104 protein-coding genes, 1 tRNA gene and 1 pseudogene (2 of these 106 cut by a window edge) are annotated in these 115,343 nt (G+C 30.9%); 99 read left to right on the top strand and 7 right to left on the bottom strand.

What is annotated here, in order from left to right:
- Nucleotides 1-328 carry the 5' portion of a S24 family peptidase gene (locus BLV79_RS02010; protein ID WP_242871412.1) on the bottom strand. Its footprint begins 182 nt before the window's first position, so only the first 328 of its 510 coding nucleotides appear in the window; it begins with the start codon at nucleotides 326-328; its stop codon lies off the left edge, out of view.
- A 610-nt stretch (nucleotides 329-938) separates the two neighbouring features.
- Between BLV79_RS02010 and BLV79_RS02000 the strand changes: the two genes are divergently transcribed.
- From BLV79_RS02000 to BLV79_RS01990, 3 genes are all read left to right on the top strand, one after another.
- On the top strand, nucleotides 939-1,163 hold the full coding sequence (locus tag BLV79_RS02000) for a deaminase domain-containing protein (protein WP_083354397.1): 225 nt from the start codon (nucleotides 939-941) through the stop codon (nucleotides 1,161-1,163).
- Nucleotides 1,164-1,220: 57 nt separating this feature from the next.
- Entirely contained in the window at nucleotides 1,221-2,036 is an 816-nt protein-coding gene (locus BLV79_RS01995; RefSeq protein WP_074715733.1) for a hypothetical protein, read from the top strand.
- A 79-nt stretch (nucleotides 2,037-2,115) separates the two neighbouring features.
- Entirely contained in the window at nucleotides 2,116-2,370 is a 255-nt protein-coding gene (locus BLV79_RS01990) for a hypothetical protein (protein ID WP_074715731.1), read from the top strand.
- Nucleotides 2,371-2,584: 214 nt separating this feature from the next.
- Here the strand turns inward: BLV79_RS01990 and BLV79_RS01985 are convergent, their stop codons facing one another.
- The gene (locus BLV79_RS01985; protein WP_074715729.1) at nucleotides 2,585-3,841 is read right to left on the bottom strand and encodes a chloride channel protein; all 1,257 of its coding nucleotides are present in this window, start codon (nucleotides 3,839-3,841) and stop codon (nucleotides 2,585-2,587) included.
- Nucleotides 3,842-4,072: 231 nt separating this feature from the next.
- Here BLV79_RS01985 and malQ point away from each other — a divergent pair, with 231 nt between their 5' ends.
- From malQ to BLV79_RS01800, 38 genes are all read left to right on the top strand, one after another.
- Nucleotides 4,073-5,608: a 4-alpha-glucanotransferase gene (gene malQ, locus BLV79_RS01980; protein ID WP_278320452.1), complete on the top strand. Its 1,536-nt coding sequence runs from the start codon at nucleotides 4,073-4,075 to the stop codon at nucleotides 5,606-5,608.
- Nucleotides 5,609-5,823: 215 nt separating this feature from the next.
- Nucleotides 5,824-6,498 (top strand): YczE/YyaS/YitT family protein, encoded by a 675-nt coding sequence (locus BLV79_RS01975; protein ID WP_083354396.1) that lies wholly within the window; start codon nucleotides 5,824-5,826, stop codon nucleotides 6,496-6,498.
- Between the two features lie 320 nt (nucleotides 6,499-6,818).
- Nucleotides 6,819-7,664 carry a purine-nucleoside phosphorylase gene (locus BLV79_RS01970; protein WP_074715725.1) on the top strand — a complete coding sequence of 282 codons (846 nt, stop codon included), beginning with the start codon at nucleotides 6,819-6,821 and terminating at the stop codon, nucleotides 7,662-7,664.
- Between the two features lie 138 nt (nucleotides 7,665-7,802).
- Nucleotides 7,803-9,107, top strand: coding sequence for an amidohydrolase (locus tag BLV79_RS01965; protein WP_074715723.1), 1,305 nt, complete (start codon nucleotides 7,803-7,805; stop codon nucleotides 9,105-9,107).
- Between the two features lie 180 nt (nucleotides 9,108-9,287).
- On the top strand, nucleotides 9,288-9,431 hold the full coding sequence (locus BLV79_RS12675; RefSeq protein WP_159429311.1) for a hypothetical protein: 144 nt from the start codon (nucleotides 9,288-9,290) through the stop codon (nucleotides 9,429-9,431).
- 47 nt (nucleotides 9,432-9,478) lie between these two features.
- The gene (gene alaS / locus BLV79_RS01960) at nucleotides 9,479-12,139 is read left to right on the top strand and encodes an alanine--tRNA ligase (RefSeq protein WP_074715721.1); all 2,661 of its coding nucleotides are present in this window, start codon (nucleotides 9,479-9,481) and stop codon (nucleotides 12,137-12,139) included.
- Nucleotides 12,140-12,280: 141 nt separating this feature from the next.
- Nucleotides 12,281-12,457, top strand: coding sequence for a 30S ribosomal protein S21 (gene rpsU / locus BLV79_RS01955; protein WP_022749434.1), 177 nt, complete (start codon nucleotides 12,281-12,283; stop codon nucleotides 12,455-12,457).
- Between the two features lie 189 nt (nucleotides 12,458-12,646).
- Entirely contained in the window at nucleotides 12,647-13,789 is a 1,143-nt protein-coding gene (locus BLV79_RS01950) for a CobW family GTP-binding protein (protein ID WP_074715719.1), read from the top strand.
- A gap of 98 nt (nucleotides 13,790-13,887) precedes the next feature.
- Nucleotides 13,888-14,832 (top strand): TIGR03943 family putative permease subunit, encoded by a 945-nt coding sequence (locus BLV79_RS01945; protein WP_074715718.1) that lies wholly within the window; start codon nucleotides 13,888-13,890, stop codon nucleotides 14,830-14,832.
- Nucleotides 14,833-14,962: 130 nt separating this feature from the next.
- Entirely contained in the window at nucleotides 14,963-15,988 is a 1,026-nt protein-coding gene (locus tag BLV79_RS01940) for an ABC transporter substrate-binding protein (protein ID WP_074715716.1), read from the top strand.
- Between the two features lie 34 nt (nucleotides 15,989-16,022).
- A complete protein-coding gene (locus BLV79_RS01935; protein WP_074715714.1) occupies nucleotides 16,023-16,967 on the top strand; it encodes an ABC transporter permease in 945 nt (314 codons plus the stop codon).
- 1 nt (nucleotide 16,968) lies between these two features.
- Nucleotides 16,969-17,772 (top strand): ABC transporter ATP-binding protein, encoded by an 804-nt coding sequence (locus BLV79_RS01930; protein WP_074715712.1) that lies wholly within the window; start codon nucleotides 16,969-16,971, stop codon nucleotides 17,770-17,772.
- A 117-nt stretch (nucleotides 17,773-17,889) separates the two neighbouring features.
- Nucleotides 17,890-18,780, top strand: a complete 891-nt coding sequence (locus BLV79_RS01925; RefSeq protein WP_074715710.1) for a sulfide/dihydroorotate dehydrogenase-like FAD/NAD-binding protein — start codon at nucleotides 17,890-17,892, stop codon at nucleotides 18,778-18,780.
- Entirely contained in the window at nucleotides 18,780-20,165 is a 1,386-nt protein-coding gene (gene gltA, locus BLV79_RS01920; protein WP_074715708.1) for an NADPH-dependent glutamate synthase, read from the top strand. Before BLV79_RS01925 ends, gltA begins: the two co-directional genes overlap by 1 nt.
- Nucleotides 20,166-20,384: 219 nt before the next feature.
- The gene (locus BLV79_RS01915; protein ID WP_074715706.1) at nucleotides 20,385-20,576 is read left to right on the top strand and encodes a DUF1858 domain-containing protein; all 192 of its coding nucleotides are present in this window, start codon (nucleotides 20,385-20,387) and stop codon (nucleotides 20,574-20,576) included.
- Between the two features lie 3 nt (nucleotides 20,577-20,579).
- On the top strand, nucleotides 20,580-21,188 hold the full coding sequence (locus BLV79_RS01910) for a hypothetical protein (RefSeq protein WP_074715704.1): 609 nt from the start codon (nucleotides 20,580-20,582) through the stop codon (nucleotides 21,186-21,188).
- 60 nt (nucleotides 21,189-21,248) lie between these two features.
- Nucleotides 21,249-21,803, top strand: a complete 555-nt coding sequence (locus BLV79_RS01905) for a hemerythrin domain-containing protein (RefSeq protein ID WP_074715702.1) — start codon at nucleotides 21,249-21,251, stop codon at nucleotides 21,801-21,803.
- 526 nt (nucleotides 21,804-22,329) lie between these two features.
- Nucleotides 22,330-26,883, top strand: coding sequence for a glutamate synthase large subunit (gene gltB, locus BLV79_RS01900; protein WP_074715700.1), 4,554 nt, complete (start codon nucleotides 22,330-22,332; stop codon nucleotides 26,881-26,883).
- A 14-nt stretch (nucleotides 26,884-26,897) separates the two neighbouring features.
- Nucleotides 26,898-28,382 carry a glutamate synthase subunit beta gene (locus BLV79_RS01895; protein WP_074715699.1) on the top strand — a complete coding sequence of 495 codons (1,485 nt, stop codon included), beginning with the start codon at nucleotides 26,898-26,900 and terminating at the stop codon, nucleotides 28,380-28,382.
- A 174-nt stretch (nucleotides 28,383-28,556) separates the two neighbouring features.
- Nucleotides 28,557-29,255, top strand: coding sequence for an ABC transporter ATP-binding protein (locus BLV79_RS01890; RefSeq protein WP_074715697.1), 699 nt, complete (start codon nucleotides 28,557-28,559; stop codon nucleotides 29,253-29,255).
- Nucleotides 29,256-29,265: 10 nt separating this feature from the next.
- Nucleotides 29,266-31,524, top strand: a complete 2,259-nt coding sequence (locus BLV79_RS01885; RefSeq protein WP_074715695.1) for an FtsX-like permease family protein — start codon at nucleotides 29,266-29,268, stop codon at nucleotides 31,522-31,524.
- Between the two features lie 132 nt (nucleotides 31,525-31,656).
- A complete protein-coding gene (locus tag BLV79_RS01880) occupies nucleotides 31,657-32,499 on the top strand; it encodes an MYG1 family protein (protein WP_242871411.1) in 843 nt (280 codons plus the stop codon).
- A 10-nt stretch (nucleotides 32,500-32,509) separates the two neighbouring features.
- Nucleotides 32,510-34,213 (top strand): carbohydrate-binding domain-containing protein, encoded by a 1,704-nt coding sequence (locus BLV79_RS01875; RefSeq protein WP_074715692.1) that lies wholly within the window; start codon nucleotides 32,510-32,512, stop codon nucleotides 34,211-34,213.
- Nucleotides 34,214-34,225: 12 nt separating this feature from the next.
- The gene (locus tag BLV79_RS01870) at nucleotides 34,226-34,534 is read left to right on the top strand and encodes an ArsR/SmtB family transcription factor (RefSeq protein WP_242871410.1); all 309 of its coding nucleotides are present in this window, start codon (nucleotides 34,226-34,228) and stop codon (nucleotides 34,532-34,534) included.
- Between the two features lie 134 nt (nucleotides 34,535-34,668).
- A complete protein-coding gene (locus tag BLV79_RS01865) occupies nucleotides 34,669-35,463 on the top strand; it encodes a Cof-type HAD-IIB family hydrolase (protein WP_074715766.1) in 795 nt (264 codons plus the stop codon).
- 245 nt (nucleotides 35,464-35,708) lie between these two features.
- Nucleotides 35,709-35,996, top strand: a complete 288-nt coding sequence (locus BLV79_RS01860; protein ID WP_074715688.1) for a co-chaperone GroES — start codon at nucleotides 35,709-35,711, stop codon at nucleotides 35,994-35,996.
- A 38-nt stretch (nucleotides 35,997-36,034) separates the two neighbouring features.
- Nucleotides 36,035-37,660: a chaperonin GroEL gene (groL, locus tag BLV79_RS01855; protein ID WP_074715686.1), complete on the top strand. Its 1,626-nt coding sequence runs from the start codon at nucleotides 36,035-36,037 to the stop codon at nucleotides 37,658-37,660.
- Nucleotides 37,661-38,003: 343 nt separating this feature from the next.
- Nucleotides 38,004-38,732: a 30S ribosomal protein S2 gene (gene rpsB, locus BLV79_RS01850; protein ID WP_074715684.1), complete on the top strand. Its 729-nt coding sequence runs from the start codon at nucleotides 38,004-38,006 to the stop codon at nucleotides 38,730-38,732.
- Between the two features lie 141 nt (nucleotides 38,733-38,873).
- Complete coding sequence (gene tsf, locus BLV79_RS01845) at nucleotides 38,874-39,806, top strand: translation elongation factor Ts (RefSeq protein ID WP_074715682.1); 933 nt, start codon at nucleotides 38,874-38,876, stop codon at nucleotides 39,804-39,806.
- 520 nt (nucleotides 39,807-40,326) lie between these two features.
- Nucleotides 40,327-41,127 (top strand): polymer-forming cytoskeletal protein, encoded by an 801-nt coding sequence (locus BLV79_RS01840; protein WP_074715680.1) that lies wholly within the window; start codon nucleotides 40,327-40,329, stop codon nucleotides 41,125-41,127.
- A gap of 15 nt (nucleotides 41,128-41,142) precedes the next feature.
- Nucleotides 41,143-41,838, top strand: coding sequence for a UMP kinase (gene pyrH / locus BLV79_RS01835; protein ID WP_074715678.1), 696 nt, complete (start codon nucleotides 41,143-41,145; stop codon nucleotides 41,836-41,838).
- A gap of 15 nt (nucleotides 41,839-41,853) precedes the next feature.
- Entirely contained in the window at nucleotides 41,854-42,408 is a 555-nt protein-coding gene (gene frr, locus BLV79_RS01830) for a ribosome recycling factor (protein ID WP_074715676.1), read from the top strand.
- 86 nt (nucleotides 42,409-42,494) lie between these two features.
- Complete coding sequence (locus BLV79_RS01825; RefSeq protein WP_074715674.1) at nucleotides 42,495-43,232, top strand: isoprenyl transferase; 738 nt, start codon at nucleotides 42,495-42,497, stop codon at nucleotides 43,230-43,232.
- Between the two features lie 121 nt (nucleotides 43,233-43,353).
- Nucleotides 43,354-44,154, top strand: coding sequence for a phosphatidate cytidylyltransferase (locus BLV79_RS01820; RefSeq protein WP_074715672.1), 801 nt, complete (start codon nucleotides 43,354-43,356; stop codon nucleotides 44,152-44,154).
- A 95-nt stretch (nucleotides 44,155-44,249) separates the two neighbouring features.
- The gene (locus tag BLV79_RS01815) at nucleotides 44,250-45,392 is read left to right on the top strand and encodes a 1-deoxy-D-xylulose-5-phosphate reductoisomerase (RefSeq protein WP_074715670.1); all 1,143 of its coding nucleotides are present in this window, start codon (nucleotides 44,250-44,252) and stop codon (nucleotides 45,390-45,392) included.
- Between the two features lies 1 nt (nucleotide 45,393).
- Nucleotides 45,394-46,443, top strand: coding sequence for a M50 family metallopeptidase (locus BLV79_RS01810; protein WP_074715668.1), 1,050 nt, complete (start codon nucleotides 45,394-45,396; stop codon nucleotides 46,441-46,443).
- Between the two features lie 18 nt (nucleotides 46,444-46,461).
- Nucleotides 46,462-47,517, top strand: a complete 1,056-nt coding sequence (gene ispG / locus BLV79_RS01805; protein WP_074715666.1) for a flavodoxin-dependent (E)-4-hydroxy-3-methylbut-2-enyl-diphosphate synthase — start codon at nucleotides 46,462-46,464, stop codon at nucleotides 47,515-47,517.
- 2 nt (nucleotides 47,518-47,519) lie between these two features.
- On the top strand, nucleotides 47,520-52,061 hold the full coding sequence (locus BLV79_RS01800) for a PolC-type DNA polymerase III (RefSeq protein ID WP_074715665.1): 4,542 nt from the start codon (nucleotides 47,520-47,522) through the stop codon (nucleotides 52,059-52,061).
- A 137-nt stretch (nucleotides 52,062-52,198) separates the two neighbouring features.
- Here the strand turns inward: BLV79_RS01800 and BLV79_RS01795 are convergent, their stop codons facing one another.
- Nucleotides 52,199-53,221 carry a DUF5050 domain-containing protein gene (locus BLV79_RS01795; RefSeq protein ID WP_074715663.1) on the bottom strand — a complete coding sequence of 341 codons (1,023 nt, stop codon included), beginning with the start codon at nucleotides 53,219-53,221 and terminating at the stop codon, nucleotides 52,199-52,201.
- Between the two features lie 151 nt (nucleotides 53,222-53,372).
- Between BLV79_RS01795 and BLV79_RS01790 the strand changes: the two genes are divergently transcribed.
- From BLV79_RS01790 to galE, 8 genes are all read left to right on the top strand, one after another.
- Entirely contained in the window at nucleotides 53,373-54,506 is a 1,134-nt protein-coding gene (locus tag BLV79_RS01790) for a bifunctional chorismate mutase/prephenate dehydratase (protein ID WP_074715661.1), read from the top strand.
- A gap of 106 nt (nucleotides 54,507-54,612) precedes the next feature.
- On the top strand, nucleotides 54,613-56,148 hold the full coding sequence (locus BLV79_RS01785) for a Ppx/GppA phosphatase family protein (protein WP_074715659.1): 1,536 nt from the start codon (nucleotides 54,613-54,615) through the stop codon (nucleotides 56,146-56,148).
- Nucleotides 56,149-56,161: 13 nt separating this feature from the next.
- Nucleotides 56,162-58,276: an RNA degradosome polyphosphate kinase gene (locus tag BLV79_RS01780; protein ID WP_074715657.1), complete on the top strand. Its 2,115-nt coding sequence runs from the start codon at nucleotides 56,162-56,164 to the stop codon at nucleotides 58,274-58,276.
- Nucleotides 58,277-58,383: 107 nt separating this feature from the next.
- Nucleotides 58,384-59,220, top strand: a complete 837-nt coding sequence (locus BLV79_RS01775; protein ID WP_074715655.1) for a Cof-type HAD-IIB family hydrolase — start codon at nucleotides 58,384-58,386, stop codon at nucleotides 59,218-59,220.
- A gap of 281 nt (nucleotides 59,221-59,501) precedes the next feature.
- Nucleotides 59,502-59,996 carry a translation initiation factor IF-3 gene (infC, locus tag BLV79_RS01770; protein WP_074715653.1) on the top strand — a complete coding sequence of 165 codons (495 nt, stop codon included), beginning with the start codon at nucleotides 59,502-59,504 and terminating at the stop codon, nucleotides 59,994-59,996.
- Nucleotides 59,997-60,015: 19 nt separating this feature from the next.
- Nucleotides 60,016-60,213: a 50S ribosomal protein L35 gene (rpmI, locus tag BLV79_RS01765; RefSeq protein ID WP_074715652.1), complete on the top strand. Its 198-nt coding sequence runs from the start codon at nucleotides 60,016-60,018 to the stop codon at nucleotides 60,211-60,213.
- A 25-nt stretch (nucleotides 60,214-60,238) separates the two neighbouring features.
- Nucleotides 60,239-60,595 carry a 50S ribosomal protein L20 gene (rplT, locus tag BLV79_RS01760; protein WP_074715649.1) on the top strand — a complete coding sequence of 119 codons (357 nt, stop codon included), beginning with the start codon at nucleotides 60,239-60,241 and terminating at the stop codon, nucleotides 60,593-60,595.
- A gap of 541 nt (nucleotides 60,596-61,136) precedes the next feature.
- On the top strand, nucleotides 61,137-62,153 hold the full coding sequence (gene galE, locus BLV79_RS01755) for a UDP-glucose 4-epimerase GalE (protein ID WP_074715647.1): 1,017 nt from the start codon (nucleotides 61,137-61,139) through the stop codon (nucleotides 62,151-62,153).
- Nucleotides 62,154-62,442: 289 nt separating this feature from the next.
- Here the strand turns inward: galE and BLV79_RS01750 are convergent.
- Nucleotides 62,443-62,514 (bottom strand) — tRNA-Glu (locus BLV79_RS01750).
- 251 nt (nucleotides 62,515-62,765) lie between these two features.
- On the opposite strand from BLV79_RS01750, the gene BLV79_RS01745 reads away from it, so the two are divergent.
- From BLV79_RS01745 to BLV79_RS01625, 25 genes and pseudogenes are all read left to right on the top strand, one after another.
- Entirely contained in the window at nucleotides 62,766-63,185 is a 420-nt protein-coding gene (locus BLV79_RS01745) for a ribosome maturation factor RimP (protein ID WP_408606269.1), read from the top strand.
- 32 nt (nucleotides 63,186-63,217) lie between these two features.
- Nucleotides 63,218-64,414 (top strand): transcription termination factor NusA, encoded by a 1,197-nt coding sequence (gene nusA / locus BLV79_RS01740; protein ID WP_074715643.1) that lies wholly within the window; start codon nucleotides 63,218-63,220, stop codon nucleotides 64,412-64,414.
- Nucleotides 64,415-64,416: 2 nt separating this feature from the next.
- Nucleotides 64,417-64,686 carry an RNase P modulator RnpM gene (gene rnpM / locus BLV79_RS01735; RefSeq protein ID WP_074715641.1) on the top strand — a complete coding sequence of 90 codons (270 nt, stop codon included), beginning with the start codon at nucleotides 64,417-64,419 and terminating at the stop codon, nucleotides 64,684-64,686.
- Nucleotides 64,676-64,975, top strand: a complete 300-nt coding sequence (locus BLV79_RS01730) for a L7Ae/L30e/S12e/Gadd45 family ribosomal protein (RefSeq protein WP_143470198.1) — start codon at nucleotides 64,676-64,678, stop codon at nucleotides 64,973-64,975. Before rnpM ends, BLV79_RS01730 begins: the two co-directional genes overlap by 11 nt.
- Before the next feature lie 29 nt (nucleotides 64,976-65,004).
- Nucleotides 65,005-67,797: a translation initiation factor IF-2 gene (infB, locus tag BLV79_RS01725; RefSeq protein WP_074715639.1), complete on the top strand. Its 2,793-nt coding sequence runs from the start codon at nucleotides 65,005-65,007 to the stop codon at nucleotides 67,795-67,797.
- Nucleotides 67,798-67,815: 18 nt separating this feature from the next.
- The gene (rbfA, locus tag BLV79_RS01720; RefSeq protein WP_074715637.1) at nucleotides 67,816-68,172 is read left to right on the top strand and encodes a 30S ribosome-binding factor RbfA; all 357 of its coding nucleotides are present in this window, start codon (nucleotides 67,816-67,818) and stop codon (nucleotides 68,170-68,172) included.
- A gap of 84 nt (nucleotides 68,173-68,256) precedes the next feature.
- Complete coding sequence (locus BLV79_RS01715; protein ID WP_074715635.1) at nucleotides 68,257-69,219, top strand: DHH family phosphoesterase; 963 nt, start codon at nucleotides 68,257-68,259, stop codon at nucleotides 69,217-69,219.
- 10 nt (nucleotides 69,220-69,229) lie between these two features.
- Complete coding sequence (gene truB, locus BLV79_RS01710; RefSeq protein ID WP_074715633.1) at nucleotides 69,230-70,132, top strand: tRNA pseudouridine(55) synthase TruB; 903 nt, start codon at nucleotides 69,230-69,232, stop codon at nucleotides 70,130-70,132.
- Between the two features lie 45 nt (nucleotides 70,133-70,177).
- Entirely contained in the window at nucleotides 70,178-71,098 is a 921-nt protein-coding gene (locus tag BLV79_RS01705) for a bifunctional riboflavin kinase/FAD synthetase (RefSeq protein WP_074715631.1), read from the top strand.
- 150 nt (nucleotides 71,099-71,248) lie between these two features.
- Nucleotides 71,249-71,515: a 30S ribosomal protein S15 gene (gene rpsO, locus BLV79_RS01700; RefSeq protein WP_074715629.1), complete on the top strand. Its 267-nt coding sequence runs from the start codon at nucleotides 71,249-71,251 to the stop codon at nucleotides 71,513-71,515.
- 188 nt (nucleotides 71,516-71,703) lie between these two features.
- Nucleotides 71,704-73,800, top strand: a complete 2,097-nt coding sequence (locus tag BLV79_RS01695; protein WP_074715627.1) for a polyribonucleotide nucleotidyltransferase — start codon at nucleotides 71,704-71,706, stop codon at nucleotides 73,798-73,800.
- 181 nt (nucleotides 73,801-73,981) lie between these two features.
- Nucleotides 73,982-75,541, top strand: a complete 1,560-nt coding sequence (cls, locus tag BLV79_RS01690; protein WP_074715626.1) for a cardiolipin synthase — start codon at nucleotides 73,982-73,984, stop codon at nucleotides 75,539-75,541.
- 132 nt (nucleotides 75,542-75,673) lie between these two features.
- Nucleotides 75,674-76,414: pseudogene (locus tag BLV79_RS01685) on the top strand (segregation and condensation protein A); the annotation flags it as partial.
- Nucleotides 76,415-76,621: 207 nt separating this feature from the next.
- Entirely contained in the window at nucleotides 76,622-77,188 is a 567-nt protein-coding gene (gene scpB / locus BLV79_RS01680) for an SMC-Scp complex subunit ScpB (RefSeq protein WP_074715624.1), read from the top strand.
- A 260-nt stretch (nucleotides 77,189-77,448) separates the two neighbouring features.
- Nucleotides 77,449-78,855: a carboxyl transferase domain-containing protein gene (locus tag BLV79_RS01675; RefSeq protein WP_074715622.1), complete on the top strand. Its 1,407-nt coding sequence runs from the start codon at nucleotides 77,449-77,451 to the stop codon at nucleotides 78,853-78,855.
- A gap of 54 nt (nucleotides 78,856-78,909) precedes the next feature.
- Nucleotides 78,910-79,617, top strand: a complete 708-nt coding sequence (locus BLV79_RS01670; RefSeq protein ID WP_159429310.1) for an OadG family protein — start codon at nucleotides 78,910-78,912, stop codon at nucleotides 79,615-79,617.
- Between the two features lie 29 nt (nucleotides 79,618-79,646).
- On the top strand, nucleotides 79,647-80,018 hold the full coding sequence (locus tag BLV79_RS01665; protein ID WP_074715618.1) for a biotin/lipoyl-containing protein: 372 nt from the start codon (nucleotides 79,647-79,649) through the stop codon (nucleotides 80,016-80,018).
- A 19-nt stretch (nucleotides 80,019-80,037) separates the two neighbouring features.
- Nucleotides 80,038-81,189, top strand: coding sequence for a sodium ion-translocating decarboxylase subunit beta (locus BLV79_RS01660; RefSeq protein ID WP_074715615.1), 1,152 nt, complete (start codon nucleotides 80,038-80,040; stop codon nucleotides 81,187-81,189).
- Between the two features lie 16 nt (nucleotides 81,190-81,205).
- Nucleotides 81,206-82,627 (top strand): oxaloacetate decarboxylase subunit alpha, encoded by a 1,422-nt coding sequence (locus BLV79_RS01655; RefSeq protein ID WP_074715612.1) that lies wholly within the window; start codon nucleotides 81,206-81,208, stop codon nucleotides 82,625-82,627.
- Between the two features lie 158 nt (nucleotides 82,628-82,785).
- A complete protein-coding gene (locus tag BLV79_RS01650) occupies nucleotides 82,786-83,715 on the top strand; it encodes a MurR/RpiR family transcriptional regulator (protein ID WP_074715609.1) in 930 nt (309 codons plus the stop codon).
- The gene (locus BLV79_RS01645; protein WP_074715606.1) at nucleotides 83,708-85,015 is read left to right on the top strand and encodes a BaiN/RdsA family NAD(P)/FAD-dependent oxidoreductase; all 1,308 of its coding nucleotides are present in this window, start codon (nucleotides 83,708-83,710) and stop codon (nucleotides 85,013-85,015) included. The genes BLV79_RS01650 and BLV79_RS01645 overlap by 8 nt, the downstream gene beginning before the upstream one ends.
- Before the next feature lie 64 nt (nucleotides 85,016-85,079).
- Nucleotides 85,080-85,748, top strand: coding sequence for a (d)CMP kinase (cmk, locus tag BLV79_RS01640; RefSeq protein WP_074715603.1), 669 nt, complete (start codon nucleotides 85,080-85,082; stop codon nucleotides 85,746-85,748).
- Between the two features lie 41 nt (nucleotides 85,749-85,789).
- Nucleotides 85,790-86,644: a 4-hydroxy-3-methylbut-2-enyl diphosphate reductase gene (gene ispH / locus BLV79_RS01635; RefSeq protein WP_074715600.1), complete on the top strand. Its 855-nt coding sequence runs from the start codon at nucleotides 85,790-85,792 to the stop codon at nucleotides 86,642-86,644.
- Nucleotides 86,625-87,704: a 30S ribosomal protein S1 gene (gene rpsA, locus BLV79_RS01630; RefSeq protein ID WP_074715597.1), complete on the top strand. Its 1,080-nt coding sequence runs from the start codon at nucleotides 86,625-86,627 to the stop codon at nucleotides 87,702-87,704. The genes ispH and rpsA overlap by 20 nt, the downstream gene beginning before the upstream one ends.
- A 423-nt stretch (nucleotides 87,705-88,127) precedes the next feature.
- Nucleotides 88,128-88,898: a CheR family methyltransferase gene (locus BLV79_RS01625; protein WP_074715594.1), complete on the top strand. Its 771-nt coding sequence runs from the start codon at nucleotides 88,128-88,130 to the stop codon at nucleotides 88,896-88,898.
- A gap of 131 nt (nucleotides 88,899-89,029) precedes the next feature.
- Here BLV79_RS01625 and BLV79_RS01620 read toward each other — a convergent pair whose 3' ends face one another.
- Nucleotides 89,030-90,220: a ribonuclease H-like domain-containing protein gene (locus tag BLV79_RS01620; protein ID WP_074715590.1), complete on the bottom strand. Its 1,191-nt coding sequence runs from the start codon at nucleotides 90,218-90,220 to the stop codon at nucleotides 89,030-89,032.
- A 330-nt stretch (nucleotides 90,221-90,550) separates the two neighbouring features.
- On the opposite strand from BLV79_RS01620, the gene rsxC reads away from it, so the two are divergent.
- The 6 genes from rsxC to BLV79_RS01590 are packed head-to-tail and all read left to right on the top strand — an operon-like array spanning nucleotide 90,551 to nucleotide 95,581.
- Entirely contained in the window at nucleotides 90,551-91,876 is a 1,326-nt protein-coding gene (gene rsxC / locus BLV79_RS01615) for an electron transport complex subunit RsxC (RefSeq protein WP_074715587.1), read from the top strand.
- 13 nt (nucleotides 91,877-91,889) lie between these two features.
- Complete coding sequence (locus BLV79_RS01610; protein ID WP_074715585.1) at nucleotides 91,890-92,849, top strand: RnfABCDGE type electron transport complex subunit D; 960 nt, start codon at nucleotides 91,890-91,892, stop codon at nucleotides 92,847-92,849.
- Nucleotides 92,842-93,447: an RnfABCDGE type electron transport complex subunit G gene (locus BLV79_RS01605; protein ID WP_074715582.1), complete on the top strand. Its 606-nt coding sequence runs from the start codon at nucleotides 92,842-92,844 to the stop codon at nucleotides 93,445-93,447. Before BLV79_RS01610 ends, BLV79_RS01605 begins: the two co-directional genes overlap by 8 nt.
- Nucleotides 93,447-94,181 (top strand): electron transport complex subunit RsxE, encoded by a 735-nt coding sequence (rsxE, locus tag BLV79_RS01600; protein ID WP_074715579.1) that lies wholly within the window; start codon nucleotides 93,447-93,449, stop codon nucleotides 94,179-94,181. Before BLV79_RS01605 ends, rsxE begins: the two co-directional genes overlap by 1 nt.
- A 14-nt stretch (nucleotides 94,182-94,195) precedes the next feature.
- Complete coding sequence (locus tag BLV79_RS01595; RefSeq protein ID WP_074715576.1) at nucleotides 94,196-94,771, top strand: electron transport complex protein RnfA; 576 nt, start codon at nucleotides 94,196-94,198, stop codon at nucleotides 94,769-94,771.
- Between the two features lie 15 nt (nucleotides 94,772-94,786).
- Nucleotides 94,787-95,581, top strand: coding sequence for an RnfABCDGE type electron transport complex subunit B (locus BLV79_RS01590; protein ID WP_074715764.1), 795 nt, complete (start codon nucleotides 94,787-94,789; stop codon nucleotides 95,579-95,581).
- 189 nt (nucleotides 95,582-95,770) lie between these two features.
- On the opposite strand, the gene BLV79_RS01585 is transcribed toward BLV79_RS01590, so the two are convergent.
- The gene (locus BLV79_RS01585) at nucleotides 95,771-96,853 is read right to left on the bottom strand and encodes an FAD:protein FMN transferase (RefSeq protein ID WP_074715573.1); all 1,083 of its coding nucleotides are present in this window, start codon (nucleotides 96,851-96,853) and stop codon (nucleotides 95,771-95,773) included.
- 168 nt (nucleotides 96,854-97,021) lie between these two features.
- On the opposite strand from BLV79_RS01585, the gene proB reads away from it, so the two are divergent.
- The 16 genes from proB (at nucleotide 97,022) to BLV79_RS01505 (ending at nucleotide 111,711) form a co-directional block, all read left to right on the top strand.
- Nucleotides 97,022-97,861, top strand: coding sequence for a glutamate 5-kinase (gene proB, locus BLV79_RS01580; RefSeq protein ID WP_074715570.1), 840 nt, complete (start codon nucleotides 97,022-97,024; stop codon nucleotides 97,859-97,861).
- A gap of 6 nt (nucleotides 97,862-97,867) precedes the next feature.
- Entirely contained in the window at nucleotides 97,868-98,092 is a 225-nt protein-coding gene (locus tag BLV79_RS01575; RefSeq protein WP_074715567.1) for a DUF896 domain-containing protein, read from the top strand.
- 5 nt (nucleotides 98,093-98,097) lie between these two features.
- Nucleotides 98,098-98,691, top strand: coding sequence for a 5-formyltetrahydrofolate cyclo-ligase (locus tag BLV79_RS01570; RefSeq protein ID WP_074715563.1), 594 nt, complete (start codon nucleotides 98,098-98,100; stop codon nucleotides 98,689-98,691).
- Nucleotides 98,692-98,722: 31 nt separating this feature from the next.
- Nucleotides 98,723-99,973, top strand: a complete 1,251-nt coding sequence (locus tag BLV79_RS01565; RefSeq protein WP_074715560.1) for a glutamate-5-semialdehyde dehydrogenase — start codon at nucleotides 98,723-98,725, stop codon at nucleotides 99,971-99,973.
- 29 nt (nucleotides 99,974-100,002) lie between these two features.
- Nucleotides 100,003-101,427, top strand: a complete 1,425-nt coding sequence (miaB, locus tag BLV79_RS01560) for a tRNA (N6-isopentenyl adenosine(37)-C2)-methylthiotransferase MiaB (protein WP_074715557.1) — start codon at nucleotides 100,003-100,005, stop codon at nucleotides 101,425-101,427.
- Nucleotides 101,427-101,831 (top strand): NusG domain II-containing protein, encoded by a 405-nt coding sequence (locus tag BLV79_RS01555; RefSeq protein ID WP_074715555.1) that lies wholly within the window; start codon nucleotides 101,427-101,429, stop codon nucleotides 101,829-101,831. The genes miaB and BLV79_RS01555 overlap by 1 nt, the downstream gene beginning before the upstream one ends.
- Before the next feature lie 27 nt (nucleotides 101,832-101,858).
- Nucleotides 101,859-102,362 carry a Gx transporter family protein gene (locus tag BLV79_RS01550; protein ID WP_330389905.1) on the top strand — a complete coding sequence of 168 codons (504 nt, stop codon included), beginning with the start codon at nucleotides 101,859-101,861 and terminating at the stop codon, nucleotides 102,360-102,362.
- 70 nt (nucleotides 102,363-102,432) lie between these two features.
- A complete protein-coding gene (gene ruvA / locus BLV79_RS01545; protein WP_074715549.1) occupies nucleotides 102,433-103,035 on the top strand; it encodes a Holliday junction branch migration protein RuvA in 603 nt (200 codons plus the stop codon).
- Nucleotides 103,036-103,059: 24 nt separating this feature from the next.
- Nucleotides 103,060-104,067 carry a Holliday junction branch migration DNA helicase RuvB gene (ruvB, locus tag BLV79_RS01540; RefSeq protein WP_074715546.1) on the top strand — a complete coding sequence of 336 codons (1,008 nt, stop codon included), beginning with the start codon at nucleotides 103,060-103,062 and terminating at the stop codon, nucleotides 104,065-104,067.
- An 86-nt stretch (nucleotides 104,068-104,153) separates the two neighbouring features.
- Complete coding sequence (locus BLV79_RS01535) at nucleotides 104,154-104,573, top strand: cell division protein ZapA (RefSeq protein ID WP_074715543.1); 420 nt, start codon at nucleotides 104,154-104,156, stop codon at nucleotides 104,571-104,573.
- Between the two features lie 61 nt (nucleotides 104,574-104,634).
- Nucleotides 104,635-106,857, top strand: a complete 2,223-nt coding sequence (locus BLV79_RS01530; RefSeq protein ID WP_074715540.1) for a peptidase U32 family protein — start codon at nucleotides 104,635-104,637, stop codon at nucleotides 106,855-106,857.
- A gap of 264 nt (nucleotides 106,858-107,121) precedes the next feature.
- The gene (locus BLV79_RS01525; protein WP_242871409.1) at nucleotides 107,122-108,267 is read left to right on the top strand and encodes an FtsW/RodA/SpoVE family cell cycle protein; all 1,146 of its coding nucleotides are present in this window, start codon (nucleotides 107,122-107,124) and stop codon (nucleotides 108,265-108,267) included.
- Nucleotides 108,233-109,741 carry a peptidoglycan D,D-transpeptidase FtsI family protein gene (locus BLV79_RS01520; protein WP_242871408.1) on the top strand — a complete coding sequence of 503 codons (1,509 nt, stop codon included), beginning with the start codon at nucleotides 108,233-108,235 and terminating at the stop codon, nucleotides 109,739-109,741. Before BLV79_RS01525 ends, BLV79_RS01520 begins: the two co-directional genes overlap by 35 nt.
- A gap of 63 nt (nucleotides 109,742-109,804) precedes the next feature.
- Complete coding sequence (locus BLV79_RS01515) at nucleotides 109,805-110,134, top strand: hypothetical protein (protein WP_074715533.1); 330 nt, start codon at nucleotides 109,805-109,807, stop codon at nucleotides 110,132-110,134.
- Nucleotides 110,131-111,228: a hypothetical protein gene (locus BLV79_RS01510; RefSeq protein ID WP_074715530.1), complete on the top strand. Its 1,098-nt coding sequence runs from the start codon at nucleotides 110,131-110,133 to the stop codon at nucleotides 111,226-111,228. Before BLV79_RS01515 ends, BLV79_RS01510 begins: the two co-directional genes overlap by 4 nt.
- A gap of 42 nt (nucleotides 111,229-111,270) precedes the next feature.
- Nucleotides 111,271-111,711, top strand: a complete 441-nt coding sequence (locus tag BLV79_RS01505) for a GerW family sporulation protein (RefSeq protein WP_074715527.1) — start codon at nucleotides 111,271-111,273, stop codon at nucleotides 111,709-111,711.
- 136 nt (nucleotides 111,712-111,847) lie between these two features.
- Here BLV79_RS01505 and rpmB read toward each other — a convergent pair whose 3' ends face one another.
- Nucleotides 111,848-112,033: a 50S ribosomal protein L28 gene (gene rpmB, locus BLV79_RS01500; RefSeq protein ID WP_074715524.1), complete on the bottom strand. Its 186-nt coding sequence runs from the start codon at nucleotides 112,031-112,033 to the stop codon at nucleotides 111,848-111,850.
- A 218-nt stretch (nucleotides 112,034-112,251) separates the two neighbouring features.
- Between rpmB and BLV79_RS01495 the strand changes: the two genes are divergently transcribed.
- The 3 genes in view from BLV79_RS01495 to recG are tightly spaced (at most 15 nt apart) and all read left to right on the top strand, a layout consistent with a single transcriptional unit that may run on beyond the window.
- Entirely contained in the window at nucleotides 112,252-112,611 is a 360-nt protein-coding gene (locus tag BLV79_RS01495; protein ID WP_074715521.1) for an Asp23/Gls24 family envelope stress response protein, read from the top strand.
- A gap of 14 nt (nucleotides 112,612-112,625) precedes the next feature.
- Nucleotides 112,626-114,293, top strand: a complete 1,668-nt coding sequence (locus BLV79_RS01490; RefSeq protein WP_074715518.1) for a DAK2 domain-containing protein — start codon at nucleotides 112,626-112,628, stop codon at nucleotides 114,291-114,293.
- Between the two features lie 15 nt (nucleotides 114,294-114,308).
- Nucleotides 114,309-115,343, top strand: partial view of an ATP-dependent DNA helicase RecG gene (recG, locus tag BLV79_RS01485; RefSeq protein ID WP_074715516.1) — the 5' portion only. The gene runs 1,026 nt beyond the window's last position; 1,035 of the gene's 2,061 nt are visible here — the first part of the coding sequence; the start codon lies at nucleotides 114,309-114,311; the stop codon falls past the right edge of the window.

Below are 115,343 nucleotides of genomic sequence, written 5' to 3'. Positions count from 1 at the left end.
GCAATTTTTTAATATAGGCATCTCCGTTAAGATAGAAGATACCGATTTCTCCGTTTTCAAGAATATCCTGTTTCAAAACCCAGGCAATCTGTCCATCTTCAAATTCCGGTTCCATACTGTCACCACAGATTTTTACACCGAAGCTTGCTGATTCAGGTATGATATCCTTCGTAAGCTGAATCGTTTCTTTCGGTCCGTCAACAAGGAAGTTTTCGGTTCCGGCAGATACTACATTATCATACACATCAATATATCTGCAAAATGGAATAATTTTTGCAGTCTGTTTCTCATATTTGCCACTGTCATGCAACAATCCAATATAATCCAAAGTTTTTTCTTTCCCTTCATCATTGAGGGAAGAGAATGTGAAAATTAATATTGATGTTGATGATACTTTAGAGCAAAACTATATAACAATACATTGTAAGGAATTGTGTGATGAAATACTAGAGTTACAAAGTAGTCTAGTTAATAAGTCATCAGGGAGTCTTCGCATCTCAGCATTTCAGGATAATGTAGAGTATTTTTTAGAATTAAAAAATATAGTATTTATGGAATCTGCTGGAAACTATATTTTGATACATACATCTCTACAAATATCTTGTTCTAGCATGCGAGTTTTACGTAGAACGTCGTTATCCAGAACATAAGGAAATCGTAGAGCAGAAGCTTAAAGAGATAAGAGAAGCATATGGTTTTTGATATTATGTTGTCATAATAATTATAAGTAACAATAGAATATAGCAAAGAAATAAATGTAGCCACAAAGATTATTTTTCATACAGTTAAAAGATATACTTTTATATGCGTATGAAATTGAAATGTCTTTGTGGTTTTTCTTACTTGTCTTGACGAAATTCAAAAAGTGATACAAAATTAGTTTGTTGCAATGAGAAATCTTGTAAACTGTAAGAGTGATGGAATAATAACTAGGAAAAATAGTTGAGCCTAGCAAAGAAGGAGTATTTGAAGTATTGAAGGTAAATAATGAAAACGTTGTTGATGGAGGAGGGGCTTATTATAGATATAATGATACAGAATATAAAATATTAAATGAAATAGCAACGAGAATCGGAGACAATCCAGAGGTATCGGGACACATAAAGATGTATTCAGATTTGAAGAGTTGTCCAAGTTGTCAGCATGTTATAAAACAATTTTAGGCACGGTATCCGAAAATAAAAGTTGAAGTAATATATAAATCGGCAGGAGGAAAATAGATGGAAGAAAAGCCTTTTGAATTTAAATATTTTGTTATAGATGATATGTATAGAGATGTTCTAAATTCAGACGATACATTTGTGGAATCACTTACAGAATGTTGGGTATCACTTTGCGGTTACATAAATAGTGATACAATTTTATCAATAATGATAGTATCTGAAATTTTTGCGGTTACAATAGCAAATGATGCTGAAGTGCATGCAGATGATGTAAAAGATATAGAGAAACTTCTAAAATTGTATAATACTTTAAATGTGAAAAATCTTTTAATATCATCAGAGTATGAATATTTAAAGGAAGATATGAAAATAATAGAGTATTTTTATGAAAAAAGTAAGGACGTGATAAAAGAAGGATTTCCACGTAGAGCAAGTGATTTTTTTGAAGAAATCCCTAAATTCTATGTAGAAAAAGTTTTACTAGGAGAAGATCCAAACCATAGATTAGAAAATATTACAGAAGATAATTCTTTTGAGTTAACTTATTTAATTTATGCCTATTATTATAGAGGAATTTTTAAAGATAAGTTAACTAGACAAGAAGCATTTGATAGATGTTTCGAAAAGTTTAAGAAATATTTTGAGGAAGATTCGATAAAAACAGTTATTACAGTAGCTGCATTAACAGATATTTTAGTATGGAGAAATGGTAAATCAATAATTTTAACAAAAAAAATGGTACATTTTCAGAGAAAAGCAGTAAAGATATATGATTCACTGGATGTAAAAAACATTTTAGATGGAGACAGATTAGAGTTTTTAGAAGATTCAATGCTTGACATTAGAAGTCTTTCTAAAAATGAGGGTGATTAAATAAAATATGAATTACCAGAATAAAAAGTAAAGTATTCCCGAAGATACTTTAGAGTTAATTAGAAAGCGATAAAGACTAATGAAAAACAAATTATTTGATTTATTTACAGGAACAAAAACTGAAAAGAAGCAAAGTAGATTCTTTGCATTAAAAAATGATGTTGTAGAAAACATTTATGATAATCTATATGCATACGATTTTTCGTACGGACAAGCGGCTAGTAAGTGTTACGTTGATATGGGCGGAGTCATAGAAGAAGATAATGTTGATGCTTTGGTAGTATTAGTTGAGATTATGGCATCAAAGCTTAGAAATGATGCAGAATTCTTTTAGATTAGAATGATGGCAGGAGGTTCAAGGGCAACAATGTATTATTCTCAGATGTATAGTAATAACAAAATGTATAATAATGAAGGGTGGCAAATTAAAATTTGTCACCCAATTTTTTTACATTTTTGTTTAAGATGGTGTTCATGCAATGGTTATATAGTTTGTTTATAGTGCTTAAATAGTAATCTTTATCGTGTTTTTCTTATTAAACTATTTGTTATATTGTTGTCTTATTTATATAGTTTGTTTTGTATTTTGAATAAATAATTTTTTGGCTAGTGTATAAACCAAAGTAGCCTGAGAACAAATAACTAAATGCTGCTGTAATAAGGAAAAATGGCATACCATTATAACCAAATAATTCAAAACTAATCAGTAATGAGGAAATTGGGCAGTTAGTTACACCACAAAAACATGAAACCATTCCTATTGCGGAAGCAAAAGAAGGATCTAATCCTAAAAGCGATCCGAATGCACTTCCAAAAGTTGCTCCTATAAAGAAAGAAGGAACAATTTCTCCGCCTTTGTATCCGCAAGATAATGTTAAACAAGTAAACACTATTTTTAATAAGAAAGTATAAAAATGTACATTTCCTTCGAGTGCATTGTGAATAACATCAATACCAGCACCGTTATAGTCATAGGTTCCTAGTAGTTTTGTTAGGATAAGAACAGATAAACCACCTACCAATATTTTATAATAAGGATTAGCAAATTGTTTTTTGAAAATGTGACCACTATAATGCAACATTATACAAAACAAAATACTGACAAGAGCAGTTAATATTGCAATGCAACTAGTCGAAAGAACATTTGGTATGTTATATACCGGAAGTGCTATTTTATAAAGAGGTGATTTGGCACCAAAGTATAATGCAATTGCATGAGCAGTTAAAGAGCTGATAACGCAAGGAACTAATGCTGCATAGTACATAACACCTACGCTTACTACTTCAATCGAAAAAATAGCAGCAGCCATTGGAGTACCAAATAGTGCACAAAATGCACCGCTCATACCGCTCATAATCATGATTTTTTTATCTTTGTCGTCCAATTTAAAAAGTCGACCAAGGTAATTGCCAAGGCTTCCCCCCATTTGTAGAGCTGCTCCTTCACGACCTGCAGAACCTCCAAAAAGGTGAGTTAGAGTAGTAGAAATAAATATTAATGGAGCCATTCTAAAAGGGATATATTCATCAGAGTGAATTGCAGATAGAACTAGATTAGTTCCAGTATCTTTTTCATCTTTTGAGATTCGATATAAAAATACAATACATAAACCGGCTATTGGTAAAAAGTAAATCAGCCAAGGGTTATTAATTCGTAATGTAGTTACATAATTTAAAGAAAAATAAAAAAAAGTTCCAAAAGAGCCGGAAATGGCTCCAACAATAATTGCTAAAAAAATCCACTTCAAAGATGAAGTGAATGCTTTCATATGATCATTTAGAGGTGGAATAACAATATGATACATAATACACTCCTTATAAAGAATAATAATTTACGATTAGAGGTCTAGTTGAGTTTTACAGCCAATAATAGTTCTTTTTTATAGTTATAAAAACAAAAAAACCATCATTTTTATCGTATACCATATATATTATCATATTGTTGAATATTTTGTAAAAAAATTGTTACATATAACAGTTGATTAAATGTGAAAAATCAAATATAATTAACATATACGAAAAAAGACGAAAAGAGGATAAATGTAAGGAATATGAGGACAAGTGGAATATTAATGCCAATTTCATCGTTACCTTCGCCATACGGAATTGGAACAATGGGAGATGAAGCAAAAAAATTTATAAAGTTTTTAAAGAAAGCAGGACAGACATACTGGCAGATTTTACCGGTTTGTCCAACAAGTTATGGAGATTCACCATATCAATCATTTTCAAGTTTTGCGGGTAATCCATATTTTATTGATTTAGATTATTTGTTAAAGGATGGATTAATCATAGAGAAGGAACTTAATAATTTGGAATGGGGAGATAATGATAGATACGTTGATTATGGTGTAATATATGATAATCGCTATTCAATTTTACGAAATGCATACTCAAGATTTTGTAAGAATAAACCCCAAAATTTTATTAATTTTTGTGAAAAAGAAAAAAGTTGGCTTGATGATTATGCGTTGTTTATGGCTTTAAAAGATGCCCATGAAGGTCAAGCGTGGTTTGAATGGGAAAAGGCCTATAAATTTAGAGATAAAGATGCTTTAGATGAAGCAAAAACAAAGTTTTCAGCTGATATTGAATTCTATAAAATGATTCAATTTTTATTCAAAAAACAGTGGAAAGATTTAAAAAAATATGCAAATAAAAATAATATCAAAATAATTGGAGATATTCCAATATATGTATCAGCAGATAGTGCTGATGTATGGTCTAATCCAAGTGAATTTTATCTTGATGAAAACTTAGAGATGATAGAAGTTGCTGGTTGTCCGCCGGATGCATTTTCAGAGGATGGTCAGCTTTGGGGAAATCCGTTGTTTAGATGGGATGTTATGAAAGAGAATAATTATTCATGGTGGGTTAGAAGAATTAAAGCCATGGCTGATATGTATAATATAATAAGAATCGATCATTTTAGAGGCTTTGATTCATATTATGCGATTCCTGCAGAAGACGATACGGCAAAAAATGGTAAATGGAAAAAAGGACCAGGAATGGATTTGTTTAATAAGTTAAAGGAAGAATTAGGCGAATTGCCAATTATTGTTGAAGATTTAGGATATCTAACACAATCTGTAAAAGATTTATTAAAAGAATCAGGTTTTCCAGGTATGAAAGTGTTACAGTTTGCCTTTGATGATATGAATGGTAATGAATATTTACCACATTTTTATCCTAGAGAGTGTGTAGTATATACTGGAACTCATGATAATGATACAATTATGGGCTGGTTGGAAGAAGCGCCTAAAGAAACACTTGATTTTGTAACAAAATATTTGAATTTGACCAAAAAAGAAGGATATAATTGGGGTGTGATACGAGGTGCAATGTCATCTGTAGCTGATACATGCATATTAACTATGCAAGATATTATCGGACTAGGAGCAGAAGCACGTATAAATACTCCGTCAACTTTAGGAGAAAACTGGAAATGGCGCGCAATTCCGGAAGATTTCTCGATTTCGGCAAGAAAGAAATTGTTTACTTATACTAAAATGTTTGGACGTCTTAATGAGTCATTCGTCAAAACAGAGATAAAAGAGAAAAAAGAAGACTAAAACATAAGGGTATATCGGCATTTTGATGTTGATATACCTTTTTTATATGTAAACTGTACTAATTTTTGCGTTTTTTGCCAAAAAAATGGTCTAAAACACGAAAAAACTCTTTGCAAAAAAAAGAATATTTGGTATAATAACTACTGCATTCGCTTTGACGGAAAATGACGTTTTTTGACGAAACTTGAAATTAAATTATGGAGGAATATTTTATAATGAATATGAAAGAGTTTTTTGATGGTTTATATAATAAACCGCATATGTTAAAAAGATTAATTATGTGTTTTGTGTCAGTTACTATTATTGGGTTTTGTGTATATTGGCTTAATTTAGTTAATTTTGGTAATGATCCATGTTCTACAATGAATTTTGGTATTATAGGTAAAGTGCACATGACTTTAGGAAATTGGCAAGCGTTATTTAATTTATTTTTATTTATTATAATATTTTTTATTGATAAATCAGGAATTGGTTTTGGTACAGTTTTAAATATGTTTGTAGTAGGTTATGCTAATGATTTTATGGCATTTATTATGAAACATTATTTCCCATCATTCAATATAGATAATGTATCTTTTGGCGTGAGACTTGCAATTATGTTAGTTTCAATTGTAATTTTTATTTTTGTAGTAGCTGTGTACATGGCAGTTGATTTAGGTACAGCTCCATATGATGCTATTCCAATTATTATTGCAAATAAACAAAGTAAAGTACCGTTCAAAATAGTTAGAATTATTATTGACTTAACAGCAACAATTATCGGTTTCTCACTTGGACAGACAGTAGGAGTCGTAACATTGATTATGGCATTTACTATTGGACCAGCTGCTTCAGCGGTTAAGAAACCAATTGCAAGAATGGTAGAAGATAAAGAATTACAAGAATGTTAATATAGATATAAGTTTTGAAATAAAAAAATCGAAATAAACCACTGAGTATGCTTGATATACTTTTTTGCCTGATAGGCATGTTTATATCACATAAATACTTGGTGGTTTTTTGATAATAAGATGATATTATGATATACTTTAAATATATGTAAAATTTTTCTATAGAATAATACATATATTTATTAATATTTGACTAATTAATGAAAAAATTAATGAAAGAATTAATGAAATAATAAAAAAAAGGCAATTATTCTAAATTGAGAGGAAGAATAACTATAAAAAATAAGACTATAATAGATAAGACGATAGGAGGATAAAATATGAGTCCAGTATACGAAAAATTAATGAAGTGTTATGAAAGTATAAAAAGTAAAGTGGATTTTGAACCTCAAGTAGCTTTGATTTTAGGATCAGGTTTAGGAAACTATGGAGAAAAAATAAAAATTGTTCATACCTTAGATTACCATGAAATAGAAGGCTTTCCTGTTTCAACAGTACAGGGACATAAAGGACAGTTTATTTTTGGTTATATAGGGGATGTTAGAGTTGTATGCATGCAGGGAAGAGTGCATTATTATGAAGGATATGAAATGTCAGATGTTGTTTTACCTACTAGACTAATGAAATTAATGGGAGCTAAAGTTTTGTTTTTAACAAATGCAGCTGGCGGAGTTTTACAAGGAATGAAACCAGGAGATTTGATGCTAATAAAGGATCAAATAGCTTCATTTGTGCCTTCACCATTGATTGGAGAAAATATAGAAGAACTCGGAACAAGATTCCCGGATATGTCGCATATTTATGATGAAGATTTGCAACAGATCGTTAAAAAAGTTGCAGCTTTAAATGACATACAAATTAAAGAAGGCGTTTATTTGCAATTTACAGGTCCACAATATGAAAGCCCAAGTGAGGTTGCTATGAGTCGCCTGCTTGGAGCTGGAGCAGTCGGTATGAGCACAGCTTGTGAAGCAATTGCAGCTAATCATATGGGTATGAAGATAGTGGGGATATCTTTGATTTCGAATTTAGCATCAGGGATTTCTCCTATTCCACTTACACATTCTGAGATACAAGATAGTGCAAAGGAAGCTGAGCCAAAGTTCCAAAAACTTGTTACAGATACTATAATAGAAATTGGAAGAATATTTAAAGAAGAATTATAATTATTTTGTTAGTTTAGAATAAAAAATAAGCAACTAGTAAAAAGTAATAAAAAACAATTAATAATATAAAAATTTATAGATGAAGTTCTTGCAGTGTTATACTTGCAGGAACTTTATAATATAAGGAAAGAGGATAGAATGAATATTCGTTTTTATAACGCCAGAATAGTGGCTCCGAGTCAAAAAGATAAAGATAATATTGAAGTAATTAAAGGCGAGGTCTGGGTGAAAGGAGATACTATCGTATATGTTGGAGATGGGAAAGACTCAGATAAAGTTTTTGCACAAAATGATATAATTATTTGGAATAGAGAAATTGATGTAAAAGGAAACGTTTTGATTCCGGGATTTAAAAATGCACATACTCATACAGCTATGACTTTTTTAAGATCGTATGCAGATGATGTTCCACTTCAGGAATGGTTACAAAACCATATTTTTCCTAAAGAGGCATTATTGAAGGAAGAAGATGTATATTGGTTAAATATTCTAGGGATAATGGAATACTTAACAAGTGGTATTACAACATCATTTGATATGTATCTATATCCATATGCAACAGCTAAAGCTGCTGAAAAAACAGGCTTTAGAACCATGATTACATCAGGACTTAATAATTTTACTTCATCTGTAAAAGAAGTTGAAGAACAATATTTTAAAATCAATGATATGTCAGATAGAATAAAATTTGTTCCAGGTTTTCATGCGGAATATACCTGTAGTAAAGAATTATTAGAGGAGTTATCTGCTTTTTCCAATAAATACAAGCTACCGGTTTGGACACATAATTCGGAAACTTTACTAGAAGTAAAAGAATGTAAAGAACGCTGGGGAATGTCTCCTACAAAGTTTATGGATTCATTAGGTCTGCTTGAATATGGTGGAGGAGGGTATCACTGCATTTGGATGGATGAAAGTGATTATGACATTTTTAAAGAAAGAAATCTATCTATGATAACTTGTCCAGCATCAAATCTAAAGTTAAACGATGGAATAGCCCCTGTTAGCACATTTAGAAAAAATGGGATAAAGGTCGGAATTGGAACCGATGGTCCTTCAAGCAATAATTGCCTTGATATGTTTAGAGAGATGTTTCTAGTTTCGGGTTTGGCAAATGTAAAAGATAAAACTGCAAACAGTATAAAGGCAGAAGATGTTTTGAAAATGGCTATCACAGATGGTGCAGATGCTATGGGGCTAAGTGAATGTAATGCTATTGCAGTAGGGAAAAAGGCTGATATTGTAATTATAGATTTAAATCAACCAAATATGCAACCAATTAATAATATTATTAAAAATATTGTGTATAGCGGAAGTAAAATAAACGTAAAAATGACAGTTATAAATGGAGAAATTTTATATGCTGATGGTAACTTTAATATTGGAATAGATCCGACAGAAGTTTATGAAAAAGCGAATAGTATTATTCGTTCAATGGAGTAGAGTATCTAAAACAAAATAGCTAAATTGTAGTGTTGATAATGTCGATTAAATTATTGTAGTATATAATTATAGCCCAAAACTCAAAAGATACATTGAAATCTTATAAAAATTCATATATAATGAATTAAGTTATGGGTTTTGAACATTTTTAATTGAGCAAAAATAAGGAGGAAACCTATTATGATTACAGTTTTTAATGCTTTATTTAATTACTTAGTTAAAATGCTAGGTATTGTTGTTATCGCTTTTGTAGGCGGTACAATTGGAGTTAAATGTCGCAAAATGCGCAATAAAAAAGATTCTAATAAACAAACATTAGACTAAAATAAAAACAGCATAGTTGCTGCATAGAGTTTTGGAGGAAAGTTTTCATGGAAAAGAAATATGGCGTAAATGACCTACGTCGAATGTATCTTGATTTTTTTGAAAGTAAAGAACATCTTAAGATGAAGAGTTTTTCATTAGTACCACATAATGATAACAGTTTATTACTAATTAATGCAGGTATGGCACCACTTAAACCATACTTTACAGGTGAAGAGATTCCACCACGTAGAAGAGTAACAACTTGTCAGAAATGTGTACGCACAGGTGATATCGAAAATGTAGGTAAAACCGCACGTCATCTTACATTTTTTGAAATGCTAGGTAATTTCTCATTTGGAGATTATTTTAAACATGAGGCTATAAATTGGTCTTGGGAATTTTTAACAAAGGTTTTAGAGTTGGATCCAGAACGTCTATATCCATCAATTTATGGTGAAGATGAAGAAGCTTTTGAAATCTGGACAAAAGAAGTTGGAGTTCCTGCTGAGAAGATTACACGTTTCTACCGTGATCCAGAAACAGGAGAATGCGATAATTTCTGGGAGCATGGTGCAGGTCCATGTGGTCCATGCTCAGAAATCTATTACGATCGTGGAGAAAAATATGGATGTGGAAGTCCTGATTGCAAGGTAGGATGTGAATGTGATCGTTTTATTGAAATTTGGAATAACGTATTTACTCAGTTTGAAGGTGATGGTAAAGGCGGATATTCTGAATTAAAACAAAAGAATATTGATACAGGTATGGGATTAGAGCGTTTAGCTACAGTAATGCAAGAGGTAGATACAGTATTTGATGTTGATACAATGAAAGCTATTCGTGATAAAGTTTGTGAATTATCTGGCAAAAAATACAATGTAGATGCACTTGATGATGTTTCTATTCGTGTAATCACAGATCATATTCGTTCATCAACATTTATGATTTCAGATGGTATCATGCCAACTAATGAAGGTAGAGGATATGTTTTACGTCGTTTAATTAGACGAGCTGCAAGACACGGTAAGATGCTTGGTATTAAAGGAACATTTTTACCAAAAGTTGCAGAAGTTGTAATTAGAGATAGTAAAGATGGCTATCCAGAATTAGAAGACAAGAAAGAGTTCATTTTTAATGTTCTTTCTAAAGAGGAAGAAAGATTTGACGCCACAATTGATCAGGGTCTTTCTATCTTAAATGATATGCAGCAAAAGATGATAGAAGCTGGTAGTAAAGTATTATCAGGAAAAGATGCATTTAAGTTATATGATACATATGGATTTCCAGCTGATTTAACAGCAGAAATTCTTGAAGAAAAAGGATTCACATTCGATCAGGTTGAATTTGATGAATGTATGGAAATTCAAAGAAAGACAGCACATGATGCAAGAAAGACAACTAACTATACAGGTAGAGAAGCATCTGTATTCCAGAAAGTCGATCCAAGTATTACATCAGAATTTGTCGGTTATGATAAATTAGTTGCCAGTTCTAAAATTAGTGTATTAGCGACAAACGAAGATATCGTTGATGCATTAGCAGAAGGCGATGAGGGCGTAATCGTTGTAGATCAGACACCATTCTATGCAACAATGGGTGGACAACAAGGTGATTGTGGTGTGATTTTATCAAGTGAAGGTAAATTCGAAGTAAAAGACACAGTTAAATTATTAGGCGGAAAAATCGGTCATGTTGGTAAATTGACTGAAGGCATGTTTAAAGTGTCTGATACAGTGGAACTTAAAGTGGATGCTGCTAATAGAAATAGTGTTTGTAGAAATCACTCTGCAACACATTTATTACAAAGTGCTTTAAGAGAAGTATTAGGTAACCATGTTGAACAAGCAGGTTCTTATCAAGATGGCGAAAGAATTAGATTTGATTTTACTCATTTTGAAGCAATGACAGATGAAGAAGTTAAAAAAGTTGAAGAATTAGTAAATCAAAAGATTAATGAAGGTTTAGAAGTTGTAACAAATGTTATGACATTAGATGAAGCAAAAAAATCAGGTGCAATGGCTTTATTTGGTGAGAAATATGGTGATAGCGTACGTGTAGTTTCTATGGGAGACTTTTCTAAAGAACTATGTGGAGGTACACATGTTTCGAATACAAAAGACATTGTGGCATTCAAAGTTATATCTGAAAGTGGCGTTGCAGCTAATACAAGACGTATAGAAGCTATTGCTGGAGATAATGTATTCAGTTACTACAGTAATGTAGAAAAACGCTTAGAAGAGGTGGCTAAAGCATTAAAAGCTACTCAGGCTAATGTACTAGATAAAGTAAAATCGTTATTAGATGAAAATAAGGCTTTATCAAGTGAAATTGAGTCATTAAAGAGCAAAGCTGCAAGAGAGTCACTCGGAGATGTAATGGATTCAGTTATTGAAGTTAAAGGTGTTAAGTTACTTGCTACTTCAGTTGACAATGTTGATATGAATGAATTGAGAAATTTAGGTGACCAATTAAAAGAAAAATTAGGTGAAGGTGTAGTTGTTCTTGCTTCTAACAATGAAGGCAAAGTAAATCTTATTGCTATGGCTACAGAACAAGCAATGAAGGCTGGAGCACATGCAGGAAACTTAATTAAGGCTATCGCTTCTAAGGTAAATGGTGGCGGTGGTGGTCGCCCTAATATGGCACAAGCTGGAGGTAAGAAACCAGAAGGAATTCCTGAGGCAATTGCTGAGGCTAGAATGGCATTAGAATCAATGATCAAATAATAAGATTTATTAAAATTTTATAAAAATCACCAAAAAGTGTTGACAAAATTTGATTTTTTGATAAACTAATTTATAGTGCAATGAAGATTACCTTACAGTTGATGCACAATATGCAACTGGAGGGAGGTTAGGTGTGAGATAATGTCTAGTATAACAGTTAAAGAAAACGAGACTTTAGATAGCGCTTTACGTAGATTTAAGAGAAGCTGCGCAAAAGCAGGTATCCAACAGGAAATTCGTAAAAGAGAACATTACGAAAAACCATCCGTAAAACGCAAGAAAAAATCTGAAGCTGCAAGAAAAAGAAAATACAATTAGTATTAAGTTCAAGGCTGTCGCATAGCACGTGCGGCAGTCTTTTGTGTATTGATACTATTATGACAGGGTGTTTTAAACTATAATATGATTTAAAACTCTTGCATTTTACATATAAAAGAAGTAAACTACAGAAGTGAGTTATTTTTGACTAACTAATATGATAATATTTTTATATAAAGGAGCGATACGATGACAAAGATTGATATTATTTCTGGTTTCCTTGGAGCAGGAAAAACAACTTTTATTAGAAAAATGCTTTCAGGAGTATTAAAAGGACAAAAGATTGTTTTAATAGAGAATGAATATGGTGAAGTAGGTATAGATGGCGGTTTTTTAAAAGATTCTGGAATTCAGATTACTGAAATGAATTCAGGATGTATTTGTTGTACATTAGTTGGGGATTTTGCAAAAAGCTTAGACGAAGTTATAACAAAATATAATCCTGACAGAATTATCATTGAGCCTTCTGGGGTAGGTAAATTATCAGATGTTATGAAGTCTGTTATTGATATGGAGAAAACTCACGATGTTAAATTAAATGGTTTAGTTACAGTTGTAAACGCATTAAAAGCTAGTAAGCAAATGAAGGCATTTGGTGAGTTCTTTAATAATCAGATTGAATATGCTACAACAGTTATTTTAAGTAGAACTCAGAATGCTAATGATGAACAGTTAGAATTCTGTACTACACAGATTCAGAATTTAAATCCAAAAGCAGCAGTTATTACAACTGCATGGGATGATATAACAAGTGAGCAGATTTTGAAAGTAATTGAGGGTCAGGAGAATCTTCAAATGAAATTATTAGCTGAACACAAAGCAAGTGAACATGACCACGAGCATCATCATGATCACGAAGGACACGAGTGTTGTCATCATGACCATGACCACGAACATTATCATGATCACGAAGGACACGAGTGTTGCCATCATGACCATGATCACGAACATCATCATGATCACGAAGGACATGAGTGCTGCCATCATGAGCATGACCACGAACATCATCATGATCACGAAGGACATGAGTGTTGTCATCATGAGCATGGCCATCATCATGCAGATGATGTATTTACAAGTTGGGGCAAAGAAACACCTCATAAGTTTGAAAGATCAAAGATTGAAGAAGTATTAAAGAAATTTGTGGATTCTGATAATATTTTAAGAGCAAAAGGTATGGTTGAAGGAACAGATGGAAAATGGATTTATTTCGATATGGTTCCAGGTGACTATGAATTAAGAGATGGTCAACCAGATTATACAGGAAGATTATGTGTAATTGGTACTGATATTCATGAAGATGAATTAGAAGAATTATTTGGTTTAAAATAAAAATACTAATAATATATACATTTATGTAAAATATAGCAATAAATGATAGTGAATTGCTATATGGATTTTTTAGTAATAGTGAATAGAGAGGATAATTTATGCAAGAAAGTATTCCAGTATATTTATTTACAGGTTTTATGGATAGCGGTAAGACTAGTTTGATAAATGAGACTTTATTTGAAAATGACTTCACAGATGGAACTAAGGGTCTTATCATTATGTGTGAAGATGGAGATATAGAGTACGATGTTGAAAAACTAAAAAAAGTTAACTTTGACATTGTTGAGATTGAATCAGAAGACGATTTTACTAAAGAAAAGCTTAAAGAATTGTCAGATAAATATAAACCAGAACAGGTTTTCATAGAGTATAATGGAACATGGCCACTTAGTCATATTTTAGAGGTAGAATTGCCTTCACAATGGGTTATTGTTCAAACATTATCTACAGTTGATGCAACTACATTCATGATGTATATGCAGAATATGAGGGTTATGATGCAAGAACAATTACTTTGTTCAGATGTTGTAATATTTAATAGATGTGATGAAACAGTTGATAAGCGTCAATTTAGAATGAATATTAAGGCATTTAACAAAAAAGCTCAAATAGTATACGAAAGAGAAGATGGTTCTCTCGATGATACACCGGAAGAGTTACCATTTGATTTAAATCAAGACATTATTGAAATTGCTGATGAAAATTATGCAATTTGGTATATGGACGTAATGGAAAATTATAAAAAATATAATAATAAGAAGGTTAAATTTAGAGCTTTAGTTGCAAATCCACCTAAGTTAAAAAAGGGTATTTTTGTTCCAGGAAGATTTGTAATGACTTGTTGTGTTGAAGATATAACATTTATTGGTCTTAAGTGTAAATATCAAAAAGAAGATGAAATACCTGATAAATCATGGATAGATTTAACAGCGCAGGTTAAGGTTGAATTTGATAGAGCATATAAGGGAAGAGGTCCTGTCCTTTATCCAATCGAAATTAAACCAGCTGAAAAACCAGAAGATGATTTAGTGTATTTCTCATAAAATGTAACAACAATAAAAAGGCTTGATAGTATTGACAAAAATACTTTATAAGTTTAAAGTATTATATTATCGAGTAGTTTAAGGAACGCTCTAGCTACCGTCTAGGGCGTTCTTTTTATAGGAGGAAAGTATGAAAAAAAGAAAAATAATTACAAGTATTTTATTAACAGCAACGTTGTTGGCAAGTTTGTGCGCTTGTGGTCAAAAAGACAATAATTCTGGGAAAAAGGTATATAAAGTGGGAATAGTTCAATATGTTGACGATGCATCGTTAAATCAGATTGAATCAGCTATTGAAAAGGAATTAGATGCAAAAGGAAAAGAGAATAATGTAGTTTTTGAATATAAAAAATATAAACATAATGGACAGGCGGATGCTTCTAATTTGAATCAGATTGCTACAGAGTTAGTAAATAATGAAGTAGATGTTATTATTCCTATAGCAACACCTGCAGCGATGATTTGCCAGAATGCAACAGAAGATAAAGATATTCCAATTGTTTTTTCGGCTGTATCAGATCCTGTTTCATCAAAATTAGTTAAATCTATAGAAAAACCATCTGGAAATATAACAGGTACATCAGATGCGCTTGATACAAAGGCATTATTTAAGTTGATTAAAGAAGGTTCTGAAGTAAAAAAATTAGGATTATTATATAATAAGAGTGAAGATTCTTCGACAAAAGCAATTAAAGAAATGAAAGAATTATGTAAAAAGAATAATATTGAAGTCGTAGAGAAAACAGGAACAACTACAGATGAAATCGCATTATGTGCGGATTCATTAATAGAAAATAAAGTAGATGCTGTATTTACGCCAACAGATAATACAGTACAGGTTGCTGAAATATCTATATACGAGAAATTCCAAAAAGCTAAAATTCCACATTATGCAGGTGCAGATTCATTTGCACTTAATGGAGCATTTTGTGGTTATGGTGTAAATTATAAAACCTTAGGCACAAAAACAGCAGATATGGCAGTTGATATTTTGGTTCATAATAAAAAGCCAGCAGATATGCCAGTTCAGTTTGTAACTAGTGGAATTGCAACAATTAATACAGAAACTGCTCAAAAAATAAATATAGATTATTCAAAATTTAAGGATTTATGCAATAATGTTGTTGAGACAAAAACAAAGAAAGAATTTGATTAAAAAGAATTCTTAGGAAGGAAATATTAATAAGAAAATGGGTGGCACAGTAATTTTTAGTAAATTAATTTTTTTAGGAGCTCTTGAACAGGGCTTTATATATGCACTAGTAGCATTGGCTTTGTTCTTGTCATTCTCAATTTTGAATATAGCAGATTTGTCTACGGATGGTTGTTTTACACTCGGATGTGCTGTTTCGGCAATCGTAACAGTTGGAGGGCATCCTGTCCTTGGATTATTTGCAGCTATGCTTGCAGGTGTGTGTTCGGGCTTTGTAACAGCAATTTTACAGACAAAACTAGGAGTGGAGTCAATTCTTGCAGGAATAATTGTTAATACTGGTTTATATACAATAAATATGGCAGTTATGGGATTTGTAGCAAACGTAAATGTGTTTGGATGCGATACTGTTTTTACAAAAGCAAAAGATAAATTACCAATGGAATATTCCAAATTAATAATTATCGTTTCAATAGTTGTAATTATTGGATTGTTTTTAGCAATTTTTTTAAAAACAAAACTTGGATTGTCTATTAGAGCAACTGGTGATAATGTTCATATGGTAAGAGCGTCTAGTATTAATCCTGCTTTTACAATTACTGTTGGATTATGTGTAGCTAATGCTTTGACTGCTTTATCAGGTGGTATTCTTGCACAGTATCAGAAATCTGCAAATATTGATGTTGGTACAGGTATGGTTACAATAGGTTTGGCTTCTTTGATTATCGGTGAAACTTTATTCTCAAAGAGAAGTATCAGAACACGAATTGTAGGCGTTATTTTGGGAAGTTGCTTATACAGAATTGTTATTGCTTTAGCACTTAGATTAAATATTCCAGCTGATTTTCTTAAGTTGATTTCAGCAAGTATTGTTGCAATAGCAATTATTATTCCGTATATGAAGAATAAAACACGTTTTTGGATTAATAGAAGAAATTCTAATAAAGAAATCGAAAGTATAGAAGACCAGGAGGATATGTAATATGTTAAAAATTATAAATGCATCAAAGACTTTTAATCCTGGTACAATAAATGAAAAAAAAGCATTAGTTAATCTAAATTTAGAGTTAAAAACAGGAGATTTTGCTACAATAGTTGGAAGTAATGGCGCTGGAAAGTCGACATTGTTTAATGCTATAACCGGAAATTTTTATGTAGATAAAGGTCATATTATTCTAGGAGGAGAAGATATTACATTTAAAAAAGATTATTTAAGAAGCAAAGATATTGGACATCTTTTTCAGGATCCTTTAAAGGGAACTGCTCCTAATATGACAATAGAGGAAAATATGGCACTTGCTTATCTTAGAGCATCTACATCAAATCATACATTGTTTAATAGAATATCAGCTAAGGATAAGAGACGTTTTAGAGAACATTTATCTTTATTAAATATGGGTTTAGAAGATAGAATGAAACAACCTGTTGGTCTTTTATCAGGTGGACAAAGACAGGCATTAACGCTACTTATGGCGACGATGGTTACTCCAAAGATTTTACTCTTAGATGAACATACAGCTGCTCTTGATCCAGCGACTGCTGAAAATGTTATTGAGTTGACAAAAAGAATTATTAAGGAAAGAAATATTACTTGTTTAATGGTTACTCATAATATGAATCAGGCACTTAAGCTTGGGAACAGAACACTTATGATGCATCATGGAAGTATTGTGTTAGATATAGAAGGCAAAAAAAGAGAAAATATGACAGTAAATGACTTACTTAATGAATTTGCAAAAAATGCTGGTCAGGATTTAGATAATGATAGAATTCTGCTGTCTAAATAAACACTTTTTGTATGTTTTTACACAATATTTTAGCTGAAATCTTAATAAATTTAAGGTATAATAAATATAAGTATGCCGTAGGGCTACCGATACTACACTAAGAAATTGGAGGAGAAAATGTATCAAATAGTTAGAAAACAAACTTTAGCTGAAAATATCATTTTAATGGATATTTTAGCACCAAGAGTTGCAAAGCATTGTCTTCCAGGACAATTCATTATTGCAAAAACAGATGAGATAGGAGAGCGCATACCTCTTACAATTTGTGATTATGATAGGGAAAAGGGAACAGTAACAATTGTAGTTCAAACAATTGGAGCTGGAACAAGTCGTATGATGAGTCTTAACGAGGGAGATGCATTAGAGGATTTTGTTGGTCCTTTAGGATGTGCATCTGAGTTATGCCAAGAAAAAAATCTAGAAGAAACAAAAAAGAAAAATATAGTATTTATTGCAGGTGGACTAGGAACAGCACCTGTCTATCCACAGGTTAAATGGTTACATGAGCATGGAGTAGATGTTGATGTAATTATGGGATCTAGAACTAAAGATTTATTATTCTATATTGATGAAATGAAGTCAGTAGCTAAGAATGTTTATGTAACAACTGATGATGGATCTTATGGTTTCGCTGGAATGGGAACAGATCAATTAAAAGCATTGGTAGATGAAGGAAAACATTATGATGTTTGTGTTGCTATTGGACCAATGATTATGATGAAATTTGTATGTATCCTTACTAAAAAATTAGAAATACCAACAATTGTTTCAATGAATCCAATTATGGTTGATGGTACAGGAATGTGTGGTGCATGTCGTTTGGTAGTTGGAGATGAGGTTAAGTTTGCATGTGTTGACGGACCTGAATTTGATGGTCATTTAGTAGACTTTGATCAGGCAATGAAGAGACAACAACAGTATAAGACAGCTGAAGGTAGAGCCAAACTTGCACTTGAAGAAGGAGATACACATCATGGTGGATGTGGACATTGTGGAGGTGACAAGTAATGGATATGATGAAAAAAATTCCAGTAAGAGAGCAAGATCCAAAAGTAAGAGCAACAAATTTTGAAGAAGTTTGTTATGGCTATAATGAAGAAGAAGCATACAATGAGAGTACAAGATGTTTAAATTGTAAGAATGCAAGATGTATTCAAGGTTGTCCAGTTAATATAAATATTCCAGGTTTTATTTCTAAAGTAAAAGAAAATAAATTTGAAGAAGCATATCAGATTATTTCTGAATCATCTGCACTTCCAGCTGTATGTGGTCGTGTATGTCCACAGGAATCACAATGTGAGGGACAGTGTGTAAGAGGCATTAAAGGTGAAGCAGTTTCAATTGGTAAATTAGAGAGATTTGTAGCAGATTGGGCAAGAGAAAACGGTATTAGACCTAAAAAAGCAGAGAAAACAAATGGTCATAAAGTTGCTGTTGTTGGTGCAGGTCCAGCAGGATTAACATGTGCAGGAGATTTAGCTAGATTAGGTTATGAAGTTACTATTTTTGAAGCACTTCACCAGCCAGGAGGAGTACTAAGTTATGGTATTCCAGAATTCCGTTTACCAAAGGATAAGGTTGTTCAAGCGGAAATTGAAAATGTTAAATCGCTCGGTGTTAAAATTGAAACAAACGTTGTTATTGGAAAAGCAGATACAGTAGATGAGTTATTAGAAGAAGGATTCGAGGCTGTATTTATTGGTTCTGGTGCAGGACTTCCAAGATTTATGGGAATTGCTGGAGAACAGGCAAATGGAGTATTTTCTGCTAACGAATTTTTAACAAGAAACAACCTTATGAAAGCATTTAAAGATGGATATGAGACACCTATAGCACGAGGCAAAAAAGTTGTTGTTGTAGGTGGTGGTAATGTTGCAATGGATGCTGCTAGAACTGCTCTTAGATTAGGTGCTGAGACTCATATTGTATATAGACGTAGTGAAGCAGAACTTCCTGCTCGTGCAGAAGAAGTACATCATGCAAAAGAAGAAGGTATAATTTTTGATTTACTTCAGAATCCAACAGAAATTATTGTTGATGAAAACGGTTGGGTTAAAGGAATTAAGATTATTAAAATGGAACTTGGAGAACCTGATGAATCAGGTCGTAGACGTCCAGTTGAAATTCCAGGTTCAGAATATGAAATTGAATGTGATACTGTAATTATGTCACTTGGAACATCACCTAACCCATTGATTTCTTCTACAACTTATGGTTTAGATGTTAATAGAAGAAAGTGTATTATTGCTTCAGAAGAAACGGGTCAAACATCTAAAGAAGGTGTATTCGCAGGTGGAGATGCAGTTACAGGTGCAGCAACTGTTATTTTAGCAATGGGCGCTGGAAAAAATGCTGCAAAAGGTATCGATGAATTTATTAAATCTAAAAACTAGTATTTAAAATATATATTTAAAGTATATATTTAAAGTATAAAGCCAAAAATAGTTTATAAGCATAATGCTTAAAGCTGTTTTTGGCTTTTTTATTATTTAAGTTAAGGAAAGTACAGAACGTTGTATATACAACATACTTGTTATTAAAACTATGATATAGTTATGCCATAAACAAGAACACGCAATAATTATTAAAAGAAAGATGAGGATACTAAATAAATGATTACAAAAGATATGTATTTAGGTGAAATATTAGCAACAAATCCAGCGCTTGCAGATGTGCTTATAAGTTGTGGTATGCATTGCTTGGGATGCCCATCTGCGCAGATGGAGTCAATTGAAGATGCATGTGCTGTACATGGATTAGATGTTGAAGAAGTTTTAAGTAAACTAAATGAGAAAGGATTTTAGAATATGAGTGCATTTTTAGGACCAATACATACGTGGTTGTATAATAAAATAAAGTTGCAGGATGAATTGGTTAATGCTCTGATAGATGCTGCAGTAAATGAAAATGTTGCAGGTGATGAGATTAAGGCAATGCTTACAAGAAGATACGGAGAACTTGAAAAAGGTGATTTAGAAGAAATATGTGATTTAAATAATATTCATGGCTGGTTACAAGATAGAGTTTCGCTAGTAGAAAACAGATTAGCTTTTGCTGTCACATATTTAACAATGGAAAATTCTAAGAATATTGAATTCTTAGAAAAAGCAGCATATTCTTTTGGGGAAAAAAGGGCAGTTGAACTTTCAGATGCTAAATCTGTTTATAAATTTTTAGAAGATAATCTTTTAAGTGGAATGCCATGCGATAGAGTGAATGAAGTAATTTATGAATCAGAAAATTTAGTTTCATGGCAACAAGTTGTTGATATTCATGGTATTTATTGGGTAAATATCTTAGGGAATATAACATATTATAATAAAATAAAGAAATCTTTGATAAATGGATTGATTAGTCAAACAGAATTGACATTTGCGGAAGTTGATGAAAATCAATATGAGATAAGAAAAAAATAATACAACAAAAGAATAATAAAAAATAATGAAAACAATAATAAAACAATAAGGAGTAACAATATGTACGGTATTGAATTGTTGATAAAAGAACATGAGAATATTATACAGTTTACGGAAGTTCTTAAAAAGTTGTCAGTGCGATTACTAGAGGGAGAAGAACTGAATATAGAATTATTAAAACAATGTGTTGAGTTTGGTAAAAACTATTCTGATAAGCAACACCATGGAAAAGAAGAGAAAATCCTTTTTAGAGTAATGGAAAAGTTAGGGCCTGTTGCTAGTAAGTTAATAAAAAATGGGATGTTAGTTGAACATGATTTAGGACGTTATCATATGACTAAGTTGTTAGAAGCGATTGATTTGTATGAGACAGATAAGTCATCAGAAGTTAAGATTCAATTAATTTGTCATGCAACTGGTTATGCCGATTTATTAAAGAGACATATAGATAAGGAAAACGCAGTTGTATATACATTTGCTGAAAGGTCGTTCTCTGAAGAGGATAAGGAATTAGTTAATAAAGAAACAGAGATTTTTGAAAAAGAAGCATCTAAGAATAAGGTTCAAGAGAGATATTTAAGTTGGCTAAAAGGTGTATCAGAAAAAATCTTATAAGGTGATGGAATTATAGATTTAATAAAGGATTTATTGTAGAATATAATACTTAATATAGATAAAAAAGAAAAACCAGAACTAACAATTTATTGTATACAAATTTTTTATAACAATTATAGATGATAGTTATAAAATAAAATTATAAGATCACATAACATAACAAAAAAACAAAGAAATACTCTTCCTAGATATAACATTATTGTATGAAAAACAGGCACAACTTTTTTATAGTGTCTGTTTTTTTGTGAAAATAAAAAAAAACTTTCAAAAACTTCCTTGAAAATTGTGTGCGTGCAAACAAAAAAACGAGAAAATAATATACAATTAAGACACAATATAGAGGCAAAATAAAAGCTGTCAAATAATCTGACAATATGGATCAAAAAGGCTATTTACAGAACTGCAAAAACGTTGTATTATTATAAAAGAAAAATTCATGAATTTAACGTAGTAAAATATTATTGTACGAATAGGTTCAATGATAAATACAACGAGAATCAAATGCACTAAAAGAGAGGATAAAGCTATGAATGAACATTTAAGTGAAAGTAATAGAGTAGCGGAAGGTTTGTACGATCCAAGTTTTGAACATGATAACTGTGGTATTGGTGCTGTAGTTAACATTAAAGGTATCAAGACACATGGTACTGTTACCAACGCACTTAAAATCGTTGAAAACTTAAAACATAGAGCAGGTAAAGATGCTGACGGAAAAACAGGAGATGGTGTAGGAATATTACTACAGATTTCACATAAGTTTTTCTCAAAAGTAACTAAAGAATTAGGCATCGAAATTGGAAATGAAAGAGAATACGGTGTAGGTATGTTCTTTTTCCCACAGAATGAATTCAAGAGAATTCAGGCTAAAAAGATGTTTGAGGTTATTATTGAAAAAGAAGGAATGGAATTCTTGGGATGGCGTGAAGTTCCTATTGATTCAAATAAAATTGGTAAAAAAGCATATGATTGCATGCCTCATATTACACAAGCTTTTGTAAAAAAACCAAGCAATGTTGAAAAGGGAATAGATTTTGATAGAAAGTTATACATCGCAAGAAGAGTTTTTGAACAATCAAATGATGATACATATGTAGCTTCTTTATCAAGTAGAACTATCGTATATAAAGGTATGTTTTTAGTAGAACAATTAAGAGAGTTCTTCAAAGATTTACAGGATGTTGATTATGAATCAGCTATTGCAACTGTACATTCTCGTTTCTCTACTAATACTAATCCAAGTTGGGAAAGAGCTCATCCAAATAAATTCATAGTTCATAATGGTGAGATTAACACAATTAAAGGTAACGCTGATAAGATGTCTGCGCGTGAAGAAACAATGGAAACAGACTTATTAAAAGGTGAATTCCAGAAGGTTCTTCCAGTTGTTAATCGCGAAGGATCTGATTCTGCTATGTTAGATAATACATTAGAATTCTTAGTAATGAGTGGAATGGAATTACCTCTTGCTGTTATGATTATGATTCCAGAACCATGGGCAAATGATAGATTAATGTCTCAGAAAAAGAAAGATTTCTATCAGTATTATGCAACAATGATGGAGCCATGGGATGGACCAGCGTCAATCTTATTTACAGATGGTGATATTATGGGTGCTGTTTTGGATAGAAACGGATTAAGACCATCACGTTATTATATTACAGATGATGATTATTTAATCCTTTCATCTGAAGTTGGTGTTTTACCAGTTGATTCAACAAAAGTTGTATTAAAAGATAGATTAAAACCAGGAAAAATGCTTTTAGTCGATACTGTTCAAGGAAGAATCATTACAGATGATGAACTAAAAGAAAAATATGCTAATGCTAAACCATATGGTGAATGGTTAGATAGAAATTTATATAATCTTAAAGATATTAAGATTCCAAATGAACGTGTTAAAACTTATGAAAAAGAAGAAAGACAAAGAATGCAAAAAGCATTTGGTTATACTTATGAATCTCTTAAGGAAGCTATTTTACCAATGGCTAAAAACGGAGGCGAAGGAACTGCAGCAATGGGTACAGATACTCCGCTTGCAGCATTATCAGGCAATAGAGAACCATTGTTTAACTACTTTAAACAATTATTTGCGCAGGTAACAAACCCACCTATTGATTCGATTAGAGAAAAAATAGTTACATCAACATCTGTATATGTAGGTGAAGCTGGCAATATTTTACAGCAGAAACCAGAAAACTGTAGAGTTATTAAAATTGAAAATCCAATTTTAACAAATACAGATTTGATGAAACTTAGAACAATGAAGATTGAAGGTTTCAAAGTAGAAACTATTCCAATCATTTACTATAAAAATACAAGCTTAGAAAAAGCTGTAGAAAGATTATTTGTAGAAGCAGATAGAGCATTTAAAGACGGAGCTAACATTATTATCTTATCTGATAGAGGCGTGGATGAAAATCATGTTGCAATTCCATCATTATTAGCTGTATCAGCTCTTCAGCAGTATTTAGTAAATACAAAGAAGAGAACTTCACTTTCTATGATTCTTGAATCAGGTGAGCCAAGAGAAGTACATCACTTTGCTACATTATTAGGATATGGTGCAACAGCTATTAACCCATATCTTGCACAGGATACAGTAAAACAGTTAGTTGAAGAAAACATGTTAGACAAAGACTATTATGCAGCTGTACATGATTACAATAATGCAATAGTAACAGGTATTGTAAAAATTGCTGCTAAAATGGGTATTTCAACAATCCAATCTTACATGGGTTCTAAGATTTTTGAAGCTATCGGAATCGATAAGAGCGTTATTGATAAATACTTCACAGGAACTGTTAGTCGTGTAGGGGGTATCAAGATTAAAGATATCGAAAACGTAGTAAACGAACTTCATTCAGAGGCATATGATCCATTGGGATTAGGTACAGATTTGACATTAGATTCAATGGGTCGTCATAAAATGAGAAGTGGAGCTGACTCACATTTGTATAACCCTGCTACAATTCACATGCTTCAACAGGCAACATGGAAGGGTGATTATAAATTATTCAAAGAGTACACCAATTTAGTAAACAAAGAAGGTGCACATACTAACTTAAGAGGATTAATGGACTTTAATTATCCAAGCAAGGGTGTACCTCTTAAAGAAGTTGAAAGTGTAGATAGTATCGTTACAAGATTTAAAACAGGTGCTATGTCATATGGTTCAATTTCAAAAGAAGCACATGAAACATTAGCTATCGCTATGAATAGATTACATGGTAAATCTAACAGTGGTGAAGGTGGAGAAGATAAAGATAGATTAACAATCGGCAAAGATGGAAAGAATCGTTGTTCTGCAATTAAGCAGGTAGCATCAGGTCGTTTCGGTGTTACAAGTAGATATCTTACATCTGCTAAAGAAATTCAGATTAAGATGGCACAGGGAGCAAAACCAGGTGAAGGTGGACATCTTCCAGGTAAAAAAGTATATCCTTGGATTGCTAAAACTAGACTATCAACTCCTGGTGTAGCACTTATTTCACCACCACCACATCATGATATTTATTCTATTGAAGATTTAGAGCAATTAATCTTTGATTTAAAGAATGCAAATGAAGATGCAAGAATTTCTGTTAAATTAGTATCAGAAGCTGGTGTTGGTACAATCGCAGCTGGTGTAGCAAAGGCTGGTGCACAGGTAGTATTAATTTCAGGTTATGATGGTGGTACAGGAGCTGCTCCAAGTAGTTCTATTCACAATGCAGGTCTTCCATGGGAGCTTGGATTAGCAGAAGCACATCAGACACTTATTATGAACGGATTACGTAATAAAGTCAGAATCGAAACAGATGGTAAGTTAATGAGTGGTAAAGATGTTGCAGTAGCAGCTTGTTTAGGAGCTGAAGAATTTGGTTTTGCAACAGCACCATTAGTTTCATTAGGTTGTGTAATGATGAGAGTTTGTAACTTAGATACTTGTCCAGCAGGTATTGCAACTCAAAATCCTGAATTAAGAAAACGTTTTGCAGGAAAACCTGAGTATGTTGAAAACTTTATGAGATTCATGGCTGAAGAGTTACGTGAATATATGGCTAAATTAGGTTGTAGAACTGTTGATGAGCTTGTAGGTAGAGGTGATTTACTTAAAGTTCGAGATGACTTATCAGAAAATGCTAAATTAATTGATTTAAGTAATATCTTAAACAATCCTTATGGAAAACCAGGAGAAACAGTTGTCTTTGATCCAAAACATGTTTATGATTTTGAATTAGAAAAGAGAAAAGATAAGACTGTTATTTTAAAACAATTAGAGGATGCATTAAAGAATAAGCAAAAGAGAGAATTATCTATTGAAGTTACAAATACAGATAGATCTCTTGGAACTATCTTCGGTTCACATATTACAAAATTATATGATGATACATTAGAAGATGATTCATATGTAATCAAATGTAATGGCTCAGGTGGACAAAGTTTTGGTGCATTTATTCCTAAGGGATTAACACTTGAATTGATTGGTGATTCAAATGATTACTTTGGTAAAGGTTTATCAGGTGGAAAATTAGTAGTTTATCCACCAGCTGGAAGCAAATTTGAAGCAGATGAAAACATTATCATTGGTAACGTAGCACTTTATGGTGCAACAAGTGGTAAAGCATTCATCAGTGGTGTTGCCGGAGAACGTTTCGCAGTTAGAAACTCAGGTGCAACAGCTGTTGTTGAAGGCGTTGGTGATCACGGATGTGAATACATGACAGGTGGTAGAGTTGCAGTTTTAGGTAAAACTGGAAAGAATTTTGCTGCTGGTATGTCAGGTGGTATTGTTTATGTTTTAGATGAAGATAATGATTTGTATATTAGAACAAATAAATCTATGGTATTTACTGAAGAAGTAACAAATAAATACGATGTTATCGAATTAAAACAGATGATAGAAGAACATGTTACACTTACAAATTCAAAGAAAGGTAAGAAAATCTTAGATAATTTTAGAGAATATTTGCCTAAATTCAAGAAAGTTGTACCTTATGATTACCATAAGATGCAAACAGCCATTGTAAAAATGGAAGAAAAAGGATTGAATCCACAGCAAGCACAAATTGAAGCATTTTATGCAAGTATCAAAGGTTAAGGAGGGAAAAGAAAATGGGCAAAGCTACAGGATTTTTAGAATACGAAAGAGAGTGTGCAGGAGAGATTGCACCAAAAGAAAGAATTAAAAATTTTAACGAGTTTCATACTTTTCTCTCTAAAGAAGAACAAAGAAAGCAAGGTGCAAGATGTATGGCATGTGGTGTTCCATTTTGCCAATCAGGTATGACAATTGGAGGAATGACATCAGGATGTCCTTTAAATAACCTTGTACCAGAGTTTAACGATCTTGTATATACAGGTAATTGGTTACAGGCATATAATAGATTAAAAAAGACAAACAATTTTCCAGAGTTTACATCTAGAGTTTGTCCAGCTCTTTGTGAAAAAGCATGTACATGTGGTCACTGGGGTGAGTCTGTAACAGTAAGAGATAATGAGCATGGAATTATTGAAACTGCTTATGAAGAAGGATATGCTTGTGCAAAACCTCCAAAAGTAAGAAGTGGAAAGAAAGTTGCAGTAATAGGTTCAGGTCCTTCTGGACTTGCTGCAGCTGACCAATTAAATCAACGTGGACACAATGTTACAGTTTTCGAAAGAGATGACAGATTAGGCGGTCTTTTAATGTACGGAATTCCTAACATGAAGTTGGAAAAACAGGTTATTGATCGTAAAATCAATGTAATGAAAGAAGAAGGCGTTGAATTTAAAACAGGTGTTAATGTTGGTGTTGATGTTAATATCAAAGATTTATTAAAATCATATGATAGAGTAATCATGTGTTGTGGAGCTAAAAAAGCTAGAGATATTACAGCTCCTGGTAGAGAAGCAAAAGGAATCTATTTTGCGGTTGATTACTTATCAAGAAATACAAAAAGTTTATTAGATTCAAATTTTGCAGATGGAAATTATGTAAGTGCCAAAGATAAAAACGTTGTTGTTATCGGTGGCGGTGATACAGGAAATGACTGTGTTGGTACTGCAATCAGACAGGGTGCTAAATCAGTTGTACAAGTTGAAATGATGCCAGCACCTCCAGTTGAACGTGCAGCTAATAATCCTTGGCCAGAATGGCCAAAAGTCTTAAAAACAGACTACGGCCAGGAAGAAGCAATTGCTGTATTTGGACATGATCCACGAGTATATGAGTCTACTGTAAAAGAATTTCACAAGGATAAAAAAGGTAATTTGACTGCAGTAACTTTGGTTAAATTGAAACGTGAAATGGATGAAAAGACAGGGCGATTTAAGATGGTTACAGTTGATGGCTCTGAAAAGAAAATTCCAGCTGATTTAGTTTTAATTGCTGCAGGTTTCGTTGGAACAGAAGATTATGTAGTTAAGAATTTCAAAGTTTCTACAACAGAACGTGGAAATGTAGCTACAAAAGAGGGTTCCTATGAGACAAAAGTACCTAATCTTTATGTTGCTGGTGATAACAGAAGAGGTCAGTCTTTAGTAGTTTGGGCTATTAGAGAAGGTCGAGAAGTAGCAAAAGAAGTAGATAAAAGCCTTATGGGATATTCATATCTATAATATATTTATAGATTAAAAAATGTAAAATTTGATATATTAAATAATAATCAACGTTATATTATTTTTTAGGATGAAACTTAGAATACATGTATTTATATGTATTTCTAAGTTTTTTCTTTACTTTGAACAAATGTTAGTGTAAACTAATTAAAGAAAAATATAGGAGGATTGGTTATGTTATTAGAAATAAATGATTTATGTAAAACTTATGGGAAAGGTGACAATAAATTAGAGGTTTTAAAAAATATTTCTTTTTCGATTGAAAAAGGAGAAGTTTGTGTTCTGTTAGGACCTTCAGGATCTGGAAAATCGACATTATTAAACATTATAGGGGGAATTGATTCTGCGGATAGTGGATTAATTTCAATTAATGGAGATATGACAAAAAATATGACAGAAAAAGAGTTGACTATTTATCGAAGAAAACATCTAGGATATGTTTTTCAAATGTATAATTTGATACCAAATCTAACGTTGAAAGAAAATATTGAGGTTGGGGAGTATCTAGGTGAAAATCCATTAGAAATTAATGAATTAATAGATGTTTTGGGGTTAACAAATCATCAAAACAAAGTTCCGAATCAGCTATCAGGTGGACAACAGCAAAGAACTGCAATTGGTAGAGCTATAATAAAGAATCCAGATATTTTGTTATGCGATGAACCAACAGGTGCACTAGATTATAAAACATCAAAGGCTATACTTAAATTGTTAGAAGATGTTAATAAAAAGTATAATACAACAATCATTATGGTAACTCATAACGATGCAATAAAAAATATGGCTGATCGTATAATTAAATTAAAAGATGGAGAAATTAGAAAGAATTATTTAAATAGTAACAAAGTGACTGCGGACGAATTGGAATGGTAGGAGTATTAAGATGAAAAATCCTTTAAATAAGAGAATAACTAGAAATATAAAAAATGAACTTGGAAAATATATTGCGATTTTCCTTTTTATGGTGATATCAATCGGTTTTATATCCGGATATATGGTGGCAGATGATAGCTTAAAAAGAAGCTATAAGGGTAGTTTTGATAAATACAATATTGAAAATGGTAATTTTACGTTTTTAAATAAGTTGAATATGTCAACTATTAAAGAAATTGAAAAAGAAAACAAAATTAAAGTGTATAAATTGTTTTATAAGGATTTAAAAGTAGATAATAAAAAAGATTGTGAGATTCGTTTTTATAAAAAAAGAAATAAGGTAAATAGAGAGTGCTTGATGAAAGGTTCCTTTCCAAAAAAAGAGAGGGAAATTGTTATTGATAGAATGTTTGCAAAACTCAACAATTATAAAATTGGGGATGCAATAAAGATGAGCGGAAAAGAATATTATATAACTGGGCTTGTCGCAATTTCTGATTATAGTGCGTTGTTTAAAAACAATTCAGATATGATGTTTGATGTAAACAAATTTGGTGTTGCAATTACCAATGAAAGTACATACAGCAAAATGAAATCAAGAGAAATATATAAGTATGCCTTCAAATATAATAAAGAGCCAAAAGGTGATTCAAAAGAAAAAAAGATATCTGATAATTTGGCAAAGAAATTGTATTTTAAAGGACAGCTAGAGGAGTTTACGCCTAGATATTTAAATAAAGCAATAAAATTTACAGGTGAAGATTTTGAAAGAGATGGAGTAATGATTGATACCTTGTTTTACATTTTGATTGTAATAATTGCTTTTATTTTTGCAGTTACAGCGGATAGTACAGTGATTAAAGAAGCAAATGTAATTGGTACATTAAGAGCATCTGGATATAAAAAAGATGAAATTATTCGTCACTATATTTGCTCGCCAATGCTAATAACGTTGATTTCAGCGTTGGTTGGTAATATTATCGGTTATACATTTTTTGTAGATATTTGTGCTAATTTATATTATGGCAGTTATAGCTTGCCAACATTTGTTCCATTTTTTAATTTGACAGCTTTTGTAAAAACAACGATTATTCCATTGTTATTGATGCTAGTGATAAATTATACAGTTTTAAAGAGAAGATTAAATACATCACCAATTGACTTTATAAGAAGAAATTTAACGAAGAATAAAAGTAAAAGAGTTATTAGATTAAACAAATTGAACTTTATGACAAAGTTTAAAATTAGAGTATTTTTACAGAATATGCCTAATTATTTTTTACTATTTATAGGCATTTTTTTGGCGAATGTCTTGTTGTTTTTTGGTTTAGCATTAGTGCCTTTGTTAAATAATTTCGAAAAAGAAACAATAGATAACATGATAGCAAAATATCAAGTGTATTTAGTTAAACCACAGGAAACTAAAACAAAAGGTGCTGAAAAGTTTTATCAAAAAAGTTTATCTAATATACCTAATTCTGAGTTTAAACAGGAAGATATTTCTGTAATGGGAATAGATAAGGAATCAAAGTATTTTAAGTTGAAACCTAAAAAAGGTGAGGTAATAATAAGTGATTCTTTTGCAGAAAAATACGATTTGAACAAAAATGATACTTTTACATTAAAAGAAAAATATAATAAGAAAAAGTATAAATTTGTCGTTGGAAGAATTTTTAAATATCCGGCAAATGAAATTGTTATTTTAAATGAATCCACTTTTTGTAATAAATTTGGAGTGAAAAAAACTGATTTTACTGGATATTTTTCAAATAAAAAAATAGAAGATATTGATGAAAAGAACGTATTATTAACAGTTACTAAATCGGAATTAACAAAGATTACAAGACAACTTAAAACATCTTTAGGTGGAATGTATGTAGCGGTTGATGTATTTTCCATAGTTACATTTATGCTGATAATATTTTTATTAACTAAATTAACAATTGAAAAAAATGCAAATTCGATCTCTATGATAAAGATTTTGGGTTATACTGCAAAAGAACAAAAAAAGTTATATTTATCTACAACAAGGCTAGTGGTGTTCTTTAGCATTGTGATTAGCTTGCCTATTACGTACTATACATTTGTATTGATTTATAAACCGATGATGAGAAAAATGATGTCGGGTTGGTTGCCTTTGAATGTTCCGTTTGGGGTTTACTTACAAGTTATATTGCTTGGAATGGGTGCTTATTTTGTTGTTGAACAAATAGTATATAGAAATATTAAACGTATACCACTAGGATTAGCACTTAAAAATGTAGAATAAGTATTATTAATCTTTCGTTTTTTTGCTTCGTATGGTATACTAATTAAATATGTGTAAAGATATAGGTGCATGATTGATTTCGTGCACCTAATTAATTATGGAAGGGAAGACAAAAAGTCGATGAGTATGAATATGATAGATAAAAAAGATATATTTAATGTTAAAAATGCGTATACCCATGCAGGAAGTTTTCATTCAGATGATGTTTTTGCAACAGCATTTTTACAAATTTTACAACCAGAGATTGAGGTTCATAGAATTTTTAATGTTACATCTGATTTAGATGGAATAATATATGATATAGGATGTGGTGAGTTTGATCATCATCAAAAAGATAAAAGATATAGAGAGAATGGAGTTCCTTATGCAGCGTTTGGATTACTCTGGGAAAAATTTGGTACATTAATAATGGATGAAGAAAATGTTTTGAAATTTGACGAAAAGTTTATTCAGGCTCTAGATTTATCAGATAATACAGGCTGCGATAATGATTTGGCTTTTGCTATTTCTGACTTTAATCCAAAATGGGATGAAGAGAAAGAAACAGATGAAGCTTTTTTTGAAGCAGTTGAATTCGCTAAAGGCATTTTAAAAAGAAGATTTTCAAAAATTGAATCAAATGCGAAAGCATGTAAAATTGTAAAAGCAGAGTTAGAAAAATTACCAGATGATATAGAAATATTTGAGTTGAAGCAAGATGTTCCTTGGAAAGCTGCTGTAAAGGATACTCAAATAAAATACGTTATTTACAAATCAAATAGAGGCGGATTCAATATACAATGCGTTCCTTCAGATGAAGACAAGGATGTTTTGAAAAAGGCATTACCAGAGAAATGGAGAGGAAAAACGCAAGAAGAACTAGAAGAAATAACAAATGTAAAAGGCTTTAGATTTTGTCATACTTCAGGTTTTTTATGTGCTACTGAAACAATAGAGGGTGCTAGAGAAATTGCAAAAATGGCACTTGAGTCGTAGTGGAGGAATAATGAACGTTAAAAAGAAAATAGTCGTTATAGTTTTTTCTATCATGTTGCTTGTGATTGCAACTTGTACTTTTGCATTGATAGTTAATGAAAATCATAGTGGTAATGCTAAGATAACATTATCAGATGATAAAGTGAGTATCCGTGGCGAAGGTGTATATACAAAAAAGTCAAATATAATTATTAATCGCGCAGGAATATATAGTTTTTCAGGAAAATTATCTGAAGGACATATTATAGTTGATGTAAAAAGCGGAAACGTAGTTATTAATTTTGATAATGTTAGTCTTTTAGCAAAAAAAGAAAGTTTAATACAGCTAAAAAGTGCACATAGAGTAACACTTAATGTGAAAAAAAATACTATAAATTCTTTGACATTAGGCAATAATAAAAATGTAAACGAAAAACTTCAATCTCAAGCTCAAAAAGAAAAATCAGAGATTGATGTTTTTTATAAAAAGAATGAGTTAGCTCAACAAGGAAGCGAGAAAGCATCTGTAACGAAAACTAGTAATGATAAAACTGATGAGCAAGATAAAAAAACATCAAAATCGAATAAAGAAACAGTTGAAGAGATAATGAAATGTAATACTGATAGAACAGTTATTGCATCAGAAGTCCCATTTGAGATAAATGGAATTGGAGATTTGTTTATAAATTCATATAATGGATGTTCAATTGTATCAAAGGGTGATTTGCTTTTTGACAATGCAAATATTACTATTGTTTCAACTGATAATGCTATTATTTCAAATAAAAATATAGATATTAACGGAGGTATGTACAATATTACTTCAGGTAATAGTGGTGTTTTGTCTGGAGGATATATTAATAGTTCAAATGCTAGAATTGATGTAAAAACTGGCATTTTAGTGAAAAAAGTATTTGAAGAAGTATATCAAGGTAACAATCAGGATGTGCTTAATAAGTATAAGAGCTCTCGTGTTAATAAGAATTACTGGTCAGGTTTGTATTCTGAAAAAGGAATATCTTTTGAAAAAAGTGATTTAAAATTTAACACATATGGAAATTCAATTTATGCAAAGAGTGATATTGCTTTGACAGAGAACTCTTTGAAAATAAATACATCTAATGATGCTATTATAAGTAAAAGTGATTTAAAAACTGTAAAGAACAATATTGTTATAGAAAATGCTAAAAACGCATTGAATGCGGATGTTATTGTGTTAAATGACAAAGAACTAACAATTAATTGTACAAATAATGCAATGTCAAGCCAATCTGATGAAGATGATATTAGATTAGAAAATAGTAAAATTAATATTAAAACAAATAATACTACATTTGTAACTCAAAAAGCTGTAATTATGAAAAATAGCGATGTTAGGCTTGAATCTACAAAAGAATCAGAAAACTCGATTTTTAAAAATGTACAAACAGATGGAGGTCTCGTTGTTGAAGGTGGAAGCTTTATTGCTTTTTTAAAAAATGTTAATAATCAAATTTGGAATAAAGAAAATGAGACAAATTTTTCTGTAATTGAGTTGCCAGAAGAGATTAAAACTGAAACAGATTATGAGGTCGTTTCGCCAAGTGGCCAAAAAATTTGTAAGGGTAAATTACCAGTAGGAACCCAAAAAATTGTGTTTGCCTCTAATAAAATTCAGGATAAAATGAAACTTTGTTATTTGGATAAAGTTATTGAATGTTCTTTGACTGTTGGTGAAGGGCAGGATAAGGATTAGATGGAGGATTTTATGGAGAACGAAAAGCAACTTGATATGCCAGATAATCATATAGTAGATGATTTGGCAGAATTATTTAAAACATTTGGTGAAGGTACAAGAATAAAAATTTTATTTTGTTTATCTAAAGAAGAAATGTGTGTAAGTGAAATAGCAAATATTATAAGCATGTCACAGTCCACTGTTTCACATCAGTTAAAGATTTTAAAACAGGGTAAACTGGTAAAAGCAAGAAGAGAAGGAAAACAAATCATATACTCATTAGCAGATGGTCATGTGTATTCTATAATTGGACAGGGCTTAGAACATGTGAGAGAATAGTGCATGTGCTAGCTTGGAATTATTCAGATAATAGAATTTATCAGAAGTTAGGACATGTAAAAAATAGAACACATAAAAATTATATATGTAATAATTACATTTGTGTTATAAATAAAAATTGGAAGGAAGAAGAAATGTCAACAAATCCAAAAATAATTTTTTTTGATATAGATGGAACAATTTGGGATGAGAACCATAATATTCCAGATAGTACAATTAAAACAATTAAGCTACTAAAAAAAAACGGCCACAAAACTTTTATATGTAGTGGAAGAGCAAAAGGTAACATTATTGATGAAAAATTATTAAATATAGGTTTTGATGGTATTATTGCTGCATGTGGTAATCACATTGAAATGAATGGAAAAATACTTTATGAGAATATTTTGTCAGATGAACTAGTAAAAAAGTCTTTGGATGTTACGAAAGAACAACACATTCCTGTCGTTTTGGAAGGACCTGTTTATCATTGGCTTGATGTTGAAAAGTTTTCAGGTGATCCGTACACAATAAAACTAAAAAAAGTTCTAAAAGATAAAGCATTACCACTTGAAGAATATGAAGGCAAAATCGTTATAAATAAGTTTTCAGGTGATATAACTAAAGATACAGATATGAATGTTGTTGAAGAAAAATTAGGAGATGACTTTGATTTTTTAATACATGAAGGTGATGTTATAGAATTTGTGCCTAAAAATACTTCAAAAGCAACAGGAATAAAAAAGGTATGTGAACTTTTGAATATAGATAATTGTGACACATTTGCGGTTGGAGATAGTATTAATGATGTTGAAATGTTAGAGTTTGTTAATACTGGAATTGCTATGGGAAATTGCACACAACCGGCAAGAGAGGTTGCTGATTATGTTACAACTAGTCTTTGGGAAGATGGAATATTTAATGCGATGAAGCATTTTGAATTAATATAGTTTTTCCATAATTATATTTAAAAAGCATTATTTTCTTTAAGAAGAAAAAGTGAGAAAAAGTGAGAAAAAAAGAGAAAAATAAAGAAAAATGGACAAATATGCGCAAAACACATAGTTTTATAGGATTGCAATTAGCACTATAAAAATTTATTATTTAGTTATCAATTAGCACTCGATAGTGATGAGTGCTAATAAAACAAAAAGATAATATAATTTGAGAATGATATTTAAGAGGAGGCATATAAATGAAATTAGTACCATTAGCAGATAGAGTTGTCTTAAAACAACTTGAGGCAGAAGAAACAACAAAGTCAGGAATTATTCTTACAAGTTCAGCACAGGAAAAACCACAAGAAGCTGAGATTGTAGCAGTAGGTCCAGGTGGAGTGATTGATGGAAAAGAAGTAAAAATGCATGTGGAAGTAGGACAGAAAGTTATATATTCTAGATATGCAGGTTCTGAAGTTAAATTGGACGGTCAAGAGTATATTGTTGTTAGACAAAATGATATTTTAGCAATTGTTGAGGATTAATAGTTAAAAATTATTTATTAGAAAAGAGGTATTTTATAATGGCAAAAGATATTAAATATGGATCACAGGCTCGTGCTGCTTTAGGAGCAGGTGTAGATAAATTAGCAAATACAGTTCGTGTAACATTAGGACCAAAAGGTAGAAATGTAGTATTGGATAAAGCATATGGTGCACCTTTAATCACAAATGATGGTGTTACTATTGCAAAAGAAATTGAATTAGAAGATGCTTATGAAAACATGGGTGCTCAACTTGTTAAAGAAGTAGCAACGAGAACAAATGATGTGGCTGGTGATGGTACAACAACAGCTACTGTTTTAACACAAGCTATGGTTCAAGAAGGAATGAAAAACCTTGAAGCAGGTGCTAATCCAATTGTTCTTCGTCGTGGTATGAAAAAAGCTACAGATAAAGCAGTTGAAGCATTAAAAGAGATGAGTCAAAAGGTTAATGGCAAAGACCAGATTGCTAAAGTTGCTGCAATTTCTGCTGGAGATGAAGAAGTTGGTAATTTAGTTGCTGATGCAATGGAAAAAGTAACAAATGATGGTGTTATCACAATTGAAGAGTCTAAGACAATGAAAACTGAATTAGACTTAGTAGAAGGTATGCAGTTCGATAGAGGCTATTTATCAGCATATATGTGCACAGATATGGATAAGATGGAAGCAACATTAGACGATCCATATATTTTAATTACTGATAAGAAGATTTCTAATATCCAAGAAATTTTACCATTGTTAGAGCAAATTGTTAAATCGGGCTCTAAATTATTAATTATTGCTGAAGATGTTGAAGGTGAAGCACTTACAACATTAATTGTTAATAAATTACGTGGTACATTCAATGTAGTAGCTGTTAAAGCTCCAGGTTATGGTGATAGAAGAAAAGCAATGCTTGAAGATATTGCTATTTTAACAGGTGGACAGGTTATCAGTTCTGATTTAGGATTAGAATTAGCTGATGTAACATTAGAGCAGTTAGGTAAAGCTAAATCTGTTAAAGTTCAAAAAGAAACAACAGTTATTGTTGATGGCGCAGGCTCAAAAGATGCAATTAAAGCAAGAGTAAACCAGATTCGTAACCAGATTGAAGAGACTACTTCAGAATTTGATAAAGAAAAATTACAGGAAAGACTTGCTAAAATGGCAGGTGGAGTAGCTGTTATTAGAGTTGGTGCAGCAACAGAAACAGAAATGAAAGAAGCTAAGTTAAGATTAGAAGATGCTTTAAATGCAACGAGAGCAGCAGTTGAAGAAGGAATTATTTCAGGTGGTGGTTCTGCTTATATTCATGCATCTAAAGAGGTTCAGAAGTTAGTTGAAACACTTGAAGGTGATGAGAAGACAGGAGCAAGAGTAATCTTAAAAGCATTAGAGGCTCCATTGTTCTATATTGCAGCTAACGCAGGATTAGAAGGTGCTGTTATTATTAATAAAGTAAAAGAATCTGAAGTTGGAGTTGGGTTTAATGCAGCAACAGAAGAATATGTTAACATGGTAAGTTCGGGTATTCTTGATCCAGTTAAGGTTACAAGAAGTGCATTACAGAATGCTACATCAGTTGCTTCAACATTATTAACAACAGAATCAGCTGTTGCTAATATTAAAGAAGAAACTCCAGCTATGCCAGCAGCTAATCCAGGAATGGGCGGAATGATGTAATTTAATGTTATATCATTATAACAAAATTAAAAAGACTGTATAATAAATAGTATGATTAATAAAAGTAATCGATAGGCATGTACATGTTGAGACATGCCATTCGGTTACTTTTTTAATACAGTTTTATGTAATTTTAACAAAATATTTTATAAAAAATATATTGCTTATTTTATATTTTTTATGTTATACTCTACTAGGTATGTTTATTTTACAAGTTACTCATCTTTGTAAAATTACATAAAAAAATAACGAGAAAACACGGTTAATGACGATAAAACTGGTGCCCATTGGGTAGCTTTGTCGAGCGAGTTGACCGGAAGAATTAAACCATGGAGGTATTAAAATGAGTGTTATTTCAATGAAACAATTATTAGAAGCAGGTGTTCATTTTGGACATCAGACAAGAAGATGGAACCCTAAAATGGCTCCATACATCTATACAGAACGTAATGGTATCTATATCATCGACTTACAGAAATCTGTAGGAAAAGTTGATGAAGCATATGATGCTCTTTCTGACATCGTTGCACAGGGTGGAACAGTTCTTTTCGTAGGTACAAAGAAACAGGCTCAGGATGCTATTAAATCTGAAGCAGAGCGTTGCGGAATGTATTTCGTAAACGAAAGATGGTTAGGTGGAATGTTAACTAACTTTAAAACTATCCAGAGTCGTATTGCTAGATTAAAACAGATTGAAACAATGTCTGAAGATGGAACATTTGATGTTCTTCCTAAAAAAGAAGTTGTTGAACTTAAAAAAGAATGGGAAAAATTAGAGAAAAACCTTGGCGGAATCAAAGAAATGAAGAGAATTCCAGATGCTATCTTTGTTGTAGATCCTAAGAAAGAAAGAATCTGTGTTAAAGAAGCTCAATCATTAGGAATTACTTTAATTGGTATCGCTGATACTAACTGTGATCCAGAAGAATTAGATTACGTTATCCCAGGTAACGATGATGCTATCAGAGCAGTTAAATTAATTGTTTCTAAAATGGCTGATGCTGTTATTGAAGCAAAACAGGGTGTAGAAGAAGTAAACTCAGAAGTTGATGCTGAAGAAGCAGAAGCTTAATTTGCTCTATCCTTTTAACAGAAGAGGAAAAAGTATTTTAAGAAACTCATATAGGTGTGTAATGCAGTCTTTATGACTGCATTACATCATAAGAGTTTTTTGAAGTGTTTAATTAAATTAAATAATTGGAGGATGAAGATAATGGCTATTACAGCAGCTATGGTAAAAGAATTGCGTGAAATTACAGGCGCAGGAATGATGGATTGTAAAAAAGCATTAAATAAAACAGAAGGAAACATGGATGAGGCTATTGAATTCTTAAGAAAAAATGGTCAAGCTAAAGCTGAGAAAAAAGCTGGTAGAGTTGCAGCTGAAGGTCTTTGTTCAGTAAAAATCGAAGGAAATACAGCAGCTATGGTTGAAGTTAACTCTGAAACTGATTTCGTTGCTAAAAATGAAGTATTCCAGGAATTTGTTGCTTCTGTGGCTTCTCAGGTAGTAAAATCAAACGCTACAACAGTTGAAGAATTATTAGAAGAAGATTGGAACGAAGATGCAAGCAAGAAAGTTAAAGATGCATTAGTAGATAAAATTGCTGTTATCGGTGAAAACTTAAAAATCAGAAGATTTGTTAAAGTTACATCTGAGAACGGATGTGTAGTATCATATGTTCACGGTGGTGGAAGAATTGCTTCTATTATCGAAGCTGACACAGAAGTTGTAAACGATGAAGTTAAAGAAGCTTTATTAAATATTGCTATGCAAGTTGCAGCTTTAAATCCAAAATATATTTCAAGAGAAGAAATTTCAGCAGAGCATATTGCTCATGAAAAAGAAATTCTCCTTGCTCAGATTATGAACGATCCTAAAGAATCTCAAAAACCAGAAAAAGTTATCAAAGGAATCGTTGAAGGTCGTGTAAATAAAGAATTAAAAGAAGTTTGTTTAGTAGATCAGGTTTATGTAAAAGCTGAAGATGGAAAACAGACTGTAGCTAAATATTTAGAAGAAGTATCTAAAAAAGTTGGTGCTACTGTAACAGTTAAGAAGATGGTTCGTTTTGAAACTGGTGAAGGAATCGAGAAGAAAGAAGAAGATTTCGCTGCAGAAGTAGCTGCTCAGTTAAACGCATAATATGTAAGAGATTACACTTACTTATCCCCAAAGTCGTTGCGAAGTCATTGACTTTGGGGCTTTGTATATAGTGAAAAATAGATAATAGATTACATTTTTTGAAAAAGTCAAATAATATCTTTTTTTCTGCGAATTTCTCTAATTATTTCCGTGATATTTGGTTTACAACCTTCTAAAATATGATAAAATATAATTAAGTATAATATTTTAGGAGGGGGTTATAGGAAAAGGGGAATTTTGATGACGTAAAGGACTTACAAGTCATGAGGAACATTTGAACTAGATTTTTTCCGATTACAAAAGCAATTGTACAATGATACTGGTATATTAGATAATATTACAAATCCTTTATGGATAGTAATTGGTGTAGTAGCAATGTGAGTTAGGCAGCGGTTGGTGAGTTTGAAAAAGAACGAAGTATTACATTTTTGACTAGTTAATAAATGTAATATCAATTAAAAATGCAAGTAGTATTGAATAAAAGCTAAGTAAAATATAAGGGATTAATGGAGGTTTGAATATGGGACTATTTAAAGATTTTAAGGATGATTTTTCACAGGCTGTTAATGATACAGCACCTGTTGAAGAAAAGAAAACTGAAAAAACTACAAAAACAATTGAAGTAGATGTTGTCAAGAATAGGCAAGCATCAGAAAGTACAGATTTGAAATCAGAGTTATCTAAGCTAGATGGTTTACTTGAGCAGGCTAATGAAAGTGAAAGAAAGATTGGCGTTCATAAATCACAACTTTCTAATTCTGAAAATTTAAGTAATCCGGCTAGAAAAGAAGAATCATTATTAAATAGTAAAGATATGAAAAATGATTTTGAAAATGGTAGGACACAATTTGTAGATATTTCTGGAGAAGCATCAGATGATGTCTCAATTATCACTCCAAGTACATCTTTAGTAGGGGATATTCAAACAACTGGTTCGTTTGATATTCAAGGTCAGATAACGGGTAATGTTGCATGTAATGGTAAATTAAATGTAACAGGAACAATTATTGGAAACAGTAATAGTGCGGAGTTCTTCTCTGATGCTGCTAAGATTGAAGGAGAAATTGTAAGTACAGGAACAGTAAAAATAGGTGCTGGTTCTGTAATTATTGGTAATATTTCTGCAACATCTGCAGTAATTGCGGGAGCTGTAAAAGGCGATATAGATGTTCAAGGACCAGTTGTAGTTGATACATCTGCTGTTGTAATGGGAAACATCAAGTCACGTACAGTTCAAATAAATAATGGCGCGGTAATAGAAGGTTTTTGTTCACAAACATATGCAGAGATAGATGTACAGGGCTTATTCGGAGTAAACTAAAGAGGTAATTAGAAAATGAAACGTATTTTATTAAAATTAAGTGGTGAAGCACTCGCAGGAGATAAACATCAAGGCTTTGATGAGGCTACTGTGACTGTTGTAGCTAAACAGATTAAAGAAGTTGTAGATAGAGGGACACAAGTTGGTATTGTTATCGGTGGCGGTAACTTTTGGAGAGGTAGAAGTAGTGAAACAATTGATCGTACAAAAGCAGATCAGATTGGTATGTTAGCTACTGTAATGAACTGTATTTACGTTTCTGAGATTTTACGTTCAGTTGGTTTAAAGACAGCAGTTCTTACACCTTTTGAGTGTGGATCAATGACTAAACTATTTTCAAAAGATCGTGCTAACAAATATTTTGAAAAGAATATGGTTGTTTTATTTGCAGGTGGAACGGGTCATCCTTATTTTTCAACAGATACTGCTACAGTATTAAGAGCTATTGAAATTGAAGCTGAGGGAATTTATTTAGCAAAAGCAATTGATGGAGTATATGATAGTGATCCAAAGATTAATCCAAATGCTAAGAAATATGATGAGATTTCAATTGATGAAGTGATTGATAAGAAACTTGCAGTAATTGATTTAACAGCTTCTATTATGTGCATGGAAAATAAAATGCCAATGTATGTATTTGGTTTAAATGAAGAGAATGGTATTGTTAAAGCTGTCACAGGCGATTTTAATGGTACAAAAGTAACAGTTTAGTAGGAGGAATTTTTAATGGATGAGAGACTTAAATTGTATGAAGAGAAGATGCAGAAATCTTTAAGAAACCTTGAAGAAGAATATGCATCGATTAGAGCAGGTAGAGCTAATCCTCATGTTCTTGATAGAATTCGTGTAGATTATTATGGAACACCAACAGCACTTAATCAGGTAGCAAATGTATCTGTTCCTGAACCAAGAATGATTCAAATTCAACCATGGGAAGCTTCGCTTGTAAAAGAAATTGAAAAAGCTATTTTAGTTTCCGACTTAGGATTAAATCCAACTAATGATGGTAAAGTTGTACGTCTTGTTTTCCCAGAATTAACAGAGGAAAGACGTAAAGATCTAGCAAAAGATATAAAGAAAAAAGGTGAAGATGCCAAAGTTGCTATCAGAAATATCAGAAGAGATGCTAAGGATTCATTTAAGAAACTTAGCAAGGAAGGTGATATTTCAGAAGATGAAATCAAAGATTTAGAAGATAGTGCTCAAAAATTAACAGATGAATTTATCAAAAAGATTGATAAAGCTGTTGAAGTAAAAGCAAAAGAAATCATGACTGTTTAAAGTTTTGACATCTTTATAAAATAGTAATTAGACTAGTGGGGCATGGTTTTTCACATGTCCCACTTTCTACATAAGGAGAAAATTTAATGGCTAATAATATTGATGAAATAAAAGATAAATTAAAAATTCCTAATCATGTAGCAATAATTTTAGATGGAAATGGAAGATGGGCTAAAAGCCAAGGAAAACCAAGAACATATGGACATACAGTAGGTGCAAAAAATGTTGAACGAGTATGTAAAGCTGCAAACGATTTGGGAATTAAATATTTGACATTGTATGCATTTTCAACAGAAAATTGGAAAAGACCAGATACGGAAGTAAAGGCTTTAATGAAATTATTAGGTAATTACTTATCAACATGTATAAAGACTGCTAACAAAAATAATATGAGAGTTAGAGTTATTGGAGATAAAACAAAATTAACAGATAAATTTCAAGAAAAGATAAAAGAGTTAGAAGAAATTTCTTCGCATAATAATGGACTAAATTTATCTATTGCCATTAACTATGGAAGTAGAGACGAAATGGTTCGTGCAATAAAAAATATTTCAGAAGATATCGAAAATGGTTTTCTAAAAAAAGAAGCTATTGATGAGCAACTATTTTCTTCTTATTTAGATACGAAGGATATTCCAGATCCAGATTTGATGATTAGAACTAGTGGGGAACAACGATTATCTAATTACTTATTATGGCAATTGGCTTATAGTGAATTCTATTTTACGGAGACTCCTTGGCCAGCATTTCATGGGGAGGAATTGTTAGAAGCAGTCAAAGAATATACAAAAAGAGATAGAAGATTTGGCAAAATAGAAGAGTAAAAGATTTTACTTTTCCTTTTTATGATATATAATAGAATATGTTTGTAAAGTATAATATGATTTATCTTTATTATGTAGCATGATAAATTATGTAAAATGAGTTAGTAAGGAGACTAAATTAATGTTTAAAACTAGACTTTTAAGTGGAATTGTATTAGTTGCACTTTCAATTTTTTTGATTATAACAGGAAAAGAAATCCTACTCTTTTCTACTATGGCGATTTCGTTAGTAGGTATGTTTGAGTTATACCGTATATTTAAAATACATGATAATATCCTTGGCTTTGTTGGTTATGCCTCAGCTATTGCATATTATCTTAATTTAAAACTACATTTTGCTAATGATGTTGCGTTAATTGCTATGGCAACAATGATTTTTATTATGTTTGTGTATGTCTTTACATATCCTAAATATAAGGCAAATCAAATTACAACTTGTTTCTTTGGTATTTTCTATGTTGCTGTGATGCTTTCGTATATTTATCAAATTAGAAATTTAACAAATGGTGTTTATATAGCATTTTTAATCTTTTTATGCTCTTGGGGATGTGATACATGTGCATATTGTGCGGGAAAACTATTTGGAAAACATAAAATGTCACCTAAACTTAGCCCTAAAAAATCCGTTGAGGGTGCAATTGGAGGTGTTTTAGGAACAGTAATTTTAACAGTGGTTTATTTATCAATTTTCAGAAGAAACATGAAAATTGATGTAAAAGAGATTATGATTTTGGCTATTGTATCAGCAATTGCAGCATTTGTCTCAATGGTTGGTGATTTAACAGCATCGGCGATTAAAAGAAATTATGAAATCAAAGATTATGGTAAATTGATTCCAGGGCATGGTGGGATTCTTGATAGATTTGATAGTATGATTATAACTGCACCAATTATTTATTATTTAGCATATTATACGCTTTAGTATAAATGTGAACAAAAGTTTAAATTTAGTTTATTGAATCTAAGTTTTAATAGTATTATAATTACAAGTACTATGATTTATAAAGGAGTATCAAAGTGAGAAGTATTGCTATTTTAGGTTCTACAGGTTCTATAGGTAAGCAGACATTAGAGGTTGTAGAAGAACAGGGTGATTTAAATGTTGTAGCCCTTTCATGCAAAGGAAATATAGATATTTTAGAAAAACAGGTAAGAAAATATAGACCGAAGATAGTATGTGTGTATGATGAAAGAAAAGCTAGAGAATTTGAAGTTGCAGTCAAAGATTTAGATATAAAGGTTACATCTGGAATAGAAGGGCTTATTGAAGTTGCAACTGTAAAAGAAGCTGATGTCGTTGTAACTGCTGTTGTTGGAATGTTAGGAATTCGTCCAACAATAGCTGCTATAGAAAGTAAGAAAGATATAGCATTAGCTAATAAAGAAACTTTAGTAACAGCAGGACATATTATTATGCCACTAGCAAGAGAAAATGGAGTTAAGATTTTACCAGTTGATAGTGAGCATAGTGCTATTTTTCAGTCATTAAATGGTGAAAATTATAATAGGATTAGTAAGATACTGCTTACAGCCTCTGGTGGACCATTTAGAGGAAAGAAAATATCAGATTTAAAAAATGTTCGTGTAGAAGATGCTTTGAATCACCCTAATTGGTCGATGGGTAGAAAAATCACTATAGATTCTTCAACTCTAGTAAATAAAGGATTAGAAGTAATGGAGGCAAAATGGCTTTTCGGTGTTGAGGCAAAGCAGATTCAGGTTTTAGTACATCCACAGAGTGTTATTCATTCTGCTGTAGAATATGAGGATGGGGCAGTAATTGCTCAGTTAGGCACACCGGATATGAGATTACCAATTCAGTATGCTTTATATTATCCATTACGCCGTAGTTTATCAGGAAAAAGATTAGATTTGTTCGAGTTAGGTGATTTATCTTTTGAAAAGCCTGATTTAGATACATTTAAGGGCTTATCACTTGCATATGAAGCAATTGAAAAAGGTGGTAATATGCCAACTATTTTTAATGCTGCAAATGAAAAAGCTGTTGCAATGTTTTTAGATAATAAAATTAATTATCTTGAAATAATTGATATTATTCAAGCGTGTATGGGAGAAATGGAATTTATTGAAACACCTAGTCTTGACAATATTTTAGAGACTGAAAATAATACCTACGATTTTATAGGAGAAAGGTGGTAAGATGAGTATAATAATTGCAATAATTGTATTTAGTGTAATTGTTTTATTTCATGAATTAGGGCATTTTTTATTTGCAAAATTGAATAATGTAAAAGTAAATGAATTTTCGCTAGGACTTGGACCTACGCTTTTTGGAATACAAAAAGGTGAGACAAAATATTCTATTAAAGCCTTGCCTTTTGGTGGAGCATGTATGATGGAAGGTGAAGATGAAGAAAGCAGTGATGGAAGATCGTTTAATAATGCTTCTATTTTAGGCCGAATGGGTATAGTTTTTGCTGGACCTTTTTTTAATTTTATAATGGCGTTTGTCTTTGCTACGATTGTTATAATGGTTTCAGGATATGATACTACCAAAATAGTTGGTGTTCAGAAAAATTCAGCTGCTGCTGAGGCAAATTTAAAGGCGAATGATGAATTGCTAAGAATTGATGGCAAGAGGATTCATTTCTTTTCTGAAGTATCAACATATAGATTTTTTCATCCAAATAAAAAAATAACTATAGAGTATAAAAGAAATGGTAAGATTCTATCAACGGAAGTAAAACCTAAATATGATAAAAAAACCAAGCAATATTTATATGGTATTGCAGGTGGAGATTATAATAAAAATCCTAATTTATTTGATTCTACTGTTCACGGATTGTATAGATGTAAATATTATGTCTACACAACTATTGATAGTTTGAAGATGTTAGGTAGAGGTAAAATAAGTGCAAACGAATTAAGTGGTCCCGTTGGAATTGTAAAAGACATGGGAAGTAATTATAATGAAGCAAAGAGTCAACAGGGATTAGGAGTAGCATTTTTATTTTTATTAAGCTCTGCTTCTCTTTTATCGATGAATTTAGGTGTTATGAATCTAATTCCAATTCCTGCGCTAGATGGTGGAAGGTTATTTTTCTTAATTGTTGAAGCTATTATGAAAAAGGTTTTCAAAAAAGATGTAAATCGAGAAAAAGAAGGACTAGTCAATTTAGTAGGAATTGTATTATTGTTAGGTATTATGGTTTTAGTAATGTTTAATGATATTAGAAAGATTTTGATATAAATTTTGGAGGCTGTTTTTATGTCGAGAAAAGAAACAAAGGTTGTGAAAATCGGTAATAAAGTCATAGGAGGTAATAATCCCATTTTGATTCAGTCTATGACTAATACCAAAACAGAGGATGTTGAAGCAACTGTTGAACAAATCAAAAGGCTCGAAAAAGCTGGTTGCGATATTATCAGATGTGCTGTTCCAACCAAAGAAGCAGCATATGCAATTAAAGAAATAAAAAAACAGATTAATATTCCTTTAGTTGCGGATATTCATTTTGATTATAGATTAGCGTTATTAGCTATTGAAAATGGAGCAGATAAAATTAGGATTAATCCAGGAAATATTGGTTCCATTGATAAAATTAAAGCTGTTGTCGATGCTGCAAAAGAAAAAAATATTCCAATTAGAGTTGGTGTTAATTCAGGTTCTTTAGAAAAGGATATAGTCGCAAAGTATTCAGGGGTTACTGCTGAAGGTTTAGTAGAGAGTGCGTTAGATAAAGTACGTATAATTGAAGATTTAGGATATGATAATCTTGTGATTAGTATTAAATCCTCAGATGTTTTAATGAGTGTAAAAGCGCATGAATTAATTGCAGACAAAACAAATTATCCATTGCACGTAGGAATTACAGAGTCGGGAACTATTTTGCGTGGTAATATTAAATCTTCAATTGGTTTGGGAATTATTTTAAATAAAGGAATTGGAGATACAATTAGGGTTTCTCTAACAGGTGATCCAGAACAAGAGATTATTACTGCTAAAATGATTTTAAAGACATTAGGCCTTAGAAAAGGTGGAGTAGAGGTTGTTTCATGCCCTACCTGTGGTAGAACACAGATTAATCTTATCAAGCTTGCTAATGAAGTTGAGGAATTAGTGGCAAATTATTCGTTAGATATAAAAGTAGCTGTAATGGGTTGTGTTGTTAATGGTCCAGGCGAAGCCAAAGAAGCTGATTTAGGAATTGCAGGAGGCAAGGGTGAAGGATTAATCATAAAAAAAGGTGAGATTTTTAAAAAAGTTCCTGAAGCTGAACTTTTATCAGAATTAAAAAATGAGTTAGATCATTGGGGAGAGTAAAATTGAAGAAATTTTTTGATGTTTTTCCAACCTTAAAGATAAAAGATAATAGTGTAAATGCATTAATGACAGAGGCAGTAGTAACTAAAGTAAGTGCGAATCGTGACAATAGTCGGATTCGCATTTATTTACATTCTACGAGATTGATTTTTAAGAAAGATCTTCATTTAGTTGAATCAGAAATTAAGAATCAACTTTTTCCAAAAAATAGTATTGAAATTAATATTATTGAAAAATTCACGTTGTCAAGTCAATATAATGCGCAAAAATTGTTTGACATATATAAAGAAAGTATTTTCTCAGAATTAAATGAACATAGTATTTTAGAGGGAAATTTACTTCGTAAGGCAGATATTAGTTTTACAGATGAAAAACATATGACACTTGTTTTAGAAGAAACGATTATTGCTAAAACAAGAAAAGATAATATTGTTCATTTTTTGGAAAAAGTTATTTGTGAAAGATGTGGATTTGATGTAATTATTAATCCTTTGTTTAAAGAACCTCAGGAAAGTAAATATAGAATAAACAGCGAAAAACAGATACAAGAAGAAGTGGCTCATATTGTTGAAAGAACTAATCTTGCTAGTCAAAAGAAGCAAGAAACTGAAAGCGTTAAGAGTGTTCCAAGGTCTAATAATACTAATATGGAGGATAAAAAGGACGCTCATTCTACTAATAGTGTGAAAAATACTATTGATAAAAATGAGTCATATAAACAGCAAGATACGTCAACAAATCAGAATTTTTCTTCAAATGCTCAAAAAAGCAGATTTACTAAAGGTGAAAACAAAAGATTTGATAGATATAAAAAATCAAATAATCCAGATGTTGTTTATGGTAGAGATTTTGATGAAGAATCAATTGCAATTGAAAAACTAGATGAGCCAATTGGAGAAGTTGTAATTAGAGGAAAAATATTATCAGTAGATACAAGAGAAATACGTAATGAAAAAAATATTGTTATCATTAATGTTACTGATTTCACAGACTCTATATCCATAAAAGCATTTGTTAGAAATGATCAATTAGATGATATTTTGTCATATGTAAAAAAAGGTGCTTTTATAAAAGTAAAAGGAAACGCTGCTTTAGATAAATATGATAATGATGTTGCAATTACTAATGTTGTTGGTATTAAAAAAATGAACGATTTTACAGTTGAAAGAATTGATACTGCACCAGAAAAAAGAGTAGAACTTCATTGTCATACTAAAATGAGCGATATGGATGGCGTTACAGATGTAAAAGAACTTGTAAAAAGAGCAATGAAATGGGGACACAAAGCTATTGCCATAACTGACCACGGAGATGTTCAAGCATTCCCTGATGCAAATCATGCTGTGGAAGGATGTGATTCGGACTTTAAAGTTATTTATGGAGTAGAAGCATATTTAGTAGATGATACAAAAGATATTATAGTGGATTCTAGAAATCAATCTTTAGATGAAACATATGTTGTTTTTGACTTAGAAACAACGGGATTTAGTCCTGAAAATAATAAAATTATTGAGATTGGAGCTGTTAAAGTTGAAAAAGGAAAGATAATAGATCGATTTTCTACTTTTGTAAATCCACAGGAACCTATACCTTTTAGAATTGAGGAATTGACGTCTATTAATGATAGTATGGTCATAAATGCTGAAGTTATCGAAAAAATACTCCCAAAATTTATTGAATTTTGTAAGGGAGCAATAATGGTCGCTCATAATGCCGATTTTGACATGAGTTTTATCAAACATAATTGTAAAATTCAAGAAATTGAGTTTAATCCAACAATTATTGATACAGTCGCATTAGCTAGAATGTTGATACCATCGTTGAATAGATTTAAACTAGATACAGTTGCAAAAGCTGTGGGTGTTTCATTAGACCATCATCACAGAGCAGTTGATGATGCAGAGTGTACAGCTGAAATATTTGTAAAATTTATTGAGATGCTTAAAAAGCGTGATTTAGATACTCTAGATAAAGTAAATAAAGTTGGAAATTGTTCAGTAGAGACAATTATGAAAATGCCAACGTATCATGCAATTATTTTGGCAACATGTGACCAAGGACGTACAAACTTATATAAACTAGTTTCGGATTCTAATGTTGTTTACTACCATAAGAGACCTAGAATACCTAAAAGTGAATTTATAAAACATAGAGACGGTTTATTGATTGGATCAGCTTGTGAAGCAGGAGAATTGTTTAAAGCCATAGTTGGAGGTAGACCAGAGGAAGAAATTGCTAGATTAGTTGAATTTTATGATTATCTTGAGGTCCAACCAATTGGAAATAACCAGTTTATGTTGGAAGATGATAAATATCCAGCAAAGACACTAGAGGATTTACGAGATTATAATAGAAAAATTGTTAAATTAGGTGAAGAATTCAATAAATTAGTAGTTGCCACTTGTGATGTTCATTTTATGGATCCAGAAGATGAAGTTTATCGAAGAATCATAATGGCTGGAAAAGGCTTTAAAGATGCAGATAATCAGCCTCCTCTTTATTTGCACACTACTGAAGAAATGTTGAATGAGTTTTCTTATTTAGGAAGTGCAAAAGCTGAGGAGATTGTTATAAAAAATCCAAATAAAATTGCAGACATGTGCGAAAAAATTTCACCAGTACGCCCGGATAAATGTCCACCTGTAATCGAAAACTCAGATCAGATGTTAAGAGATATTTGTTACAATAAAGCACATAAAGTGTATGGCGAGAATTTACCTCCTATTGTAAAAGAAAGACTTGATAGAGAATTAAACTCTATTATTTCTAATGGATATGCCGTAATGTATATTATTGCTCAAAAACTTGTATGGAAATCAAACGAGGATGGATACTTAGTTGGTTCCCGAGGATCTGTAGGAAGTTCTTTTGTGGCAACTATGTCGGGTGTTACAGAAGTAAATCCTATTCATGCTCATTACGTTTGCCCAAATTGTAAATATAGTGATTTTGATTCTGATGTAGTTAAGTCTTTTGCAGGTCGAGCAGGATGTGACATGCCAGATAAGAAGTGTCCGGTTTGTGGAACACCATTGTCAAAAGATGGATTTGATATTCCATTTGAGACTTTCCTTGGTTTTAAAGGAAATAAAGAGCCAGATATTGACTTGAATTTTTCAGGAGAATATCAAAGTAAAGCTCATAAATATACAGAGATTATTTTTGGTGAAGGTCAGACATATAAGGCTGGAACGATAGGTACATTAGCAGATAAAACAGCATTTGGTTTTGTAAAAAACTATTATGAAGAGCGTGGTGTTCATAAAAGAGTATGTGAAATTGATAGAATTGTACAAGGATGTGTAGGTGTTAGAAGAACTACAGGACAACATCCAGGTGGTATTGTAGTTTTACCTATGGGTGAAAAAATATATACTTTTACACCAATTCAACATCCGGCTAATGATATGACGGTTGATATAACAACAACACATTTTGATTATCATTCGATAGATCATAATTTATTAAAATTAGATATTCTAGGTCATGATGATCCTACAATGATTAGAATGCTGCAAGATTTAACAGGATTAGATCCTACTGAAATTCCATTAGATGATAAGTCGGTTATGTCTTTGTTCCAAAATACTAGTGCATTAGGCGTTACACCTGAAGAGATTAGAGGATGTGATTTGGGCGCTCTTGGTATTCCGGAATTTGGAACTGATTTTGCGATGGGAATGCTTCGAGATACTAGACCAAAAGAATTTTCAGATTTGATTCGTATTTCAGGATTATCACACGGAACAGACGTATGGCTTGGAAATGCCCAAACACTTATTCAAGAAGGAAAAGCTACAATTTCTACAGCAATTTGTACTCGTGATGATATTATGACGTATTTGATTCAGAAAGGATTAGAGTCAGAAGAAGCTTTTAAAATAATGGAAGCAGTTCGAAAGGGTAGAGTTGCAGGAAAGAAATGTGCAGAGTGGGATGAATGGAAACAAGATATGATAGATCATGGAGTGCCAGATTGGTATTTGTGGTCTTGTGAAAAAATTAAATACATGTTCCCGAAAGCTCATGCCGCAGCGTATGTTATGATGGCATGGAGAATAGCGTATTGTAAGGTTTATTATCCGCTAGCATATTATGCAGCTTATTTTTCTATAAGAGCAACAGCGTTTAATTATGAACTTATGTGTATGGGACAGGAAAAACTAGAAAGTTACATGGATGAATATGAAAAAAGATCAGATTTGTCCAAAAAAGAACAAGATACATATAAAGATATGAAGATAGTTCAAGAGATGTACGCTAGAGGCTTTGAGTTTATGCCAATAGACGTTTATGTTGCAAAGCCAAGTCGTTTTCAAATAATTGATGGTAAATTAATGCCAGCGTTTAATACAATAGATGGTTTAGGCGATAATGCGGCAATAAATATAGCAGAGGCATCTAAGGATGGCCCATATTTATCGAAAGATGATTTTAAAGACAGAACAAAAGTTCCACAAAAGGTTTGCGATAAAATGGCAGAGATGGGATTATTAGGTGATATTCCAGAATCTAATCAGTTGTCATTATTTGATTTTGCATAAATTTTATAAATAGTTAAATTAATAATATTAAAGAAAAGAGGTATTAATCATAGGTGAATTCCGTGTTAGGCAAACTTATAGAAAACTATGATTGTATACCTCTTTTCATTTTTTATATTTTCATTTATAATTCGATTTTATTTATTCAAGAAAACTTTAAAATTTTCAGGGGCAGTAACAGGTGCACAATATACTTCTTTTGAAGAATAATCTGTAAAGAATAAATATTTTGATGTAATATGTATATTTTTGAAAACACCAATCTTAATCTCATTTGGTTCTTCATTTTTTCTTAAATCCTTGTAGAATAATCCAGGTTGTGTTGGATCATTTTTTTGATAAACGACAATATTGCTACCAACATTGTAACAATCAACTCTATCTTTTATTATGGTTTTTGGTTGCCCACCGGAAGTTGTTTTAACCAGAGAATAATTATTATCAACGTCCATGTAATATATGTTGGAATTTTTATCAACTATAGGGCGATAACAATTACAATTATAAAAAAGAGTTGAAGTATCTGTGTTTGTACTGAATTTATATAAATCTCCATTTTTTTCTGTATTGTTGTAATAAAACGCTTCCTCTAGTGCGCTACATGTGAATATATAGGTTGGCATGACTTGAGTTCTATTTGTGCCATCAATACATACTTTGTAGAGAGATGTGGCATTTTCATCATCATAATGAAGATAATAAATGTAATTTCCGAGTAAAGAAGCGTAAATGCAAGGATCTTGATCTAAAATTAGTGCTTTACCAGGTTTGGCTTTGTTAATCCTGCATAAACTATTGTTATTATATGAAAAGAAAGAATAATCATTATCAGATTTTGTATTATTTCTAACATAGTATAAATAATTTTTATCAGCATTTATATACATAACAGAGTCGTCATTTATTTTTTCAGGATTAGTTAGGTCACTATTCATTTTGTATAGTTTGAATTCATCACGGGGATTGGCAAAATAAATCACGTTGTCAGATTCACAAAACAATCCAGCATTATATAGATTACCAGGTGTGTTTCCATTTACAAAGGAAGTATTCATAATAGTAACATTCTTTTTTCTAGAATTAAAATATGAAAAAAGACAAACACCGATAATAATAATTAAAATAACTAATCCTATAATAGATTTAATCTTTTTTTTCAAAGTAACGCACCTCCTTAAAAGGAAATATTAAATAATAACTTGTAAATTAAGTAATATTGTAATATTATTTTAGATATAAAATGGGGTGAGTGTCAAATGATATCATCACTCCATTAATATTTCGAAAAAAATGAAAAAGGACTTTAGTAAAATGAAAGAAGATTTAATAAAAATAAGAAATGAAATCGATGAGATTGATAGTAAAATCGTTGAATTGTATGAAGCAAGAATGAAGATGTCGGAAAGAGTTGCTAAGTATAAAATAGAAAATCAAAAGGCTGTTTTAGATAAAGAAAGAGAAAAAATCAAATTACAAAAGGTAGGTGATTTGACAACTTCTGAATATACAAGAAATTGTATAATAGATTTATATAAACAGATTATGTCTATGAGCCGTGAAAGACAATATCAATTATTGACTGAAAATGGGAAGATTGAAAAGCCTAATTTTACAGCTGTAGAAGAGTTAGACTTTAGTAATTCTAAAATTGTATTCCAAGGGGTTTCAGGTGCATATACTGAGCTTGCTATGAAAGAATATTTTGGAGAAAACTGTGATAATTTTCATGTTAACACTTGGAAAGAAGCAATGGAAGCGTTAAAAAATAACGAAGCAGATTATGCAGTCTTTCCATATGAAAATTCAAGTGCGGGTATTGTTGCAGAAAATTTTGATTTGTTAGTTGAATATGACAACTTTATTGTTGGTGAACAAATTATAAAAATAGAACATTCTTTATTGGGACAAAAAGGGGCTAAAATAGAAAATATTAAAAAAATATTTTCACATCCACAAGCATTTATGCAATGTCAAAAGTTTGTTGATAAGCATAAGAGCATTAATAAGATTTCAATGAAGAATACAGCAATGGCAGCTAAAAAAATAAAAGAAGATAACGATATTACTCAGGCTGCAATTGCAAGCAAAAGCTCAGCGAAAATATATGATTTAGATATTATACAAGAGTCAATCCAGGACAATAAAGAAAACTATACAAAGTTTATAATTGTTACAAATAAAAAAATATATAATAAGAGTGCTAAGAAGATAAGTGTGTGTTTTGAAGCACCACATGAGAGTGGATCGTTGTATCATATGTTATCACATATAATTTATAACAATTTAAATATGGATATGATTCAATCTAGGCCAATTAAAGAAAAAAACTGGAAATATAGATTTTTCGTTAATTTTGAAGGAAATCTTGAGGATGCAGCAGTGATAAATGCATTAGTTGCACTTAAACAGGATGCAGTATCCTTTAGAATACTTGGTAATTATTAAAAATAATTGACAAAAAATATTATAATTTAATGGAACTTTAGATAAAGATTGGATATAATTAAATTAAGACATTATTATATTTACATGAGGAAATGAGGTGCATAGTTTGGATATTCATACATTTGCAGCAATATACATTGGATCATATGAAGTAAGTCTTAATATATATGAAATATCATATAAAAAAAGAATTAAAAAGATAGATAATATTAGATATCATATAGAGCTTGGAAAAGAGGCTTTCTCAAAAAAACGCCTAGGTTATGAGGCAGTTGAAGAACTATGCTCAAAATTATCTGAGTTTTCTAAGATAATTCAAGGATATAAAACAGACGCGTATGAAATATATGCGTCTGCAGTTTTAAGAGAAGTTACAAATGCTACATTTGTGCTAAATCAGATTTTTCTACGTACAGGTTTTTCTATAAAAGTTATAAATAATTCAGAACATAGATTTATTAGTTATAAGTCTGTTGCTGGACGAGCCGGATTTGATAGAATAATAAAGGGGTCAGCAGCAGTTGTTGACATCGGCGGTTCAGGAACACAGGTCACGTTGTTTAGAGATGGTGAGCTTGTAACAACTCAGCATATAGGTTTGGGAACAATGAAAATTAGAACCTTGCTTGACAATAGAGGAAATACATATTCATCATATTGTAAACAGGTGGAAGAATATATTGTTAAAAAATTGGAAACATTCACATCATTATATGAGTGTGAGGTTGAAAATATAGTAATTATGGGTGATTATGCGCCTGAAGTTATTAGAAAAGTTGATAAAAATAATCGAGAAGATAAAGTTGTTAAAACAGAAAAGTTTGTTAAATATATTTCTAAAATTCAAAAAAAGACGGTAGAGGAAATATCAAAGGAACTTAATCTTGCAAATGAAAGTGATCCTTTTGTATTGCCTGCTATTTTATTGTTTAAAAATCTTGCTTTATCCGTTAAATCAAAAGAGGTTTATGTCCCTGGTGTAAACATAAATGATGGAATAGCATATAATTATGCTGAAAAAAATAAACTTGTTAAAGACACTCATGATTTTGATAAAGATATTTTGTCAACGGCTAAGGAATTGTCTAAACGATATAATAGTTATTCACCGCATATAGATGCATTGTGTAAATTGTCAGTTAAGATTTTTGATACAATGAAAAAAAATCATGGATTAGGCAAGCGTGAGAGGTTATTGTTACAAGTTGCGGCAATACTGCATGATTGTGGAAAATATATAAGTTTGGCTAATTCTCCACAATGCGCATATTATATTGTTATGTCATCAGAAATCATGGGATTGTCACATTTAGAGAGAAAGATTGTTGCACTTGCAATTTTATATAATACATATCAATTAAATGAATTTGAATATTTGTCTCAAAAATTAGATCATGATGCATATTTAGTTGTTGCAAAATTATCGGCAATTTTAAGAGTTGCAAATGCGTTAGATCAAAGTCATAAACAGAAATTTTCAAATATAAAAATTTCTATTAAGGGACGAGAATTAATTATAAAGCTTGAGAGTTTTGAAGATATTTCGTTAGAACAAACATTGTTTGATGATAAAACAGAATATTTCGAAAATGTGTTTAGTTTGAAACCTATTTTAAAAGAAAAAAGAGTGTATTTGGAATAATAGGAGGTGTGAAATGGAAAAAATCGACTTTGAAAATTCTAAATACTATGAGAATAGAGAATTAAGTTGGATAAAATTTGATAGAAGAGTTTTAGATGAAGCAAGAGATAAGAATATTCCGTTGTTAGAAAGATTGAAATTTTTAAGTATCACATCTTCGAATTTAGATGAATTTTATATGGTTCGTGTTGCATCACTTAAGGATATGGTTAATGCTGATTATCGAAAAAAGGATATAGCAGGAATGAATGCAACGGAACAATTAGCAGCGATAAATGAGGCAACAAGAGAACTTACAAAATGTCAATATTCAACGTTTACTAATTCACTTGTTCCATTATTAAAACAAAATAAGATTAATTTAATTAATGAGTATGAAAAATTAAGTGCAGAACAAATTGAATTTGTAGATAATTATTTTATGGATAATGTTTATCCGGTTTTGACACCTATGGCGGTAGACGCTTCGAGACCGTTTCCTTTGATTAGGAATAAGACATTAAATATTGCAGCGCTACTAAAAAGTAATAAAGAAAAAGAAAATACGATGTTTGCAACGGTTCAGGTACCAGGTGGATTAAATAGATTAGTTACAATTCCTAATGAAGATGGGGACGAAAAAACTTTTATATTATTAGAACAGATAATAGAAAGAAATTTAGATAAACTATTTTCAAATTATGAAATTTTATGTGCTTATCCCTACAGAGTAATGAGAAACGCAGATTTTACAATAGATGAGGACGAAGCATCAGATTTATTATTGGAAATTCAAAACAAATTAAAGCTACGTCAATGGGGAGAAGCTATCAGATTAGAGGTAGAGAATAAAATAGATGATAGGTTGTTAGGAATTTTAAGGCGAGAATTAAAACTAGATAATGAAGAAATCTTCAAGATTCCTGGCCCGATAGATCTTACAGTTTTATCAAAATTGTTTGATTTAAAAGGGTATGACAATTTGAGGTATGAAAAATACATACCACAACAAGTGCCACAAATTAATCAGGATAAGAATATTTTTGCAAATATTAGAGATGGTGATATTTTAATACATCATCCTTACCAGTCTTTTCAGCCGGTCGTTGATTTTATAAGACAAGCTGCAGCAGATCCAAAGGTTTTAGCAATAAAGCAAACATTATATAGGGTTAGTGGAAATTCTCCAATCATAAGGTATCTTGCCCAGGCTGCAGAAAATGGCAAACAGGTTACCGTTTTGGTAGAATTAAAGGCAAGATTTGATGAAGAACATAATATTGTTTGGGCAAAAAAATTAGAAAGATCTGGATGTCATGTAATTTATGGCTTGGTTGGATTGAAAACGCATAGCAAGATAGCTCTTGTTGTTCGAAGAGAAGAAGAAGGAATAAGACGATATGTTCATTTAGGAACAGGAAATTATAATGATTCTACAGCAAAAGTATATACGGATTGTGGTATTTTTACATGCAAAGAATCAATTGGGGAGGATGCAACTGCTGTTTTTAATATGTTATCAGGTTATTCTGAACCTTTATCGTGGAATGAGTTAGTACTTGCACCATATTGGTTAAGAGATAAGTTTTTGTATTTGATTAAAAGAGAAATCAATAATGTAAAAAATGGATTAGAAGGACGTATAATTGCAAAAATGAATTCTCTTTGTGATAAAGAAATAATTAAAACATTATATATGGCATCAGCAGCAGGAGTAAAAATAGATTTAGTTGTAAGGGGAATTTGCTGTTTAAAAGTTGGAATTCCTGGTGTTAGTGAGAATATTACAGTTAGATCTATAGTAGGAAATTTCTTAGAACACAGTAGAATATTTTATTTTTTTAATGGTGGAGAAGAAGATATTTTTTTGGGAAGCGCTGATTGGATGCCAAGAAATTTAGATCGAAGAGTTGAAATTGTTTTTCCTGTTATTGATTCAAAATTAAAAGAGCGTGTCAAACATATTTTAGATATAGAATTAGAAGACAATGTTAAGGCAAGGGTACTAACGTTTGAAGGTCAATACCTAAAAATAAATAGGCGAGGGAAAAAACCAATTAATTCTCAGATGATTTTTTGTAAGGAAGCAAAGGAGCTGGTAAAAAAAGACTCATTATCAGTTGGTAGAGTGTTTATCCCAACTGAATAATATAAAAAGTATTTTAATAATCATTAGTATCATATTAAAATCCTTAGCTTAAAGTAATGAGGAGTAACTTTATAGACTAAAAACTTACTGAATTAGGGGGAAGAACTATGAGTAAAATTTTGTTTTCAGATTTAGATGGGACACTTTTATGTGACGACAAAACCATCTCAGAAACAAACAGACAGGCAATCCAGAAAATGTTAGATGCAGGTCATTATTTTGTTATTTGTACAGGAAGAGCAATTGAAAGTGGCCGAAATGTAGCAACAGATTTAGGACTTAATCAACCAGGATGTTTTATGATTTGCTATAATGGGGCAATTGTATATGACTTATCAGCTGATAAGATAATTGATGAACATAGTATCCCGGTTGAGGATGTTTTCAAATTATTTGATTGCGCTAAAAAAGCCGGTATTCATGTACAAACATATCAGGGAAATGATATTATTGCGCTTGAACATACAAGAGATTTGGATTTATATGCTGAAAAGAGTGGAATGTCGTATTCTATAAAAAATGATATAGTTTCAGCACTTTCTAAAGAACCGAGAAAAGTATTGCTTGCTGATTTTGATAATACAGGTAAACTAGAACAGTTTAGAGATGATAATGAAGAATGGACTAATCAACATATGAATAGTTTCTTTTCTTGCAAAGAGTATCTAGAGTATTGTCCTAAAAATATAACCAAGGGTTCAGGAATTAAGGTATTGTGTAATTTTTTAAATATTCCTTTGAAAGATTCGGTTGCAGTTGGGGATGAAAGAAATGATATACCTATGCTTTTAACTGCAGGATGTGGAATAGCAATGGCAAATGCTTATGATGATGTATTAGTTATCGCAGATTCTGTTACGGAAAATGATAATAATAACGATGCAATTGCAGAAGTTATTGAAAATTATATTTTTAATGATGTAAAAATAGGTGCAAATGCATAGGTTTTTCTTGACACAATGATTTTTTGTGATATAATATCATATGTATTATTAGTACAGAATAAACATGAAAAAAATATATATCAAAAGAGTTGACAAACTCTTGAATATATGTTATCGTATACGAGTTGTTAGAAAAACAAGTAGAGTATCCACTCTCACCTAAGCATAATTGGATGACTTAGAGTTAATATTTCAAACATCGATTGTGTTGTGGAATTTATTGTAGTGGATAGTCTTTCTATCCACTATTTTTTTGGAGGTGCAAAACCATTAGCGAATTAATGATTAATGAACAGATACGAGATAAAGAGGTACGTGTAGTAGGTGCGGATGGAGAACAGATCGGCGTTATGTCAGCTAGAGAAGCTCAGAAGATAGCTGATGAAGCAGGCTTAGATTTAGTTAAGATTGCACCAAATGCAAAGCCACCTGTATGTAAGGTAATTGATTACGGTAAATATCGTTACGAATTAGCTCGTAAAGAGAAGGACGCTAAAAAGAAACAGAAGACTGTTGAAGTAAAAGAGATTCGTATTTCACCAAATATTGAAGCAAATGACTTGAATACAAAGATGAATGCGGCAAAGAAATTTTTGACAAAAGGAAATAAAGTCAAAGTGACTTTGCGCTTCCGCGGTCGTGAGATGGCTCACATGAATAATAGCAAACATATCTTAGATGACTTTGCTGAGCAACTATCTGAAATTGCGGTTGTTGAAAAAGCACCTAAAGTAGAAGGCAGAAGTATCAGCATGGTATTATCTGAAAAAAGATAATTTTAAGGAGGATTTTAAAATGCCAAAAATTAAGACTAAAAGAGCAGCAGCAAAACGTTTCAAAGTAACTGGAACAGGTAAATTAAAGAGAAATAAAGCTTACAGAAGACATATCTTAACAAAGAAAACAACAAAACTTAAAAGAGGTCTTAGAAAACCAGCTATGACTGATTCAACAAATATCAAAAACATGAAGAAAATTTTACCATATTTGTAAGATTAGGTTAAGGAGGAAATACATAATGGCAAGAGTTAAAGGCGGTTTAGGCGCTAAAAAGAGACATAATAGAACATTAAAATTAGCAAAAGGTTATAGAGGCGCTAGATCTAAACAATATAGAGTGGCAAAACAGTCTGTTATGAGAGCATTAGCTACATCATATGCAGGACGTAAACAGAGAAAGAGACAGTTCCGTCAGTTATGGATCGCTCGTATTAATGCAGCAGCAAGAATGAATGGTTTATCATACAGCAAATTTATGTATGGTCTTAAATTAGCTAATATTGATTTAAATAGAAAAGTTTTAGCAGAAATGGCTATTTCTGATGCAGAAGGATTTGCTTCATTAGCTCAAATCGCTAAAGATAAAATTGCTTAATTTTTATAGAGTGTAGAAGAGTTACATTTGATTTTTTATAATTATTTGATGTAATTTGAATGTTATATATTTTATTTTTGAGTTGATATTTGAAAGATATAGGCAAGAATATAGAATACATATTAGTAGATGATGAATTTTAGATGATGAAAAAGAATATTTTTAATGGGTTATATCCGTACTAATATAACTTAATAAACTTAGTCCGTGAATACATATAAAGCCGCAGCTTTTTAGCTGCGGCTTTATTAATGTCAATAGTAATATTTTTACAATTTTTTTTAATGAATAAAAAAATAATAATATTTCGTAATTGCAGGAAACTTTATATGAAATTGTGTATATTGGCCATATTTCACTAAAATTTATTAAAAAAATTATATATTATAACATTGAAATTTTTTTTGTTATAAATAATTATTGGACTTTGCGGTGAAATGTGCAACATTCGGCTGTATTAGGTATACAATTTTTACTATACAAATTTTTTTTAATGATGTAAACTAATAATGCAAATAAAAATGCACAGGAGGATTAAACTATGGCAATATTAGTAACAGGTGGAGCAGGATATATCGGAAGTCATACTTGCGTAGAGTTATTACAGGCAGGTTATGAAGTTGTTGTTTATGATAATTTATCTAATTCTTCAGTTCAATCACTAGAAAGAGTTAAGAATATCACTGGAAAAGAAGTAAAATTTTATAAAGGTGATATACTAGATAGAAAAGGACTTGAAGAAGTATTTGAAAAAGAAGAAATAGATAGTTGTATTCATTTTGCAGGTTTGAAAGCTGTAGGTGAATCAGTTGAAAAACCATGGGAATATTATGAAAACAACATTACAGGTACATTGGTGTTAGTGGATGTTATGAGAAAACATAATTGCAAAAATATTATTTTCTCATCTTCTGCAACAGTATATGGAGATCCAAAACAAATTCCTATTACAGAGGAATGCCCCAAAGGACAGTGTACAAATCCTTATGGATGGACAAAGTCAATGCTTGAACAAGTGTTATCAGACATCCAAAAAGCAGATAATGAGTGGAATGTTATTTTATTAAGATATTTCAATCCAATTGGGGCTCATAAGAGCGGTACAATGGGTGAAAATCCAAACGGAATTCCAAACAACTTAATGCCATATATTACACAGGTTGCAGTTGGAAAATTAAAAGAATTAGGTGTATTTGGTAATGATTATGATACTCCAGATGGAACAGGAGTAAGAGATTACATACACGTGGTAGATTTGGCAAAAGGTCATGTAAAGGCATTAAATAAATTAAAAGAGAATGCAGGATTATCTATCTACAATTTAGGTACAGGTCATGGATATAGTGTTCTTGATATTGTTAAAAACTTTGAATTAGCAAATGGTATCAAGATTCCATATCAGATCAAACCAAGACGTTCAGGTGATATCGCTACTTGCTATTGTGACCCAACAAAAGCTGAAAAAGAATTAGGTTGGAAAGCTGAGAACGGAATTAAAGAGATGTGTGAAGATGCATGGAGATGGCAGAAGAATAATCCAAATGGATATGAAGATTAAGAATAAATAGTATATGAGTAAACAAAACGCCTAGAAAAGACAAATATGACAAATATCGTTTTGCTACCAAAGTATTAGTCAAAACAGTTATGTGTCGGATTGTAATTGTTTTTTTGGGCGTTTTTTGAAGATAAAAAATTTCAAAGAAAAATGAAAGATATAAGACTTTACTTTTTTGCTCAGTAATTATTATAAAGTTGTTTGAAATGATTAATTGTAAATAAAAAAACGCATAGAAAAAACTATGCGTTCTCTTATCGGGTTGGGCTATTCTATAAAAAAATAGCAACAGTTCGTACGGGAATCGAACCCGTGATTCCGCCTTGAGAGGGCGGCGTCTTAACCGCTTGACCAACGAACCGTTTAGAATTATATCACGTATTCAAAAAAAATGCAAGTATTTATTAAAAACAACTTGCTTTTTCTTATGTAAAGTGTTAATATATACAAAGAGAGTTATTTGTGTTGAGAGAGGATTATTCCTCTCTCAATTTATGTATTAGGCAAGTTCGTTCTATGTTGATACTAGAACGAACTTTTATGATGAAAAGAAAAGAGGTGCAAATAGTGTCGAGAAGCAAGAATTATGAAGATAAAACAACAGAATTAATTATGCCAATAGTTGAAAGAATGGGATTTGAACTAGTGGATGTTGAATTCGTAAAAGAAGGCAGCACCTGGTATTTAAGAGCTTATATTGATAAAGAAGGTGGAATTTCTGTTAATGATTGCGAAGCAGTTGCTCGTGAAATGAATGAAATCCTTGACAGAGAAGATTATATAGAAGAATCATATATATTTGAGGTGAGTTCACCTGGCTTAGGAAGACCATTAAAAAAAGAAAAAGATTATGTTCGTAATCTTAACAAGATGGTTGAAATTAGAACTTATCGTATGATAGAACGTAGAAAAGAATTTTCAGGAATATTAAAGGCATATGACAAGGATACAGTATCTATTGTTGAGGATGATAATGAAATAATTTTTAACAAGTCTGACATTGCCTTGATAAGAGAATATATCGACTTTTAGCATTAGATAACATATTTAGGAGGATATAAAAAATGAGTAATAACGAGTTATTAGATGCGTTAAATATATTAGTAAAGGAAAAAAATATTAGTAAGGAAACTCTTTTAGAGGCAATCGAAACATCTTTGATGACAGCTTGTAAGAATCATTTCGGTACATCTGAAAATGTAAAAGTTTTTATGAACCAAGAGACAGGAACATTCCATTGCTATCAGGCTAAAGAAGTAGTAGAAGAAGTCATGGATCCAGTTTGTGAGATTTCTTTAGCAGATGCACACAATATTGATGGTTCTTATGATCTTGGCGATATGGTTAATGTTGAAGTTAAATCAAAAGAGTTTGGTAGAATTTCAACACAAATTGCCAAAAATGTGATTTTACAAAAAATCAGAGAAGAAGAAAGAAAAGCCGTCTTCGATGAGTATTATAGTAAAGAAAAAGAAGTAGTAACAGGTGTTGTACAAAGATATCTTGGGAGAAGCGTTAGTATTAATTTGGGCAAAGCAGACGCAATTTTAACTGAGAATGAGCAGATTAAAGGAGAAGTATTTAATCCTACAGAAAGAATCAAGGTATATATTTTAGAAGTTAAAACAACAAATAGAGGACCTAAGATTTTAGTGTCTAGAACTCACCCAGAATTAGTTAAGAGATTATTTGAGTCAGAAGTGACTGAAGTAAAAGATGGTATCGTTGAAATTAAAGCAATTGCAAGAGAAGCTGGTAGCAGAACTAAAATTGCAGTTTATTCAAACAACCCAGATGTAGACCCAGTTGGTTCATGTGTTGGTATGAATGGCGCAAGAGTTAATTCAATTGTTGAAGAACTTCGAGGAGAAAAAATTGATATCATCACATGGAATGAAAATCCTGCAATTTTAATTCAAAATGCTTTAAGCCCAGCAAAAGTTATTTCAGTTATTGCTGATGATGAGGAAAAAACTGCAAAAGTTGTTGTTCCAGATTATCAATTATCACTTGCAATTGGTAAAGAAGGTCAGAATGCAAGATTAGCAGCTAGACTTACAGGATTTAAAATTGATATTAAGAGTGAAACACAGGCTAGAGAATCTGGTGATTTATTGGATTACGAACATGAGTATGAAGAAGAAAATGAATCAAATAATGAAGTGAATGACAGTTTTATAAATGAAAAATTAGATTCTGCTGACAGTTTTGATGAGGTTGATTCATTTGATGACTCTTTTAATGATGAATTCGAGGAGTAAAAATGGCAAATAAGAAGATACCTTTAAGAAGATGTGTAGGTTGTGGGGAAATGTTCCCTAAAAAAGATTTGATAAGAGTTATAAAAACTCCTGACGATGAAGTGGTTGTAGATATGACTGGAAAGAAAAATGGTAGAGGGGCATACATTTGTAATAATGTAGAATGTTTTACTAAGGCTAGAAAAAGTAAAGGCTTAGAGAAAACATTGAAGGCTTCTATTTCAAGTCATACATATGATTGTCTTGAAAAGGAGATAAGAGATGCAAAATAGAACAATTTCTATGATTGGAATTGCTGCAAAGGCTGGAAAGGTAGTAAGCGGAGAGTTTTCTACGGAAAAAGCTATAAAAGAGTTTAAGGCTTATCTGGTTATTGTAGCAAAAGATGCTTCTGATAATACAAAGAAAAAATTCAAAAATTCAACAGATTTTTATAAGGTGAAATATGTTGAATTATTTGACAAAGATGAATTGGGTCGATGTATTGGAAAAGAATTCAGAGCAAGTATTGCGGTTACTGATGAAAATTTAGCAAATGCAATACTTAAAACAATAGATTAAAAAATTGAATAATGGAGGTAGCTTATTATATGGCAAAAGTTAAAGTTCATGAACTTGCAAAAGAACTGAACATAAAATCAAAAGATATAATTGAAGCTTTAAAAGGTTCTAATTATGAAGTTAAGTCAGCTAATAGTTCGTTAGATGATGATGGTATTGCAGTTGTACATAAAAAATTTAAAGCCAATGCTAAGAATCAAGGCGAAGTAAAGGCTGTAATAAAAAATGATGCAAAAGCAGATGAGAGACCTAAGAAAAAAGCATCAATTTCAGCTGTTTATAATGCCCAATATAGTAAGGAAGGACGTCGTCAAGGTGGTAAAGAACCACGTAACGGCGAACCTAAGAGAGCTAATAAAATCAATAGAAAAAAAGAGCAAGCTAGACTTGAACAACATTCGATTATTAAACCACGTCCAGTAGGAGAGCGTGCTCTCAGACCTATTAGTGAACGAACAGCAAGTAGTAATGGAGACGAAGATTTGAAGAAAAATGTAAATAAGACGGATAATAAAGAACGTCAGCAACAAAAAAATAATAGAAACGACAGAGGCGATAGAAATAATTCTAACGCTAGTCGAAATGATAGAAATTCTCGAAACGATAGAAGAAATGAAAAAAACGGTGAGAGAAACAACGATAGAAGAAACGAAAAGAGAAATGACAGAGATTTCTCAAAGAATGGAAGAAGTTTTGAGGGCCGTGGCGATAGAAATAATAATCGTGGCGACAGAAATAATGACAGAAACAATGATAGAAATAACGACAGAAGAAATGATAGAAGAAACGATAGAAATAATGATAGAAGAAACGATAGAAGAAATGATAGAGATTCTTCTAACAATAGGAATGATCGTTTTAGTAAATCAAGTTTTTCTAAAGATGTTATGCCTGCAGTAGAAGAAAGTGGAAAAGAGACAAGAAATCGTAATAATAAGAGAAACAATAACAACAACTCTAGAAGAGATCACGATAAACTTGGTAAGAAAAAAGAAAACTATGTAAACTTAGAAAAACATGGTGGCAAGAAAAAACCTCAACCACAACCAAAGAAGGAAGACGAAGATGTAATCAAAACAATAGTGTTACCTGATAATCTTACAATTAGAGAGTTAGCAGATAAGATGAAAGTTCAGCCAGCAACTATTATTAAGAAATTATTCTTAAAAGGTGAGATGGTTACAGTTAATCAAGATGTAGATTTTGATAAAGCTGAAGAAATTGCACTTGAGTTCAACTGTATTTGTGAACATGAGGTTAAGGTAGATGTTATCGCTGAGTTATTAAAAGAATCTGAGGAAGATCCAGCAAAATTAATACCAAGAGCTCCTGTTGTATGTGTAATGGGACACGTCGATCATGGTAAGACATCATTACTTGACGCTATTAGATCTACTAGAGTAACAGATAAAGAAGCTGGTGGAATCACACAGCACATCGGTGCATCAGTAGTTCCAATTAATGGACATGATATCACTTTCCTTGACACACCAGGACATGAAGCATTTACTGCAATGCGTATGCGTGGCGCTAATTCTACAGATATTGCTGTATTAGTTGTAGCAGCAGATGATGGTGTAATGCCACAGACTGTTGAAGCTATCAATCACGCTAAAGCAGCTGGTGTAGAAATTATTGTTGCTGTTAATAAGATGGATAAACCAAGTGCTAACATTGAAAAAGTTAAACAAGAATTAGCTGAATATGAATTAATTCCTGAAGATTGGGGTGGAAGTACTATTTTCTGCCCAGTTTCCGCAAAATCAGGAGAAGGTATCACTAATTTATTAGAGATGATTTTATTAACAGCTGAGGTACTTGAGTTAAAAGCTAACCCAGATAGAAATGCTAGAGGTATTGTTATCGAGGCTCAATTAGATAAAGGTAGAGGTTCTGTTGCAACTGTATTAGTTCAAAAGGGAACATTACATGTTGGAGATCCTATCGCTTGCGGATGCAGTTATGGTAAGGTTCGTGCTATGATTAATGATAAGGGAGAAAGAGTTAAAGTTGCAGGACCATCTCAACCTGTTGAAATTTTAGGATTAAACAATGTACCTGAAGCTGGTGATATTTTCGTATGTATGGATAATGAAAAAGAAGCAAAATCATTTGCTGATACATTCATCGCAGAAGGAAAGAATAAATTACTTGAAGAGACTAAATCTAAGATGTCATTAGATGACTTGTTCTCACAAATTCAATCAGGTAATATGAAAGAGTTAGCAATTGTTGTAAAAGCAGATGTTCAAGGTTCTGTTGAAGCAGTAAAACAGTCATTGGTTAAATTATCAAATGATGAAGTGATTGTTAAGGTTATTCATGGTGGTGTTGGTGCTATCAATGAATCTGATGTTATTCTTGCATCTGCATCAAATGCAATTATCATCGGATTTAATGTAAGACCAGATCCAATTGCTAAAGCTACAGCTGATAGAGAAGGTGTAGATGTTAGATTATATAAAGTTATTTATAGTGCAATTGAAGACGTTGAAGCAGCTATGAAGGGTATGTTAGATCCAGTATATGAAGAAAAAGTTATTGGACATGCTGAAATCAGACAAATCTTTAAGGCATCAGGAATTGGTAATATTGCTGGTTCATATGTATTAGATGGTTGTTTTGAAAGAGGATGTAAAGTTAGAATTTCTCGTGAAGGAAACCAGATATTTGAAGGTGATTTAGCTTCACTTAAGAGATACAAGGATGATGTTAAAGAAGTTAAGGCTGGATTTGAATGTGGTCTTGTATTTGATGGATTCAATGAAATTAAAGAATTAGATGTTGTTGAAGCATATAAAATGGTAGAGGTACCACGTTAATTTTCATAGGAGAAGCGAATGAGAAAAAACAGTATAAAAAATATTAGGATTAATGAAGAAGTTATGAGAGAGTTAAGTAACATTATTCGAAATGAAATAAAAGATCCTAGGATAAATCCTTTTACAAGTATTGTTGCTGTTGAGGTTGCCCCTGATTTAAAAACAGCAAAGGCTTATATTAGTGTATTAGGAGATGAAAAATCTCAAGAAGATACAATGGCTGGTCTAAAATCGGCAGAAGGTTTTGTTAGAAAAAAATTAGCTAAAAATATTAATCTTAGAAATACACCTGAGATTAAATTTATTTTGGATCAATCGATTGAGTATGGCGTAAATATGTCTAGAAAAATTGATGAAATAAATAATAATATTTAGCATGTATTAAAGGTCTAGGGAGAAGTTGTTTTTCTGTCTAGATCTTTTTTGTTAAAAAAAAGATAGGAGTCAAATTGATAAAAGATGAATATTGATGAGATTCTAAAAGGAAAAAAACACATTGGAATAGCTGGACACGTTAATCCGGATGGGGATTGTATTGGTGCAAGCCTAGCATTGTATAATTACATAGACGAAAAATATCAAGATGCTGAAGTTGATGTTTATCTTGAACCGATTCCAAATATTTTCAAGTTTTTAAATAAAGCAGATAGAATTAAAAGTAAGATTGAAGAAAAAGTGTATGAGCAGAGTACGTATGATTTATTTATTGCTGTGGATTGCGGTTCAATCGATAGATTAGGAAAATTTGAAGGATTATTTTCTACAGCAAAGGAAACGCTGTGTATTGACCATCATGTTACCAATAATAATTATGCTGATAATGTATATGTAGTACCAGAAGCAAGTTCAACTTGTGAATTGATATTTGATTTGATTGGTGATGCAAACGTATCAAAAAATGCTGCAGAATGTATTTATACTGGAATAATTCATGATACTGGAGTGTTTCAGTATAAATGTACATCAGAAAAAACTATGAATATAGCAGGAAAACTAATGAAAAAAGGTATTAACTATACGAAAATAATAGATGATACATTTTATACGAAGACATTCAACCAAAATAAGATATTAGGAAAAGCATTAATAGATAGTGAGTTACATTTAGATGGAAAATGTGTTTCTTCAATCATAAGTCAAGTGGATATGAAAAAATATAATGTTTTACCAAAACATTTAGATGGAATCATTAATCAATTGCGTGTAACAAAGGATATTGAGGTTGCCATTTTTTTATATGAAATTGAAGAAAAAAAATATAAGGCAAGTTTACGTTCAAATGGATTGGTAGATGTTTCAAAAATAGCTATAACATTTGGTGGTGGTGGACATGTAATGGCTGCTGGTTTTTCCTTGGAAAAGGAACCGCATATAATAATTAATGATATTATTGAGGAAGTTTGTAAACAATTGCAAACTTAGTGGAGGTTATATGATCAACGGAATTATCAACATATATAAAGAAAAAGGGTTTACGTCGTTTGATGTTGTTGCAAAAATGAGAGGTATCTTTCATCAAAAGAAAATTGGACATACAGGAACTCTAGATCCTGATGCAGAAGGAGTTTTACCTGTTTGCTTGGGAAAAGCTACTAAAGTGTGTGATTTATTAACTGATACTGATAAAGAATATAGAGCGGTTTTACTTTTAGGAAAAGATACAGATACTCAAGATATTTCGGGAAAAGTTTTGAAAGAATCTACAGTTGAAGTTGAAAAAATAGAAGTAGAAGAAGCTATAAAAAGTTTTGTTGGAGATTATGCACAGATACCACCGATGTATTCTGCATTAAAGGTTAATGGCCAAAAATTAGTAGATTTGGCTCGTAAGGGAATTGAGGTAGAGAGAAAACCTAGAAATGTTGTCATAAATTATATAAAAATAGAAAAAATCGAGTTGCCTAGAGTCGTAATGACAGTGGGATGCTCAAAAGGAACATATATCAGAACACTGTGTAAAGATATAGGCGATAAATTAGGATGTTTTGGCTGCATGGAAGAATTAGTCAGAACACAAGCGGCAGGTTTTAAACTAAATAATGCAATAAAATTGACTGATTTAGAAGAACTTGTAGCAAAGGATGAATATAAAAAGTATATAGTTCCTATAGATTCGGTACTTGGTGATTTTCCTAAATTACAAACAAATAAAGAGTCACAAAAATTTGTTTGCAATGGAAATAAGTTGTCACAAAATAATTTACAAAAAAGTGAAGTTGTTTTTAAGGGTGATACAAGTTATAGGGTATACGATTTTGAAAATAATTTTATTGGAATTTATAAATATATTGAAGAGGATGAAATTTTAAAACCAGTTAAGTTGTTTTTTCTGTAAATAGTAAAATTAAACTTTGGTTTTATGTAGCATGAGGAAATGATTATGGAGTATATAAAAGAAACTACAGATTTTAAGATTGATTATAATACAGCAATTACTCTGGGAAAATTTGATGGCTTGCATAAAGGACATGAGTTGCTAATTGAAAATCTAATAAGAATAAGCAATGAAAAAAATTTCAAATCAGTGGCATTTACATTTGATATTCCACCGGTAAAGCTTGTAAATGATAGTAAGACGTCAAATAATAAAGTTATAACTACTAATAATGAAAAACATTTTATTTTTGAACAGACAGGTCTTGATTATTTGATAGAATGTCCTTTCAAGAAAGAAATAATGATGATGCAGCCAGTAGATTTTATTGAATGGATGGTTAACTCTCTTAATGTTAAGTATTTTATTGTTGGAGAGGATTTTAGATTTGGTTACAAGAGACAAGGTGATTTTAGAACACTTAAAGAATATTCAAAAAAATATAATTATGAGGTATTGGTTATAAAAAAAATAAAAGATAACCAAAGAGATATTAGTAGTACTTATATAAGGGAGGAAATTCTTGCAGGTAATATTGAAAAAGCAAATGCTCTTTTAGGATATGAGTTTTTTGTAAAAAGTAAGATTGTTCAGGGAAATAAAATTGGCAGGACAATTGGAATTCCAACTATTAATATGATATTACCTGAAAATAAAATTCTTCCACCTAATGGTGTTTATATTACTGCTGTAAATGTTGACGATAAATGGTATAGAGGGGTTACTAATGTGGGGAAAAAACCTACTATATCTGACAATAATCCAATAGGAATAGAAACATATATTATTGATTTTTGTCAAGACGTTTATGGAAAAGAGGTTTATATAAGCTTTTTGAGTCATATCAGAGAAGAAAGAAAATTTGCATCTATTGATGAACTAAAACAACAAATGACGGCAGATATAGAAATTGCGAAAAAATGGTAATTATTAAATTTACTAAACTTTAGTTTTCATATTTACTTATTATAGGAAATATGATATACTAATTTAGTATTTGATGCTTATATTCGGTGAGAGGAGACTCCGACCTTTTGCTGAGTACTAGCAATTATTATTTTTTAGGAGGATTATACAATGATCGCAAAAGAAAAAAAACAAGCTATTATTAACGAATATGGAAGAACAGCTAACGATACAGGTTCTCCAGAAGTTCAAATTGCAATTCTTTCAGCAAGAATTTCAGAATTAACAGAACACTTAAAAGTTAATCCAAAAGATCATCACTCAAGAAGAGGTATGTTAAAAATGATCGGTAAAAGAAGAGGTCTTTTATCATACTTAAAAGAAATCGATATTGAAAGATATCGTTCATTAATCGAGCGTTTAGGATTAAGAAAATAATAGTTTAGAATTTGCAGAGTGGAGTTTTTTGAAATTCCGCTCTGTTTTTCATGTAAATATAAAATTCAAGCACGTACAGAGAAGCATCCGAGACCACTGAATAGTGTAGGATAATGGCGTTTTTGAGCCTATTTTATTCAGTAGTTTCGGTTATACTGTTACGTGAAAAAGAGAAGGAGACTTATAATATGTACAAGAGTTATTCATTAGAGTTAGGTGGCAGAACACTAACTGTTGATATTGGAAGAGTATGCGCACAAGCTAATGGTGCAGCTTTATTAAAATATGGAGAGACAACAGTCTTATCTACAGCTACAGCATCTGATAAGCCAAGAGATGGAATTGATTTCTTCCCATTAAGTGTTGAATATGAAGAAAAAATGTATTCAGTTGGTAAAATTCCAGGCGGATTTAATAAAAGAGAGGGTAAAGCATCTGAGAATGCTGTTTTAACATCTCGTGTAATTGATAGACCTATGCGCCCATTATTTCCAAAGGATTACCGAAATGACGTAACATTAAATAATATGGTTATGTCAGTTGATCCAGAATGTCGTCCAGAATTAGTTGCAATGATAGGATCAGCATTAGCAACATCTATTTCAGATATTCCATTTGCAGGTCCATGTGCTATGACACAGCTTGGAATGGTTGATGGAGAGTTTATTGTTAATCCTTCACAGGAACAGTGGGATAATGGCGATTTAAAACTAACAGTTGCTTCTACTTCTAAAAAAGTTATCATGATTGAAGCTGGTGCTAATGAGATTCCAGAAGAAAAAATGATTGAAGCAATTTATAAATGTCATGATATCAATCAAAAAGTTATTGAATTTATTAATATGATTGTTTCTGAAATTGGAAAAGAGAAACATGAATATGAGAGTTGTGCAGTTCCAGAGGAATTATTTGCAAAAATCAAAGAAATTGTTCCACCAGCAGAAATGGAAGAAGCGGTATTTACTGATGAAAAACAGGTTAGAGAAGAAAATATTAAAGAAATTACAGCTAGATTAGAAGAAGCATTTGCTGAAAATGAGGAATGGTTGGCTGTATTATCAGAGGCTATTTATCAATATGAGAAGAAAACTGTTCGTAAGATGATTTTAAAAGATCATAAACGTCCTGATGGTCGTGCAATTGAACAGATTAGACCATTAGCTTCAGAAGTTGATTTAATTCCTAGAGTACATGGATCAGCTATGTTTACTAGAGGACAAACACAAATTTGCGATGTTGTAACACTTGCGCCATTATCTGAAGTTCAAAAGATTGATGGTTTAGATGCGAATATTACATCAAAGAGATATATGCATCATTACAATTTCCCAGCTTATTCAGTTGGTGAAACTAAAGTGTCAAGAGGTCCAGGAAGACGTGAAATTGGTCATGGAGCATTAGCTGAGAGAGCCTTATTACCAGTTTTACCAAGTGTTGAAGAATTCCCATATACTATTAGAGCGGTTTCTGAAACATTTGAATCAAACGGTTCAACATCAATGGCATCAACATGTGCTTCATGTATGGCATTAATGGCTGCAGGTGTTCCAATTAAATCAATGGTAGCTGGTATCTCATGTGGTTTAGTTACTGGTGAAACTGATGATGATTTTGTAGTTCTTACTGATATTCAAGGACTTGAAGATTTCTTTGGAGACATGGATTTTAAAGTAACAGGTACTCATAGTGGTATTACTGCAATTCAGATGGATATTAAGATTCATGGTTTGACAAGAGAAATTGTTGAACAGGCTATTTCGAGAACAAGAGAAGCTAGATTATATATTATGGATGAAGTGATGAGTAAGGCCATTGCAGAACCAAGAAAAACTGTAAATGAGTATGCACCAAAGATTGAACAGATTTCAATTGATCCTTCAAAGATTGGTGATGTTGTTGGACCAAAAGGCAAAACAATAAATGAGATTATTGCTAGAACAGATGTAAAAATTGATATTTCTGAAGAAGGTAATGTTTCAATTTGTGGAACAGATGGTGTAATGATTAATTATGCTATGGAAATGATTAGAATTATTGCTTCAGATTTCACAAAAGGACAGATTCTAACAGGTAAGGTTACAAGTATAAAGGAATTTGGTGCTTTTGTTGAGTTTGCTCCAGGTAAGGAAGGAATGGTTCATATTTCTAAGATTACTGATAAACGAATTAACCACGTTGAGGATGTCTTGACTCTTGGTGATGAAGTAACTGTGATTTGTTTAGGAAAAGATAAGATGGGTAGAATTTCATTCTCAATCAAAGATGTCCCAGAAGAAGAAAGATAATTTTAGAGTAATGTTTGATTAATAATGCATACGAATTGAAGTTGTAATTCGTATGCATTGCAGTAAAACTACGTAATTATAGTCTTAATTACGTAGTTTTTTAAATATTTCAGTTGGTATTTTTTTACTTGCGTTAAAAATGTAAATCCTTTACAATGAAAAATTGAAAGAGGTGGCTTGTTTGAAAAAAATTCTGAATAAAATATTTGGCATATTAACATTAACTTTATTATCCATTGTTATTCAGTTAAATTGGATAGTTCTCTGGGTTTATGTTTTAGAAGAGAGATATAAATATGTAAGCATTGGTGCACATGTTATGGCTATAATAATTGCATTTATTGTTTTAAATAAAAAAACGCAAGTATACAATAAAATGTCATGGATGTTGTTTATAGTATTAGTCCCTATTTTAGGTTGTATGTGCTATTTCATTTTTGGACGATCAGAACTAACTAAAAAGACTCGCGAAAAATTAAGTAAGACTCATAACTATTATAAGAAGTTTTTAATGGGAGAAAAGTCTGATGCAGAGCTTCTAAAGTTAAGAGACAGTAAAAATGCGTATAAGTTAGCTAAATACATGAAAAACTACGGACATTATCCAATTTATAAATCTGATGAGGCGAAGTATTATTCGAACATTAGAGAATTGTTCGAGGAGATGCTTTTGGATATTGACAAGGCTCAAAAATTTGTTTTTATAGAGTTTTTCATAGTAGATAAAGGGTATATGTTAGATAGACTTATGGATATCTTGAAAAAAAAGATAAAACAGGGTGTGGAAGTAAGATTTATCTATGATGATATTGGCTGTATAAATACTATGAAAACAAAAGATTGGAAAGAATTGTCAAAATTTGGAATTCAATTCGCTCAATTTAATAAATTCAAACCAATTGTTTCTGTTGTTATGAATAATAGAGACCATAGAAAAAATGTTATCATTGATGGAAAAATTGCATATACAGGTGGATTTAATTTGGCAGATGAGTATATTAATAGAGTAGAACGCTTTGGCTATTGGAAAGATGCAGGGATTAAATTTACAGGTAAAGCAGTTGTGAATTCTACGGTTATGTTTTTAGAAATGTGGAATTTTATTAAAGAGACATTGGAAGATCCTACAGAGTATATTGAATTTTCAAAGAGCAAATTAGAGTCTTATAATAAGATTGAGAATAGAAAAGAAGATGCTTTTCTTTTACCATATGCAGATTCGCCATTAGACTATGAAACGGTTGGAGAAAATGTTTATCTTAACGTTATAAATAATGCAAAAAAATATGTATATATTTTTACACCATATTTAATTATTGATTCAGAAATGAATAAGGCTTTAGTAAATGCTGCTAAGAGTGGTGTTGATGTTAGGATTATTACACCAGGTATTCCAGACAAAAAAATGGTATTTTTAGCAACTCAATCATCGTATGAACCTCTAATTGAAGGCGGAGTAAAGATTTTTCAATATAGTCCGGGATTTGTTCATGCAAAATGTTGTATTTGTGATGGCAAATATGGTGTTGTAGGTACTATAAATTTTGATTTTAGAAGCTTTTTTTTGCATTATGAAAGTGCTGTTTTAATGTATAAGTGTAGTGCTATAGAACATTTAAAACAGGATTTTATTGAAACTTTTGCTGTATGTGATAAAGTTACACTAGAATTTACAAAGAGAAGAGATTATTGTATTAGATTTTTACAAAGTATTTTGAGGGCTTTTGCTCCATTGCTATAGTTAATTTGGGCAATAATACAAAAATAATGTGAAAGCAATAGAAGAAATAAAGTAAAAGCAATAGAAATAATAATGAAAAAAACAAATTACAAGTAATGTAAAATAAAGTAACAAACAAGGAGATTTTATTCCATGGAAATGACAGTAAAATTACAAGTCTTCGAAGGACCACTAGACTTGCTTTTATATCTTTTAGAAAAAAATAAAGTAAATATATATGATATTCCAATTGTGGAGATTACTGATCAATACATGGAGTATATCGATGAAATGCGTCAAAGAGATCTTGAGGTAATGAGTGAATTTTTAGTGATGGCAGCAACTTTATTGTCAATTAAGGCAAAAATGCTTTTACCCAAAAAGAAAAATGAAGATGAGGAAGAAGTTGATCCTCGTGAAGAATTAGTTCAGCAGTTGTTAGAGTATAAGATGTATAAATATATGGCATATGAATTAAAAGATAGGCAGATTGATGCTGAAAAATCGATGTATAAAAAACCAACTATTCCAGAAGAAGTAAAAAGTTATGAAGAACCAGTCAATCTTGACGAATTGGTGAAAGGAATAACATTACAAAAGTTAAATAAGATTTTTAAAGATGTTATGAAAAAGCAGGTCGATAAAGTTGACCCAATTAGATCGAAATTTGGAAAGATTGAAAAAGAAGAGTTTTCATTAGAAGAAAAGATGTTATATGTCGAGAATTATGCATTGAATAGATCGAAATTCAGCTTTAAGAATCTTTTAGAGGAACAAAGTTCGAAAACAGAGATTATTGTAACTTTTTTAGCAATTTTAGAATTGATGAAAAGTGGAAAGATATATATTTCTCAGGAAGAGATATTTGGAGATATTTGTATTGAATCTAAGATTTATACTAAAGAGAAGAAGAATTTTGAGGTTAATATTATAAATCCTGATACCAAGAAATATGATAGGGATAAGTATGAAGTTGACATTAATTCTTCAGATGTTAATAATATATCTACTGAAATATCAAAAAATATTACTACAGAAATTACTAATGATGATGTACTAGAAGACACGAAAACTTTTGAATAATAGAGAGGATTTATAATCATGAAAAAAAATTATAAAGCCATTATAGAAGCTATTTTATTTACAATTGGAGAATCAGTTGAATTATCAAAAATCTCTAAAGCAATCGATTTAAGCGAAGAGGAAACTCAGAACATTATAGAAGAAATGAAAAAAGATTTAGAGAGTGAAGATAGAGGAATTACAATTGTTAAATTAGAAAATTCATATCAGATGTGTACTAAAACGCAGATGTATGATTATTTAATTAAGATTGCTAAGCAACCCAAAAAAAGAGTACTATCAGATATTTTATTAGAAACATTATCAATTATAGCATATAAACAACCAGTTACGAGAGCGGAAATTGAAAAAATCAGGGGTGTATCCTGTGAACATGCTATAAGTAAATTGATAGAGTATAATTTGGTGTCTGAGTTAGGAAGGCTTGATGCACCAGGAAGACCATTACTTTTTGGAACTACTGAAGAGTTTTTAAGAGTTTTTGGAGTAAAATCATTAAATGAACTTCCAATTTTGAATCAGGTTCAAATAGAAGAATTTAAACAAGAAGCGGAAAAAGAAATGCAAATTCAATTAGATATTTAGCGCTTTCTATTTTATGAGGCAAATTCACACAAAATTAAAGTGATGAATTTGCTTTTTTTTGTATAAAGGAATTCATTTATAAAAAAATAAAGTAAGTGTAAGAAATTAAGATGAAACTGGAAATATATTTCTATAAATATAATGTCAGAATATACTATTAATTTCTTTAAAATACGTCATTAATTATACTATTGAAAAAAAAGCATTAAAATTATATAATTAAAGCATCAAAATTATATAAAATGTATGGAGGAAGTGTAATGAGTAGCGAAAATTATAACGTCGCAGTGCGTCGAATAAATAAAGTTATTGATGAAAATAGCTTTGTTGAAATAGGTGCTTTAGTAACATCTCGTAACACAGATTTTAATATTAACTGTGAAAAAACACCATCTGATGGTGTAATAACGGGATATGGTTTGATTGATGGAAATTTGGTATATGTGTATAGCCAAGATGCAAGTGTTTTAAATGGTTCAATAGGTGAAATGCATGCAATAAAAATCTGTAAGCTGTATGAAATGGCTTTGAAAATGCGTGCTCCAATTATAGGATTTATTGATAGTGTTGGAGTAAGATTGCAAGAATCGGTTGATGCTTTAGAGGCAATTGGAAAAATTATTTCAATGCAGTCTAAATGTAAAGGAATTATTCCACAATATTTAGCTGTTTTCGGAAGATGTGCAGGGGTCATGACAACTGTTGCAGGTATGTCAGATTTTGTGTTTGCTGATGAAAAGGTTGAGTTTTTTTTGAATTCACCTGATGCAATTATAAACAACTATAAAGAAAAAAAGAATACTGCTTGTCCAATTTATCAAGCTGAAAATAACGGAATAATTGATAAAGTGGAAGATGAAGAATCAATTTATCATGATATTAGACAAATGATTGGCTTCTTGCCATTAAACAATGAAAGTGATATTTATATTGGAGAAGGTACCGATGATTTGAATAGATTATGTACAAATATTTCAGATCATGTTGAATATGGACATAATTTAGTTGAAGAAATAGCGGATGATAACATATTTTTTGAAACTAAAACTCTTTTTGCAAAGAATGTTGTAACAGGATTTATTCAGTTAAATGGAATGGTTGTAGGAACAATTGCAAATAATATTGCAAATTTAGATGAAGAGGGAAAAAATATAAATAGATTTGATGGAAAACTGACGGCAGAATTGTGTGAAAAAATGTCTGATTTTATTGAATATTGTTCAAATTTTTCAATTCCAATTTTAACAATATCAAATACAAATGGCATTAAGGCAGATTTGTATAATGAATCAAATTTTACAAGATGTATATTGAAAGTTGTAAAAGAGTTGACTAGGTCAGATGTGCCAAAAATTAATCTTATAACAGACAAGTGCTTTGGAAGTCCTTATATTTATATGAATTCAAAGGCTCTTGGCTCTGATATAGTTTTAGCATGGGAAGGTGCAAAAGTTGGAACTATGGATGCAGACATGGCTGTTAAGATAATGTATTCAAATGAAGATTCAGCAACATTAAACGAGAAGAAGGAAGAATATAGTTCTCTTCAGAACGATGCTGTTTCAGCAGCTAGAAGGGGTTATATTGATAAAATAATTAAGCCTGATGAAACAAGAAAATATTTGATTGCGTTTTTTGAAATGTTGTATACAAAAAACACATTTTAAGAGAAAAATCGAGGTAATCAAATGTTAAGAATAAACAAGAAAGGTGAGCTGAAAATGAAAAAAAGATTACTTATTTTCGTTACAATGATTATTATGATGTTCTCTTTTTGTGCTTGTGAATTTCAGGATGAAAAATCGACAAACTACAATGGCTATTCATATAATGATTTGAAAAATCAGGGAATAACAATACTTTCTGAAGTAAATAAAATTGTTGATCAGGGTAATTTAAGTGAACTTGAGAAAAGTGGACAATTAAGTGGAAGTGTTTTAGAATCTGCAAAAAAATGGAAAGAAATGAAAGACAAGTACGGAGAATCTAAAGAAATTGGAGATTTTCATATTTCAAAGGCAGGAGATACTCTTACTACGAAGTATACTTTAAGGACATCAAAAAGAGATATAGAGTATCAAGTGATTTATGATTATAATACAATGAAACTTAAAGATTTTTCATTTAATCCAATTTATTCTTTAGGAGAAAAATTAAAGAGTGCAGGTAGAAATACAATTGTTTCAGTACTAATTGTGTTTGCAATGCTTACAGTTATAAGCATAATAATATCTTGTTTTAAATTTCTTGGTGATAAACCAAAGAAGGATAAAGAATCTATTTCACAACCAGTTGAGCAAGAAGTTTTTGAAGATAAAGAAGATTTGATTGAAGATACAGAGTTAGTTGCTGTAATTGCAGCTGCTATTGCTTCATATGAACAAATTCCTACAAATGATTTTGTAGTAAGGAAAATAAAGAGACGTTAAAAATTTTGATTTTAGGAGGATTAAAAAAAATGAAGAATTATACAATTACAGTTAATGGAAACGTATATGATGTGACTGTAGAGGAAAAAGGTGAATGTGCGGTTATAAATAGAACAAGTAATAGACCAACTGTTAAAGCTACTAAAACAGCACCAACAGAAAAACCAAGAGCAACTGGAGCAGGAAGTGTAAAAATTGATGCAAAAGCGGCTGGTAAAGTATTTAAAATTGAAAAAAATGTATCAGACTCAGTAAAAGCAGGAGATACTGTATTGATATTAGAAATAATGAAAATGGAAACTCCAGTAGTTGCTCCATGTGATGGAACAGTAGCTAGTATTGACGTAAAAGTTGGAGATCAGGTTGAAGTTGGTGCAATTTTAGCTACATTAAACGAATAATATGTAAGGGGGAAAAATTGTGAATAATCTTGGCGATATTTTAAATAATTTATTACATCAAACCGCCTTTTTTAACCTTACTGTTGGCAATTACATAATGATATTAATAGCATGTGTTTTACTTTATTTTGCTATAAAAAAAGAGTATGAGCCATTGTTATTAGTACCTATTGCATTTGGAATGCTGTTGGTTAATATTTATCCGGATATTATTTTGAATCCAGCAAATTCAAAAAATGGTACAGGCGGATTATTATATTATTTTTACCAGTTAGATGAATGGTCTATACTACCTTCGTTGATTTTCTTAGGTGTTGGAGCAATGACGGACTTTGGCCCATTAATTGCTAATCCAATTAGTTTTTTATTAGGAGCAGCAGCACAATTTGGTATATTTGGTGCTTATTTCTTTGCAATTGCATTAGGGTTTAATGACAAGGCAGCAGCAGCGATTTCAATCATAGGAGGAGCTGATGGACCAACATCTATTTTCCTTGCCGGAAAGTTGGGACAGTCTTCTTTGATGGGACCGATCGCCGTCGCGGCATATTCATATATGTCACTTGTTCCATTGATTCAACCACCAATTATGAGGTTACTTACAACAGAAGAAGAAAGAAAAATTCATATGGAAAATCTTAGACCGGTAAGTAAAAGAGAAAAAATTATATTTCCAATTGTTGTAACAATTATTGTATGTTTGCTATTACCTACAACAGCACCATTAGTTGGTATGTTAATGTTAGGAAATTTATTTAGAGAAAGTGGTGTAGTTAGACAACTTCAGGAGACAGCTTCAAATGCTTTAATGTATATCGTTGTAATTTTACTAGGTACTTCAGTAGGTGCAACAACAAGTGCTGAATCATTTTTAAATCTTGATACAATTAGAATTGTATTATTAGGTTTAATAGCATTCGGTATAGGTACAGCTGCGGGGGTATTATTTGGAAAATTATTATGTTTTATTACAAAAGGAAAGATAAATCCATTAATTGGCTCTGCAGGAGTATCAGCCGTTCCGATGGCAGCAAGACAATCTCAAAAAGTTGGTGCAGAAGCTGATCCAACTAATTTCTTGTTAATGCATGCAATGGGACCAAACGTTGCTGGTGTTATTGGAACCGCTATTGCAGCAGGTTGCTTTATGGCAATTTTTGGAATTAACTAATCTTTAGGAGGAGAAAATGGAAACTAAAACAAATAAAAAAGTTAAAATAACAGAAACAATACTAAGAGATGCTCACCAGTCAATGATTGCAACAAGAATGACAACAGAGCAGATGTTACCTATTGTTGAAAAAATGGATCAGGTTGGATATCATGCTGTGGAATGTTGGGGTGGAGCCACATTTGATGCCTGTTTAAGATTTTTAAAAGAAGATCCTTGGGACCGTCTAAGAAAATTAAGAGATGGATTTAAGAATACAAAATTACAAATGTTATTCCGTGGACAAAATATTTTAGGTTATCGTCCATATGCAGATGATGTTGTTGAATATTTTGTGAAAAAATCAATAGCAAACGGAATTGATATTATTCGAATTTTCGATTGCTTTAATGATTTGAGAAACTTACAGACAGCTGTTGATGCAACAAATAAAGAAAAAGGTCATGCTCAAGTCGCTCTTTCATATACTTTAGGTGATGCATATACTCTAGATTATTGGAAGGAAATAGCAAAAAGGGTAGAAGATATGGGAGCTAATTCATTGTGTATTAAAGATATGGCTGGATTATTGGTACCTTATAAAGCGGATGAGTTAGTTAGAGCATTGAAAGAAACCGTTGAGATTCCAATTGAATTGCATACTCATTATACATCTGGGGTTGCTTCTATGACACTTCTTAAGGCGGTAGAAGCAGGATGTGACATTATAGATACAGCCATGTCGCCATTTGCACTTGGAACATCTCAACCGGCAACTGAAGTTATGGTTGAAACTTTAAAAGGTTCGCAATATGATACTGGATTAGATCAAAAAAAATTAGCAGAAATTGCTGATTATTTTAGAACGATAAGAGAAGATTCTTTGCAATCAGGTTTGCTAAATCCAAAAGTTCTAGGTGTTAATATTAAGACTCTTTTATATCAGGTGCCAGGCGGAATGTTATCAAATTTGCTTTCACAATTAAAGGAGCAAGGAGCTGAAGATAAGTATGAAGAGGTTCTTGCTGAAGTCCCTAGAGTACGAAAAGACTTAGGAGAGCCACCACTAGTAACTCCTTCATCCCAAATAGTTGGAACACAGGCAGTATTCAATGTTTTGATGGGAGAAAGGTATAAAGTAGCTACAAAAGAGACAAAAGACGTATTAATGGGAAAATATGGTAAAACTGTTAAACCATTTAATCAAGAAGTTGTTGATAAAGTACTAAGTGAAGAAGAAAAAGCAAATACAATTACTTGTAGACCTGCTGACTTAATTGAACCAGAATTAGCAACTATTGAGAACGAAATGAAACAATGGAAACAGCAAGATGAAGATGTATTGTCATATGCTCTATTTCCACAAGTTGCAACTGATTTCTTCAAATATAGACAAGCACAGCAAAAAGGCGTGGATGAAAAAGTTGCCGATACAAAATCAGGATCATATCCTGTTTAAGAATTAAATATTAGTATATTGGGTTCTCCTTGAGTAGGAAAAAGACTATGTTTTATTCTGCTTAAGGAGATTTTTATGTGTAAAATTGCCCCTTTTTAAAACGAGAAAAATTTGATATAATTAACATCAAATGATTATAAAGAGTGGGAAGTAAATGTATGAGTGCAAAAAACGAATTATTAAATAGGATTAATAATTCATACAATAGTATGAGTAAAGGCCAAAAGATTCTTGCAACATATATAACAGACAATTATGATAAAGCTGTGTTTTTAACTGCTGCAAAGCTTGGAGAAACAGTAGGCGTTTCAGAATCAACGGTTGTTAGATTTGCAATGCATCTTGGCTATAAGGGCTATCCAGAGTTCCAAAAATCTTTAGAAGAATTAGTTCGAAATAAGTTGAATTCAATTCAAAGAATGGAAGTAACATACGGAAGAATTAGTCAATCAGAGATTCTACAATCAGTTCTGCAATCTGATGCTGAAAAAATAAAAAACACAATAGAAAGAATCGATTCAAATGCATTTGAGATAGCAGTAGATACTATTTTGGCGGCTAAAAATATATATGTTGTTGGAATTAGAAGTTGTGCGCCTTTAGCGAGTTTTTTATCTTTTTATCTTAATCTAATTATTGATAATGTTCATCTATTACAGACTAGTAGCTCAAGTGAATTATTTGAGCAAATGGTAAGAATTGATCAAGATGATGTAATTATTGGAATTAGTTTTCCTAGATATTCAATGAGAACATTAAAGGCTTTAGAGTTTGCAAATAAAAGGAATGCAAAGGTTATTACTATAACTGATAGTGTACATTCGCCAATGAATTTATATTCATCATGTAATTTAATTGCAGACAGTGATATGGCATCAATCGTTGATTCATTAGTAGCGCCTTTGAGTGTTATAAATGCGTTAATTGTTGCATTATGTATGAAAAAACAAAAAGAAGTTGCTAAGACATTGACAATGTTAGAAGATATTTGGAATGAATATCAGGTATATGAGAACGATGAAATTGATTTGTTAGATGATAAAGTTAAATTAAGATATGCAAAATTAGGAGATATTAACAATGAGTAAAGTACTTGTAGTTGGTGGTGGACCGGCAGGTATGTTTGCAGCTTATTATGCTGCTCAAAACAACAATGAGGTTGTTTTAATAGAAAAAAATGAAAAATTAGGAAAAAAACTATACATAACTGGTAAAGGCCGTTGTAATGTCACAAATGCAAGCGACATGGATACGATTTTATCAAACGTTATGGGTAATAATAAGTTTTTGTATAGTGCTTTTAATGATTGCACAAATAAAGACGTAATGGATTTTTTTGAAAGAAGAAAAACACATCTAAAAGTTGAACGAGGAAATAGAGTGTTTCCAAAATCAGATCATTCGTCGGATATTATTTCGTGTTTAAAAAGAGCAATAGAAGATGTAGGTGTTGAAATTAAAATTAATACACAAGTTAAGAAATTGCTATATGATCCTTTTGTAGAGGAAGAAAAAAAAGAAACTGAGAACCAAAATTCAAAATATAAAAAGAAAAAACCAAAAATAAAACTAGATAAAATTATAAAAGGTGTTGTTTTAGATGATGGAAACGAGATTTTGGCAGATAAAGTAATTGTTGCAACAGGAGGATTTTCGTATCAGACAACAGGTAGTACAGGTGATGGATATCATTTCGCAGAAAATATGGGTCATAAGATAGTGGAAGTTTCGCCTGGATTGGTTCCTTTCGAAATAAAAGAAGATTGGGTTAAGAAATTACAGGGACTGTCTCTAAAAAATGTTTCTATTAATATAATGTCGCAAAAAAATAAAAAATTATATTCTGATTTTGGTGAAATGTTGTTTACTCATTTCGGAGTTAGTGGACCAATGATTTTATCAGCAAGTTCAAATATCAAACCTAGGGAATTTGAAAATGAGTTACAATTATATGTTGATTTGAAACCTGCATTAGATGAGGAGACACTAGATAAAAGAATTCTAAGAGAATTTGAAGGTGGATTAAATAAACAATTTAAGAATGTGTTAGGTCATTTGTTTCCAACTAAATTGATACCTATCATTGTTAATTTATCTACTATTGACGCCGATAAACAAGTTAATGATATATCGAGAGAGGAAAGATTAGCTTTTGTAAAATTAATAAAAAATCTTCCAATGACCATTGTTGGAAAAAGAAGTTTCAATGAGGCTATCATTACAAAAGGAGGAGTGACTGTTAAGGAAATTGATCCATCGTCGATGGAGTCGAAGCTTTGCAAAAATTTATATTTTTGCGGAGAAGTTCTTGATTTAGATGCCTTGACAGGTGGGTATAATTTACAAATTGCATGGTCCACAGGACATTTGGCTGGTATATCGTGCTAAAATTTGGTATTATATTATAGAAAGTTTAAAACTTTCAAAAATTTTTTTAGATGAGGAATGAAAAATGAATATAAACGTTGCAATTGATGGACCAGCAGGTGCAGGTAAGAGTACCATTGCTAAGAAACTAGCGAAAGAATTGTCATATATATACGTTGATACGGGAGCAATGTATAGGGCAATGGCATATTATTTTATGCAAAATAATATTGATTCGGCTGATAAAGAAAAGATTGACTCAGTTTGTGGAGAGATAGATATTACAATTACTCATCAAAATGGAGAACAAGTAGTTCTTTTGAATGGTGATAATGTAAATGGTGTTATTAGACAAGAGGCAGTTGGTAAAATGGCTTCATGTATTAGTGTTTATCCATCGGTTAGATCTAAACTTGTTGATTTACAGAGACAGCTAGCTAGAAAAGAAAGTGTTATTATGGATGGTAGAGATATTGGTACAGTTGTTTTACCAGATGCTCAAGTAAAAATATATTTAACAGCAAGCTCAAGAACAAGAGCACAACGTCGCTTTGAAGAATTATGTAGTAAAGGTGTTGAATGCGATATTGATGCTATTGAAAAAGATATAATTGAGCGTGATAAGCAAGATATGAATAGAAAAGTATCACCATTGAAAAAAGCAGATGATGCCGTTTTACTTGATTCATCGAATCTTGATATTGAAGGTGTTTTAGCAGAAATGAAGAGAATTATTGGCGAGAAAATAAAATAAATTAAAAAGCAATAAATCAAAAAATAATAGGGAGTGTAGGCATGCAGGTAATATTAGCAGAAAGTGCTGGATTTTGTTTCGGAGTTAAAAGAGCAATTGATCTTGTCTATCGTCAGATAGAAGAAAATGAAGGCACTATATACACTTATGGTCCAATTATTCACAATGAAGAAGTGGTTAAGGACCTTGAAAGCAAAGGCGTCAAGGTTATAGATAATCTTGATGAATTAAAGGATTTAGAAGCTGGTACAATCGTTATTAGAAGTCATGGAATTAGTAGTGATGAGTATCGGCAGATAGAAGAAAATGGATTTTCTTTTGTTGATGCTACGTGTCCTTTTGTTTTAAAAATTCATAGAGTGGTTGAAGAATATAGCCAAAAGGGATATCATGTAGTTATTGTAGGTAATCAATCGCATCCTGAAGTAAAGGGAATATGTGGTTGGGTAAGCGGTAAAAATGTTTCGGTGGTAAATAATCTTGAAGAAGCTAAAAAGTTTCAGCTAAATGAAGAAATTCCGGTTTGTATTGTAGCGCAAACTACTTTCAATCTAAAGAAATTTCAAGATATAGTTGAAATTATTGAAAAAAAAGGTTATGATATAATTGTTTTAAATACAATCTGTAGTGCAACTGAAAAGAGACAGACTGAAGCAAGAGAAATCGCAAGACAGTCTGATGCTATGATTGTGATTGGCGGAAAGAGCAGTTCAAATACACAGAAGCTATTTGAAATATGTAAAACTGAATGTGAAAATACTTACTATATACAAACGAGTGACGATATGGATTATACGAAGTTGAAATCCGTCAATAACGTAGGTATTACCGCAGGGGCATCAACCCCAAAGAATATTATTGAGGAGGTTTCAAAGAATGTCAGAAATGAGCTTTGAACAAATGTTAGAAGAGTCAATTAAAACTATAAGAAATGGAGAAGTAGTCGAGGGTACTGTTATTGACGTTAAACCAGAAGAAATCGTATTGAATATCGGCTATAAAGCAGATGGAATCATTTCTCGTAATGAGTATACAAATGAACCAAATGTAGATTTAACTACAATTGTTAATGTAGGCGATACAATGGAAGCTAAAGTTATTAAAATTAACGATGGCGAAGGACAGGTTTTATTGTCATATAGACGTCTTGCAGCAGAAAAAGGTAGCAAACGTTTACAGGAAGCATTTGAAAATGAAGAAGTGTTAACAGCTAAAGTTAGCCAAGTGCTTAACGGTGGAGTATGTGTTAACGTTGATGAGACACGCGTATTTATTCCAGCAAGTTTAGTATCAGATACTTTTGAAAGAGATTTATCAAAATTTAAAGATCAGGAAATCGAATTTGTTATCACAGAATTTGATCCTAGACATAGAAGAATTATTGGTAACAGAAAGAAATTATTAGTTGCTCAAAAAGCTGAAGCACAGAAAGAATTATTAGAAAAACTTAAAGTTGATGATGTTGTAGAAGGAACAGTTAAGAACGTTACTGATTTCGGTGCATTTATCGATTTAGGTGGTGTTGATGGATTATTACACATCTCTGAAATGTCTTGGGGAAGAGTTGAGAGCCCTAAGAAAGTATTAAAGGTTGGAGATAAAGTTAAAGTATTCATCAAAGAAATCAATGGTTCTAAGATTGCTTTAAGCAAAAAATTTGCTGAAGAAAATCCTTGGAACAATGCTGAAGAAAAATTCGCAGTTGGAAATGTTGTAAAAGGAAAAGTTGCTAGAATGACTGATTTTGGCGCTTTTATTGAAATTGCACCAGGTGTAGATGCTTTATTACATGTATCACAGATTTCTAAAGACCATGTTGAAAAACCTTCAGATGTATTATCAGTAGGTCAAGAAGTAGAAGCAAGAATTGTTGATTTTAACGAAGAAGAGCGTAAAATTAGCTTAAGTGTAAAAGCTTTAGTTGAAGATTCAGAAGAGTCTGAAACAGAAGAATAATATTATCAATGTATGATATTTAAGAAACAATTTTACGAAAGTGTATTATTGTTAATGTATAATATAAGCCATAATTTGACAAAGTGCGTTATTTATGGTTTAATATTGTATGCTTTTATTAAAAGGGACTGAGAAAGACAGTCAAGCTTTAGAAAAAAAGTCTATATTGTTTTGGTTAATATAGCAAAATAAAAAAAACATCGGATTGAAAGCCAAGTACTTTTATTGTATTTGGCTTTTTTTCTATTCTTTTTAATGATTTCATCCGATATACTACGTAACTGAAGTAGGTGAAATCTTATATATAGTTAGTTATGTATGAAAAATAGTTGAATTTAGTATGGAATTATATTTTAAAGAATTATATATTATAGAATTATATATTAAGAAAGTTAGCCGTGTTTTAAGGAGGTTTTATATCGGATGCTAGATAATTACGAAAGCTTTAAGAAGGATGTATATGCTCTTACAAAAATTGATTTAAATTGTTATAAAGAAAAGCAAATGCGAAGAAGAATAAATACCTTAATAACAAAAAATAAATTAAAAACGTATGAAGAATATGTTAATCTTATTAAAACTAATAATGAAAAGTTCGAAGAATTTATAAATTTTTTAACCATAAATGTATCAGAATTCTATAGAAATACGGATCAATGGCAACTGTTAGATAAAGAGATTTTTCCAAAACTAGTTGATGGAAAACGACAGATAAAGATTTGGAGTGCAGCGTGTTCAACTGGGGATGAACCATATTCGTTAGCTATGGCACTTTCTAAACATACTAGTTTAAGTAATTTGAAAATAATTGCAACGGATATAGATAAACAGGTTTTGGCTCAGGCTAAAGTTGGCTTGTACAATACAAAAAGTGTAGCAGGCGTCCCAGATGAGATGAAGAAAAAATATTTAGTAAAAGTAGGAAGTTCTTATAAAGTGGTAGATGAAATAAAAAAATGCGTCGAATTTAAAGAACATAACCTTTTAAAAGATCCATATCCATCAGATTGTGACATGATTGTATGTAGAAATGTTGTTATATATTTCACGGATGAGGCTAAAGATGAGATTTATAAAAAGTTTTATAAATCTCTAAAAAAAGGCGGATATTTATTTATTGGAAGTACAGAACAGATTATGAACTATAAAGAAATGGGATATTTAAGACATAGTTCATTCTTTTTTGAAAAGTAAGTTTATATAATAAAAAAACAAGCAAAATGAAAACCAGGCAAATATATTAGTTTTATTTAGGCTTAATATATTTAGCTTGGTTTTTTAATACTTTAATGAAGCTACTTAAATATTTGTTTTAATAAAATATATTATAGATTAAGTTCTTTACATAAACTTTTGAAAATATGCATAATGTATTTTTCTAATAAAGTACGGTTGCTAAAAAATGAAACATCGGCTAAAAAGAAGGATTCTTTTGAATCATAGTCTTTTTTAAAAGGTATATTAAAAGAGTTATCAAATATAGGTAAAAATATTCCTTCTTTTATTTGAAAAGCAGTTCTAGCTGTGGCTTTAGTTTTAGCCTCAGTTGACAAATATGTAGCTAAAGATTTATGTATTGCATAACCTTCGTGAACAAGATAATAATAATTATTATAATCATGGAAAAAGTTTTTCAAGCTGCCACAAAATATTGGAACACGAATAATGGTCGTTTCATAATTAAATTTGAAATAAATATTATGAAAACGATAGTTTATTTTTGTAGGAATATTATATTTGTTTCTTAAAGTGAAAAACAATTCAATTTGTTGATTATTATTCATGTCGAAGTATGTATTTTGAGAGACATTTTCTAGGGTATATTGCCCTTTAAGGATAAATTTGTATGCTAAAATATCTATTATTTTTAAAAGATATTTAACGTCGTCATAATTATGTTGTGTTAATATATCAACTAATTCCTGGTAATTATCCGGATACTTAAGAAAAGATTTATATACATCAACCAATTCTCCACCAGTATATTTATCGGTTCTGTTAATATTTAAAAATAATTCTATTGTTTTTTGCTTATAGTTATCAAGATTTAGAATAGTTTTTAGTTTTGATATTTTTTTATAAATGTCGCAAGAATCGATTGCATATTCAAAGATTGAGTTTACATAGTCGTCTTCAAAATATTCATGTGCTCTTTGCTTTATGAAAGGCAAATCAAAACTATCGCCATTAAATGAAAAGAGTTTTATTTTTCTTGAAAAGGAGTGGCTTTTTATCAAATCAAAAAAGTTCGTTAGACATTCTTTTTCATCAGACAAAGAATCACAGAAAAACTGTATTAAAGTAACAGAGACTGAGTCGTTGCTATTGGAAGTAGTTATATTAGTAGGGTTAACAGAGCTTTTATAAATTGCACCTATTAAATATATATTAGAATACTTTCTAGAAAAACCAGTTGTTTCAATGTCAAAAACTATTGAATTATCATCAAATATTTCTTTTATGTTATTTGAAAGATTATTAAAAAATTCAGTTATGTCATGTTTAAAAATAGTCATTTATCATCCTCCATTAGGTTGTAAAAATGCATTTCATAGTTTTCATAAGTATTATACTATAATTCGGTTATATTATTCAAATTATAAAAATTTGTTAATATTTGTTTGGACTATATGTACAAATAATATTGTTATAATTAATAATCAATTATTAGAATTTTTAAAATAGTTCTAAAAAAAATACAATTTGTGTATAAAAACGCAAAATAGTTATGTTATAATTAAAGAAAATAGAATTATGTTTGAATTATTGGGAGAAAATACGATATTGTCAAACATAATTTCGTGTTTTAATGTTTTTTACAAATTAAAGGAAAGTGAGGCATAAAAATGGGGGTTAGGACATTTAAAGGTGGAGTTCATCCTTTTGATGGAAAAAGATTTACTCGAGATTTACCTATTAAGGAAATTTTACCCAAGGGAGATTTAGTGTTTCCTTTATCTCAACATATTGGTGCGCCTGCACAACCAATTGTAAAAAAAGGGGATACTGTCTTAAAGGGACAAAAGATTGCTGAGGCAGGAGGCTTTGTATCATCGCCTATATATTCGTCTGTATCAGGTATAGTAAAAGCAATCGAACCAAGGCGTGTTGCAACTGGTGATTTAGTTAATTCTATTATTATTGAAAGTGATGATCAATTTAATGAAGTTGAGTATGAAAAAGTTGACGATTATACAAAACTTTCAAATGAAGAAATAATTAATAAAATAAAAGAGGCTGGAATAGTTGGAATGGGAGGAGCTGGTTTCCCAACGCATGTTAAGTTATCACCTAAAGATCCGGATAAAATAGAGTATATTATTGCAAATTGTGCGGAATGTGAGCCATATTTAACATCAGATTATAGAAGAATGATTGAAAATACCAAAGAATTAATTGGCGGTATGAAAATAATTCTTAAACTTTTTAAGAATGCAACGGGTATTCTAGGAATAGAGGATAATAAATTAGAAGCTATTGAAAAAATACATGAGTTAGTTGCAAAAGAGGATAAACTTGAGGTATGTCAATTGATTACTAAGTATCCTCAAGGCGGAGAGCGACAATTGATTTATGCTACAACAGGTAGAAAAATTAATTCAAAAATGTTACCAGCTGATGCAGGTTGTATAGTTGATAATGTTGAAACAATTATAGCAATTTATAGAGCGGTTACAAAAGGCAAACCGGTAATGAAACGTATTTCTACTGTTAGTGGTGATGCTGTAAAAAATCCAGGCAACTTTAAATACAGTATGGGAATGTCATATGCTGACCTCATTGAAGAAGCCGGTGGATTTGTTTGTGAACCGGAAAAGATTATCTCAGGTGGTCCAATGATGGGATTTTCGATGTTTTCATTAGATATTCCAATGACAAAAACTTCTTCATCGATATTGTGCTTTAAAGAGGATATTGTTTCAAAAGTTGATACAAGAGCCTGCATAAATTGTGGGAGATGCGTAGAAGTTTGTCCAGAACAATTAATTCCATCTAGATTACATAAATTTGCGGATCAAGGAAGAGAGGCAAAATTTGAAAAATGGAACGGATTAGAGTGTATAGAATGTGGAAGTTGTACTTATGTGTGCCCATCTAGAAGACAGGTGGCACAATCTATCAAGACAATGAAAAAGAATATTTTAGCTAAGAAGAGAAAAAATAACAAATAGAGAGGTGACTATTTTGAGTGAAAAAAATGATACATTATATCAAGTTTCATCATCACCACATGTTAGAGCAAATGATTCAACAACAAAAATAATGTTATATGTGATTATAGCACTTTTGCCTGCAACTTTTTTTGGAGTATATAATTTCGGAATCAGAGCATTATTTGTAGTGTTAGTAACAATTCTATCATGTGTTTTATCAGAGATTTGTTTTAATAAAATTGTAAAAAAAGAAAGTACTATATCTGATTTAAGTTGCGTTGTAACAGGATTATTATTAGGTTTGAATTTACCAGCAACACTTCCACTTTGGGAAGCTGTTATTGGTGGTGTATTTGCCATAGTAATAGTTAAAATGTTGTTTGGTGGTTTAGGGCAGAATTTTATGAATCCGGCATTAGGTGCAAGATGTTTCCTTTTGATATCTTTTGCAGCAGATATGACTAATTTCAATATTGATGGTTATACAGGAGCAACTCCACTTGCTGTAATTAAAAATGAAGGAATTGAGAATGTGAATTCACTAAAGATGTTAATTGGTCAAACTGCAGGTACAATTGGAGAAACTTCGACAATTGCGATTGTACTTGGTGCAGCATTTCTTATTTTAGTAGGTGTTATTGACTTGACAATACCTGCAAGTTACATTTTGTCCTTTGTTGCTTTCATAGCAATATTTGGCAAATATCAGTTTGATATTAATTATATAATAGCTGAAGTTTGCGGTGGGGGATTAATGCTAGGTGCATTTTTCATGGCAACAGATTATGTAACATCACCTATAACACCAAGAGGAAGATTATACTTTGGAATATGTTGTGGTATTTTAACAGGATTATTTAGATGCTTTGGAGCAAATGCTGAAGGTGTGTCATTTGCCATAATTCTAAGTAATTTACTTGTTCCTCTTATTGAAGATGTTACTATTCCTAGAGCATTTGGAGTGAGTAAGGAGGCAAAGAAAAATGAATAAAAAAATTATACATGATGCTTTGATTCTTACAGCATTTACATTAATATTGGGTTTCATTTTAGGAACTGTATATAATATTACAAAGGGTCCAATAAAAGCAGCCGAAGAACAAACAGCACTAACAGCTTATAAAGCAGTTTACAAAGAAGCAGATTCCTTTAAAAAACATTCATTTGATAAAAATAAAGTTAATAAAATTGTTAGTAAAAAGGGCTATAATGATGTTATTGATGATATTCAGGAGGCCAAGGGAAAAGATGGAAAGACTATTGGTTATGTAATTACTGTTACGGCAAAAGATGGTAGTCAGGGAAGCATTACTTTTTCAGTTGGAATAAAAAATGATGGAACAATAAATGGTTATTCAATTACTGCTTCAAGTGAAACACCAGGTTTGGGTTTAAAGGCAAGTGAAAAAGAATTTTCAAAACAATTTAATAATAAAAAAGTAGATAAGTTAGAAGTAGTAAAACAAAAACCATCACAGGATAATGAAATAGAAGCAATTACTGGTGCAACTATAACTTCAAAAGCTGTATCAAACGGTTGCAATTCTGCATTAGTGGTATATAAAAATCTTAAAGGAGGTAAGGTATAATGGGAAAGAATACGGAAAGATTATATAATGGTATTATAAAAGAAAATCCAGTGTTCGTGTTGATGCTTGGAATGTGTCCCACATTAGCTGTAACCTCATCTGCAATAAATGGTATAGGAATGGGACTTTCAACAACAGTTGTTTTGATTTTGTCCAATTTAATCATATCATCATTTCGAAAAGTGATTCCAAATGGTGTTAGAATGCCTGCATATATTGTTATTGTAGCATCATTAGTTACAGTAGTTGAATTCATAATGAAGGCATATTTACCTTCGTTATCAGCAGCATTAGGAGTATATATTCCACTTATTGTTGTAAATTGTATTATTTTAGGTCGTGCAGAAAGTTATGCTTCAAAAAACCCAGTCATACCATCAGTTTTTGATGGAATAGGAATGGGATTTGGATTTACTGTAGGCTTATTTTTAATAGGTTTAGTTCGTGAAACGATTGGAGCAGGAACTATGCTTGGTTTTCCAGTTTTAAAACAGATTAAGGGCTTTACTCCAATGACTATTTTTATTATGGCACCAGGAGCTTTCCTTGTTTTAGCTTTCTTAGTTGCAGGAATGAATATAGTAAGAAAGAAAATGGAAGAAAAAGGTACACCACTTGCACCACCTTCAGGATGTTTGAGCGGAGCATGTCTTGGATGCTCAAATGCTGGATTATGTGGAGGTGTTGAGGAACATTCTAAATCTCAAGATAAGGAAAAACAAAACAGTAAATAGGGGAGGAAAGTTCTATGAAAACATTACTTGTTATTGCAATTAGTTCAGCGATTGTAAATAACGTTGTTCTTAGTCAATTTTTAGGAATATGTGCATTCCTAGGAGTTTCAAAAAAGAAAGAAACGGCTGCCGGAATGGGAGGAGCAGTTGTTTTCGTAATAACAATGTCGGCGTTTATTACAAGTTTAATTTATAAATTTATTTTAAATCCTTTAGATTTATCATATTTGAAAACAATAGTTTTTATTTTAGTAATAGCAGCATTAGTACAATTTGTTGAGATGTTCTTAAAAAAATCAATTCCATCATTGTATAAGGCACTAGGAGTGTATTTACCTCTAATTACAACAAACTGTGCTGTATTAGGTGTAGCAATTAACAGTGTAACAAATGAATACAATGTATTAGAAAGTGTTGTCTATGGTTTTACAACTGGAATCGGTTTTTTGATTGCAATTGTGTTAATGGCAGGAATACGAGAAAAAATTGAATATAATGATATACCTAAAACATTTCAAGGTACTGCAACAGTTTTGTTAACTGCGTGCTTAATGTCAATCGCATTTATGGGATTTTCAGGTATGATATAGGAGGAATGACAAATGATTAATTTTACTGCGATTATAATTCCTGCTATTGTTGTTGGATGTGTTGGATTGTTAATAGCAATTTTTTTAGGAATAGCAGGAGAAAAATTTAAAGTTCCAGTTGATGAAAGAGAAGAAAAAATTATAGAAGTTCTACCAGGAAACAATTGTGGAGGCTGTGGATACGCAGGTTGTTCAGGACTTGCTGCAGCAATTGTAAAAGGAGAAGCTCCAGTAAATCAGTGCCCAGTTGGTGGTTCACCAGTTGCAAAGCTAGTAGGTGAGATAATGGGCGTAAAAGCAGAAGAGGGAGAAAAAAAGGTCGCTTTCGTTAAATGTTCTGGTACTTGTGATAAAACAAAAGATTTTTATGTTTATTCAGGTAATAAAAGTTGTTCAAATGTAAAATTTGTTCCAAATGGTGGAGCAAAGGCATGTCGTTATGGGTGTTTAGGTTTTGGTGAGTGTGTTGCTGTATGTCCATTCGATGCAATTCATATAACAGAAGGAAAAATTGCAGAAGTAAATCCTATGGAGTGTAAGGCATGCGGAAAATGTATTGAGGCATGCCCACAAAATCTAATAGAACTTGTCCCTTATAATGCAGCACATATTGTAAAGTGTAGTTCAAAAGACAAAGGTAAAGATGTTATGAAGGCCTGTTCGGTTGGATGTATTGCTTGTCATCTATGTGAAAAGAATTGTCCGGTTGAAGCTATAAAAGTGATAGATAATGTTGCATATATTGATCAGGATAAATGTACAGGATGTGGCATATGTGCTCAAAAGTGTCCTAAGAAAATCATTTTATAGTTTATATGGTAATTATAAAAAATATCATTAGAATATAATCATTAATATTGAATTATTAATATGATGTTTTAAAAGATACTTTTATAATACACATATAATGAGTTTAAAATAAAAAGAAAATGATCTTAATTATTAGAAAATGGTATTTAAAGAAAGTATCATTATTTGAAATAGTTAAGATCATTTTTATTATTGAATAGTGTATGCTGAGTCAGTTAATTCAAAATCTTTTATACCATTAGTTAAATAAACTTTTTTATCTTTAGTAACAAAAATAGCTTCAGTGTTTTTTAGTGATTCAATATAGTTTTTTCCATTTTTTAAACCCATTGAAAAAACACTGGTGCTTAAAGCATCGGCATTTGTTGATTTTGGTGTAATAATAGTTACTTCTTCTAAATTATTATCAACAGGATAACCTGTGGAGGTATTTAAAATATGGTGATATATTTTATTGTTACATTTAAAAAATCTTTCATATATTCCAGATGTAACAATCGAAGAATTTGATATTTTTATTTTACCGATAGTGCTATTAGTTGCTGAAAATGGTTTTTGAATACCAATATTAAAAGTATCAGAAGAACTTTTATTTATAGTTAGAATATTACCACCTAAATTAATGATAGCTTTGTTTTTTAAAGGACATTTATTAAAGTAAAGTTTAATTTTATCTGCTATATATCCTTTGGCAATTCCTCCTAAATCTATTTTCGCATTTGAATCACACAACATAACAGAATCGTCTTGAATTTTAATATTTTTATAATTTATATGAGGTACTAAAGAGTGTATTTTTTCAGCAGAAGGAATGTTATTAGCTGACACTTCATTGTTTTTGTTCTTTGCATTTTTGGCTAGTTCTGAAATATTCCATAAATCTGTTAGTTTTCCAATTGTTGGATCAAAAAGTCCATTTGTCTGTTGAGCAGTTTTTATAGACGATTTTAATACTTCAATTGTATCTTTATGAACGTGTACGAATTTATTTGGATTAGTGTTTATTTTTGAAATATCACTGTTTGCTTTAGAAGTTGAAAACATATTATCATATTTGTTTATAATATCGAAACATTTATCAACGTATTTTGAATCTTCATTATTATAAACAGTAATTGTTACAATAGTATCCAAAGAAAATTTTGAACTTGTTATAGGATTATTTGAAGCTTTATCATATTTAGAAAAAAAGCGAGATGATAAAGCAAATGTAATCACAATTAGGAATAAAATAACGCCTATTAATGAGGCTCTTTTTTTTGTTTGTTTCATGATATGCCCTCCATTAATTATATATAAGTTAATAATATCACAATAAAAATCAAAAGTCATTAGGTTGTACTTTGAAAATAGGTTCTGAAGTATGACTTGCTGATTAGTCGTTTTTATGATATTGTATAAGTTGAATGCTTAAGGATGATTGTAGAAAGGTGAATAGAAATGAATCAAAATAATGGTTATAAAAGAGTAGTAATTAAGATAGGTTCGTCTTCTCTTACACATGAAGAGACTGGAAATCAGGATTTTATTAAGATCGAACATTTGGTTAGACAATTATGTGATTTACAAAACAGGGGAATTGATGTGTGTTTAGTTAGTTCGGGAGCAATTGCTGTTGGACGTAAAGCGCTAAACTTAAAAGAACGCCCCTCTACAACATCTACAAAGCAAGCATGTGCAGCAGTTGGTCAAAGTAGATTAATGATGACTTATCAAAAGTTTTTTGGAGAATACAATCATATTGCAGGACAGATTTTGCTTACAAAAAATACGATGATTAATCCTGTATCTAGAAATAATGCTAAAAATACATTTGATGAATTGTTTAATATGGGAGTAGTTCCTATTGTAAATGAAAATGATACTGTTAGCACTTATGAAATGAAATTTGGTGATAATGATACATTATCAGCGCTTGTGGCATCTTTGATAGATGCAGATTTACTTATTTTGTTATCAGATATTGATGGATTATACACGGATGATCCACATAGTAATCCGGATGCTGAATTGATTAAAGAAGTATCAGAGATTAATTCTGATATTTTGTCAATGGCTAAGGGTAGCACTGGAAGTGACGTTGGGACAGGTGGAATGGCAACTAAACTTATGGCAGCTAAGGTCGCAACAGAATCAGGTGCTGATATGATAATTGCTAATGCTTCTGACATTAGTGTCATTAGTGATATTTTTAATGGCGATTATTTAGGTACTAAATTTGTTAGGAAGAAAAATCCTAACTTTAATTTAGCAAATTTTATAATAGAAAGTATAGGGTAGCACAAAATGACAAAAGAAAAAATTGATAGAATTAACGAGTTATATCGTAAGTCTAAAGAGCAAGGATTAACACCTGAAGAAAAAAAAGAACAATTGATTTTAAGAAAAGAATTTATTGCTGATATTAAACAAAATGTTGCTAGTCAGCTAAATAATATTGATGTGGTTCAGGCAGATGGCTCTGTGAAAAATTTGGGCGAGGAGCACGCAAAAAAACATAAAGGACAATAGTTATCATGGAAGAAAAAAAGAAGAAGCTTAGACAAAAAGCGTTATCTCAAAGAAAATTATTGCCTATAGGTATAAAAAGAGCAAAAAGCAAAAAGATAGTTGAGAGTATTATAAACTCTGATGAATATAAGATAAATAATGTTTTTTTTGCATATGCGGCTTTAGAAGATGAAGTGAATATAGATGAATTTATTATTCAAGCATTAGCTGATAATAAAAAAGTTTTTTTGCCTAGAGTAAAAAAAGATAGTATGAATTTTTATCAAATTGAATCTTTATTAGATTTAGAAAATGGTAGTTTTAATGTTAGAGAACCTAAAACGTATTGTAACAAATTCGAAGAGAATCTTTATAAGAAATTTTATGAAGGTGAGAGAAATTCTGATATTAATAAAACGGAACAAATTGTGGTCTATACTCCAGGTGTAGCTTTTACATTTAAAGGCGAAAGAATGGGGTATGGAAAAGGATATTATGATAGATTTTTTGCAAAATATCCCAAGCTTTTAAAGATAGGAGTTGCTTTTAAGGAGCAGCTATATGAAACAACGTATTCACAGAAGTACGATGTGTTTTTAGATAAAGTGATTTTTGAATAAGTTTGTTATGATATTAAAATGGAGGATTAGTATGGAAATAAGAGATCTATGTAAAAGAGCTTTTGAGGTTAAACATGAGGTTGCAAAATTAACAACAAATGAAAAAAATAAAATATTAATAGATGCTGCTGCTCAGTTAGTGGAAGACACAGACTTGATTATAAAAGCTAACGAAATTGATATGAAAAATGCAAAACAGAATAATATGCCACAAGGCTTGCAGGATCGTTTATTGCTTACAAGCAAAAGAATCGAGGATATGGCTGATGGATTAAGACAGGTGGCCAATTTACAAGATCCAATTGGTAATGTTTTATCAATGACTAAACGTCCAAATGGTCTTGTGATTGGAAAAAAAGTTGTTCCTATCGGTGTTGTAGGTGTGATTTATGAAGCTAGACCAAATGTTACATCAGATGTATTTGCATTGTGTTTAAAAACTGGTAATTGTGCAATTTTAAAAGGCGGTAGTGATGCAATTAATTCTAATATTGCTGTTGTTGCTAGCTTACAAAAGGCAGTAGAGAAAAACAATGCACCAGTTGGTTTGGTTTCTATTATTGAAGATACATCTAGAGAGAAAACTAATGAATTTATGAAAATGAATCAATATGTTGATGTCTTAATTCCAAGAGGTGGAAGCGGATTGATAAAATCTGTAGTTAATAATTCAACAATTCCTGTAATAGAAACAGGAACAGGAAACTGTCACATTTATGTTGATGAGAGTGCTGATTTTGATAAAGCATTAGCAATAATAAAAAATGCAAAGACTCAGCGTATTGGAGTTTGTAATGCAACAGAATCTTTAGTTGTTAATAGTAAAATTGCAGCTGATTTTTTACCAAAATTATATGATACTTTAAAAGAAAAAAATGTTAATTTATATGCTGATGATAAAGCCATGGAATGTTTAGGTGAAAAATCATTAGTAAATAAAGCTACAGATGAAGATTGGGGAAAAGAATACCTTGACTACAAATTATCTGTTAAAGTGGTTGATACAGTTGATGAGGCTATATATCATATTAATAGATATAACACTGGGCATTCAGAAGCAATCATAACGGAAAGTTATTCTAATGCACAGAAGTTTTTAGATGAAGTAGATGCTTCATGTGTATATGTTAATGCATCTACAAGATTTACAGATGGAAATGAATTTGGTTTTGGTGCAGAAATAGGCATTAGTACTCAAAAAATACATGCGAGAGGACCAATGGGACTTGAAGCACTTACAAGTTCAAAATATATCATTTACGGAAACGGTCAAATAAGATAGTTTCAAAAAATGAAGAAATAGAGGAACATATGAGAGATTTTGAATTAAATTTAACTCCTGAACAGGAATCAAAAAGACAATATGAATACATGGAAAAGGCAAAAGAGTTAGTTTTTGCAAAAGAAAAGGAACTAGGTAGAAAGTTAACTTTTTCTGTTGTAACATTTGGCTGTCAAATGAATGCTAGAGATTCTGAAAAACTTGTTGGTATTTTAACAGAAATGGGCTATGTTGAAGTAGAAGATGAACATGCTGATTTTGTTGTGTATAATACATGTACAGTTAGAGAAAATGCGGACAACAAGGTTTGGGGAAGATTAGGATATCTTCAAAACTACAAAAAGAAAAATCCACATATGATCATTGGATTATGTGGTTGTATGATGCAAGAGACCGGTGTAATTGAAAAATTAAAGAAAAGTTATAAGTATGTTAATTTGATTTTTGGTACACATAATATTTATAAATTTGCAGAACTTGTATATAGATGTTTATCAACAGATAAACAAGTTATTGATGTATGGAAAGAAAATGATAAAATTGTTGAAGATTTACCAATTAAACGTAAATTCAAATTTAAATCTGGAGTTAATATCATGTTTGGATGTAATAACTTCTGTAGTTATTGTATTGTTCCATACGTTAGGGGAAGAGAAAAGAGTCGTGAGCCTAAGGATATTATTAGAGAAATAGAAGGTCTTGTAGCTGATGGAGTATGCGAAGTTATGTTATTAGGACAAAATGTAAATTCTTATGGTAAAAACTTAGAAAATCCAATGACTTTTGCAAATCTATTACGTGAAATTAATAAAATCGAAGGATTAAAACGTATAAGATTTATGACATCTCATCCAAAGGATTTGTCAGATGATTTAATTTTAGCAATGAAAGAATGTGATAAGGTATGTGGTCACATGCATTTACCACTTCAATCAGGAAGCTCGAGAATTTTAAAAATCATGAATAGACATTATGATAAAGAAAAATATTTAGATATTGTTAGAAAATTAAGAGAAACTATTCCTGATATTGCTATTACAACAGATATTATTGTTGGTTTTCCTGGAGAAACAGAGGAAGATTTTCAGGAAACATTAAATGTAGTAAAAGAAGTTGAATATGATAGTGCCTTTACATTTATTTATTCAAAACGTACAGGTACTCCAGCTGCGACAATGGATAATCAGGTTCCACCAGATGTTGTTAAAGAAAGGTTCAATCGTTTGCTAAAAGAGGTACAGGAAATATCAGCTAAAAAAGCAAAAAGTTTAGAAGGCAAAGTTGTACCGGTCTTAGTAGAAAGTTTAAATGATCATGATGATTCCTTAGTAACAGGTCGTTTAGAGAATAATCTTGTTGTTCATTTTAAAGGAACAAAAGATATGATAGGTAACATATATAATGTTAAATTAGAAGAATCAAAAGGATTTTATTTCTTAGGAGGCTTAGCATAATGCCCCAGAAGATGGGAAAAAATGATATATTGTTACTCGTGTTTTTAGGAATAATTTTTGTTATGTTTTTTACCTTCTTTTACCTTTTTGAGGTAAGGGAAGGTAAAAATATTGTTGTCACAGTTGATGGAGAAGAATATGGTAAATATACGCTTTCCAAAGATCAGAATATTCAAATAAAAAAAAATGGTAAAGTGACAAATGAAATTCAAATAAAAGACGGAAAAGCATCCATGAAATGCGCCAATTGTCCGGATAAGTTGTGTGTTAAACAGCATGCAATTTCTAAAAAAAATGAAACAATAGTGTGTTTGCCTAATAAGGTAGTTGTTACAGTGACTGATGATAATAATAAAAATGATAAAGACAAGAATAACAGTGATTTAGATGCAATTTCTAAGTAATATATGCACTAAGTTGGAGAGGATATTTTGCAAAATAAGAAGATAACTAGAATGGCTTTTTTTACAGCACTTGCTATGATTTTTAGTTATATAGAAACTATGATACCATTTAACATAGGAATTCCAGGAATTAAATTGGGCTTGGCAAATATTATTGCAGTATGGGCGCTGTATGTATTTGAATTTAGGGAAGCAGTTTTGATTTCCTTTTTAAGAGTGGTTTTGATAGGATTTTTATTTGGAAATCCTGTTGGAATTATTTATTCACTATCAGGTGCAGGTTTGAGTCTTATTGTAATGGGAATCCTAAAAAAAACGGAATTATTTCATTGTATTACAATAAGTATTTATGGTGGAGTGTTTCATAATATCGGTCAAATTATAGCAGCTGTTTTTATAGTTGAAAATTATAAAATAATTTATTATGTACCGGTTTTGATGATAGTTGGTACATTTACAGGCCTTTTGATAGGTATAGTTTCATTCGAAGTATTGAAAAGAACTATACATATTTTTAAAAAGGAAGTATAGTAAAGTGCTGTGAATAGCTAATGAAGATCATAGAATAGAATTGCATATTATAAAATTATAAGGTGAGATTATGTATAGATATATAAAAGGACAACTTACAGAAATTGATGCTGGTAGCATCGTAGTTGAGGCAGCAGGAGTAGGATACAGTTTAATAGTTTCTGCGCAAACACTTAATTTGGTTCCACAAATTGGACAAGAAGTGAAGGTATACACTTATTTAGCTGTACGTGAGGATGCTATGATTTTGTATGGCTTTTTAAATAAAGATGAACTGAATGTTTTTAGATGTTTGATAGGAGTAAATGGTGTCGGCCCCAAAGTTGCAATTGGAGTTTTATCATCATTAACAACTAATGAAATTAGATTTGCAATCGCGGCAAAAGATAATAAAGCTATTTCGAAAGCACCAGGTATAGGTCCTAAAACAGCACAACGAATTATTTTAGAATTGCAGGATAAACTTAAACTTGAAGATGCAATTAATAGTAATTTAAAAGAAGGTGTGTCTAATGTTAATAGTCAGACTAACAGAATTAAGGAAGATGTTATTTTAGCATTAAATTCTTTAGGATTCAGTTCTTCAGAATCTTTAAATGCTGTTTCGAAGGTTACAATAACTGATGAAATGGATAGTGATGACGTTTTGAAGGCTGCTTTAAAAAATATATAAAAACAATTTTTGAGAGGCTAAATAATGGAAAAAAGAGTTATTTCAACAAAGATACAAGAAGAGGATATAAAAATTGAGAAAACTCTTAGACCGCAGACGTTAGATGATTATGTGGGACAAGAGAAAATAAAAAATAATTTAAAAGTATATATTGAAGCAGCTAAACAGAGAAGGGAAGCATTAGACCATGTATTATTTTATGGACCTCCAGGTTTAGGAAAAACTACGTTAGCTAATATTATTGCAAATGAAATGGGAACAAATATTAAAGTTACATCAGGTCCTGCAATTGCAAAACCGGGTGAAATGGCTGCTATTTTAAATAATCTTTCAGAGGGCGATGTACTTTTTGTTGATGAGATTCATAGATTAAATAAACAAGTTGAAGAAGTATTGTATCCTGCAATGGAGGATTTTACTATTGATGTGGTGATTGGAAAGGGCGAGTCAGCTAGGTCTATACGTTTGAATTTACCACATTTTACATTAGTTGGTGCAACAACAAGAGCTGGAATGCTTTCTGCACCATTGAGAGATCGATTTGGTGTAGTAAGTCATATGGAATATTATAACGTTGATGAATTAAAATCTATTATTATTGCATCTGCTTCAAAACTTGATGTAGGAATAGATGATGAAGGTGCCTTTGAGTTGGCAAGACGATCTAGAGGAACACCACGTTTAGCAAATCGTTTATTAAAGAGAGTTAGAGATTTTGCAGAAGTTAAGTATGATGGAATTATTACATATGATGTCGCAACTTTTGCATTAGATTTATTAGAAGTTGATAAATATGGATTAGATAAAAATGATAGAAATATTCTTATGACCATAATTGAAAAATTTGGTGGAGGACCAGTAGGAATAGAGACTTTAGCGGCTTCTTTAGGTGAAGATTCAGGAACAATAGAAGATGTTTATGAACCTTACCTTGTAAAGAATGGTTTTATAATTAGAACACCTAAGGGGCGAGTAGCTACAGAACTGGCTTATAATCATTTTAGGATAAAGAGACCGGAAGATTTAGAGTAATAATATCTATCTGATTGTTTTACATAATCTTTATATATGATATAATCAAATAAATGAAAAATCTTTGTTTAGTTTGGGGGAATAGTATGTCAGCAAAAACAAGTGCAGAAGTAGTTATAGGTGGAAAAGTTTATACTTTGTGTGGATATGAAGAAGAAGAGTATCTACAAAAAGTTGCTATTTATATCAACAATAAGATTCAAGAATTAGATGAGAATGAAGATGTAAAGAGATTATCAACTCAAATGAAATCGACATTGTTGGAATTAAATATTGCAGATGACTACTTTAAGGCGAAAGATTTAGTACAAAAATTAGAAAATAATATTGAAGCAAAAGAAAAAGAAGTATATGATTTAAAACATATTTTAATTTCAAATCAAAAGCAATCTGATGAAGATCAGGAGATGATAAAGAGGTTGAAAGAGGAAAATAAAGAACTCTTGCTTAACAAAGAACGCTTAGAAAAGGTGTTAGAAGAGCAACTTCTAGAGAATGATAATTAAAATATGTTTTTTCGTTATTTCATAAATATTTTGTTGAATTTTTTGAGGTGAATTTTTAACAATGAATAGAAATATTATGGAATTATTAGCACCAGCTGGTTCACTTGATATTTTTAAGGCAGTAATAAGGGCAGGAGCGGATGCAGTTTATGTTGGAGGTAGTGCTTTTGGCGCAAGAGCATATGCTAATAATTTTACAGAAGAAGAAATGTTTGAAGCAATAGATTATGCACATATTCGTAATAGAAAAGTATATATGACAGTTAATACTTTAATGAAAAATAGGGAAATAAAAGAAGAATTAGTTGATTTTTTAAGACCTTATTATGAGCATGGTTTAGATGCTGTTATAGTACAAGATTTAGGTGCAATAGATATTATTAGAAAAGAATTTCCAGATTTGCCTATACATTCAAGTACACAAACCACTGTAACAGGTGTTGAAGGTGCTAAATTTATGAAAAATTTAGGTGTAACAAGAGTTGTAACGGCCAGAGAGATGGATTTATCTGAAATAAAAAGAATTCAAGACGAAGTTGGGATAGAAATTGAGACATTTGTTCATGGTGCGTTATGTTATTGTTATTCTGGACAATGTTTATTAAGTAGTATTCTAGGTGGAAGAAGTGGAAATAGAGGAAGATGTGCTCAACCATGTAGATTGCCATATTCTGTTTTAGATAATAAAAAAGAAGAATATGTAAGAGATAAATTTGTGTTGAGTCCAAAGGATCAAGCATTGATAGAATATTTACCACAAATGATTGAACATGGTATTTTTTCTTTGAAAATTGAAGGAAGAATGAAACAGGCAACTTATGCAGCAGGTGTAGTTTCTGTATATAGAAAATATTTAGATAAAGCAATCGAATATTACGAGGGTGGCATAGAATCATATAAAGTAAGCAAAGAAGATTATCAAATGTTAATGGATTTAGGTAATCGTTGTGGCTTTACAGATGGATATCTTAGAGAGCATAACGGAAAAGATATGATTACAATATCTAAGCCAAATCATGAGAAGACTAAAGGACAGTTGCAGGATTTAATTACTGCAAAATACGTAGATAAAGAAGAATATATTCCAATTAAAGGAAAGCTGTTTCTGCATAAAAACGCAGAAGCTTTTATCGAAGTAAAAAAAGATGATATTACTGTAAATATTCATGGTAATATTGTTGATGTTGCTCAAAATAGACCTTTATTACAAGAAGATGTTCGCAAGAGAATGAATAAAACAAAAGATACACCATTTTGTTTTGAATCATTTGAAATTGATATGGATGACGATATTTTTGTGCCAAATGGAGTATTGAATCATTTAAGAAGAGATGCATTAGATGCATTAAAAGAAAAAATGTTACAAAACAAGGCGGAGAGAATTGAGTTATCATTACCGGTGACAGAGAATCAAGAATCGAAAGCTGAAAATAAATCTTCAAATGAATTTAATATAATTTGTTCAATAGAAGATAGAAAAGTATTAGATTCGGTTTTGAAGCATGAAATGGTAAATGATATATATTTAGAAAGCGTTGCATATGCAAAAGCTTCGTTACTTGAAGAAATTAAAGAAGATATAAGCAAGATAAAAAAGAGTAATAAAAAGGCTTATTTTGTTTTACCAGCTATTTTTAGATATAATACTTCAAAAAGTTATAAGAACATAATACCAAGTATTGTAAACATGAATATTGATGGCTTTGTAGTTAAGAATTACGAAGAATTTCAATATATTTTAACAATTAAAAAAGAGTTAAATGTCGATTTTATAGTAATTCTTGACCATAATATGTATACGTATAATGATTTTTCGATAAATGAATTTACAAAAAAAGGTGCAGATATTGTTACTGTTCCTATCGAGTTAAATAAAAAAGAAATTTCACAAAGAGTAAACGATAATTCGGAAATGATTATTTATGGTTATTATGGTTTGATGACATCAGCTCAATGTGTAAAGAAGACTACATTTGGTTGTGATAAGAAGAAAACAGTAACATATTTAAAGGATAGGTATAACAAACTGTTTCCAGTTAAAAACTATTGCGATGAATGCTACAATGTGATTTATAATACTTTGCCAGTTTATTTATTGGACAAAGTAGATGAGATAAAGAAAATGAACATTAATAGATTTCGACTTAATTTTACGATTGAGTCAAAGCTAGATGTAGATAAAATTATAGCGGAAATGGAAAAAAGAGTGAAAAAGCCATCTGAAAAAGCAGCAATAAGTGTTAATGATTTTACAAGAGGACATTATAAAAGAGGAGTTGAATAAAAAATGGATCATTTAGTGATGCTGATTTCTAAGTATATTATGATTTTTTTGTTTCTGATATATACATTTGAATGTTTTCATGTATTTAAGTTTACTGAAAATAAAGAAAAACAAAAATCAATATATAAAAAACAGCGAAGAAATATTTTTCTATTACATTTTATGGGTTTTTTGGTTATTTTTATATCGACTTTAAACCCGTTTATAATTGGATTTTACTTGATGCAGGTAGTGTTATTTAGTGGTATTTTCCTAATATATAAGATGTTTTATAAAAAAGCATCTGAGTTACTTTTAAATAATATGTGCATGTTTTTAAGTATAAGTTTTATAATAATTACTAGAATTTCAGTGGAAAAAGCTATGAAACAATTTATGATATTAGTTTTGGCAGCAATTTTTTCGTTGTTAATTCCATTAACAATAAGAAACGTGAAATTTTTTAGAAAATTTACATGGATGTACGCAGCAGTTGGCATTTTGTCTTTGCTTCTTATTTTGGTAGCTGGTAGGACAAGTTATGGAGCAAAATTATCTGTTTCTGTACTTGGCTTTTCATTTCAGGCATCTGAATTTGTTAAAATTTCATTTGTTTTTTTTGTAGCATCTATGCTTGAAAAAAATGTGGATAGAAAAAGATTAATTATAACGACTTCGATAGCAGCATTGCATGTTTTGATTTTAATAGCGTCAAAAGATTTAGGAAGTGCGTTTATTTTCTTTGTGACATATACTATGATGCTTTATGTTGCAACAGAAAATGTATTATATTTATTTGGTGGCTTTTTTTCAACTTTTTTAGGCTTATTTATAGCCTCACAATTATTTAGTCATGTCAAACAAAGAATAGTAGCTTGGAAAAATCCTTTAAGTGTAATAGATAAAGAAGGATATCAAGTCTGTCAATCATTATTTGCCATAGGAACTGGTGGCTGGTTTGGATTAGGGCTATGTCAAGGAAGACCAGATAAGATACCTGTTGTAGTTCAGGATTTTATTTTTGCAGCTATATCAGAGGAATTAGGCGGAGTCTTTGCATTATGTATTATAATGATCTGTATAAGTTGTTTCTTGATGATTTTGAATATTTCGATTGAAATGAAAGATTCTTTTTATCAGATGATAGCATTAGGATTGGGAACTACATATGCAATTCAAGTCTTTTTGACTATTGGAGGGGTAACTAAATTTATTCCATCGACTGGAGTAACTTTACCATTAGTAAGTTATGGTGGAAGTTCATTGCTCTCGACAATGATTATTTTTGGAATAATCCAAGGTTTATATATTATTCATTATGATAGATATATTGATAACAACAAGGGTAGTGGAACAGGTAAAACAAATTCACAACATGTTGGAGGTGGAATAAACAGTGAGTCAAAATACACACTTGAAGAATATGATTAATAAAATAAAAGATTTTTTAAATTCGAATCAAGCTGAAGTTGATAGACAAGAAAATGTAAAGAAAAGTAATAAACAATATACGGTCGTAATGTACATCTTTTTCTTTATGTTTTTGTGCTTAATGGGATATTTTTTGTATTTTCAAATGGTTGCACGAGAAAAATATGTAAACAGTCCATATAATTCATTGCAAAACGTAATGGCTGAACACGTAGATAAAGGAAAAATATTAACAAATGACGGAAGGGTTTTGGCAGAGACACAAATATCAAACGATGGAACAAGAAAGAGAGTATATCCATATAATAATCTTTTTGCTCATGTTGTTGGATATGATACACATGGTAAAGCAGGTTTAGAAAATAAAGAAAACATAAAACTTACTACTTCGCACGATGTTATGTTTACTCAACTTTACAATGAAGTTACTCAGAAAAAAAACAAAGGTGATAATATTATTACCACGCTTGATTATGATATTCAAAAAGTTGCATATGAAGGTTTAGGAAAATTTGATGGTGCTGTAATTGTAATTCAGCCTTCTACAGGGAAGGTTTTATCGATAGTTTCAAAACCAGATTTTAATCCAAATTTGATTGATGAAAACTGGAAACAACTGATTTCAAGCACAGATTCAGTATTATACAATAGAGCAACACAGGGAAAATATACTCCAGGTTCAGTGTTTAAGATATTTACTACTCTTGAATATTATAATGAAAATAAATCAACATATAAAGATTTTAAATATCGATGTAGAGGCGGTGAGGCAGCTTCGAATGGTTATATTCTTCATGATGCTGGTAATGAAAAACATGGTCTTGTGAATTTAAAAACTGCTTTTGCTGAATCATGTAATTCTGCATATGCTCATATAGCAAAATCTTTGGATGCTAAAGGGTTTACAGCTTTGTGTGACAGTTTACTTTTTGGTAAAGATTTACCTCTTAATCTAGAAACATCAAAGAGTAAATTTAGTTTTAATGATAATGACTCGGATTTTATTAAAATGAGTACAGGTATTGGACAAGGAAAAACATTAGTTTCTCCATTGCATATGGCTTTAGTAGCCTGTGCTATTGATAATAATGGTATTTTAATGAAACCATATTTGGTTGATAAAGTTCAAAATGCAAATGGAGATACAATTTCGGAAACTAAGCCTAAAAAATATAAGGAACTACTTGAACAGAATCAATCAGGCATAATGCAAGAATACATGGAGGAAGTAGTTAAAGAAGGTACAGCAACGAGATTAAAAGGACAGTCATATAAATGTTTTGGTAAGACTGGTACAGCGCAAATTGCAGATTCTGATGATACAACAAATGCATGGTTTGTCGGATATGGTAAAAAAGAAGGTTATGAAGATATTGCAGTTGCAGTTGTTGTTGAAAAATCAGGTTATGGAAGCAAGTATGCAATTCCGGTTGCTAAAAAAATATTTGATAAATATTTTAATACTAAAAATTAATTATTTGCCTATTATCGAAAAGTCAGTTATACTAAATAATATAATGAAAATTAGGAGAAGAGGATGAAATGGTATAATAATTTATACATAAGTCCATCAGCAAAAAAGAAATCAAAAAAAATAGTTTGGAAAATAAAGCATAAAGCGGGTTTGATAAATGTGTATGTTATATCTTTAGCATCTAATTCAACCAACTTGCTAGATATTATACCATCAAGTGACCTGCTTTTTTTATCTTATCCAAGGAATGATGTAAAAGTTTTAGGAATAGCAAAGGGTTATGATGAAGCTGTAGAATTAGCATGTCAGATTGTAATGGAAGTGTATAGTAATACAGGTTCATTTAAAGTAAGGAAATATTTTCAAGATTCATTTAAGGAGGTCAGTCGATGAACTTCTTATTGATTTTAAAGATATTGTTTAAACTTATAGTCATTTTATTATGTTTGATATTATTTGTTATAGTCTCTATTTTATTTTATCCAATAAGATATAAGGTTAAAGGGAAAATAGATACAGAAAACAATTATATTAATGTTGATGGAAAGGTATCATGGCTATATCACATTTTAAATGCGTATTTTTATGCAAAAAAAGAGAATAAAGATGATCTTGATACAGAAGTGTACCTTAAAATATTTTTTTATAAGAAATATTTTGTTTCGAGTCAAGAAAAGAATGTGATTAAATCAGAATCAGAAGTAGATAGTTTTGAAGAACAGTTAAACTTAAATATACAGACTACTGATGATATAAAAACAATTTCTAAGAGCAACGAAAAAAGTGTGTTTTTAGATATTGCAGAAAATGAGAAGAATGTAGTACATGAAGAACATTCAGATGATAGAGGATATGTAGTACAAGCAGAAACTGAAAAACATGAAGAACATAAAAATTATACAGAAACTATAGAAGATAAAGGTGTAACGAAAAATAATGACGAAATCAATGTATCCTATCCTAAAAAGATAGTCACGATGTTGATGAAATTTTTTAAGAAAGCAAAGTCGTTATTCATAATTAGAAAAACTGGATTAAAAAAGCAGAAATTTAAAAAGAAAAAACAAAAAAAATATAATAAAATTGTTGGACTCTACAAGAAAATTGTTAGGCTATATAATAAAATTAAGGCTATATATAAAGACCCTAATTTTAAGTATACGGTTTTATTTTTAAAAGTAAAGGTTATAGCTCTTTTGAAGATAATATTTCCAAAAAGATTTAAAGGTACAGTAGAGTTTTCTTTGAATGATCCAGATAAAACAGCAATGATTACATCATTTTTTGTATTGTTTCCTGTTTTTTATAAAAAAGGTGGAGGTAATATATATCCTGATTTTAAAACAAACAAGAAGTATGTTTTAGCTGATTTTGAATTAAAGGGACATTTTATGCTATTTAATATAATCATTATTTTACTTCAAATTTGGTTTGATAAAAAAGTAATGAAGCTTTATCATAAAATTAAAAGAGTAAAGAGAGCATAGTGTCTAGAAGTGAAAATAAAAAAGGAATGCGGAGGGATAAAAATGTCAGAAAATTCATTTAATAATACTGTAGAATCATTATTTAAAGGTATGGATAGTTTTATTTCGACTAAAACTGTTGTAGGCGATGCAATTCATATTGGAGATACTATTATTTTACCATTAGTTGATGTTTCATTTGGTGTTGCAGCTGGTGCATTTTCAAAGAAAGAGTCGGAAAGTGGAGCAGGTAGTATGGGTGGAAAAATTATGCCTAGTGCTGTTCTAGTTATTCAAAATGGTACAACTAGATTAGTTAATGTTAAAAATCAAGATAGTATTACTAAGATTTTAGATATGGTTCCAGATTTTGTTGATAAATTCAATGAGTTTAGAAAGAATAAAAAAGAAAACAAATTAGATGATATTGACGAAAATGTAAAAGAAGAAGCAAAAGCTGAGATGGAAGATATTCTTTCAAAGTCTATAGAAAACAATAATTAGAAAAAAATCCCAATCAATTCTAGGTATTTCTAGATATTGTTTGGGATTTTTTCAGATAAAAAATATCAGTAGTTACGATTATACCAAAAAAGCTGCTAGATAATCCTTCTAACAGCCTTCTCTAAGGATATCATCACTATGCTCTTTCAACTTTACCTGATCTTAAGCAAGAAGCACATACATATAACTTCTTAGATGCTCCATTAACTTTACAACTTACACGTTTGAGGTTAGATTTCCAAACTCTGTTTGATCTTCTATGAGAATGGCTAACTTGATTACCATAATGAACGCCTTTTTCACAAATTGCACATTTTGCCATGATATTGCACCTCCTTGCATCTCACTAAGTTTTACTATCATTTATATCGGATAGTAAATACTCACAACGATAATATTTTATCAGATGGAGAATATTATTGCAAGAAAAAAATTAAAATTTAAGGGAAAAATTATTTTGTTTATAAAAGATGGTTTGCTTTTTAATAAAAATTAGGTATAATATATTATAACTACGTCACAATTTCATGGAGGTAAGATATGAAAGGGCAAATGGATACCCAATATGGGAAAATTTTGATTGATGATGATGTTATAGCAACATATGCAGGCTCTGTAGCAGTAGAGTGCTTTGGAATTGTTGGTATGGCAGCGGTTAATATGAAAGATGGTCTTGTTAAATTATTAAAAAGAGACTATATGGCTCATGGCATTTCCGTTAATGTTAATGCAGAGAATAAGATTACAATAGATTTTCATGTGATAATTGCTTATGGAATAAGCATTAATACAGTATCAGATAACTTGATGGATACAGTTAAATATAAAGTTGAAGAATTTACAGGCATGGAAATTGATAAAATCAATATTTACGTCGAAGGCGTACGTGTTATTGATTAAGGAGGACTATTAAATTGAAAATTACCAGTATTAAAGCAGATTTATTGGCAAAAATGTTTTTAGCTGGAGCTAAGAATTTAGAAGCAAAGAAAGAATGGATTAATGAACTTAATGTGTTCCCAGTTCCCGATGGAGATACAGGTACTAATATGTCTATGACTATAATGTCTGCGGCAAAAGCTGTTAGCGAGTTAGAAGAGCCTACAATGGATAAACTTGCTAAGGCTATCTCTTCTGGTTCTTTAAGAGGAGCAAGAGGAAACTCTGGTGTTATTTTATCGCAACTATTCAGAGGCTTTTGTAAAGTAATAAAAGAATATGACGAACTAGACGTTGTTATTTTAAGTGAAGCAGTTCAAAAAGCTGTTGAAACAGCTTATAAGGCAGTAATGAAGCCAAAAGAAGGTACTATTTTAACAGTAGCAAAAGGTGGAGCTAATAAGGCTGAAGAACTATCAACAAAAACAGATGATGTAGTAGAGTTTGTTTCAGGCGTTATTGAAGAAGCTGAGTATGTTCTTAGCAAGACACCTGATATGTTGCCAGTTTTAAAACAGGCTGGAGTAGTTGACTCAGGCGGACAAGGTTTAGTACAAGTTTTAAAAGGTGCATTTGATGCGTTAACAGGTAAAGAAATTGATTATACAATTGAATCAAATGAAGTATCTAAATCATCTGAAGGCAAAGTAGCCGAACAGCCACAAGAAGTTGAAATTAAATTTGGATATTGTACAGAGTTTATTATTATGTTAAATAATCCAATTTCAGATAAAGAGGAAAAGGCATACAAGTCATATCTTGAATCAATTGGTGATTCTATTGTAGTAGTTGCAGATGATGAGATTGTTAAGACACATGTTCATACAAACGATCCGGGTTTAGCGATTCAAAAAGCATTGACATTTGGTGCATTATCAAGAATTAAAATTGATAATATGAGAGAGGAACATCAGGAAAAACTTTTAAAAGAAGCAAATAAAGTAGCAGAACAACAGCCTAAAGAAGAATCCAAAATGGAGCACAAAGAGGTTGGATTTATTGCAGTTTCAATTGGTGATGGTATAAATGAAATATTAAAAGCACTTGGGACAGATTACATCATTGAAGGTGGACAGACAATGAACCCTAGTACAGATGATGTATTAAATGCAATTGAAAAGGTTAATGCAGACACTATTTATGTTTTACCTAATAATAAAAATATTATAATGGCTGCTAATCAGGCTGCATCATTATGCGAAGATAAAGACATTGTAGTTATTCCAACTAAGACAATTCCACAGGGAATTACAGCATTAGTAAACTATGTAGTTGGAGCTTCTGCAGAAGAAAATAAAGAAAATATGATGTCAGAAATCGAAAATGTAAAAACTGGTCAGGTTACATATGCTGTTAGAGATACAGAAATTGATGGAAAAGAAATCAAACAAAACGATTTTATGGGAATAGGAGATAAATCTATTCTTTCTGTTGGACAAGATCTTGAAGCAACTACATTAGAGATGGTAGATGAGATGGTAGACGAGGATTCTGCAATTGTAAGTATTTACATCGGTGCTGATGCTAAGGAAGAAGATGCTGATAAGATTTCGGCAAAAATTCAAGAAAAATATGCAGACTTAGAAGTTGAAGTTAATAATGGTGGACAACCAATTTATTATTATATAATTTCAGTAGAATAGTTTTAGGAGCTATATATGGAATTACAAACTTCAATTATCAATGTAAAAGGTATTGGCCCTAAAACTGAAGATATGTTAAAGAAAATAGGAGTATACACCGTAGGTGATATACTCCTTCATTTTCCTAGAAATTATTTATTATATCCTAAAGCACGCATGCTTGATAATGATATTGAATCAAATAAAACGTATGCTATAAGGGCTATTGTATCTAAAAATCCAATTGTAAAAAATAATACTAGAATTCCAATAACGTTGTTATATTTATATCATGCAGGTATAAATGTGGAATGTATTTGGTATAGAATGCCTTATATTAAATCTAAACTTATTCCGGGAAAATATTTTATTTTTTATGGTAAAATCAAGAAAAAAAACAATAGATTTGTTATGGAACAGCCGGTAGTTTATGATGAAAAAGAATATTCAAAAATTGAGGAAACTTTAACACCTATTTATTCATTAACGACTGGGTTGTCCAATAAATTAGTAACTAAAACAATTTTTGAAGTTTTAAAAAAAGAAAAATTATTCTTAGATTATTTACCTCAAAATATAAAAAATAAATATAATCTATGTGATTATAATTATGCAATAAAACAAATACATTTTCCTGATTCTATGGATAGTTTGATTATTGCCAGGAAAAGACTTGTTTTTGATGAGTTTTTTATATTTATTTTGGCAATGCAGTTACAAAAAAGTAGACAAATCAAAGAAAAGAATTCGTTTGTTTTTAAAAGAGATGATTTTGTTGAAAACTTAATAAAAAAACTACCATATGAGCTTACCAATGCTCAGAAGAGAGCGTTAGCTGAAGTGCAAACAGATCTTCAAAAAAACGTTTCTATGGAAAGATTAATACAAGGTGATGTTGGCTCAGGCAAAACAATTGTAGCCTTCTTAGCAATGTGTGAAGCTTTTAAAAATGGTTATCAGTCAGCGATTATGGCACCTACAGAAGTATTGGCTAGACAACATTATGATACATTTTTGGAATGGGCAACATTATTTGGATTAGATATTCCTTTAATTCTATTAACGGGTTCT

It is taken from the genome of Lachnobacterium bovis DSM 14045 (genome assembly GCF_900107245.1).
GTDB classification, from domain to species: domain Bacteria; phylum Bacillota; class Clostridia; order Lachnospirales; family Lachnospiraceae; genus Roseburia; species Roseburia bovis.
The sequence above is the reverse complement of the archived record's forward strand: the minus strand, read 5'-3'. Positions and strand labels throughout refer to the sequence as shown.

Coding starts and splice junctions, on each gene's coding strand:
- rpsO (WP_074715629.1), top strand. CDS start 71,249: ATGATCGCAAAAGAAAAAAAACAAGCTATTATTAACGAATATGGAAGA.
- rpmB (WP_074715524.1), bottom strand. CDS start 112,033: ATGGCAAAATGTGCAATTTGTGAAAAAGGCGTTCATTATGGTAATCAA.
- BLV79_RS01925 (WP_074715710.1), top strand. CDS start 17,890: ATGTATCAAATAGTTAGAAAACAAACTTTAGCTGAAAATATCATTTTA.
- infC (WP_074715653.1), top strand. CDS start 59,502: ATGATTAATGAACAGATACGAGATAAAGAGGTACGTGTAGTAGGTGCG.
- BLV79_RS01905 (WP_074715702.1), top strand. CDS start 21,249: ATGTACGGTATTGAATTGTTGATAAAAGAACATGAGAATATTATACAG.
- BLV79_RS01945 (WP_074715718.1), top strand. CDS start 13,888: ATGCAAGAAAGTATTCCAGTATATTTATTTACAGGTTTTATGGATAGC.
- groL (WP_074715686.1), top strand. CDS start 36,035: ATGGCAAAAGATATTAAATATGGATCACAGGCTCGTGCTGCTTTAGGA.
- rpsB (WP_074715684.1), top strand. CDS start 38,004: ATGAGTGTTATTTCAATGAAACAATTATTAGAAGCAGGTGTTCATTTT.
- cmk (WP_074715603.1), top strand. CDS start 85,080: ATGAATATAAACGTTGCAATTGATGGACCAGCAGGTGCAGGTAAGAGT.
- rbfA (WP_074715637.1), top strand. CDS start 67,816: ATGAGAAAAAACAGTATAAAAAATATTAGGATTAATGAAGAAGTTATG.
- alaS (WP_074715721.1), top strand. CDS start 9,479: ATGGAAAAGAAATATGGCGTAAATGACCTACGTCGAATGTATCTTGAT.
- BLV79_RS01715 (WP_074715635.1), top strand. CDS start 68,257: ATGAATATTGATGAGATTCTAAAAGGAAAAAAACACATTGGAATAGCT.
- BLV79_RS01985 (WP_074715729.1), bottom strand. CDS start 3,841: ATGTATCATATTGTTATTCCACCTCTAAATGATCATATGAAAGCATTC.
- BLV79_RS01820 (WP_074715672.1), top strand. CDS start 43,354: ATGTTTAAAACTAGACTTTTAAGTGGAATTGTATTAGTTGCACTTTCA.
- BLV79_RS01860 (WP_074715688.1), top strand. CDS start 35,709: ATGAAATTAGTACCATTAGCAGATAGAGTTGTCTTAAAACAACTTGAG.
- ispH (WP_074715600.1), top strand. CDS start 85,790: ATGCAGGTAATATTAGCAGAAAGTGCTGGATTTTGTTTCGGAGTTAAA.
- BLV79_RS01870 (WP_242871410.1), top strand. CDS start 34,226: ATGGAGAACGAAAAGCAACTTGATATGCCAGATAATCATATAGTAGAT.
- rplT (WP_074715649.1), top strand. CDS start 60,239: ATGGCAAGAGTTAAAGGCGGTTTAGGCGCTAAAAAGAGACATAATAGA.
- BLV79_RS01935 (WP_074715714.1), top strand. CDS start 16,023: ATGGGTGGCACAGTAATTTTTAGTAAATTAATTTTTTTAGGAGCTCTT.
- BLV79_RS01825 (WP_074715674.1), top strand. CDS start 42,495: ATGGCTAATAATATTGATGAAATAAAAGATAAATTAAAAATTCCTAAT.
- ruvA (WP_074715549.1), top strand. CDS start 102,433: ATGTATAGATATATAAAAGGACAACTTACAGAAATTGATGCTGGTAGC.
- BLV79_RS01510 (WP_074715530.1), top strand. CDS start 110,131: ATGAACTTCTTATTGATTTTAAAGATATTGTTTAAACTTATAGTCATT.
- BLV79_RS12675 (WP_159429311.1), top strand. CDS start 9,288: ATGATTACAGTTTTTAATGCTTTATTTAATTACTTAGTTAAAATGCTA.
- BLV79_RS01780 (WP_074715657.1), top strand. CDS start 56,162: ATGGAAAAAATCGACTTTGAAAATTCTAAATACTATGAGAATAGAGAA.
- BLV79_RS01655 (WP_074715612.1), top strand. CDS start 81,206: ATGGAAACTAAAACAAATAAAAAAGTTAAAATAACAGAAACAATACTA.
- infB (WP_074715639.1), top strand. CDS start 65,005: ATGGCAAAAGTTAAAGTTCATGAACTTGCAAAAGAACTGAACATAAAA.
- BLV79_RS01705 (WP_074715631.1), top strand. CDS start 70,178: ATGGAGTATATAAAAGAAACTACAGATTTTAAGATTGATTATAATACA.
- BLV79_RS01965 (WP_074715723.1), top strand. CDS start 7,803: ATGAATATTCGTTTTTATAACGCCAGAATAGTGGCTCCGAGTCAAAAA.
- BLV79_RS01650 (WP_074715609.1), top strand. CDS start 82,786: ATGAGTGCAAAAAACGAATTATTAAATAGGATTAATAATTCATACAAT.
- BLV79_RS01575 (WP_074715567.1), top strand. CDS start 97,868: ATGACAAAAGAAAAAATTGATAGAATTAACGAGTTATATCGTAAGTCT.
- BLV79_RS01745 (WP_408606269.1), top strand. CDS start 62,766: ATGCCAATAGTTGAAAGAATGGGATTTGAACTAGTGGATGTTGAATTC.
- proB (WP_074715570.1), top strand. CDS start 97,022: ATGAATCAAAATAATGGTTATAAAAGAGTAGTAATTAAGATAGGTTCG.
- BLV79_RS01530 (WP_074715540.1), top strand. CDS start 104,635: ATGAATAGAAATATTATGGAATTATTAGCACCAGCTGGTTCACTTGAT.
- BLV79_RS01565 (WP_074715560.1), top strand. CDS start 98,723: ATGGAAATAAGAGATCTATGTAAAAGAGCTTTTGAGGTTAAACATGAG.
- rsxE (WP_074715579.1), top strand. CDS start 93,447: ATGGGAAAGAATACGGAAAGATTATATAATGGTATTATAAAAGAAAAT.
- BLV79_RS01495 (WP_074715521.1), top strand. CDS start 112,252: ATGAAAGGGCAAATGGATACCCAATATGGGAAAATTTTGATTGATGAT.
- truB (WP_074715633.1), top strand. CDS start 69,230: ATGATCAACGGAATTATCAACATATATAAAGAAAAAGGGTTTACGTCG.
- BLV79_RS01880 (WP_242871411.1), top strand. CDS start 31,657: ATGATAGATAAAAAAGATATATTTAATGTTAAAAATGCGTATACCCAT.
- BLV79_RS01730 (WP_143470198.1), top strand. CDS start 64,676: ATGCAAAATAGAACAATTTCTATGATTGGAATTGCTGCAAAGGCTGGA.
- BLV79_RS01570 (WP_074715563.1), top strand. CDS start 98,098: ATGGAAGAAAAAAAGAAGAAGCTTAGACAAAAAGCGTTATCTCAAAGA.
- pyrH (WP_074715678.1), top strand. CDS start 41,143: ATGAAACGTATTTTATTAAAATTAAGTGGTGAAGCACTCGCAGGAGAT.
- BLV79_RS01695 (WP_074715627.1), top strand. CDS start 71,704: ATGTACAAGAGTTATTCATTAGAGTTAGGTGGCAGAACACTAACTGTT.
- BLV79_RS01625 (WP_074715594.1), top strand. CDS start 88,128: ATGCTAGATAATTACGAAAGCTTTAAGAAGGATGTATATGCTCTTACA.
- BLV79_RS01895 (WP_074715699.1), top strand. CDS start 26,898: ATGGGCAAAGCTACAGGATTTTTAGAATACGAAAGAGAGTGTGCAGGA.
- BLV79_RS01990 (WP_074715731.1), top strand. CDS start 2,116: ATGAAAAACAAATTATTTGATTTATTTACAGGAACAAAAACTGAAAAG.
- BLV79_RS01810 (WP_074715668.1), top strand. CDS start 45,394: ATGAGTATAATAATTGCAATAATTGTATTTAGTGTAATTGTTTTATTT.
- rpsA (WP_074715597.1), top strand. CDS start 86,625: ATGTCAGAAATGAGCTTTGAACAAATGTTAGAAGAGTCAATTAAAACT.
- BLV79_RS01515 (WP_074715533.1), top strand. CDS start 109,805: ATGAAATGGTATAATAATTTATACATAAGTCCATCAGCAAAAAAGAAA.
- BLV79_RS01555 (WP_074715555.1), top strand. CDS start 101,427: ATGCCCCAGAAGATGGGAAAAAATGATATATTGTTACTCGTGTTTTTA.
- BLV79_RS01585 (WP_074715573.1), bottom strand. CDS start 96,853: ATGAAACAAACAAAAAAAAGAGCCTCATTAATAGGCGTTATTTTATTC.
- ispG (WP_074715666.1), top strand. CDS start 46,462: ATGTCGAGAAAAGAAACAAAGGTTGTGAAAATCGGTAATAAAGTCATA.
- BLV79_RS01885 (WP_074715695.1), top strand. CDS start 29,266: ATGAAAAATCCTTTAAATAAGAGAATAACTAGAAATATAAAAAATGAA.
- BLV79_RS01505 (WP_074715527.1), top strand. CDS start 111,271: ATGTCAGAAAATTCATTTAATAATACTGTAGAATCATTATTTAAAGGT.
- rpsU (WP_022749434.1), top strand. CDS start 12,281: ATGTCTAGTATAACAGTTAAAGAAAACGAGACTTTAGATAGCGCTTTA.
- BLV79_RS01605 (WP_074715582.1), top strand. CDS start 92,842: ATGAATAAAAAAATTATACATGATGCTTTGATTCTTACAGCATTTACA.
- BLV79_RS01790 (WP_074715661.1), top strand. CDS start 53,373: ATGAAAGAAGATTTAATAAAAATAAGAAATGAAATCGATGAGATTGAT.
- rnpM (WP_074715641.1), top strand. CDS start 64,417: ATGGCAAATAAGAAGATACCTTTAAGAAGATGTGTAGGTTGTGGGGAA.
- BLV79_RS01970 (WP_074715725.1), top strand. CDS start 6,819: ATGAGTCCAGTATACGAAAAATTAATGAAGTGTTATGAAAGTATAAAA.
- BLV79_RS01915 (WP_074715706.1), top strand. CDS start 20,385: ATGATTACAAAAGATATGTATTTAGGTGAAATATTAGCAACAAATCCA.
- BLV79_RS01950 (WP_074715719.1), top strand. CDS start 12,647: ATGACAAAGATTGATATTATTTCTGGTTTCCTTGGAGCAGGAAAAACA.
- BLV79_RS01675 (WP_074715622.1), top strand. CDS start 77,449: ATGAGTAGCGAAAATTATAACGTCGCAGTGCGTCGAATAAATAAAGTT.
- BLV79_RS01665 (WP_074715618.1), top strand. CDS start 79,647: ATGAAGAATTATACAATTACAGTTAATGGAAACGTATATGATGTGACT.
- BLV79_RS01595 (WP_074715576.1), top strand. CDS start 94,196: ATGAAAACATTACTTGTTATTGCAATTAGTTCAGCGATTGTAAATAAC.
- ruvB (WP_074715546.1), top strand. CDS start 103,060: ATGGAAAAAAGAGTTATTTCAACAAAGATACAAGAAGAGGATATAAAA.
- galE (WP_074715647.1), top strand. CDS start 61,137: ATGGCAATATTAGTAACAGGTGGAGCAGGATATATCGGAAGTCATACT.
- miaB (WP_074715557.1), top strand. CDS start 100,003: ATGAGAGATTTTGAATTAAATTTAACTCCTGAACAGGAATCAAAAAGA.
- BLV79_RS01930 (WP_074715712.1), top strand. CDS start 16,969: ATGTTAAAAATTATAAATGCATCAAAGACTTTTAATCCTGGTACAATA.
- BLV79_RS01940 (WP_074715716.1), top strand. CDS start 14,963: ATGAAAAAAAGAAAAATAATTACAAGTATTTTATTAACAGCAACGTTG.
- rsxC (WP_074715587.1), top strand. CDS start 90,551: ATGGGGGTTAGGACATTTAAAGGTGGAGTTCATCCTTTTGATGGAAAA.
- BLV79_RS01645 (WP_074715606.1), top strand. CDS start 83,708: ATGAGTAAAGTACTTGTAGTTGGTGGTGGACCGGCAGGTATGTTTGCA.
- BLV79_RS01865 (WP_074715766.1), top strand. CDS start 34,669: ATGTCAACAAATCCAAAAATAATTTTTTTTGATATAGATGGAACAATT.
- BLV79_RS01620 (WP_074715590.1), bottom strand. CDS start 90,220: ATGACTATTTTTAAACATGACATAACTGAATTTTTTAATAATCTTTCA.
- BLV79_RS01525 (WP_242871409.1), top strand. CDS start 107,122: ATGTTTTATAAAAAAGCATCTGAGTTACTTTTAAATAATATGTGCATG.
- scpB (WP_074715624.1), top strand. CDS start 76,622: ATGAAAAAAAATTATAAAGCCATTATAGAAGCTATTTTATTTACAATT.
- BLV79_RS01890 (WP_074715697.1), top strand. CDS start 28,557: ATGTTATTAGAAATAAATGATTTATGTAAAACTTATGGGAAAGGTGAC.
- BLV79_RS01975 (WP_083354396.1), top strand. CDS start 5,824: ATGAATATGAAAGAGTTTTTTGATGGTTTATATAATAAACCGCATATG.
- nusA (WP_074715643.1), top strand. CDS start 63,218: ATGAGTAATAACGAGTTATTAGATGCGTTAAATATATTAGTAAAGGAA.
- tsf (WP_074715682.1), top strand. CDS start 38,874: ATGGCTATTACAGCAGCTATGGTAAAAGAATTGCGTGAAATTACAGGC.
- BLV79_RS01670 (WP_159429310.1), top strand. CDS start 78,910: ATGAAAAAAAGATTACTTATTTTCGTTACAATGATTATTATGATGTTC.
- gltB (WP_074715700.1), top strand. CDS start 22,330: ATGAATGAACATTTAAGTGAAAGTAATAGAGTAGCGGAAGGTTTGTAC.
- BLV79_RS01910 (WP_074715704.1), top strand. CDS start 20,580: ATGAGTGCATTTTTAGGACCAATACATACGTGGTTGTATAATAAAATA.
- frr (WP_074715676.1), top strand. CDS start 41,854: ATGGATGAGAGACTTAAATTGTATGAAGAGAAGATGCAGAAATCTTTA.
- gltA (WP_074715708.1), top strand. CDS start 18,780: ATGGATATGATGAAAAAAATTCCAGTAAGAGAGCAAGATCCAAAAGTA.
- BLV79_RS01995 (WP_074715733.1), top strand. CDS start 1,221: ATGGAAGAAAAGCCTTTTGAATTTAAATATTTTGTTATAGATGATATG.
- rpmI (WP_074715652.1), top strand. CDS start 60,016: ATGCCAAAAATTAAGACTAAAAGAGCAGCAGCAAAACGTTTCAAAGTA.
- BLV79_RS01775 (WP_074715655.1), top strand. CDS start 58,384: ATGAGTAAAATTTTGTTTTCAGATTTAGATGGGACACTTTTATGTGAC.
- BLV79_RS01875 (WP_074715692.1), top strand. CDS start 32,510: ATGAACGTTAAAAAGAAAATAGTCGTTATAGTTTTTTCTATCATGTTG.
- BLV79_RS01535 (WP_074715543.1), top strand. CDS start 104,154: ATGTCAGCAAAAACAAGTGCAGAAGTAGTTATAGGTGGAAAAGTTTAT.
- BLV79_RS01840 (WP_074715680.1), top strand. CDS start 40,327: ATGGGACTATTTAAAGATTTTAAGGATGATTTTTCACAGGCTGTTAAT.